This window comes from Psychrobacillus sp. NPDC096389 (assembly GCF_044762855.1).
Classification (GTDB): Bacteria; Bacillota; Bacilli; order Bacillales_A; family Planococcaceae; genus Psychrobacillus.
Genome location: NZ_JBIWFB010000008.1, coordinates 56,673 through 172,015 on the forward strand (window position 1 = coordinate 56,673; position 115,343 = coordinate 172,015).

Annotated in this window: 93 protein-coding genes, 1 tRNA gene and 3 riboswitches (2 of these 97 cut by a window edge); of the genes, 77 read left to right on the forward strand and 17 right to left on the reverse strand. The window is 37.5% G+C overall.

Going from position 1 to position 115,343, the window contains the following annotated elements; all coding sequences use genetic code 11:
- A protein-coding gene (locus ACIQ38_RS17655) for an ABC transporter substrate-binding protein (RefSeq protein WP_402826017.1) crosses the window boundary here: on the forward strand, positions 1 to 779 show its 3' portion. It extends 223 nt beyond the left edge of the window; the window shows 779 of its 1,002 coding nt (coding positions 224-1,002); its start codon lies beyond the left edge, outside the window; the stop codon is at positions 777 to 779.
- Between the two features lie 42 nt (positions 780 to 821).
- On the opposite strand, the gene ACIQ38_RS17660 is transcribed toward ACIQ38_RS17655, so the two are convergent.
- Positions 822 to 1,427, reverse strand: a complete 606-nt coding sequence (locus ACIQ38_RS17660) for a TetR/AcrR family transcriptional regulator (RefSeq protein WP_402826020.1) — start codon at positions 1,425 to 1,427, stop codon at positions 822 to 824.
- A 187-nt stretch (positions 1,428 to 1,614) separates the two neighbouring features.
- Here ACIQ38_RS17660 and ACIQ38_RS17665 point away from each other — a divergent pair, with 187 nt between their 5' ends.
- The 11 genes from ACIQ38_RS17665 (at position 1,615) to ACIQ38_RS17715 (ending at position 13,823) form a co-directional block, all read left to right on the forward strand.
- Positions 1,615 to 3,180 (forward strand): AMP-binding protein, encoded by a 1,566-nt coding sequence (locus ACIQ38_RS17665; protein WP_402826022.1) that lies wholly within the window; start codon positions 1,615 to 1,617, stop codon positions 3,178 to 3,180.
- An 18-nt stretch (positions 3,181 to 3,198) separates the two neighbouring features.
- Positions 3,199 to 4,545: an MFS transporter gene (locus ACIQ38_RS17670; protein WP_402826025.1), complete on the forward strand. Its 1,347-nt coding sequence runs from the start codon at positions 3,199 to 3,201 to the stop codon at positions 4,543 to 4,545.
- A 403-nt stretch (positions 4,546 to 4,948) separates the two neighbouring features.
- Complete coding sequence (locus ACIQ38_RS17675; protein WP_402826028.1) at positions 4,949 to 5,722, forward strand: 3D domain-containing protein; 774 nt, start codon at positions 4,949 to 4,951, stop codon at positions 5,720 to 5,722.
- A 120-nt stretch (positions 5,723 to 5,842) separates the two neighbouring features.
- Positions 5,843 to 6,751: a formyltetrahydrofolate deformylase gene (gene purU, locus ACIQ38_RS17680; RefSeq protein ID WP_402826031.1), complete on the forward strand. Its 909-nt coding sequence runs from the start codon at positions 5,843 to 5,845 to the stop codon at positions 6,749 to 6,751.
- 594 nt (positions 6,752 to 7,345) lie between these two features.
- Entirely contained in the window at positions 7,346 to 8,434 is a 1,089-nt protein-coding gene (locus tag ACIQ38_RS17685; RefSeq protein WP_402826034.1) for an ABC transporter substrate-binding protein, read from the forward strand.
- Positions 8,424 to 9,260: an alkaline phosphatase family protein gene (locus ACIQ38_RS17690; RefSeq protein WP_402826036.1), complete on the forward strand. Its 837-nt coding sequence runs from the start codon at positions 8,424 to 8,426 to the stop codon at positions 9,258 to 9,260. The genes ACIQ38_RS17685 and ACIQ38_RS17690 overlap by 11 nt, the downstream gene beginning before the upstream one ends.
- Before the next feature lie 163 nt (positions 9,261 to 9,423).
- Entirely contained in the window at positions 9,424 to 10,257 is an 834-nt protein-coding gene (locus ACIQ38_RS17695; RefSeq protein WP_402826039.1) for an ABC transporter permease, read from the forward strand.
- The gene (locus tag ACIQ38_RS17700; protein ID WP_402826042.1) at positions 10,257 to 11,042 is read left to right on the forward strand and encodes an ABC transporter permease; all 786 of its coding nucleotides are present in this window, start codon (positions 10,257 to 10,259) and stop codon (positions 11,040 to 11,042) included. The genes ACIQ38_RS17695 and ACIQ38_RS17700 overlap by 1 nt, the downstream gene beginning before the upstream one ends.
- The gene (locus tag ACIQ38_RS17705) at positions 11,039 to 12,043 is read left to right on the forward strand and encodes an ABC transporter ATP-binding protein (RefSeq protein ID WP_402826045.1); all 1,005 of its coding nucleotides are present in this window, start codon (positions 11,039 to 11,041) and stop codon (positions 12,041 to 12,043) included. Before ACIQ38_RS17700 ends, ACIQ38_RS17705 begins: the two co-directional genes overlap by 4 nt.
- Complete coding sequence (locus ACIQ38_RS17710) at positions 12,040 to 12,825, forward strand: DeoR/GlpR family DNA-binding transcription regulator (protein WP_402826048.1); 786 nt, start codon at positions 12,040 to 12,042, stop codon at positions 12,823 to 12,825. Before ACIQ38_RS17705 ends, ACIQ38_RS17710 begins: the two co-directional genes overlap by 4 nt.
- Positions 12,822 to 13,823 carry a histidinol phosphate phosphatase domain-containing protein gene (locus ACIQ38_RS17715; RefSeq protein ID WP_402826051.1) on the forward strand — a complete coding sequence of 334 codons (1,002 nt, stop codon included), beginning with the start codon at positions 12,822 to 12,824 and terminating at the stop codon, positions 13,821 to 13,823. Before ACIQ38_RS17710 ends, ACIQ38_RS17715 begins: the two co-directional genes overlap by 4 nt.
- A gap of 37 nt (positions 13,824 to 13,860) precedes the next feature.
- On the opposite strand, the gene ACIQ38_RS17720 is transcribed toward ACIQ38_RS17715, so the two are convergent.
- A complete protein-coding gene (locus ACIQ38_RS17720) occupies positions 13,861 to 14,907 on the reverse strand; it encodes an acyltransferase family protein (protein WP_402826053.1) in 1,047 nt (348 codons plus the stop codon).
- 540 nt (positions 14,908 to 15,447) lie between these two features.
- Between ACIQ38_RS17720 and ACIQ38_RS17725 the strand changes: the two genes are divergently transcribed.
- The 13 genes from ACIQ38_RS17725 (at position 15,448) to tsaD (ending at position 24,703) form a co-directional block, all read left to right on the forward strand.
- The gene (locus ACIQ38_RS17725) at positions 15,448 to 15,888 is read left to right on the forward strand and encodes a hypothetical protein (protein ID WP_402826055.1); all 441 of its coding nucleotides are present in this window, start codon (positions 15,448 to 15,450) and stop codon (positions 15,886 to 15,888) included.
- A 589-nt stretch (positions 15,889 to 16,477) separates the two neighbouring features.
- Positions 16,478 to 16,780: an urease subunit gamma gene (locus ACIQ38_RS17730; RefSeq protein WP_402826058.1), complete on the forward strand. Its 303-nt coding sequence runs from the start codon at positions 16,478 to 16,480 to the stop codon at positions 16,778 to 16,780.
- A 16-nt stretch (positions 16,781 to 16,796) separates the two neighbouring features.
- The gene (locus ACIQ38_RS17735; RefSeq protein WP_402826061.1) at positions 16,797 to 17,111 is read left to right on the forward strand and encodes an urease subunit beta; all 315 of its coding nucleotides are present in this window, start codon (positions 16,797 to 16,799) and stop codon (positions 17,109 to 17,111) included.
- 4 nt (positions 17,112 to 17,115) lie between these two features.
- The gene (gene ureC, locus ACIQ38_RS17740; protein ID WP_402826064.1) at positions 17,116 to 18,828 is read left to right on the forward strand and encodes an urease subunit alpha; all 1,713 of its coding nucleotides are present in this window, start codon (positions 17,116 to 17,118) and stop codon (positions 18,826 to 18,828) included.
- 9 nt (positions 18,829 to 18,837) lie between these two features.
- Positions 18,838 to 19,293 carry an urease accessory protein UreE gene (ureE, locus tag ACIQ38_RS17745; protein ID WP_402826067.1) on the forward strand — a complete coding sequence of 152 codons (456 nt, stop codon included), beginning with the start codon at positions 18,838 to 18,840 and terminating at the stop codon, positions 19,291 to 19,293.
- Entirely contained in the window at positions 19,286 to 19,972 is a 687-nt protein-coding gene (locus ACIQ38_RS17750; protein ID WP_402826070.1) for an urease accessory protein UreF, read from the forward strand. Before ureE ends, ACIQ38_RS17750 begins: the two co-directional genes overlap by 8 nt.
- 21 nt (positions 19,973 to 19,993) lie before the next feature.
- A complete protein-coding gene (gene ureG / locus ACIQ38_RS17755; RefSeq protein ID WP_142604883.1) occupies positions 19,994 to 20,605 on the forward strand; it encodes an urease accessory protein UreG in 612 nt (203 codons plus the stop codon).
- A 1-nt stretch (position 20,606) separates the two neighbouring features.
- A complete protein-coding gene (locus ACIQ38_RS17760; RefSeq protein ID WP_402826075.1) occupies positions 20,607 to 21,431 on the forward strand; it encodes an urease accessory protein UreD in 825 nt (274 codons plus the stop codon).
- 131 nt (positions 21,432 to 21,562) lie between these two features.
- The gene (locus ACIQ38_RS17765; protein WP_402826078.1) at positions 21,563 to 21,973 is read left to right on the forward strand and encodes a YugN family protein; all 411 of its coding nucleotides are present in this window, start codon (positions 21,563 to 21,565) and stop codon (positions 21,971 to 21,973) included.
- A 127-nt stretch (positions 21,974 to 22,100) separates the two neighbouring features.
- Entirely contained in the window at positions 22,101 to 22,553 is a 453-nt protein-coding gene (tsaE, locus tag ACIQ38_RS17770; protein ID WP_402826081.1) for a tRNA (adenosine(37)-N6)-threonylcarbamoyltransferase complex ATPase subunit type 1 TsaE, read from the forward strand.
- Positions 22,550 to 23,236, forward strand: a complete 687-nt coding sequence (tsaB, locus tag ACIQ38_RS17775; RefSeq protein WP_402826084.1) for a tRNA (adenosine(37)-N6)-threonylcarbamoyltransferase complex dimerization subunit type 1 TsaB — start codon at positions 22,550 to 22,552, stop codon at positions 23,234 to 23,236. Before tsaE ends, tsaB begins: the two co-directional genes overlap by 4 nt.
- Positions 23,226 to 23,687, forward strand: a complete 462-nt coding sequence (rimI, locus tag ACIQ38_RS17780) for a ribosomal protein S18-alanine N-acetyltransferase (RefSeq protein WP_402826087.1) — start codon at positions 23,226 to 23,228, stop codon at positions 23,685 to 23,687. Before tsaB ends, rimI begins: the two co-directional genes overlap by 11 nt.
- Positions 23,684 to 24,703, forward strand: coding sequence for a tRNA (adenosine(37)-N6)-threonylcarbamoyltransferase complex transferase subunit TsaD (tsaD, locus tag ACIQ38_RS17785; RefSeq protein ID WP_402826090.1), 1,020 nt, complete (start codon positions 23,684 to 23,686; stop codon positions 24,701 to 24,703). Before rimI ends, tsaD begins: the two co-directional genes overlap by 4 nt.
- Before the next feature lie 425 nt (positions 24,704 to 25,128).
- Here the strand turns inward: tsaD and ACIQ38_RS17790 are convergent, their stop codons facing one another.
- A complete protein-coding gene (locus ACIQ38_RS17790; RefSeq protein WP_402826394.1) occupies positions 25,129 to 27,063 on the reverse strand; it encodes an ABC-F family ATP-binding cassette domain-containing protein in 1,935 nt (644 codons plus the stop codon).
- 131 nt (positions 27,064 to 27,194) lie between these two features.
- On the opposite strand from ACIQ38_RS17790, the gene ACIQ38_RS17795 reads away from it, so the two are divergent.
- Positions 27,195 to 27,839, forward strand: a complete 645-nt coding sequence (locus ACIQ38_RS17795; RefSeq protein ID WP_402826092.1) for a redox-sensing transcriptional repressor Rex — start codon at positions 27,195 to 27,197, stop codon at positions 27,837 to 27,839.
- A 238-nt stretch (positions 27,840 to 28,077) separates the two neighbouring features.
- Here the strand turns inward: ACIQ38_RS17795 and ACIQ38_RS17800 are convergent, their stop codons facing one another.
- The gene (locus tag ACIQ38_RS17800; RefSeq protein WP_402826095.1) at positions 28,078 to 28,791 is read right to left on the reverse strand and encodes a CPBP family intramembrane glutamic endopeptidase; all 714 of its coding nucleotides are present in this window, start codon (positions 28,789 to 28,791) and stop codon (positions 28,078 to 28,080) included.
- Between the two features lie 185 nt (positions 28,792 to 28,976).
- On the opposite strand from ACIQ38_RS17800, the gene groES reads away from it, so the two are divergent.
- The 9 genes from groES to ACIQ38_RS17845 all read left to right on the forward strand — a co-directional run bounded on the left by groES (position 28,977) and on the right by ACIQ38_RS17845 (position 46,077).
- Entirely contained in the window at positions 28,977 to 29,261 is a 285-nt protein-coding gene (groES, locus tag ACIQ38_RS17805; RefSeq protein ID WP_093274211.1) for a co-chaperone GroES, read from the forward strand.
- Between the two features lie 37 nt (positions 29,262 to 29,298).
- Positions 29,299 to 30,933 carry a chaperonin GroEL gene (gene groL, locus ACIQ38_RS17810; RefSeq protein WP_402826098.1) on the forward strand — a complete coding sequence of 545 codons (1,635 nt, stop codon included), beginning with the start codon at positions 29,299 to 29,301 and terminating at the stop codon, positions 30,931 to 30,933.
- Between the two features lie 231 nt (positions 30,934 to 31,164).
- A complete protein-coding gene (locus ACIQ38_RS17815; RefSeq protein WP_402826101.1) occupies positions 31,165 to 31,752 on the forward strand; it encodes a 50S ribosomal protein L25 in 588 nt (195 codons plus the stop codon).
- 721 nt (positions 31,753 to 32,473) lie between these two features.
- Positions 32,474 to 33,745: a RidA family protein gene (locus ACIQ38_RS17820; RefSeq protein ID WP_402826104.1), complete on the forward strand. Its 1,272-nt coding sequence runs from the start codon at positions 32,474 to 32,476 to the stop codon at positions 33,743 to 33,745.
- Positions 33,746 to 34,593: 848 nt separating this feature from the next.
- Positions 34,594 to 36,666: a methyl-accepting chemotaxis protein gene (locus ACIQ38_RS17825; protein ID WP_402826107.1), complete on the forward strand. Its 2,073-nt coding sequence runs from the start codon at positions 34,594 to 34,596 to the stop codon at positions 36,664 to 36,666.
- A 580-nt stretch (positions 36,667 to 37,246) separates the two neighbouring features.
- Positions 37,247 to 38,839, forward strand: a complete 1,593-nt coding sequence (locus tag ACIQ38_RS17830) for a hypothetical protein (protein ID WP_402826110.1) — start codon at positions 37,247 to 37,249, stop codon at positions 38,837 to 38,839.
- A 662-nt stretch (positions 38,840 to 39,501) separates the two neighbouring features.
- On the forward strand, positions 39,502 to 42,348 hold the full coding sequence (locus ACIQ38_RS17835; RefSeq protein ID WP_402826113.1) for a beta-glucosidase: 2,847 nt from the start codon (positions 39,502 to 39,504) through the stop codon (positions 42,346 to 42,348).
- Between the two features lie 159 nt (positions 42,349 to 42,507).
- Positions 42,508 to 44,043, forward strand: a complete 1,536-nt coding sequence (locus ACIQ38_RS17840) for a right-handed parallel beta-helix repeat-containing protein (protein ID WP_402826116.1) — start codon at positions 42,508 to 42,510, stop codon at positions 44,041 to 44,043.
- Between the two features lie 765 nt (positions 44,044 to 44,808).
- Entirely contained in the window at positions 44,809 to 46,077 is a 1,269-nt protein-coding gene (locus ACIQ38_RS17845; RefSeq protein ID WP_402826119.1) for a pyridoxal-phosphate-dependent aminotransferase family protein, read from the forward strand.
- Positions 46,078 to 46,149: 72 nt separating this feature from the next.
- On the opposite strand, the gene ACIQ38_RS17850 is transcribed toward ACIQ38_RS17845, so the two are convergent.
- Positions 46,150 to 47,016 carry an alpha/beta hydrolase gene (locus ACIQ38_RS17850; RefSeq protein WP_402826122.1) on the reverse strand — a complete coding sequence of 289 codons (867 nt, stop codon included), beginning with the start codon at positions 47,014 to 47,016 and terminating at the stop codon, positions 46,150 to 46,152.
- Between the two features lie 503 nt (positions 47,017 to 47,519).
- Between ACIQ38_RS17850 and allW (ACIQ38_RS17855) the strand changes: the two genes are divergently transcribed.
- The 9 genes from allW (ACIQ38_RS17855) (at position 47,520) to ACIQ38_RS17895 (ending at position 61,427) form a co-directional block, all read left to right on the forward strand.
- Entirely contained in the window at positions 47,520 to 48,959 is a 1,440-nt protein-coding gene (allW, locus tag ACIQ38_RS17855; RefSeq protein WP_402826125.1) for an allantoin permease, read from the forward strand.
- A 30-nt stretch (positions 48,960 to 48,989) separates the two neighbouring features.
- Positions 48,990 to 50,345 (forward strand): allantoinase AllB, encoded by a 1,356-nt coding sequence (gene allB / locus ACIQ38_RS17860; RefSeq protein WP_402826128.1) that lies wholly within the window; start codon positions 48,990 to 48,992, stop codon positions 50,343 to 50,345.
- An 87-nt stretch (positions 50,346 to 50,432) separates the two neighbouring features.
- Positions 50,433 to 51,767, forward strand: coding sequence for an allantoinase (locus ACIQ38_RS17865; RefSeq protein ID WP_402826131.1), 1,335 nt, complete (start codon positions 50,433 to 50,435; stop codon positions 51,765 to 51,767).
- A 92-nt stretch (positions 51,768 to 51,859) separates the two neighbouring features.
- Complete coding sequence (locus ACIQ38_RS17870; protein ID WP_402826134.1) at positions 51,860 to 53,524, forward strand: PucR family transcriptional regulator; 1,665 nt, start codon at positions 51,860 to 51,862, stop codon at positions 53,522 to 53,524.
- A 36-nt stretch (positions 53,525 to 53,560) separates the two neighbouring features.
- Positions 53,561 to 53,941 (forward strand): Rid family detoxifying hydrolase, encoded by a 381-nt coding sequence (locus tag ACIQ38_RS17875; RefSeq protein WP_402826137.1) that lies wholly within the window; start codon positions 53,561 to 53,563, stop codon positions 53,939 to 53,941.
- Between the two features lie 1,435 nt (positions 53,942 to 55,376).
- Entirely contained in the window at positions 55,377 to 56,774 is a 1,398-nt protein-coding gene (locus ACIQ38_RS17880; RefSeq protein WP_402826140.1) for an NCS1 family transporter, read from the forward strand.
- Positions 56,775 to 57,116: 342 nt separating this feature from the next.
- Positions 57,117 to 58,586, forward strand: a complete 1,470-nt coding sequence (gene allW / locus ACIQ38_RS17885; protein ID WP_402826142.1) for an allantoin permease — start codon at positions 57,117 to 57,119, stop codon at positions 58,584 to 58,586.
- A 69-nt stretch (positions 58,587 to 58,655) separates the two neighbouring features.
- On the forward strand, positions 58,656 to 60,011 hold the full coding sequence (gene allB / locus ACIQ38_RS17890) for an allantoinase AllB (RefSeq protein WP_402826145.1): 1,356 nt from the start codon (positions 58,656 to 58,658) through the stop codon (positions 60,009 to 60,011).
- A 75-nt stretch (positions 60,012 to 60,086) separates the two neighbouring features.
- Positions 60,087 to 61,427, forward strand: coding sequence for an allantoinase (locus ACIQ38_RS17895; RefSeq protein ID WP_402826148.1), 1,341 nt, complete (start codon positions 60,087 to 60,089; stop codon positions 61,425 to 61,427).
- A 66-nt stretch (positions 61,428 to 61,493) separates the two neighbouring features.
- On the opposite strand, the gene ACIQ38_RS17900 is transcribed toward ACIQ38_RS17895, so the two are convergent.
- Entirely contained in the window at positions 61,494 to 63,152 is a 1,659-nt protein-coding gene (locus tag ACIQ38_RS17900; protein ID WP_402826150.1) for a PucR family transcriptional regulator, read from the reverse strand.
- Between the two features lie 612 nt (positions 63,153 to 63,764).
- Between ACIQ38_RS17900 and ACIQ38_RS17905 the strand changes: the two genes are divergently transcribed.
- From ACIQ38_RS17905 to ACIQ38_RS17970, 14 genes are all read left to right on the forward strand, one after another.
- Complete coding sequence (locus ACIQ38_RS17905) at positions 63,765 to 65,141, forward strand: uracil/xanthine transporter (protein WP_402826153.1); 1,377 nt, start codon at positions 63,765 to 63,767, stop codon at positions 65,139 to 65,141.
- A 234-nt stretch (positions 65,142 to 65,375) separates the two neighbouring features.
- On the forward strand, positions 65,376 to 66,635 hold the full coding sequence (allC, locus tag ACIQ38_RS17910; RefSeq protein ID WP_402826156.1) for an allantoate deiminase: 1,260 nt from the start codon (positions 65,376 to 65,378) through the stop codon (positions 66,633 to 66,635).
- A gap of 55 nt (positions 66,636 to 66,690) precedes the next feature.
- Positions 66,691 to 67,455, forward strand: a complete 765-nt coding sequence (gene allE, locus ACIQ38_RS17915) for a (S)-ureidoglycine aminohydrolase (protein WP_402826159.1) — start codon at positions 66,691 to 66,693, stop codon at positions 67,453 to 67,455.
- Positions 67,456 to 67,478: 23 nt separating this feature from the next.
- Entirely contained in the window at positions 67,479 to 68,531 is a 1,053-nt protein-coding gene (gene allD / locus ACIQ38_RS17920; protein WP_402826162.1) for an ureidoglycolate dehydrogenase, read from the forward strand.
- A gap of 48 nt (positions 68,532 to 68,579) precedes the next feature.
- Positions 68,580 to 69,629: an ureidoglycolate dehydrogenase gene (allD, locus tag ACIQ38_RS17925; protein WP_402826163.1), complete on the forward strand. Its 1,050-nt coding sequence runs from the start codon at positions 68,580 to 68,582 to the stop codon at positions 69,627 to 69,629.
- 187 nt (positions 69,630 to 69,816) lie between these two features.
- Positions 69,817 to 71,562: an acyl-CoA synthetase FdrA gene (gene fdrA / locus ACIQ38_RS17930; RefSeq protein ID WP_402826166.1), complete on the forward strand. Its 1,746-nt coding sequence runs from the start codon at positions 69,817 to 69,819 to the stop codon at positions 71,560 to 71,562.
- 68 nt (positions 71,563 to 71,630) lie between these two features.
- Positions 71,631 to 72,905: a YlbE family protein gene (locus ACIQ38_RS17935; RefSeq protein WP_402826169.1), complete on the forward strand. Its 1,275-nt coding sequence runs from the start codon at positions 71,631 to 71,633 to the stop codon at positions 72,903 to 72,905.
- A 114-nt stretch (positions 72,906 to 73,019) separates the two neighbouring features.
- Positions 73,020 to 73,805, forward strand: a complete 786-nt coding sequence (locus ACIQ38_RS17940; protein WP_402826172.1) for an oxamate carbamoyltransferase subunit AllH family protein — start codon at positions 73,020 to 73,022, stop codon at positions 73,803 to 73,805.
- Between the two features lie 29 nt (positions 73,806 to 73,834).
- Positions 73,835 to 74,770 (forward strand): carbamate kinase, encoded by a 936-nt coding sequence (gene arcC / locus ACIQ38_RS17945; RefSeq protein ID WP_402826175.1) that lies wholly within the window; start codon positions 73,835 to 73,837, stop codon positions 74,768 to 74,770.
- Positions 74,771 to 75,219: 449 nt separating this feature from the next.
- Positions 75,220 to 76,464, forward strand: a complete 1,245-nt coding sequence (locus ACIQ38_RS17950) for a Zn-dependent hydrolase (RefSeq protein ID WP_402826178.1) — start codon at positions 75,220 to 75,222, stop codon at positions 76,462 to 76,464.
- A 458-nt stretch (positions 76,465 to 76,922) separates the two neighbouring features.
- Positions 76,923 to 77,009, forward strand: a riboswitch (cyclic di-GMP riboswitch).
- A 126-nt stretch (positions 77,010 to 77,135) separates the two neighbouring features.
- Positions 77,136 to 77,504, forward strand: a complete 369-nt coding sequence (locus ACIQ38_RS17955) for a hypothetical protein (RefSeq protein WP_402826181.1) — start codon at positions 77,136 to 77,138, stop codon at positions 77,502 to 77,504.
- Positions 77,505 to 77,560: 56 nt separating this feature from the next.
- Positions 77,561 to 78,271 carry a hypothetical protein gene (locus ACIQ38_RS17960; RefSeq protein ID WP_402826184.1) on the forward strand — a complete coding sequence of 237 codons (711 nt, stop codon included), beginning with the start codon at positions 77,561 to 77,563 and terminating at the stop codon, positions 78,269 to 78,271.
- A gap of 54 nt (positions 78,272 to 78,325) precedes the next feature.
- Positions 78,326 to 79,510 carry a methyl-accepting chemotaxis protein gene (locus ACIQ38_RS17965; RefSeq protein WP_402826187.1) on the forward strand — a complete coding sequence of 395 codons (1,185 nt, stop codon included), beginning with the start codon at positions 78,326 to 78,328 and terminating at the stop codon, positions 79,508 to 79,510.
- Between the two features lie 111 nt (positions 79,511 to 79,621).
- Complete coding sequence (locus tag ACIQ38_RS17970; RefSeq protein WP_402826189.1) at positions 79,622 to 81,274, forward strand: pyridoxal phosphate-dependent decarboxylase family protein; 1,653 nt, start codon at positions 79,622 to 79,624, stop codon at positions 81,272 to 81,274.
- 74 nt (positions 81,275 to 81,348) lie between these two features.
- Here the strand turns inward: ACIQ38_RS17970 and ACIQ38_RS17975 are convergent, their stop codons facing one another.
- The 3 genes from ACIQ38_RS17975 to ACIQ38_RS17985 form a co-directional block, all read right to left on the reverse strand.
- Positions 81,349 to 82,809, reverse strand: a complete 1,461-nt coding sequence (locus tag ACIQ38_RS17975) for a CoA-acylating methylmalonate-semialdehyde dehydrogenase (protein ID WP_402826191.1) — start codon at positions 82,807 to 82,809, stop codon at positions 81,349 to 81,351.
- Between the two features lie 181 nt (positions 82,810 to 82,990).
- A complete protein-coding gene (locus ACIQ38_RS17980) occupies positions 82,991 to 84,190 on the reverse strand; it encodes an iron-containing alcohol dehydrogenase (RefSeq protein WP_402826194.1) in 1,200 nt (399 codons plus the stop codon).
- Positions 84,191 to 84,339: 149 nt separating this feature from the next.
- Positions 84,340 to 85,743 (reverse strand): sigma-54 interaction domain-containing protein, encoded by a 1,404-nt coding sequence (locus tag ACIQ38_RS17985; RefSeq protein WP_402826197.1) that lies wholly within the window; start codon positions 85,741 to 85,743, stop codon positions 84,340 to 84,342.
- 177 nt (positions 85,744 to 85,920) lie between these two features.
- Between ACIQ38_RS17985 and ACIQ38_RS17990 the strand changes: the two genes are divergently transcribed.
- The 4 genes from ACIQ38_RS17990 to ACIQ38_RS18005 all read left to right on the forward strand — a co-directional run bounded on the left by ACIQ38_RS17990 (position 85,921) and on the right by ACIQ38_RS18005 (position 90,341).
- Positions 85,921 to 87,111: an iron-containing alcohol dehydrogenase gene (locus ACIQ38_RS17990; protein ID WP_402826200.1), complete on the forward strand. Its 1,191-nt coding sequence runs from the start codon at positions 85,921 to 85,923 to the stop codon at positions 87,109 to 87,111.
- 371 nt (positions 87,112 to 87,482) lie between these two features.
- Positions 87,483 to 88,085 carry a hypothetical protein gene (locus ACIQ38_RS17995; protein WP_402826203.1) on the forward strand — a complete coding sequence of 201 codons (603 nt, stop codon included), beginning with the start codon at positions 87,483 to 87,485 and terminating at the stop codon, positions 88,083 to 88,085.
- Positions 88,086 to 88,100: 15 nt separating this feature from the next.
- Positions 88,101 to 89,987, forward strand: a complete 1,887-nt coding sequence (locus tag ACIQ38_RS18000) for a DUF6792 domain-containing protein (protein ID WP_402826206.1) — start codon at positions 88,101 to 88,103, stop codon at positions 89,985 to 89,987.
- A 6-nt stretch (positions 89,988 to 89,993) separates the two neighbouring features.
- Positions 89,994 to 90,341, forward strand: a complete 348-nt coding sequence (locus ACIQ38_RS18005) for a hypothetical protein (protein ID WP_402826209.1) — start codon at positions 89,994 to 89,996, stop codon at positions 90,339 to 90,341.
- A 496-nt stretch (positions 90,342 to 90,837) separates the two neighbouring features.
- On the opposite strand, the gene ACIQ38_RS18010 is transcribed toward ACIQ38_RS18005, so the two are convergent.
- The 5 genes from ACIQ38_RS18010 to ACIQ38_RS18030 all read right to left on the reverse strand — a co-directional run bounded on the left by ACIQ38_RS18010 (position 90,838) and on the right by ACIQ38_RS18030 (position 94,556).
- Entirely contained in the window at positions 90,838 to 91,689 is an 852-nt protein-coding gene (locus ACIQ38_RS18010; protein ID WP_402826212.1) for a pentapeptide repeat-containing protein, read from the reverse strand.
- Between the two features lie 713 nt (positions 91,690 to 92,402).
- Positions 92,403 to 92,666 (reverse strand): CPCC family cysteine-rich protein, encoded by a 264-nt coding sequence (locus tag ACIQ38_RS18015; RefSeq protein ID WP_402826215.1) that lies wholly within the window; start codon positions 92,664 to 92,666, stop codon positions 92,403 to 92,405.
- Positions 92,667 to 92,732: 66 nt separating this feature from the next.
- Entirely contained in the window at positions 92,733 to 93,164 is a 432-nt protein-coding gene (locus tag ACIQ38_RS18020; RefSeq protein WP_402826218.1) for a WapI family immunity protein, read from the reverse strand.
- A gap of 57 nt (positions 93,165 to 93,221) precedes the next feature.
- Complete coding sequence (locus ACIQ38_RS18025) at positions 93,222 to 93,569, reverse strand: NIPSNAP family protein (protein ID WP_402826221.1); 348 nt, start codon at positions 93,567 to 93,569, stop codon at positions 93,222 to 93,224.
- 66 nt (positions 93,570 to 93,635) lie between these two features.
- Positions 93,636 to 94,556: a LysR family transcriptional regulator gene (locus ACIQ38_RS18030; RefSeq protein WP_402826224.1), complete on the reverse strand. Its 921-nt coding sequence runs from the start codon at positions 94,554 to 94,556 to the stop codon at positions 93,636 to 93,638.
- Positions 94,557 to 94,692: 136 nt separating this feature from the next.
- On the opposite strand from ACIQ38_RS18030, the gene ACIQ38_RS18035 reads away from it, so the two are divergent.
- Positions 94,693 to 95,946: an MFS transporter gene (locus ACIQ38_RS18035; RefSeq protein WP_402826397.1), complete on the forward strand. Its 1,254-nt coding sequence runs from the start codon at positions 94,693 to 94,695 to the stop codon at positions 95,944 to 95,946.
- Between the two features lie 48 nt (positions 95,947 to 95,994).
- Here ACIQ38_RS18035 and ACIQ38_RS18040 read toward each other — a convergent pair whose 3' ends face one another.
- The gene (locus ACIQ38_RS18040; protein WP_402826227.1) at positions 95,995 to 96,450 is read right to left on the reverse strand and encodes a GNAT family N-acetyltransferase; all 456 of its coding nucleotides are present in this window, start codon (positions 96,448 to 96,450) and stop codon (positions 95,995 to 95,997) included.
- Between the two features lie 59 nt (positions 96,451 to 96,509).
- Positions 96,510 to 96,581, reverse strand: a tRNA-Val gene (locus ACIQ38_RS18045).
- Between the two features lie 175 nt (positions 96,582 to 96,756).
- Here ACIQ38_RS18045 and ACIQ38_RS18050 point away from each other — a divergent pair.
- The 6 genes from ACIQ38_RS18050 (at position 96,757) to ACIQ38_RS18075 (ending at position 103,809) form a co-directional block, all read left to right on the forward strand.
- Complete coding sequence (locus tag ACIQ38_RS18050) at positions 96,757 to 97,470, forward strand: EcsC family protein (protein ID WP_402826230.1); 714 nt, start codon at positions 96,757 to 96,759, stop codon at positions 97,468 to 97,470.
- A gap of 429 nt (positions 97,471 to 97,899) precedes the next feature.
- Entirely contained in the window at positions 97,900 to 99,804 is a 1,905-nt protein-coding gene (locus tag ACIQ38_RS18055) for an endonuclease MutS2 (protein ID WP_402826233.1), read from the forward strand.
- Between the two features lie 143 nt (positions 99,805 to 99,947).
- Complete coding sequence (locus tag ACIQ38_RS18060) at positions 99,948 to 100,220, forward strand: DUF1292 domain-containing protein (protein ID WP_402826236.1); 273 nt, start codon at positions 99,948 to 99,950, stop codon at positions 100,218 to 100,220.
- Positions 100,221 to 100,419: 199 nt separating this feature from the next.
- Positions 100,420 to 102,651, forward strand: a complete 2,232-nt coding sequence (locus ACIQ38_RS18065; RefSeq protein WP_402826239.1) for a YcdB/YcdC domain-containing protein — start codon at positions 100,420 to 100,422, stop codon at positions 102,649 to 102,651.
- An 83-nt stretch (positions 102,652 to 102,734) separates the two neighbouring features.
- Positions 102,735 to 103,064 (forward strand): hypothetical protein, encoded by a 330-nt coding sequence (locus tag ACIQ38_RS18070; RefSeq protein WP_402826242.1) that lies wholly within the window; start codon positions 102,735 to 102,737, stop codon positions 103,062 to 103,064.
- 100 nt (positions 103,065 to 103,164) lie between these two features.
- On the forward strand, positions 103,165 to 103,809 hold the full coding sequence (locus ACIQ38_RS18075) for a GGDEF domain-containing protein (protein ID WP_402826245.1): 645 nt from the start codon (positions 103,165 to 103,167) through the stop codon (positions 103,807 to 103,809).
- A 48-nt stretch (positions 103,810 to 103,857) separates the two neighbouring features.
- Here the strand turns inward: ACIQ38_RS18075 and ACIQ38_RS18080 are convergent, their stop codons facing one another.
- Positions 103,858 to 104,511, reverse strand: a complete 654-nt coding sequence (locus ACIQ38_RS18080; RefSeq protein WP_402826248.1) for a hypothetical protein — start codon at positions 104,509 to 104,511, stop codon at positions 103,858 to 103,860.
- Positions 104,512 to 104,815: 304 nt separating this feature from the next.
- Between ACIQ38_RS18080 and ACIQ38_RS18085 the strand changes: the two genes are divergently transcribed.
- The 8 genes from ACIQ38_RS18085 to ACIQ38_RS18120 form a co-directional block, all read left to right on the forward strand.
- Complete coding sequence (locus ACIQ38_RS18085; RefSeq protein ID WP_402826251.1) at positions 104,816 to 105,532, forward strand: 3-ketoacyl-ACP reductase; 717 nt, start codon at positions 104,816 to 104,818, stop codon at positions 105,530 to 105,532.
- A 92-nt stretch (positions 105,533 to 105,624) separates the two neighbouring features.
- A riboswitch (SAM riboswitch) is annotated at positions 105,625 to 105,731 on the forward strand.
- A gap of 82 nt (positions 105,732 to 105,813) precedes the next feature.
- A riboswitch (cobalamin riboswitch) is annotated at positions 105,814 to 105,993 on the forward strand.
- A gap of 229 nt (positions 105,994 to 106,222) precedes the next feature.
- A complete protein-coding gene (metE, locus tag ACIQ38_RS18090) occupies positions 106,223 to 108,508 on the forward strand; it encodes a 5-methyltetrahydropteroyltriglutamate--homocysteine S-methyltransferase (RefSeq protein WP_402826254.1) in 2,286 nt (761 codons plus the stop codon).
- A gap of 631 nt (positions 108,509 to 109,139) precedes the next feature.
- Positions 109,140 to 110,111 (forward strand): sugar-binding transcriptional regulator, encoded by a 972-nt coding sequence (locus ACIQ38_RS18095; RefSeq protein WP_402826257.1) that lies wholly within the window; start codon positions 109,140 to 109,142, stop codon positions 110,109 to 110,111.
- The gene (locus tag ACIQ38_RS18100) at positions 110,086 to 111,123 is read left to right on the forward strand and encodes a galactitol-1-phosphate 5-dehydrogenase (protein WP_402826260.1); all 1,038 of its coding nucleotides are present in this window, start codon (positions 110,086 to 110,088) and stop codon (positions 111,121 to 111,123) included. The genes ACIQ38_RS18095 and ACIQ38_RS18100 overlap by 26 nt, the downstream gene beginning before the upstream one ends.
- Position 111,124: 1 nt before the next feature.
- On the forward strand, positions 111,125 to 112,651 hold the full coding sequence (locus ACIQ38_RS18105; protein ID WP_402826263.1) for an FGGY-family carbohydrate kinase: 1,527 nt from the start codon (positions 111,125 to 111,127) through the stop codon (positions 112,649 to 112,651).
- Positions 112,648 to 114,129, forward strand: coding sequence for a sugar ABC transporter ATP-binding protein (locus ACIQ38_RS18110; protein ID WP_402826266.1), 1,482 nt, complete (start codon positions 112,648 to 112,650; stop codon positions 114,127 to 114,129). The genes ACIQ38_RS18105 and ACIQ38_RS18110 overlap by 4 nt, the downstream gene beginning before the upstream one ends.
- An 18-nt stretch (positions 114,130 to 114,147) precedes the next feature.
- On the forward strand, positions 114,148 to 115,125 hold the full coding sequence (locus tag ACIQ38_RS18115) for an ABC transporter permease (RefSeq protein ID WP_402826269.1): 978 nt from the start codon (positions 114,148 to 114,150) through the stop codon (positions 115,123 to 115,125).
- Between the two features lie 10 nt (positions 115,126 to 115,135).
- Positions 115,136 to 115,343 carry the 5' portion of a substrate-binding domain-containing protein gene (locus ACIQ38_RS18120; protein ID WP_402826272.1) on the forward strand. 782 nt of this gene lie beyond the right edge of the window, so 208 of the gene's 990 nt are visible here — the first part of the coding sequence; it begins with the start codon at positions 115,136 to 115,138; the stop codon falls past the right edge of the window.

Consider the following 115,343-nt stretch of genomic DNA (forward strand, 5'->3'; position numbering starts at 1 on the left):
TACTTGCTACATATTTGGAAGATAACTTAGTTGCACTTGGTATTAAACCAGTGGCACAGTGGAGTGTAAAAGATGGAGCTAGTATACAAGGGTATTTACAAAAAGAATTAGAAGGTATCCCTACAATTCCGCATGATTTACCATTTGAAGCTGTTCAAGAAGTAGCACCAGATTTGATCATTATGGATTCTGCAACCATGGTGGAAGGTGGAAAATACGAGCAGTATAGCAAGATCGCACCGACCTACGTAATTGGTACAGAAATGAATAATGATTGGCGTGACGAATTACTTCGTGTTGGAGAAGTATTTGATAAAAAAGAGGAAGCACAAAAAGCACTAGATAACTACGATGCAAAAGCTGCAGCAGCAAAAGAAACGATTGAAAAGGAAGTTGGTAATCCTTCCGTAGCTGCTATTTGGTTAGTAGGAGGCAAGTTCTTTATCGTAAGTGAAACTCTTTCTAGTGGAGCCGTAATGTATGGTGATTTAGGATTAAAAGTACCTGATGTAGTGAAAGAAATATCAGCAAGTGCTACTGGAAACTGGAGTGAAATTTCTTTAGAGAAACTGGTAGAGTTGGATGCGGAGTATTTATTCCTAATCGATAGTGATAAGGAAAGTGGTTCGGCAGCTTTGAGCGAGGCATTATGGAATAGTGTTCCTGCTGTAAAAGCGGGCAATGTATATGAGTTTTCACCAGATGAAAGTTGGTTATACACTGGTGCTATTGCAAATAGTCAAATGATCGATAACATTTTAAAAAGCATTGTGAAATAATTAAAAATAAAAGCTGCTTCCCATTTTAGTTGGGAGCAGTTTTTATTTTTGTATCCCCCTAAGTATAGCCTTCGTAAATTTTCTACTCTCTTCTAAAAGATCATAGCCACCTTCGAATAATTGCCAGTCATATAATGTTCCTCTCATACAGCGGGTGATGAGCATTGTCACTTCATTCGAAGTAAGATCCATCGTTACTTCCTTGTTTTCTTGTGCTTCTGTAACTAATGATTGAATAATCTTGTATAGCTTTCGATCGGTATTCGTGAAAAAGTTGTTTTCAGCTTGCATGAGACCACTCATGTAGACTGTCCGCATAAGATCTTTTCCTAGTTCATCTCGTAAGTAAATCATTTGAGATTCAATTAGACGGAGAATTTTCTCTTGAAAATTTAACTCTTTAGAGAGTGCTTCAAAAAAATCTGCATAGAAATCGTCTATTTCTTTGAATTTCTCTAGAAAAACATCATATTTAGAGGGGAAGTATACATAAAAAGCTCCTTTGGATACGCCAGATTTTTTTACAATTTCATCTACTGTGACACGGTCAAATCCTTCTTTGCTGAATAGTTCCAAAGCGGTTTCCAGTATTTTTTTCTTCGTTTGTAATGCTTGTTTTTGTCTGGGGGTTAATTGTTCCGTTAACAATTGATTCTTCACATCCTTAGTTAATAGTATAAAATAAACATAATATTCTTAAAAGACAGAAAATTTATTGACATAAGAAAAAGGTTAATTTAATATAATGACTATAGTCAATGACTGTAGTCATTTATTTCTATTATAACTAAATGTAAGCGCTTTACAAACGAATATATAAAGGAAGTGGAGTCTGTTGGATATTATCGGAAAGAAAACATTGCGTGATTTATTGGCCGAAAAAGTAGCTATGCATCGCGATAAGACCTTTCTATTATTTGAAGATAAAGAGGAGAGAAGGTCGGAGTTAACATACGGGGAGTTTGCTTCGAAAGTTAACCGATTAAGTCAAGTTTTCCTTAAATTTGGTGTAAAGAAGGGTACCCATGTCACATTGCATCTTCCCAATAATCTAGAGTTCATCGTTTCATGGTTCGCATTAGCTAATATTGGAGCAATTATGGTACCGACTAATATATTATCTACTTCCGATGAAATGGAATATATATTAAATCATTCAGAATCTCTATTACTCATAACAGAAGAAGAATACGTAGAAAAATTTGAAAGAATCCGCGAGCAGTTGCCTTATTTACAGCAAATATTGCTCGCAAGATATAAAGGAGAAGCGCATAAAGAACAAGACTTAAGCGGGCTAATAGCAGCTGCAAAAGAGGAAGTTCCAACTATTCCATTAGAGTCAGAGGATATTGCAGCAATGCTTTATACATCCGGCACTACCTCAAAACCTAAAGGTGTTCAAATTACTCATGCAAACTATATTTTTACTGGGGAAGTAATGTCCAAATCGATACGTTTAAGTCCTGAGGATCGTCAATTTCTTGTCCTACCTTTATTTCATGGGAATGCGCAGTACTACTCCACCATGTCGGCTTTAGTGGTAGGGGCGAGTGTTGCATTAACGGAAAAATTTAGTGCTTCAAGATATTTTAAACAAGCGAAAAGACTCGGTGTCACGGTAGGTTCATTATTTGCCGCACCAATTCGCATGATTCTTGCACAAAACTATGATCCTACTGACAAAGATCATAGTATCCGCATTATTTGGTTTGCACAGATGGTATCTGAAAATCAGTTGGAGCAATTTGAAGAAAAATATGGCGTTTCTTTGCTTCAAATGTATGGAATGACGGAAACAGTCGGTGTGCCGCTTATGAATCCACTGGATGGTATTCGTAAAAACTTGAGTATTGGTAAGCCAACAATCGGGTATGAAGTATTGGTTGTTGATGAGAATGGCAATGAAGTACCGATTGGTCAAGCAGGTCAGATTATTGTAAAAGGGGTTCCTGGGCGTACGCTTATGAAAGGCTATTTTAAAAACGAAGAGGCCACAAAAGAGACGCTTCAAAATGGGTGGTTGCATACTGGGGACAATGCAAGAATTGGAGAAGACGGCTATTTCTATTTTGTAGACCGAATAAAAGATATGATCAAAAGATCTGGAGAAAATGTTGCGGCAAATGAAGTAGAAAGCGTTCTTGCAATGCATCCAAGTGTATATGAAACGGCAGTAATTGGAATTCCAGATGATATGCGTGATGAAGCAATTAAGGCTTACGTTATTTTACACGATGATAAATACGTTACAGAGGAAGAGCTACTTGAATTTTGCCGTGTGCGTTTAGCGAAGTTTAAAGTTCCGGATGTAATTGAATTTACGAATGAGTTTCCGCGAACATCGGTAGGAAAGATTCAAAAACATATTCTTAGACTAGGGACATCAAAAGTGAATATTTAAGTAAGAGGAGGAGAATTAATGAAGAAAAATCGCGTTCTATTTGCAAGTTTGGCAGGATCGGTTATTGAATGGTATGACTTCTATTTGTATGGTACCGCAACTGCTTTAGTATTTTCTACTCTCTTTTTTCCGAATCATGACCCAACCGTTTCCGTTCTAATTGCATTCGCTACGTTTGGAGCGGGGTATGCAGCTAGACCAATAGGAAGTATTATTTTTGGACATATGGGAGATAAGATTGGTCGAAAGGCCACCTTAATGATCACGCTAATTGGGATGGGAGGAAGTTCCTTCTTAATCGGTTTGTTGCCTACGTATGCGCAAATCGGGATTTGGGCACCTGTTGTTCTCGTTGTACTTAGACTCCTACAAGGAATTGCGCTTGGAGGAGAGTGGGGAGGAGCAGTCCTTTTGGCAACAGAAAGTGCACCTAAAGGAGTTAGGGGACTTTACGGATCTATCCCACAATTAGGTGTGCCGCTTGGTTTAGTTGCAGGTACATTCAGTTTTACGATAATTAGTTCACTTACAACGAATGCACAGTTTTTAGCATGGGGCTGGAGAATTCCTTTCCTATTCAGTATTGTACTAATCGGATTGGCTCTTTGGATTCGTAGTGGTATAGATGAAACACCTGCTTTCCAAAAGCAAAAGGATAGCGGTGAAATTGTGAAGATTCCAATTGTGCAAACGTTTAAAACGAATTGGAGAAGTTTATTGCAAATAATCGGATTGAAAATAGGAGATGGCTTCTTTAATGTATTCCTTATGTCCTATGTTCTTGTTTTTGCAACGACTTATTTAGGATATTCACGAGATACCGCCTTACTAGCATTAACTATTAGCTGTGCGACGATGCTTTTAACTATTCCAATTATGGGTTATCTTTCAGACTTTATAGGAAGAAAAGTAATTTATATTAGTGGAGTGGTACTAATGTTATTATTGTCTGTTCCATATTTCGTCTTGGTTGGACAAAGCGTTACATTGTTCTTTATTATGCAAGTTGCGCTTCTAGGTGTAATTTGGGCTGCAATTTTTGCCACACAAGGGACATTTTTCTCGGAGCTATTTCCAGCTAACATTCGGTATACAGGTTTATCATTCGGATACCAATTTGCTGCTGCAATCGTTGGGTTTGGACCGATGATATGGACTGCAATGGCTGCCAAATACGGAGCAAATTCCTGGGTATTCGGCGGTTTTATGATGGGTGGTCTTGCGATTTCACTAATTATTGCCTTGTTTACCGCTGATACTAGAAAAGTAACGCAGTATGAAGACTTGGAAGAACTAGAAGTCCAACAAGATGCTTCATCTAACCTTGTAGATTCATTAACTTTAAATAGCACTGTAAAAGAATAAAGTATTTGAATATAAGGAAACCAGGTTAGCAATTGGGCTAACCTGGTTTTTTGTATGTAAAGTAATATAAAGATTTTATACATACCTAGAATTATTCGTAATGGTCATGGCACGACTATAATTTTCACCGGTTTCTTATAAAAGCAGCTAGAAATCATCATACAGTACTTCTTTTTAAACTAACTATGCAGGGATGCCATAGAACCAAGTTGTTCTATTAAATTTCTATTTTCTTACATTAGAATTGTTTCAAAAATAAAGCCATTTTCTAAAACAGATTTTAGGTGTTTTAGAGGGAGGCTTCTTTTTATTTTATTAGAATGTTTGTTTTTCAAAGTTTTTGGGCAAGACTGTGTCGTAATAAAAATGTTTCACAGTTTACTTGTAAAGGAGGAGTATTATTTTGAAGTTTAGAACATTTTTGTTCATTGTGCTTATAGCATTCTCAACAAACACTGTAACAGAAGCAGCGAATCTGGCCCCTATGGGAATGGGTGGAGGCGATTTTGAATCATTTAATGGGTTTCCAAAAGAAAATGATTTACCATTCCAATATGCTCTAGATTTAGGATTAGTTAATTATCCACCAGTGGAACTGGAGGAGGAGCCTCAAGGATACAGAGTGATGGAAGGGGATAATTTGTTTCGCATCGCGCTAAAACACAATATTTCACTAGAGTCGTTGATTGAGTGGAATAATTTAACGGGAGATATTATACATCCTGGAGATGAACTGATTGTGAGTGATACAGGTTTGGAAGTAGAGCCAGTTCACAAAAAGCCGGATCGGAAGGTGGCGGCAGTTTCCACCCCAATTGTAACATCACCACCGATTGAAGAACCGGTGGTGAAGGAAGAAAAAGTAGAAGTGGTAGAGGCACAAGTAGTAAACGAATTAACAGTTACAGCAACTGCTTATACTGCATACTGTACAGGCTGTTCCGGAACGACAGCATATGGAATTGACTTGCGTTCCAATCCAAATCAGAAAGTAATCGCCGTAGATCCAAGAATTATTCCACTCGGTACGAAAGTTTGGGTGGAAGGTTATGGAGAGGCCATTGCTGGTGATACAGGTGGAGCTATTAAAGGGCATAAAATTGATGTATTCATTCCTTCTTATGATAGTGCGATGGAATGGGGAGTCAAAAAGGTTAAACTTAAAGTACTCAATTAATAAAGGAGAACCTATGCAAAATGTTTGCATAGGTTTTTTATATGAAAAGTAGTGTTGAGAATATTTTAATAATAGTGCATAATGAGAAAACTGATAAGTTAGTTGAGGAGATGTGCTTATATGACTATTAATACACAAGTTAAAGTGAATTCGAAGCAACAACATAAGCAATTAGAAAATAGAGGTTGTTTGCTAGTGAAGTGTCCTGATAAACCAGGTATAGTATCTATCCTATCTACATTTTTACATAATCACGAGTCTAATATTATCGAGTCTAGCCAATATTCTAGCGACCCGGAAAACGGTATGTTTTTTATACGTATCGAGTATCACCGTGAAAACTTGCTAAACGAGAAAGAAAAAATGGAAAGTGACTTTCTTGATATTGCGGCGATTCATGAAATGGATTACGATTTTTCTTACCGCAACGAACGAAAGCGCTCTGCGATATTTGTATCAAAAGAAATACACTGCTTGATGGAGCTTTTGTGGGAATGGCAAAATGGAGATCTTGATACGGATATCGTCGTTGTTATTAGCAATCACGAAGATGCTCGCCCAATCGTAGAATCATTAGGAATTCCTTTTCATTACATTCCGGCAAATAAAGATATTCGGAAACAGGTGGAAGAAGAACAGATTCGCTTGATGGACAAGTATGAGGTTGACTTATTAATTTTGGCGAGATATATGCAAATTTTGACTCCAGACTTTGTTGGTCATTTTGAGAGTCGAATTATTAATATTCACCATTCCTTTTTGCCGGCGTTTATAGGAGCTGGACCATATGAGCGTGCATATGAACGAGGTGTGAAATTAATCGGGGCTACTTCCCATTATGTGACGAATAATTTAGACGAAGGACCAATCATCGAGCAGGACGTGGAACGAGTGGATCATCGAGATGATGTTGTTAATTTAAAGAAAATTGGACGCCAAATTGAGCGCCGGGTACTTGCTAAAGCAGTAAAATGGCATTTAGAGAATCGCATAATTGTAGAAGGAAATAAAACAATTGTGTTTCATTAATAATAAATAGATCCAGGTTAGAGACTATCGTTATTCGTTTCTAATCTGGATTTTTTTGTATTTAGTAAGAAGTCGTTAAATATATGTGCTTTCTACCGAAAATATAATATGGATTTTTTAAAGATACTGCGTCTTACGGCCAAGTATCGGTTCTTGATACTTGAAGAATAACGCCAACTTGTAAATACGTAATGTTTCCAAAAAAAGAGTCACCATCATCGTCGTCTCACTCTAAGTGAACTTGTTGTTATAAGAATTAGATGCTTTCAGCGGCAATTCAGTTGCTCTCGCGCTGATTTGGTTGCTTTCAGTCTAGAACTGGTTGCTTCTAATAGCTATTTGATTGCCCTTAGCCATTCTCTGGAACTTTGTGTCATACCCTGCAGGAGCGTTAGCGACGTATCGGCTCGTTACTCGCCCATAGAAAGTAAAACGCCGCCACACTATCTCTATATATCACAAACTAATCTTAACAAAACCTCAACAATTTTTACTCAACATTATTAACTCCTCCATACTACCTTAATGTTTGTTTCGTAACATAAATCTTGTAAGCAAATCAAAACAAACACAAACAAACGGAGGTATTCATTCATGTCTTTTAAGCGAGTTTGGAAGAAAAGTCTAATCGGTGTACTTGCAGTATCTATTTTAGCGGCTTGTTCAGACAGTTCGGCGAAATCAACTGTGAATGGCAACGATTTATCAGTAGATGAAATTATTACAAAAGCAAAAGAGGAAGGTACAGTAAATTCAGTAGGGATGCCAGATACTTGGGCGAACTGGGTGGAAACTTGGGAAGAGCTCGGAACGGAATATAACTTGAAACATTCAGATACTGATATGTCTAGTGCAGAAGAACTGGCAAAGTTTGAAGCAGAGAAGGAAGATGCAACGGCTGATATCGGAGATGTTGGTATTGCGTTTGGACCGATTGCCAAAGACAAAGATTTAACATTGGCTTATAAAACTTCTTACTGGGATGATATTCCGGATTGGGCAAAAGACGATGAAGGCCACTGGGTTGTTGGATATACAGGAACAATGTCCTTTTTAACAGATACAAACAATGTGAAAAATCCACCTAAATCTTGGGACGATATTAAAAATGGTGATTTCAATGTAAGTATTGGAGATGCATTAACTGCTAACCAAGCGCAGTTTGCTATTTTAGCAGCGGCAATGGCCTATGGCGGAGATGAGAAAAACCTACAACCGGGTATTGATTTCTTTGCAGAGCTTGCGAAACAGGGGCGTTTACAAGGGGATCCATCTGTTGCGAACTTGGAAAAAGGAGAAATTGATGTCGCTATTATGTGGGATTTCAATTCGTTAGGATACCGCAATCAAATTGATGAGTCACGTTTTGAAGTAGTCATTCCAGAAGAAGGTTCAGTTATTTCCGGATATGCAACGGTTATTAATAAATACGCAAAAAATCCACATGCTGCGATGTTAGCTCGTGAATATATTTTATCGGATGCTGGACAAGAGAATTTAGCAAAAGGTTATGCTCGTCCTATTCGTGAAAATGTAGAGCTTTCTGCAGAAGTAGAAGCTTTATTATTACCAGCGGAAATGTATACAAATGCAAAGCCAGTAGGCGATCAAAAAGCATGGGAAGAAACAACGAAACAAATTCCGCAAATGTACCAAGAACAGGTGTTAATTCATGTCAAATAATCGTGTAGTTCTTATCGTGGTAGATGCCCTTAGATATGATACCGCATGTACACATATGGGATTTATGCAACATTTAGTGGAAAGGGGGGCTGCTGCGCGCTATGAAGTGCGCTCAGAAGTCCCGTCACTATCTCGCCCATTATATGAGACGATATTAACGGGTACACCACCCATTATTCATGGTGTCACAAGTAATGTTACTGTACGTTTGTCCAATCAAACAAGCTTATTCCACTTAGCAAAAGAGAGTGGGAAAACAACCGCTGCTGCTGCTTATCATTGGGTAAGTGAACTGTATAATCGTGCTCCTTTTAATCATTTTACCGATCGGATTCAATTGGATACCGATCTTCCGATTGAAAATGGCTTATTTTATTTCGAGGATCATTATCCAGATAGTCATTTATTCGCAGAAGCAGCTTGGCTAATGAATGAGAAGCAGCCTGACTTTCTATATATTCATCCGATGAATGTGGATGATGATGGACATAAGTTTACGGCAGATTCCAAGGAATATCGTAATCGTGTATTAGCGGTCGATGCAATTCTTTCCATGTTCATTCCTTACTGTTTAGAGCAAGGATATGAGGTTGTGGTGACTGCGGATCATGGAATGACGAGCGATGGAAATCATGGTGGTAATACGATAGAGGATCGACATGTTCCGATGTTTGTATTGTCAAGGCAATTGAAACCGGGTATTTATGAAGGAATTGTTTCACAGCTTCAAGTGGCACCATTAGTTTGTCAATTACTAGATATAGAGCCTTCAGAAGAAATGGTTCCTCTTCTTCTGGATGGTGCAAGTATGAAAAAAGAGGCCTAGTGCCTCTTTTCTATTTAACTTCATTCCTCAGAATTTTGTGAAATCCAGAAGAATGAAGTTAAAGCCTCCGGTGGATGTCACAGATTTTTCTCTAGTTAGTTCGAGAAAAATCTGGACGCAAATACGCCGAGTCGAATTTCATAAAGGAAGTAGTGATTTTGTTTTGACTTCTAAAAAGCAATTGCTCGTTTGGATATTGCCGTTTTTAATCCTTATCTTGTTATTTTTCATCGTACCATTGCTATATATGGTTATTTCAAGTTTTAGTAGTGGTAATGGTTTTTCGCTCGGACATTATCAAGAGGCATTGACGAGTAGTTATATTTTACAAGGATTTAAAAATAGTATTACCTTGTCTGCTGTGTCAGCCATTATTGCACTAATTGTAACGTTGTTTGCAGTGTATGCGATCATGCGCTTTTCAGAGCCAGTACGTGAGCGTGTTTTAATGGTTTCGAATTTAACATCGAATTTCTCCGGTATACCACTGGCCTTTGCTTTTATCGTGTTGTTAGGGAACAGTGGTTTGTTTACGCTATTATTTGAAAAATGGGGAATCGATTCATTATCGTCGTTCTCTTTATATAGCTGGGGTGGATTACTAATCGTTTATATTTACTTCCAGTTACCTCTTTCCTTAATGCTTTTATATCCAATTTACTATGGAATTCAGCAGCAATGGAAGGATGCAGCGGCATTACTTGGAGCATCGACCTTTCAGTTTTGGAGAAAAATCGGAATTCCTATTATGTTACCAGGGATTGTTGGGACATTTAGTGTGTTGTTTGCCAATGCAATGGGTGCCTATGCATCCGCCTATGCACTGACAGGCAGTAATTATAATTTGGTTGCTATTCGAATTGGGGCCTTATTAAGTGGCGATATTTTTGCGCAACCTGAGCTCGCAAGTGCGATAGCGGTGCTGCTCGGGGTGACGATGGTTATCGCGATGCTATTAAGTGAGTGGAGTATTAAGAAAACAAGGAGGAATTTATAGTGAAAAAAAGAGGTTTTGCGGATCTATTCTTTGTCTTTCTTCTTTTATATTTATTCCTCCCCATTTTAGCAACCATGCTTTATGCGTTTGCAACTAATTGGAACAAAACGGTGTTACCAGAAGGACTAACTTTTAAATGGATATCTACGTTATTCCAGGATTCTAGTTTTATCGAGGCGTTTGGACGATCGGTGCTGCTTTCTGGAGGGGCGGTAATACTTGCTTTATTGTTTATAGTTCCTGCGATTTTTGTTATCGTCCTTTATTTTCCAAAGTATGAGAAATGGATTCAAGCGGCAGTTGTGATGGTTTATGCATTTCCAGGTGTCATATTGGCGGTTGGGTTAATCCGTGCGTATGCTCATATTGGAGTACCGATGATATTAGCAGTACTCGGGGTATATGTGATTAGTATATTGCCTTACATTTATCAAGGGACTCGTAATAGTTTACGCAGTGTGAATGCAAAACAGTTATTGGATGCTGCTGAGTTGTTAGGTGCATCTAAAGCTCAAGCTTTTACGAAGGTGTTATTACCAGCTGTATATCCGGGGCTGTTTGCTGGTGCGTTACTATCATTTTCCGTGTTGTTCGGCGAATTTGTTTTGATTAACTTAGTAGTTGGTTCACGATTTGAAACGGTCCAAATTTATTTGATGAAAAAGCTAAGTACAAGTGGTCATATTGCGAGTAGCGTGGTGTTTGTTTACTTAGTATTAATGGGTATTTTAACATTTATCATATCTATGTTAACGAAACGATCAAAAGGGGCGGCAAAAGTATGAGTTATGTTGTAATTGAAGGTCTTCATAAAACGTATGGCACGAATGCGGTGTTATCCAATATTAATATGACAATCGAAGAAGGCGAGTTTGTAACGTTACTTGGCCCAAGTGGTTGTGGGAAAAGTACCATTTTACGTATTGTCGCTGGTTTAACCGATGCGACTTCAGGCAACGTGAAAATTGAAGGAATAAATATGAACAATATCCAACCGAAAAATCGGGAAGTAGGAATGGTGTTTCAGTCTTACGCATTATTTCCGAATATGACGGTAAAAGAAAACGTCGCATTCGGTTTGAAAATGAAAAAAATGAACCTGATTGAAATAGAGCAAAAAGTGAAAGATGCATTAGCACTCGTGCATCTATCTGATAAAGAAAATGCTTTTCCACATGAATTATCTGGAGGGCAGCAACAAAGGGTTGCATTAGCAAGAGCATTGATTGTACGCCCAAAAGTGTTGCTTTTAGATGAACCATTAAGTGCATTAGATGCGCAAATTCGTAAAAAGTTACAAGCAGATCTACGTTCGATTCAAACGGAGCTTGGCATGACGATGGTTTTAGTGACGCATGACCAAGAAGAAGCGATGGCGGTATCGGATAAAATATTCGTGATGAATAAAGGAGAAATTGCGCAAGCAGGATCTCCAACAGAGATATATACGAAACCAGAAAGTGAATTCGTTGCGAATTTCATCGGGCATTATAATGTATTTACGAAAAAAGAATTGGAGCAAATGATTGGAGAAAAGTTACCTACTGAAAGAGAGAAGTTTGCAATTCGCCCGGAAGCTATTCACTTTAAAGCAAACGAAGGAGATTTTAGTTTCTCAGGTATTGCGAAAGAGACTGTGATGAGTGGAAATGTTATTCGAACTTTTTTTCAAGTAGGGGAATGTACTTTTTCTGTGGAGCAGTTACATGATAGAGAAGCTTCAGTAATGCTTGGCAATACGTATGAATGCTATGTGTCACAAGAAGATGTGGTTGCATTAATATGACTTATTCCAAATTAGAACGTTTTGAACATATTTTAAGTAAGCTAGAGTTCAATCGAAAGATTGTTGTCTCCGTTATTGCAGAAGAGTTAAATGTGGCACCTGAAACGATTCGTCGTGATTTTGATGAGTTAGAGGAACAACATTTGTTAACAAGAGTGCATGGTGGAGCTGTGAAGTTTATTAATTTACGAAAAGAGCCGGAGTATTTGCGGAAAATGGATATGCAAAAAGAGGCAAAGCGCGAAATAGCTCGTGTCGCAGCAACGCATATTAAAGACGGAGATACGGTAGCGATAGATGTCGGGACAACTACTGTCCATATTGCAGATTTTCTCGTGGAAGTGAATAATCTAACGGTCGTGACAAACTCTATTTCTGCTGCGATAAGATTTAACGTCGCTTTAGAGGACAAAAGGATGACCGGGAAAGTAATCTTACTCGGAGGGACGACGAATCCAGAACAATCCTCTGTTTCTGGAGCCATGACATTAGAATGGCTAAGTCGCATGAATTTGGATAAAGCCTTTTTATCATGCGGAGGAATAGATCAAGGGATTGTTTATGATTATGATTTGGATGAATCACTGGTTTCTGCAAAGATGATAGAAAATAGTTTTTGTCGCATATTATTAGCGGATACGATGAAGGTAAATAGAAAGTCTTTTTACACGATATGTAATTTGAATGACATTTCGGAAGTTATTTGTAATGAAGAACGTCCTGTTAATTGGACAAAGTTTGAAGGAAAATGGACAGTAATAGATGGAGGTAAGTGTAAATGAAAATGGATTATCATGTACATTTGGAAGAAGGCCCTTACTCGTTTGGTTGGTTGGAGCGAACTTCTCAAGCTATTGCTGCTTTAAATGAACCAGAGGGACCTAAAAAAGGCTCGAAGGAATTTATAACTTGGCAAATAAATGCGTTGAAAAATAGATTAGATCAAGGTTGTTATAGTGAAGAGTGGCTAGACTTTTACTTAATGCGAGCAAAACAGCTCGGATTGAAGGAAGTCGGTATTGTCGATCACTTATATCGTTTTCACGAGACAAAAGCGTATTTTGAAAAAAATATTATTTTAGATGAATCAGATTTAGGAAGAATGCAACGATATTGGTTGGATAGCGTGATGACGGAAGATATGCATGATTTTGTAGATACCATTTTGAAAGCGAAAGAAAAATGGCATCGTCAAGGTGTCGAGTTAAAATTAGGAATTGAAGCGGATTATTTTGTTGGATGCGAGTCGGAGCTTATGGAGCTATTAAATGAGTATCCATGGGATTATGTGATTGGTTCAGTTCATTTCGTAGATGGCTGGGGATTCGATAATCCACAAACCATCGATAAGTTTGATAGCATGGATTTGAAAGCATTGTATGAGCAATTTTTTACGACGGTGGAAAAAGCAATTCTCTCGGGGCTGTTTGATTTTGTAGCGCATTTGGATAATTTAAAAGTGTTTAATTTTCAAGTAGATGATACAGACTTTTTAATGACTTGGTATAAACGAATTGCGGATGCACTCGTTGATACCGGGACTGCAACGGAAGTAAATGCTGGGCTCTATTATCGTTATCCAGTGAAAGAAATGTGCCCAGGGCCCGATTTTGTAAAGGTATTAGTGGAACGTGGTGTAGATTTTACTGTGTCCTCGGATTCCCATTATCCGGATGACTTAGGGAAATTTACGGTTGTAAATGCAGATATGTTGAAGTGTTTAGGTGTTCAAAAGCTTGTGGGATTCGACAAGCGGATAAAGAAATTTCATTCTTTGTAAAAAGATAACCTCTTCCCATGAAAGGAAGAGGTCATTTTTATAAATGAATTGGTTTTTTTGCACGAATATCTCCAAGAAAGAACTTTCCATAAGGGATCAATTTTTGAATAACAACGGAAGCAATAATTGGAATTGCCAAACCTAATGTTGTAAATCCTATTAATCCATATTGGAAATAGTCGTTCATAATGATATCTGTAAAAATATGCAAATACATTATGGCAATCGAGTGTTTTTCCACTTTCGCCAACCATTCTAGCGGGAGAATAGTTGTTAGTCTTTGGAAGATACCAAGAATGACAATAATAAAGGCCATTGGAATTACTAAATCGAGCACCAAATGGTCATAGCGCAAAAACTTCATACTCAGGTGATAATCGATCAATCCTATATAATCTGCAGCAATTGCACCGAATACTACTAAGAGAGCACCAAAAATCCACGAAAGCTTTATATTCATCCAAATAGATTTGGCATAATAACCAAGAGAAAAATAGACGATTGCCATAAACACTACATCTAAATTCCATAGCATTGGAATCGTTTGTGCAGCTTCTGCTGGCGTTCCATTAATAACATGCATGGCAAGAATACTTTCTAAATGCGCTACTATATAGAAAATAACAAGCAGCATAATTTGTTTTACACGACTTAAATATTTGGTCATCCATATGAACAATAAATAGGTAAAAAATAATGTCGTTACAAACCAAAAAACTCCGTAGGCACCTCGTACAAAACGCCCTCCGATGACTAGCTTCCATAGGTCTTGGAAATACCAAGAGAGTTCAAAGTTTCCTAATGCTAGTTCCATACTATAACGAACTGCAGTAATAATAAATAAGAAGAATAGATATGGTACCATAAGTTGCATAAATCTCTTCTTAATCGTCACTTTAGTGTCTTGATTATCTTTTATTTCTTTGAAAAATATGCCACTTAACAAGAAAAAAGCCGGCATATGAAACCAGTATATATATTTGATGAATGGGAAATTTAGTTCGCCAGGGTAATGACCGATGACAACAAGAATCATCAAGAACCCTTTCGTAACATCCACCCATGTTAATCTTTTTTGTGCCATACAACTTCCTCCAAAGCATCATTTCTATATGTTTATGTAACCGATAATAAGGGAATATAAACATATAGTACATTTCATTTTGATTACATTTTTATTAAAATCCATTTTTACAGTAAAAATAACATGTTAATATGGATAAAAAATCCTTTTAAAGGCGAAAAAATTAGAATGAAACAAAGTGATTAGCTATGTTTCACTATCTTAAAAAACACTGAGTAAGCCAGGGAAAACAGTCCACAAAAAAAGATTGATAATTTGATTCAAACCATTTCTATAACTAGAAATCTTCTTTCATGCCTAAAGTGAAAGGATAAGAAAACACTGCTCCTTCCCTTGACTAATACTAAAATAAAGTTGGGCAAATTGTTAGAAGCAAAACTAAATTATAAGCGAGTTTTAATAATTGTAAAGTCACTTAACAAAACCTGGAAACTTTTTTGGGTGAATTAACTGATAAAATATGATAAGGAGGGTTCGATATATAAAAAAGGGGTATAATTAAATTAAGTAATTTATGAGAGTGTCGAAAGGAGTGTTTTTATGATAGAAAATTTTCAATATGAAAAAGAAATTTTTGGAGGCTTGCCTCATAATATAATACAATTTAGTTTCTCTTTTCAAGACAACACATTCAAAGGGCATTATAAAGATGGAGAAATTAATTGGTTTCATCCAAAACCTGAGCGGCTTGTAGAGGATACGCTTCCTCATGAGATAGAAGAGGAAGTACTGAAGAAAATAGAACAAGAGCTAGGAATATTTATACTAATGGATAATTTTCAAGTGGAAAGAATCTTCGAAGGTTTGCCTCACGAGGTCATTGAATTTAGTTTCAATATGGATGATAGGACCTTCAAAGGTCATTTTAAAGATGGAGAAATTAGTTGGTTTGATCCTAAATCTACCCATCATACGGAAGAAATCCTTTCGGATGAAGTGGAAGCTGCAGTGCTAAAAAAATTAGGACCATATTTATCGTAAGACAGCCGATGTGCTGTCTTTCTTTCTAATATTGAATTATTAAATAGACATATTTATCAACTGTAACTATAATAAAAAATAGTGATTGAAATTTGTTTTCAGATATGTACATGAGTAGATAATCTGTAAAGATGAAAAGTAACATTACCTTCCCCCGCTTGCTTATTTTAGGCAGGCTTCTTCTAAATCCACTAAATCTATCAGAAAGAACTTTAACTTACGAAAGCACTAGTTGCTGCATACAATTAAAGAGAATTGAACGCAATGCATAAGCCCATAGCTTACAGCAAAATGCAACATCACAAAATTCTCTGAATAGTTATTTTATAGATAAACTATAGGAATGCCAATTTTTGGTGCGTTCTAATATAGGTTCTTTTTGTTGTATAAATTATTATTTATTAACCTAAACTTACCTCTGAAAGACGCTTCCTATTTATAGGAATTTTTACTAGTACTTTTCATACGAAAAGGAGAACTTTCAGGTTATGAAATTGTATTTATATTATCGGAAAATACTGTTTTCAATCTACTATATAGACTTAAAAATGAGATAAAACTATTTCATTTTACGATTGGAGGAAATGCCGTGCATTTGTTACCGCGCGAACAAGAAAAATTATTAATCGTCGTTGCAGCAGACTTAGCAAGACGCCGAAAAGAAAGAGGCTTAAAGCTGAACCATCCGGAAGCAGTATCACTAATTACGTATGAAATATTAGAGGGTGCTCGTGATGGAAAAACGGTAGCTGAACTAATGGCTTTTGGTGCCACTATTTTATCAGCGGAAGATGTAATGGACGGTGTTCCAGAGATGATCGACGATGTGCAAGTGGAGGCCACATTCCCAGATGGCGTAAAGCTTGTTACCGTACATTCACCAATTCGTTAAGAAGGAGGATTTCGATATGATACCGGGAGAATACGTTTTAAAAGAGGACGACATTGTTTGTAATGAAGGAAAAGAAACGAAAATAATTTCAGTTGTAAATAATGGAGATCGCCCTATACAAGTTGGTTCGCATTTTCACTTCTTTGAGATTAACAGCTGGATTGAATTTGATCGAAAAGAGGCTTTTGGTTTTCGCTTGAATATTCCAGCAGGTTCGGCTGTTCGCTTTGAACCAGGGGATCCAAAAGAAATTGAACTTGTAGCTTTTGGTGGAGAACGACGCGTTTATGGGCTGAACAATAAAACTGAAGGATCATTAGATCGGGGGTAATACGATGAGTTTCAAAATGACAAGACAACAGTATGCTTCTATGTACGGTCCAACAACCGGGGATGCTGTTCGTCTAGCGGATACTGAACTTTTTATCGAAATTGAGAAAGACTACACAACTTATGGTGAAGAAGTTGTGTTCGGTGGAGGTAAAGTAATTCGTGATGGAATGGGGAGTCATCCTCTTGCAACACGTGATGAAAATATTCCGGATTTAGTAATTACGAATGTAATTGTTTTAGACTATACAGGTATTTACAAAGCAGATGTTGCAATACGTGACAGTAAAATTGTTGCGATAGGAAAAGCGGGAAATCCATTATTAATGGATAATGTGGATATCGTTATTGGAGCATCTACAGAAATAATAGCTGGTGAACATAAAATTTTGACAGCTGGTGGTATTGATACACATGTGCATTTTATCAACCCGGCACAAATTGAGACGGCGCTTACAGCTGGACTTACGACCTTAATCGGAGGAGGAACTGGCCCTGCAGAAGGTTCAAAAGCAACAACGGTAACTCCAGGTGAATGGCATATGCATCGTATGTTAGAAGCAGCAGAAGATATGCCGATTAATGTTGGCTTCTTAGGTAAAGGTCATGCGGCGGCAGAAGAACCACTTGCTGAGCAAATTCGTGCAGGTGCAATTGGCTTAAAAGTACATGAAGATTGGGGTGCAACTTACTCTTCTATCGACATGTCGTTAAAAGTTGCCGACGAATACGATGTTCAAGTGGCGATTCATACAGATACACTAAACGAAGGTGGATTTGTTGAAAATACAGTTTCTGCGTTCAAAGATCGAGTGATTCATACGTTCCATACAGAAGGAGCGGGTGGTGGACATGCCCCTGATATTATAAAAGTGGCAAGTCAGATGAATGTACTTCCGGCATCTACTAACCCAACGCTACCTTTTACTGTAAATACAATAGACGAGCATTTAGATATGTTAATGGTTTGTCATCATTTAAGCCCTGACATTCCGGAAGATGTAGCTTTTGCGGATTCCCGTATTCGTGCGGAAACAATTGCTGCGGAAGATATTCTACAAGACTTAGGAGTATTTAGTATAACTAGTTCAGACTCTCAAGCAATGGGACGTATCGGAGAAGTGCTAATTCGTACATGGCAAACAGCGGATAAAATGAAAAAACAACGTGGAAAGCTTGAAGGAGACGAAGGCATCGGTGACAACAATCGTGTAAAACGATACGTTGCAAAATATACGATTAATCCTGCAATCGCACACGGTATTTCCGATTATGTAGGATCTATTGAAGTAGGAAAATTCGCAGATTTAGTTTTATGGGAACCGAGATTTTTTGGTGTAAAACCAAGCATGATTCTTAAAGGTGGAATTGCGGTACAGAGCTTAATGGGAGATGCAAATGCATCTATTCCAACTCCACAACCTATTCTTTATCGTCCTATGTACGGAACGATGGGGAAAGCGAAATATAAAGCATCTATTACATTTATCTCGACTGCGGCATATGAAGCGGGTGTACATGAAAAACTTGGCTTACAAAAAACAGTTCTTCCTGTACATGGTATTCGTAATTTAACGAAAAAAGATATGAAACTAAATGGAGAAACGCCGGAAATCGACGTAGATCCAGAAACATATGAAGTGCGTGTAAATGGAGAACTCCTAACATGTGATCCAGTGGATACAGTTCCAATGGGGCAACGATATTTCTTATTCTGAGGTGACGAAATGATAATTGAAGAAGTAGTAACACATATCGATCTAATAGATCCAAAGGTTTTGGAAAGTACACATAAAGAAAAAATATATTTGGAAAGTAGTGACCTTGTTAAGCGTATTCAAAGAGTCACAACAGACCATGGCAAAGAAATTGGGATTCGCTTAAAGGAAGCAAAGGATTTACAAGCTGGAGACGTGCTGTACATGGACGAGAAAAATATGATTATCATTGAAGTTTTTCCGGATGATTTATTAATCATTTCGCCGCGAAGCATGCATGAAATGGGGACAATCGCTCACCAATTAGGGAATAGACATTTACCTGCTCAGTTTGAAGAAGACCAAATGCTTGTGCAATATGATTATTTGGTAGAGGAATTATTAGAACAGCTTAAAATTCCATTTGCGCGAGAGAAACGTAAAGTGAGACAAGCCTTCCGCCATATTGGGCATAGTCATGACTAATTACTTGTTGTCTTTGTTTCAATTATGCGACTCCAATTTGCCGACCGGGGGATTTAGTCATTCGTTTGGCTTGGAAACGTATATTCAAGAAAACAAAGTACATGATAAAACCAGCTTTTCTAAGTGGCTCAAAATGTATTTAGATGAGCAACTTCTCTATTCAGATGGGCTTGCCAGTAGACTTGTTTACGAGGCTTTGGCGACGAATAATTTGGAGAAAATATGGGAATTGGACCGACGTATTACGGTTCAAAACTTAGCTCGTGAAACGCGGGAAGGCACAAACAAAATGGGAGAGAGAATGCTCACCTTGGGCTTAGATTTATACCCAAGCCCTCTCCTGCAAACATATAAGCAACGTGTAACTGAAGGAGTGTCTTTTGCACACCCTGCTATTGTATTCTCCATTATCGCTTTTCAGTTGGAAGTTCCACAAAATTTAGCGATATCAGCGTTTCTTTATTCCTCTATTTCAGGATTAGTTCAAAATGCAGTTCGTGGAATACCATTAGGTCAAACGGCCGGACAACAATTATTAAGAGAGTTTCAAACATATATCGGGGAAGCTGCAGACAGGATAGCGCTTCTCGAAGAAGACGATTTTGGTGCTGTGGCGCCAGGATTAGAAATATCGCAGATGAAACATGAACGTGTGAATATTCGCATATTCATGTCTTGATGAAGGGAAGATAATTTAAAAATGGAACCAATTAAAATAGGAATAGGTGGCCCAGTAGGTGCTGGGAAAACAATGTTAGTAGAAAAATTAACTCGCCATATGGCAGATGAAATCAGTATGGCTGCTATTACGAATGATATTTATACAAAAGAAGATGCAAAGTTTTTAATGACAAATGGTATTCTTCCAGAAGATCGTATTATTGGGGTTGAAACAGGAGGGTGTCCACATACTGCTATTCGTGAGGATACATCGATGAACTCCGCTGCAATTGAAGATTTGAAAAAACGTCACCCTGATCTAGATTTAATCTTTGTTGAAAGTGGTGGAGATAACTTAGCTGCGACATTTAGTCCGGAGCTTGTTGATTTCTCCATTTATATTATTGATGTTGCACAAGGAGAAAAAATTCCTCGTAAAGGTGGACAAGGGATGATTAAATCCGATTTGTTCATTATCAATAAGACTGATCTTGCTCCATATGTAGGTGCAAACTTAGACGTAATGGCTTCGGATACAAGAGTGTTTCGAGGAAACAAACCATTCATCTTTACAAATCTTAAGGACAATACTGGCCTAGAGGAAGTAATGGATTGGATTCGTAAAAATGCCTTACTTTCAGGATTGAAATAAGATGGAAAATTGGACGGGGATTCTACAACTTGTGATGGAAAAAAAGAAAGAAAAAACCGTCACAAAAACGGTGTACTTCCAAGGTGCATTGAAGGTACTTCGCCCGAACTATCTGGATAATACGGGACAGGCGTGCTTTTTTATCGTGAATCCTGGTGGTGGTTATGTCGGTGGTGACACTTATCGAATAGAAGTGACACTGGAAGAACAGGCTGAGTTAATATTAACAACCCAATCTGCTACGAAAGTATACCGAACTCCGACAGCACCAGTACTTCAGGAAACGGAATTTATTTTAAAAAAAGGTAGTGTTCTCGAATACATTCCAGATCCACTGATTGCTTATCGGGATGCAAGGTATAACCAAAACACAGTAATTAGAATGGAAAAAGGATCCACACTTGTTTATACGGATATACTAACGCCGGGCTGGTCTCCGGATGGTGAATGGTTTAAGTATGAACAGCTTCGCTTGAAGAATGAAATATATTTGGAAGACCAATTGATTGCTTTCGATCATTTAAAATTACAACCTAGTGATTCACAAGTAGAAGATATAGGGTTTATGGAAAACTTCACGCATTTAGGTTCCATGATTGTAGTGGATGAGCGAAGTACAACCAGTTTTCTTAATCAATTGTATGAAGAGTTGGAAAGTCATATCGGAGATTGTAAAATAGGAATGTCCATGCTTCATGAGTCGGGATTTACGATCCGAATTCTAGCTTCATCTACGCAACGAATTGAAGAATTACTGGCATTATGCACTGCTTTTATTCGCCGGGAATGGTTTTCTAAAAAACCTTTGTCATTAAGAAAGTATTAAATTGTTATTTAAAAGACTAGTAAAAAGAGAGTTACGACTCCTTTTTATTAGTCTTTTTTACATTCAGTCTGTTTGTAAAGTTTTCTTTTGGGAGAAGATAGGAGAGAGTATATTAGAAGGAGTGAATAGCTTTGTTACAGCTAGAAACAGATTTAGAAGGAAAGCAAGCGTACTTTGGACAATTGCGAGATAGCATTCAGCGCTTGGGGTATAGTATTGGAGGGAACTGGGATTATCATAAAGGAAGCTTCGATAATGTTTTATGGAGGGAAGCAGGAGAGACAATCTATTTAAGGCTTCCATTTGAAGTACTAGAAGGTGACTTGGATCATCAACACGCATATATAAGATTTCAAACTCCTTATGTTATTAAACACGTCGTAAACGTTGGCTTAGATAGGGATGAAAATTCATTATTAACTTCTAGTGGGTTCAATCAGTTCCAAGAACCTCTCGATAAAGACGGAAAAATTGAGGACAAAAATAGATGGGTGCATGCTGGAGAACAAGCCGTACAAGAAATCGTACGTCTCGTGCACTAATGAAAGTAAAATCATTTCGCCATTTCGCGAAGTGATTTTTTTGGCTTAAAGGCTGTCTACTTACATTCCTTCTACTATTTCTTTATAATAGAAGCAAACAGATAAGTACTTGAAAGGATAGCGACTGATGATATATGAACGTATAATTAATTCGGAGCAAGAGACAGAAAAACTTGCCTATCAGTTTGCCGACAAACTGGGACCTGGTGACGTACTAACGTTAGAAGGCGATTTAGGAGCTGGCAAGACAACATTTACAAAAAGTATAGCTAAAGGTCTTGGAATAACTAGGAATGTAAATAGCCCGACCTTTACTATCTTAAAGCAATATGAGGGTAGACTTCCTTTAAACCATTTAGATGTATATCGCCTAGCAGATAGTGATGAAGATTTAGGATGGGATGAGTTGTTTTACGGAGATGCCGTAAGCATTATTGAGTGGGCGCATTTGATAAAAGAAGATTTACCTGAAGAGCGTTTAGCAATTCAAATCCATCGGCTAGAAGACGATAAGCGAAAATTTACGTTTACTCCGTTTGGTACACGATATGAACGATTATGTGAGGAGCTTTTTGAATGATTTGGTTAGGAATAGATACATCCCATACACCGCTTGCGGTAGCTATTGTAAAGGATGACCAAGTACTTGCAGAGTATAAGTCATCCCTTAAAATTACGCACTCGATAGGGGCAATGCCTGCAATTGAGGAGTTATTAAAAAAAGCGGATATTAAGCCCAGTGATATTGACTCCATTGCTGTTGCGGAAGGACCAGGTTCTTATACAGGCGTTCGAATCGGTGTGACAATAGGGAAAACACTTGCATGGACGCTGAATGTGCCAATTGTTTCGGTATCAAGCTTGCAAGCGTTGGCTGGGAATGCACCTTATTTCCCTGGAATTGTTTGTGCTATTATGGATGCTAGGCGCGGCAATGTTTTTGCGGGAATTTATGTGGACGGGGAAGTAGTGAAAGAAGCACATATGGCGCTTACGGAATTGTTAAAAAAAGTGGATGAAATGGGACAACCAGTTTTATTTGTCGGAATGGACGTTAACATACATTGGGAACAAATAAAAGAAGTGCTTGGGGATAAAGTGCAACATGCGAATGCGGCATTCTCTTTACCAAGTGCAGCAGTGTTAATCGAACTAGCCAAAAAGCAACAACCAACAGAAGCGCATACGACCGTTCCCGAATACTTACGTATAACAGAGGCAGAAGCAAACTGGATGAAAGAGCAGAAGAAAAATGATAACTAATCAAACCATTACGTATCGAAAAATGACATTGGAAGATATAGATCAAATACTTTTAATAGAAGAAGAAGCTTTTGCGACACCATGGACAAGAGAAGCATTCGAACATGAAATGACGACGAATTTGTATTCGCACTATATAGTGGCGGAGACAGAAACGGAAGAAATCGTTGGATATTGTGGTATGTGGATTGTCATGGATGAAAGTCATATAACAAATGTGGCCGTTTCAGAGCGTATGCGCGGACTGAAAATTGGCGAAGGCTTAATGCGTGAAGCAATTCGTGTAGTACTTGAACAAGACGTAGTGCTAATGACGCTAGAAGTACGTGTGACAAATGATATCGCCAAAAACTTGTATTATAAACTAGGTTTCCAAGATGGTGGCATACGAAAAAATTATTATACAGATACACAAGAGGATGCTCTTGTCATGTGGGTGGAGTTCAAATGATAAAAGATCAGTATATATTAGGTATAGAAACGAGCTGTGATGAAACGGCCGCTTCTATCGTAAAAAATGGACATGAAATTATCTCCAACGTAGTAGCTTCTCAAATCGAAAGTCATAAGCGTTTCGGTGGAGTTGTGCCAGAAATTGCGTCGAGACATCATGTAGAGCAAATTACAATTGTAATGGAAGAAGCACTAAAACAAGCAAATATGACACCAAAGGATTTAGATGCCGTTGCGGTTACAGAAGGACCAGGATTAGTAGGTGCGCTATTAATCGGTATAAATGCTGCAAAAGCATTTGCATTTGCTAACAGCCTTCCTTTAGTAGGGGTACATCACATCGCAGGTCATATATATGCAAATGCACTTGTGCAACCGATGGAGTTTCCGCTATTAGCGTTAGTCGTGTCGGGCGGTCATACGGAATTAGTATTGATGAAGAAAGATGGCCAATTCGAACTAATCGGAGAAACACGGGACGACGCTGCCGGTGAAGCGTATGATAAGGTAGCTCGAGTATTAAACTTGCCGTATCCGGGTGGTCCACATATTGACCGACTTGCAAATGAAAGTGATGGAGCTGTGCCTTTTCCTAGAGCGTGGTTAGAAGAAGGATCTTACGACTTTAGCTTCAGTGGTCTGAAATCTGCAGTGATTAACTATCAACATAATGCAGAGCAACGCGGCGAAGAGATTAATCCTAATCATTTAGCAGCAGGTTTTCAGGCAAGTGTGATTGAAGTATTGACGACCAAAACGTTAAGAGCAGCACGACAATTTAACGTGAAACAAGTAATCGCCGCAGGTGGGGTTGCTGCAAATAAAGGGCTCCGTAAATCTTTAGAAGAAACATTTGAAAAAGAGGATATTCCATTTTACGTGCCCTCGATTTCATTATGTACAGATAATGCAGCAATGATTGCTGCTGCAGGAAATTCCAAATTTTCTGCAGGAAAAACAAGTGATATGTCGATGAATGGTCGACCTGGAATGGAATTAAATAGTTGGAACTAACGCAAATCCCCTTTTCTTCGACAAGAAAAGGGGATTTTTTAACAGGTATTATTCAACTTGTCAATAGAGAACATTCGTACTTATGCACAGTTTGGGGATAAGATGTGCATAAGTTTTGTATTTTCTATATATTGTGTCTCATTTACACACAACTATGTGGATAGTATAGTTTGAAATCTGTGGATAATGTGTATAAGTCTGTTGATATGTTGGTATTACTAGTTTTTTCATGTGAATAAAATTGTGGAAAATGAAATCGAGAAAAAAAGTACTTGACCAACATATATAGACGAAATTCGACATTAGATTTTGCGATAAATGGCTGAACGAGAGGAACGAAGAGATGAATGCGATATAACATTAGCTAAGCATGAAAAACAATTTCTTCCCAGAAAAAAGAAAAAGATTCCCGTATAGGAATCCCTTTAGTTTGAAGCTATTTCTTCTAATAATTCTTGTAGCTCCAGCCATTCATTTGACAATGAATCTTGTGTTTCTTTTAATGCATCCAGTTCTAATTGCAATTTTTGTACTGCTTCATGGTCTTGGAATATTGCTGGATCACAAAGCTTCTCTTCTATAGAAGCTATGTCAGAATCCACTGTCGGCATTTGAGCTTCTAGCTCTTCCAACTGACGACGTAATTGACGTTCCTTCTTTTTGGCTTCTTTATCAATGGTAGATGTGTTTGCCTTCACAACAACCGTTTTCTCAATAACGGCATTTTCTTCTGCAAGCTCTTCTAATTCCTCTTTCTTTTCCAAGTAGTAATCGTAATCTCCTAAGAAAAGGGTCGCTTGATCGCTAGACAACTCAATCACTTTGGTTGCAATTCGGTTAATAAAGTACCGGTCATGTGATACAAAAATTATAGTACCTGGAAAATCGAGTAATGCATTTTCAAGTACTTCTTTACTATCTAAATCTAAATGGTTGGTAGGTTCATCAAGTACAAGTGTATTTGCTTTTAGCAGCATTAATTTGGCTAATGCAAGTCTTGCTTTCTCTCCACCAGATAACGTAGCAATTGTTTTTTGTACATCATCTCCACTAAATAGAAAGCGTCCTAACACAGTCCGGACATCTCTTTCATTCATCAGTGGCCATTCATCCCATAGTTCTTGCAAGGCGGTTTTATTGCCAGTGAGTGCGGCTTGTTCTTGGTCATAGTAACCAAATTGAACGTTTGTCCCGTATTGGATTTTCCCAGCATTACTATTCAATTGTTTCATCAATGTTTTTAGTAGAGTAGATTTTCCAACACCATTTGGGCCAACAAGTGCAATACGATCTTGCTTATATACGGAAAATGAAATATTCGATGAGACTGTTTTATTTGGATATCCTACAGAAACTTCCTCAAGTCGTAATACATCATTTCCACTTGGTCGATCGATCGTAAATCCAAAAGTAGCAGATTTTTCGTCGCCATCTGGGGCATCCATCCAGTCTGTTTTTTCAAGCACTTTTCGTCTAGACTGCGCCATTTTTGTGGTAGAAGCACGTGCTAGATTTTTGCTCACAAAGTCTTCTAATTTAGCTTTTTCCTCTTGTTGTTTTTCATATTTCTTTTTATCGAGCTCATAGTTTTTCGCTTTTTCATCTAAATAAGCGCTATAATTCCCAACATATCTAGTCACGTTATGTCGAGAAACTTCATATACAAAGTTCACGACTTGGTCTAAAAAGTATCGATCATGGGAAACGATTAAAACGGCTCCATTATAGTTTTTTAAATAATTTTCTAAAAAGCTAAGTGTTTGGATATCTAAATGGTTTGTTGGCTCATCTAGGATGAGTAAGTCTGGTTTGCTAAGTAACATTTTTGCAAGTGCCAGTCTCGTTTTTTGCCCACCAGATAATGCTTGTACGGGCTTATCATAATCTTCTGGGAAAAACTGCATACCATGTAAAATGGAACGGATATCTGATTCGAATCGATAACCGCCAGCTTCATTGAAAGCAAGTTGTAATTCATCGTACGCTGCAGTGACGCGTGCGTAAGCTTCTGTATCCTCATAAATAGAAGGATCAGCCATTTGTGCTTCTAGTGAACGTAGCTCTTTTTCGGAATCGATTAAATGACTAAAAATAGATTTCATTTCATCCCATATGGATAGCTTCGATTCAAGTCCAGCATGTTGCTCTAAATAGCCAAGGCGAACTGTTTTTGGCATGATGATATCACCGGAATCATAGGACATTTCACCGGCAATTATTTTAAGTAAAGTAGACTTTCCAGCACCATTTCGTCCGACGAGTGCGACACGATCTCGGTCTTGTACTTCTAACTTTACATTTGTTAATATATCTTCTCCGTTAAAGGATTTGGTTACTTGATTGACTTGTAAAACAATCACGATTATTCGCACCTCAATTCTCTCCTTAGTGTAATAGATAGGGACGAACGTTGCAACGCCCTAGCTTTACAAGGAAGGAAATGTCTAGTAATATAATAACGATTTGTACCAAAGAAATAGGAGGGTTTTTTATGAAACCTGAACTTCCAAGAATTCCTCAAGCAACAACGAAAAGACTTCCGTTATATTATAGATTTTTACAAAGCTTTCATAATGCGGGACATAAACGAGTTTCTTCCCAAGAGCTAAGTGAAGCGATGAAAATAGATTCCGCTACAATCAGAAGAGATTTCTCTCATTTTGGCGCACTTGGAAAAAAAGGATATGGTTATGATGTTCCAACGCTTCTAGAATTTTTTCGAAAAACGCTAGACCAAGACGAAGCTGCTCATGTGGCATTAGTTGGGGTAGGTAGCTTAGGAACTGCATTTCTTAAATATAATTTTCAGAAGAATCATAATACAAAAATTGTTGTTGCATTTGACACGAAGGCACCAGTAGAAGGAATGATGAAAAGTGATATTCCCGTTTTTCATCCAAGTGTGATGGAAACGAAACTTGCAGAGTACGGCATTGAATTGGTAATTGTTACTGTTCCAAGTCGCTCTGCACAAGAAGTTGCCGATCGTTTGGCGAAAACAGAAATTAAAGGCATTTTAAACTTTACGCCGGTAAGGTTAGCGGTACCAGATACAATTCGCGTGCATACGATCGATTTGTCTGTCGAAGTGCAAACGCTAATTTACTTAATACGAAATGAACATACTGAAGAATGAAAAAAGCCTTCCGACTGTTGGAAGGCTTTTATCTATGGTGTTTTTTGTAAAAGGGAGGGGGTATCCGAGCATAACGAAGTGGTAGCCGCGCAATGAAAAGTCCTCCGAGCAAAGAGAAGAGGTATGCGAGCATAAAGTCAGTGTAACCGAGCATAAGGAAGCGATATCCGCGCTTTAACAAAACATAGACTCCGCACAATGATGAAGAGCAGCTCACACATGTATGAGCTGCTCTTCATTATGGCATTTGTGAATAGGTTTCTAGAAACTTTTGGATCGTTTCGCCGTAAAACTGAACAAGTACTACAAAACCATTCAGTAACATATGGGAAATAATCGATGCTGTAATGCGTTTTGTTTTGTAATAAATAAAAGCGAATATAAACCCAGACACGGCATATAGTAGGATGTGCGTGAACTCGAAGTGTATGACTGCAAAAGCAATTGCACTAACAAGCGCCGCCACAAAAAAGTTCGTTTTAGGTAATAAAGAACCGAAAATGATACGACGGAAAATCAATTCTTCTAATATAGGAGCGAAAATAACGATAGAAAAAATGGCAAAAGGGACACTATGCGCAATCTCAATAAATTGCTCTGTATTTGCGGACCCTGCTTCTATTCCAAAAGCTTGCTCCAAATTCGCAGCAATAATTTGACCAAAAAAAACAAGGAAAAATCCAAGTATTCCAAAGCCAATTACCCCACCTAAAGTAGCTTGCTGTCCTTTTAATGGACGCAAAAATGTATTATCTTTACGAATAATGAGCAGTGTAACGAGGGTGGCAATCCCCATGCTGATAAATACCCACCAACCGTAAGTGGTAAGCTCTGGATCTTTTACTTCCATCGTTTGGATTAATTTATAAAAGAGGGGTACAAAAACTGCTCCTGAAAGTTGCATCACGCAGTAGGTAATTAAAATATAAAGTCCAGTTTTTTGTTGTTTCATTTAAAATAATTCCTCTCTATATTAACAATCTTCTTTATTGTAAAGGAAAAAAGAGATAAAAGAAAAAGTTAGCCTTCTTACTTGCAAAATGTTCTGTTATTAATTATTATTATAAGTGTGTTAGCACTCAAAGAGTAAGAGTGCTAATAATATAAAATTCGACAAATTTAGGGAGGTTGTTTCACTTGTTAAGACCATTAGGTGATCGTATCGTAATCGAATTAATCGAAGTAGAAGAAAAAACAGCATTCGGCATCGTTCTTCCAGACTCTGCTAAAGAGAAACCACAGGAAGGGAAAGTTGTTGCTGTAAGTTCTGGACGAGTACTTGATAACGGCACTCGTGTAGAATTGGACGTAAAAGAAGGAGACCGCATTATCTTCTCTAAATATGCAGGTACAGAAGTAAAATATGAAGGCACTGAATATTTAATATTACGCGAAAGCGATGTTCTAGCAGTAATTGGCTAATAAAAAATTGAAACAAAAATTAGGAGGTAACTAAATCATGGCAAAAGAAATTAAGTTCAGTGAAGACGCTCGTAGTGCAATGCTACGTGGGGTAGATAAACTAGCAGACGCTGTAAAAGTAACGCTTGGACCAAAAGGACGTAACGTCGTACTTGAAAAAAAATTCGGTTCACCACTTATTACAAATGATGGTGTAACAATTGCTAAAGATATCGAATTAGATGATGCATTTGAAAACATGGGTGCAAAACTAGTTGCAGAAGTTGCTTCTAAAACAAATGATATCGCTGGTGACGGTACTACAACTGCAACAGTTTTAGCTCAATCAATGATCCGTGAAGGATTGAAAAACGTAACAGCTGGAGCAAACCCAGTTGGTATCCGTAAAGGTATTGACCTAGCAGTTGCTGTAGCAGTTACTGAGTTAAAAACAATTTCTAAACAAATCGAAGGCAAAGAGTCTATCGCTCAAGTTGCTGCGATCTCTTCTGGAGATTCAGAAGTTGGCGAACTAATTGCTGAAGCTATGGAACGCGTTGGAAACGACGGAGTTATCACTATCGAAGAGTCTAAAGGATTCACTACAGAACTTGACGTAGTAGAAGGTATGCAATTCGACCGTGGATATGCATCTCCTTATATGGTAACAGACTCAGATAAAATGGAAGCAATTTTGGACAATCCATATATTTTAATTACAGATAAAAAGATCTCTAGCATTCAAGAAATCCTTCCTGTACTTGAGCAAGTTGTACAACAAGGCAAACCACTTTTACTAATCGCAGAAGACGTAGAAGGGGAAGCATTAGCTACTCTAGTTGTTAACAAATTACGCGGAACATTCAATGCTGTAGCTGTTAAAGCTCCAGGATTCGGAGACCGTCGTAAAGCAATGTTAGAAGATATCGCTATCCTAACTGGCGCTGAAGTAATTACAGAAGATTTAGGACTAGATTTAAAATCTACAGACATTACACAACTTGGACGAGCTTCTAAAGTTGTTGTAACAAAAGACAACACAACAGTTGTAGAAGGTAACGGAGAATCTGATCGCATCGCTAGCCGTGTAGGTCAAATCCGTGCACAATTAGAAGAAACAACTTCTGAATTCGATAAAGAAAAACTACAAGAGCGTCTAGCTAAACTTGCTGGTGGCGTAGCAGTAGTTAAAGTCGGAGCAGCAACAGAAACAGAACTAAAAGAACGCAAACTTCGCATTGAAGATGCACTAAACGCAACTCGCGCAGCTGTGGAAGAAGGTATCGTATCTGGTGGTGGTACTGCACTAGTAAACGTATACAACAAGGTGGCTGAAGTTGCAGCAGCTCAAGAAGGCGACGTAGCAACAGGTCTGAAAATTGTCCTTCGTGCATTAGAAGAACCAGTTCGTCAAATCGCTAACAACGCTGGTTTAGAAGGTTCAATCGTAGTAGACCGTCTAAAACGCGAAGAAATCGGCACAGGTTTCAACGCAGCTAACGGTGAATGGGTAAACATGATCGACGCAGGTATCGTAGATCCAACAAAAGTAACTCGTTCAGCGCTTCAAAACGCTGCATCTGTAGCTGCATTATTCTTAACTACAGAAGCAGTAGTGGCAGACATTCCAGAACCAGCAGGAGCAGGCGGCATGGGTATGCCTGATATGGGTGGCATGGGCGGCATGATGTAATAAGCATTATGAGAGCCTTAAATTAAATAGTGGCTAAATTAAGGAAAGGTTTTCACCAGTTTAATACAACTGGGGGAAGCCTTTTCTTTTAGGTTGATTGAACTAATTATTTTGAATAGGCCTTTTCAATGAAATAATAGAATGAATTGGGTATACTTGAATAGTAAGGTAATTCTTAGACTCTTCTATAAAAATGAAAGTCTAAGATTCAAAAAGAAAGGTGGAAGTAAAATGAATACGTTAATAGCTCAAGAAAGAAAGGACTTTAAAAAATCCTCTTTGAAGGAATTGAGAAATGATGGGGAAATCCCTGCAGTTGTTTATGGGAGGGGGATTAGTACCAAATCTATTTATTTAAAAAATGCAGACTTACGTAACGTGATAAAAGTTGTTGGTAGAAATGGTATTATATCTCTAAATCTTGCTGGAGAATCAAAAAATGTTATTTTAAGAGATTACCAAGATCAAGCATTAACTAGGGAAGTACTGCATGTAGATTTTCTTCAGGTTGATAAGCACACCGAAATTGATACAAAAGTTAGTGTAGTTGTAAGGGGAACATCAAACGGCGAGAAAGCAGGGGGAATCTTCAAACAATTTCTTCATGAATTGAATATAACTGCTAAAGCAAATGATATCCCTGATAGTATTGAAATTGACATCACTGATTTTGAAATAGGTCATACTGAAAGAATTGCGGATCTTAAAAATGTTTATAGTAACTTTACAATTAACCATGAGGATGAAGAAGCTATAGTGATGATTGACTTTATGAAAGTAACAGAAGAGGAAGAGGATATTAGTGCAGTTGAAGTTTAATGGGTTATTACTAATATCTACTGCAACAAATAGTCCTCTATGCTAATGCTCTGCCAAGCTTAGCTAATTTCAAATTACCGTTTTAAATTATAAATAAGCAGAAAAACTATGTCAATAAGTTTAAAGCATTTAAAAATGAATTGATTTTCCAATAAAAAATCAAAGCAGTAGTCCTCTAGGTATAGCTGCTTTGATTTCTTTTTTAAAGTTTTAGATATGAAACCTTAAAAAATGTTAACATTTTGCCAACACAATCTTATAAAAATAGTAAAGTCCCGTTAAAGATGTGACAGTAAAAAATAATCAAAATGTTGATTTACCGCTCTTTTATCCTCCAGTTAACGATGCGATAATGCGGTCAACACTTTGTATATAGGAGCGCGAAGTAGAGGATGAAATTTGAAATGGACGATCTTCTTCCTCTAGTTTCAGTGGGGCTTGAGTACAAATGGGAAGATAAGATATTTTGTAATGTCTTGCTTGATACTGGTTGTTCCTCAACAATCTTAGATACGGATTTATGTGAAAAAGAAGCTTCCCACAAGTTCATTGAACTTGTGGGAAGTTTTTTTTTATTTATTTTGTTGTTCAATTCTCACAAAACGTTAGACGAAATGAACAAATCCTGCTATAATTTTGTAGTGCATTCTGAGCGGTTAAGACCGTGTTTTTCGGTGCATACTTAGATTAGTAAATTTTTATCAAGAAGGGAAATCGTATCATGAGCAACTATAACGCAGTAACAGCAAAAAATACGGAAAATGCTCCAACTGGAAACGGTCTATATTCACAAAGTGTAGCATTCTCTCATTACAATAATCTTTCAGCGCAATTACCTATCGAACCTCAAACGGGTAAATTGGTAGCTGGTGGCATAAAAGAGCAAGCTGAACAATGCTTTAAAAATATCAAAGCAATTGTAGACAGCATCGATCATGTTATGAGTGACATTGTTAGAATCACAGTATTCGTTAAGGATATCCAAGATGTGGACGCTGTAGACGAGGTTTATAAAACATTCTTCCCAACTTATGTTCCATCACGAACAACAGTTGCAGTTGCAGCTCTACCTATGGATGCTTTGGTTCAAGTTGAAGCACTTGTTTCACACGGAGAAGGTACAATTCCAAATGCACCTCAAGCAGGCGACCTCATAAAACTTACAAATAACACGTCAAATGCACCAACAAGTTCTCTATCTACACAAACTGTATCTTTCTCTCATTACAATAATCTTTCAGCTCAATTACCTATCGATCCAAAAACTGGCAGATTGGTAATTGGCGGTGTAAAAGAGCAGGCTGGACAGTGCTTAAAAAATATCAAGGCAATTTTAGAAAGTATCGACGTTCCTTTTGATGATATTGTTAAAATTAATATCTTCCTTAAAGACCTTTCAGATACTGAAGCTGTAAATGAAGTTTATTCAACATTTTTCCCAGATTCAGCTATCGCTAGAGCCGTAGCCTACGTCCCTGCACGTACAGTAGTTGCAGCTTCAGCTTTACCAATGGATGCTTTAGTACAAATTGAAGCAGTAGTTTCACACGGAGATGGTACACCTCCACAAGCTATTGAAGACAGACATGGTATTGTTATATGGGCAAACAACACTGAAAATGCACCAAAGAATTCTCTATCTACACAAACTGTAGCGTTCTCTCATTACAATCATCTTTCAGCTCAATTACCTTTGGATCCAAAAACGGGTAAATTAGTAGCTGGTGGTGTAAAAGAGCAAGCTGAACAGTGCTTGACAAATATCAAGGCAATTGTAGAAAGTATCGACCACGTTATGGAAGATATAGTTAAAGTAAATATCTTCGTTAAAAATATTGCAGATATGGATGCTGTAGATGAAGCTTACAAAACATTCTTCCCAGGCGGTGTTCCTGCACGAAGAACAGTTGGTGTATCAGCTTTACCTGAAGATGCTCTAATCCAAATCGATGCAATTGTATCAAATGCTGAAGGAACACCTCCAAAAGCATAATTAGTATTTGTTTGTAAATAAAGGAACGATCGAAGTTCATCGATAATGCTGATGATGAATGCGAAATAGCGTATCCTATTCATAAAAAGAGGCTGTCTCCAATGAAAATGGAGACAGCTTCTTTTTTTCATTGATGTAATCAGTTACTTAAAAGTTTGTTACATCAATGCTTTATAGGTATCAATATAGTAATTCAAAACCAAATGATTGCGAAATTTAAAAAACACTTAAATAATAGAGGTTTCTCATAAGTCCCAAACTTTTGAGGAGCCTTTTTTTCTTTCTTTTAACGTTCCGTTAAGTGGTTATTCCCTTTCTAGAATTGCAAAAGTTTATCAAAAAACATGTTATAAATTATAAGAATTTAACCAATTTTCTATTTAAATTAAGGGGGAATTGGTATTTTTAATAATTTTTTTTGAGAATCACTAAAATTTAATCTTAAAGTACTATAAAATAGTGATTCTTAAGACTTGGTAAATCAATTATAATTAATAAGAAAGATTTACTACAAAATATAAGTTAATATACGGAATGAGTCTTCCTAAAGGTAAAAATCACTAACATTGGAATCGATTCAAACAACTTGGATTATCCGAAGAAATGGATGAGATATGCTTATTTTCAACATAATTATGGATATTAATCATCTTTCAACGGAGGATAACAAAGCACAAGGTGATTTATCTAAGTATCTCTTGTCTATAGGGAAGGGGAAAATGGTAACGATGCAGTAAAAAATTAAAGGATAAATTCTAAAGGTAAAGTTATTATGTGCTCAAACGGGGCATCATTTTGGAAACTATATAAGCTGGCTATAGTCTAGAAGGATAGGAAGGAATATATTAATGCGTAAAAAAGATAATGAAACGAAGTTAAACTTGTTTTCTTGGATAAGAAATAGTATTTCAACAAAAGTAGCTTTTGTTCTTTTTATAGCTATCATCATTGTATTTTCGATTACGGGGTTTCTGATAAACTCCTATACGAAATCAATATTAGTTCAAAGTGTAGAAGAAAATGTATCAACGAAAAGCGAGGCAATTGCTGATCAAGTTAATAGTATGTTTGCAGATAAAGGAACGATTGTAAGGCAAATTGCGACAAATCAGGAGATACTAAAATACTTGAATACAACTTTATCAAGAGATGAAGCAACGACAAATGCTTATTACGATGGGGTTTTGAAATCACTTGATGAGATTGTTAAAATAGATGATGGTGTTGCAATGGCTTGGATTGCCAGCAATAAATCCAATTTTTTAGTTGGAAGTAATAATGTAGTGTCGGATCCAAGCTTTGATATAAAAAGCAGACCTTGGTACGAACAAGCCGTAGCGGAAGATAAGGTATATTTTACGGAGCCATATATGGATGAAGTTTTTGGGAAAATGATATTAAGTGCTATGAAACCAATTAAAGAAGGCGGAAATACGGTTGGTATCGTTGCAATAGACATATTTTTAGATGATTTACCCCAATTAATGCAATCTTATAAGATGGGTGAAAATGGATATGCGTTTTTACTTTCCAACGATGGAACCATACTATATCATCCAGACAGTGAGTTAATACTAGAACAAAAACTTCAATCACTTTCCGGTGAGATAGGAAATGTCGGCAAGAAAATGGTGGACGGTGAAAAGGGACTTGAACTGACGCAAGTAAATGATGGCTTAGAATATATCGGGTATTCACCAGTCCCAACAACCAATTGGTCAGTTGGAACATCTATACCACAAGAGGAAGCATTAAGCAGTCTTAATACTTTCACATTGATGATGGTTCTATATTTTGGTATTGCTTGTCTCATCCTCATTATTTTAGTATTCTTGCTATTAAAACGTATGTTAAGAGAAATTCCTCATGTTACAAATGTAATGGAGCAACTAGCTTTAGGTAATTTAAGTAAGGAAGAATTACAATCAAAATCTAAAGATGAAATAGGTCAATTAGTAACATCTACAAACCAATTGAATCGCAACTTGCGAGAAATAGTAAGTCAAATCAATACAGTTTCTGAAACAGTAAGTAATCAAAGTGAAGAGTTGACTCAATCGGCAAACGAAGTAAAAATGGGAGCAGAACAAGTGGCAATTACTATGCAGGAATTAGCGTCTGGTTCTGAAACGCAAGCCAATAGTGCGAGTGATTTATCATTTGGTATGAATAATTTTGCAGAAAAAGTTCAAGAAGCGAATGAAAATGGTTACCGTATCGAAACAAATTCAAAAGTAGTTTTAAATATGACCAAAGATGGCTCTGAGTTAATGAAGAATTCAATTGCTCAAATGGATAAAATAGATAAAATAGTGCGGGACTCAGTCCATAAAGTTCAGGGGCTAGACAAGCAATCACAAGAAATTTCCAATTTAGTAACCGTTATTAAGGACGTTTCTAATCAGACTAATCTTCTAGCTTTAAATGCTGCAATCGAAGCAGCAAGGGCTGGAGAACATGGAAAAGGATTTGCTGTAGTAGCAGATGAAGTAAGAAAACTTGCTGAACAAGTATCTGATTCTGTAACGAATATAACAGATATAGTAGGTAATATTCAAAAAGAATCTGGCCTTGTATCGGAATCGTTACAAGGTGGATATGAGGAAGTGGAAAAAGGAAAAGCACAAGTGGAATCTACTGGCGAGACTTTCCATGGAATTAGTGAAGCTGTAACTGAAATGGTTTCTAGTATTACAACTATTGCGGAAAACTTAACGGAAATCGCAGCCAATGCCCAAGAGATGAATGGAGCAATTGAAGAAATTGCTTCCGTTTCGGAAGAATCGGCAGCTGGTGTTGAACAAACATCTGCATCTTCTCAACAAATAAGCAGTATTATGGAAGAAGTGGCTGGTGGATCAGGTCAACTAGCAAAATTAGCTGAAGAGCTAAATGATTTAGTCAGACATTTTAAGCTATAAAAATTAGCTTGACGGATAGTTTTCTAAGTTCTCTACTTGAATTATAAAAAAATACCTTCAGCTTACAGAAGACAAGACTTAATAATTTAGATAAACTCCATCATTAACTTTTCTTTAATGGTGGAGTTTTTTATTTGTACTTTTATCGATTTATATAAAATTAATTGGAAAATAGTGTTTGTTAAATAACTGTTATATTATTTTGAAAATATTACTTTCAAGTTTTATTTGTAAAATAAAATTGGATAGTTTTTCAATTGGGCAAGCAATTGAGTTATTAGAGGAGATAAATATGAAAGCGTTTTTATTTAATTAGGTTAGGGTTGTTTGAAAGATATATATTATTTCATATATTGCAAAATTCGATAAATATGTAATGGAAGCGTCATTTTTTTTAATCAGACTAAAACAAGTTGGTAACAAAGCTTTGGTATATTCTATGCAGGCAGATGATGGTACTGCCGGAAAATTTGAGTAAGAGTGTTACTCAGGCTGATACGAGGTGAAACGATAAATAAAGGAATTTATGAAAAATCCATCCTATCAGTAGAAAAAAATACGAACTAGGAGAGATCAAGTAATGAATAAAAAACAAATGGACTCTAAGAAAGCAAATAAAAACTTATCGAAGAAAGTAGCACCACTAGTAATGTCAACATCCATGATGGCGGCAACCTTTTTGGTAGCTGGTGCTCCTATTTCTGCAGCAGAGCTAGACACAAAGGGCGTTAACCCAGAAGTTATTGAACAAGTAAAAAATCATGGTCAGGAAGTATCTACATTAGCAAAAAGTCTACCGGGCTCTCCTGAAAAAGGTAAACTAGTTAGTGAGCTAGCTCAAGTTAATTCCGGCATAACTAATGATGCTCCAGATAATGAGGATAATATAGATGAAACAACTAACGATGTGCTGCAAGAAGTCGAAATTAGTGACGTTACAGCAGCTGATGAAACAGCAGCGGAGGAAGCAGAAGTCCCAGCTGCAGATGAAGTAGATGTAACAACAGAAGTACCAGAAGAGCTAAAAACTGAGGACGGTCAAGTAGAAGAAGGGATAGTGGAAGAAACAGAGGCACCAGCTACTGAAGATGTGCAAGCTGAAGAAGCAGAAGCCCCAACAGCTGAAAATGTGCAAGTAGAAGAAGGAACAGAAGCAGCTGAACAAGAAGGAGCATTGGAAGAAGCAGAAGTTCCAACAACTGAGGATGGACAAGTAGAAGAAGGAACAGTGGAAGAAACAGAGACACCAGCGATTGAAGATGTGCAAGGAGAAGAAGGAACAGAAGCAGTAGAGGAAGATGGAACATCAGAGGAACCAGAAGCTCCAGCTGCCGAAGAAGGAGAAGAAGCTCCAGAAGAGGGAACATCGGAAGAACTAGAAGCCCCAGCTGCTGAAGATGCGCAAGCAGAAGAAGGTACAGAAACTGCTGAAGAAGGAGGAACAGAAGAATCCGAATCCCCGACAGTTGAAGAAGGAACAGCAGAAGAATCCGAAGCCCCAACAGCAGAGGATGGTCAAGTAGAAGACGGTTCAGAAGCAGTTGAAGAAGGAGAAACAGAAGAATCCGAATCCTCAACGGTTGAAGAAGGAACAGCAGAAGAATCCGAAGTTCCAACAGCAGAGGATGGTCAAGTAGAAGACAACTCTAATGTATGGGTAGATAAAGCTTATCAATTTATTGGTAATGGCTATGAAAGCATTGTTGGGTATTATCAAACCCTTATTGAACAAAATTTAGCCCAATCAAGTGAAGAACCTAAAAATGTAGAAGTTATTGATGTAGTGTCTGATGTATCTGCTGAGGTTGGTGAAACAGATGATACAACTACTTTAGAGGTAGATACATCTCAAGATATCTCTATTGATAAAGAAAATACAGATCTAACAAATGATACTGATGTTAGCTTAGAAAGCCCAGTGGTTGTAGAAAATGAAGAACAACCTTCTGATGTAGAAAGTCTAGAGCAAGAAACTGTAGAATCAGTAGAAAATACAGTATCTGATCTTGAACAAACAGTAAATGAGGAAGTAAGTTTGGCTACTGAAACAGAACAAGCTAATCAAAATGAAGTAGAAAAGGAATCTGACCAAATTTCTATAAAGGATAAAATGGTAGGATACTATCAAGATCTAGTAGCTTCATTTGCTAACTTTATGAATTTCTTAAAATAAGCGTAATTCTTTAGCATTATTGATCGTAGTCTAAAGGCTTTGAACTGAATAAATAGGGAGGGGAATGAATAAAGGAAGATATTCATTCCCCTTTTTTGAGTATAGATATAACTCACTCTCACTTTGAAGTCGGACCAACAGTATTTTAGCTACTTGGACTTGGCGATGGAATGTAGATCTTTAATTGGAGCGCCACTATTTCTGGGCCTTAATATATAAGGAGGGAGGCAAAGTAAAAATAAAATGCTAACATAATTCAAAGTCTCATACCAACCTACATACAAATAAGGGTCAACATTTATTTCATTCATTACATGTCCCTTTCGATTGGACTTGCAATTGTCTATAGAAAATCCTCTTACTTGATAAATTGAAGTTCCTCATCTGATTTTATTATATTTATAATAATAATGATTTAGATTCATTTTAATCGTTTATTTTGCAAAACATGGCTTGTTGCTGTGTTTTAATACCAGTTTAAGGACTTTAGAAGTGTTACTAATATCGTGTTTTTTGTTATCTATTTGTAATTTGACGTTCATACTAGTGAAATATTTTTCCTCTATACTGATACACGGAATAGTTAGCAAGGGAGAGAAAAAGTTATTGATAAAATTATATTAAGATACTAATTGACAAGTAGATAGCAAGGGAGAATTAAGATGATAAAACGAATTAGTGCAATTTTTTTAACCGCAACAATCTCCATGTCTTCGTTAGTAAACCCTACATATGCGATGAACGATGGAAAGGAAGTAACCAATCCATGGATGAACACCAAGCTGTCTGCCGAGGAGCGCACCGAACTGCTTTTAGATGAAATGACGATGGAGCAGAAAATCCAGCAAATCGCCATTTCACGCTTCAATGAGAATGACACTGGTGAAACAGTTGTCATCAACAAGGGTGGTACTAGTAAGTATCAGAACGGTGAATTTGCGCCAGAGGGTACCTTGCCAGGGTGTGAGTGGCAGGATACTGGCCGTCAGATTCATGGGATTGAGGAACTAGGCATTCCCACGGTCCGTATGACTAACGGTGGTACGGGTGTAAAAGGTGGATCTTGTGGCAATGATCCGGAGGCAACGGGACTACCTTCTACTCCAGCGCTGGCTGCTACTTTCGACCGTGAGTTGAACTATGAGGCAGGCAGAATTCTCGGCGAGGAGACACGCGCCTTCGCGCATCACGTGTTGCTTGGACCGGGTATGAACCTCATTCGTCACCCATACGGTGGGCGTAACTATGAATATTTCAGTGAGGACCCATACTTAACTGGTATTCTGGCGACCGAGCAGGTCAAAGGTATCCAAGACCAAGGAGTTCAGGCACAACTTAAACACTTAGCCGGCAATGAGCAAGAGACCGAGCGATGGACGATGGGTGTTCAGGTTCCTTCAAAGGCTATGAACGAACTGTACATGCTGCCTTTCGAGATGACTGTCAAGGATGCAGACCCAGCCTCAGTGATGTGTTCATTCCCAGATGTTAACGGTACATATGCTTGTGATAGCTCTGAATTGCTACAAGATGCCCTGCGGGACAACTGGGGCTTTGACGGGTACGTTATGAGTGACCGTCGAGCAATTCACGACACAGTCGCTGCCATCAAGGCAGGCACGAATGTCGAGCTCGACTGGGCACCACAGTACTACACGGAAGAGATAATCCAGGATGCCCTTGATTCAGGTGAGGTGACGGAGGACGATATCGACAATCTTCTTCGCCCGCGCTACATTAAGATGATCGAGTATGGTCATATGGATGAGCCTTACGATCAGTTCCTACCAGAAATCGTCGATCCGATTGCTAATGGTGACAGTGCAAGAAAGATGGCTGAAGAAGGAGCAGTACTACTTAAGAATGAAAATAACTTCCTGCCACTTGACGATGAACCGGAGTCTATCGCACTAATTGGTGTTGAATGGTTTGCTGGTGAGGCAAAGATGTCCCCGCGCTCCATTCGAGACAATAATGAGAACGTAAATGCTCCTTACACGGTCACTCCGCAAGAAGGACTAGAGAACGTTATAGAGGAGCTAGGCTATGACACTGAAGTAACATACAATGATGGCCGTGACCCGAAGGCTGCCGCTAAGCTTGCTGCTGATTCTGACGTTGTACTTCTAATGTTAGGCGACAACCCACATGAGACTGTGGACCGTGATACTCTAGAATTCCCAGCTATCGACCTTGATACTAACCAGGACCGAGAGGATTGGGTGGAGCAGGATCCGCTAATTGATGCAGTCTTGGAGGCAAACGCGGAGCACACAGCTGTGGTATTAAAGACTTCTGGTACGGTGCTAATGCCGTGGTTGGATAAAGTACCTGCTGTGCTTGAAGCTTGGTTCCCAGGCATGGAAGATGGTAATGCTGTGGCAAACTTGCTTTATGGTAAAGTAAATCCTTCCGGAAAGCTACCTATGACATTCGGGGTGACCGAGCGAGAAGCTGCCTTCGCGACTGAGGAGCAGTTCCCGGGAACGCGTCAAGATACTGGCAAGGTAGGCGGACCAGGCGCATATGGTGACGGTTCTGACCAGCTAATCGCCAAGTACACGGAAGGTCTAGAGATGGGCTACCGCTGGTATGAAGCGAACGATGTGAAGCCAGTCTTCCCATTTGGATACGGTCTATCATATACGACTTTCGAGTATGATGATCTTAATGTGAAAGAGGTCCGCGATGATGGTAAAGGCAATAACGGTTCTTTATCCGGTATTGACGTGTCCTTCAAAATCACGAACACTGGTGACGTTGCCGGCAAAGAAGTAGCACAGGTATACATGACATTGCCGGACGAGGCGGGGCAACCGACTAAGCGACTTGTCAACTTCGAGAAGATTAACCTTGAGCCAGGTGAGAGCAAACTCATGACTGTGCGGATTAATCAGGCAGACTCCAACCACCCGTTCTCTTATTTCATTCCGGAAGAACCGGACAACCTAGCGAACTGGGCTGATGGGCAGTGGGCTACTGTTGATGGAAAATACCGCGTACATGTCGGAGGTTCCTCAGCAGACACTCCATTGGAAAAAGACATCCCGTTGAACTTCAAACTTAACAAGGACAACGGCAAAGGTAACAATGGCGAAAATATAGACAACAACAATGGTAACAATGGCGATAACAAAGACAACAACAATGGTAACAATGGTGAAAATAAAGACAACAACAGTGGTAACAATGGTGAAAATAAAGACAACAACAATGGTAACAATGGCGAAAATAAAGACAACAACAACGGTAACAATGGCGAAAATAAAGACAACAACAATGGCAACAATGGCGAAAATAAAGACAACAACAATGGTAACAAAGACGACAACAAAGATAATAACAGTGGTAACAATGGCAACAACAAAGATAATAACAGTGGTAACAATGGCAACAACAAAGACAACAACAAAGACAACAACTATGGTCAGAACCAATGGCTACACCAATGGTTACACCAATTGCTACAAAAATGGCACCAAAAATGGCAACTACAATGGCGAGGGTAACTCTAATCAGTTGTTCCTAGCCGTGGGATGAAGTCGACGACCTAGTAGGGGGCGTCGAGGCATCTCGAAAGCGGTGAGCGATTGGGCTCACCGCTTTTCTCGTCACCTCATGTGCGACAAGAGGGACGAAAAGAGTGCAGAAGGGAAGTGAGATGTCTGATGAAGGAATTTGTTCAGAACAGCCGGCGATGCCTGGTGCATACATGGTGGGTGGTCCTTAGTCTAGTGGTCCTCTTGACCGCATGCACCGTCGAGGAATCCAACGGGCCAGTCGAGAGCGATAAAGCTGTAGAACCCGCACCGTCCGAAAGTGATAAAGCCGCGAGACCCGCTCGGCCCTATCAAGGCGACTGGAAGCTCCCCGGCTTGGTGGACCGGTCCGGCGCACAGATTGAGGTACCAACACCGGGTCCGGCCACGGGTAAGACGCTGGATGTTACGGACTATGGTGCAAATCCTAATCCAGACTCAGACGACGACGCAGCAGCCATCCGGGCGGCCTTAGATGCGGCAAAACCGGGTGACGAAGTCCTGCTGCCAGCCGGCACGTATGACCTGCGCTCCACTGACCCGGACGACGAGTCGACGAACATCGTTTTGCACAGTGGAGTAGATCTGCGTGGCGTAGGTCAGGAGCGCACTGTGCTGCTGACCTCCCTGGACGGCGAGGATGACAGCAGGGTGATCCGCGGCTCGGGGGTCCACGACGTTATCGTCGCTGATTTCACCATCACCTCGAGATATGAGGGAGGACTTGGTGACGATCCTGACGACGACGACGCGGGTGGCGGTCCGATGTATGGAATTCACCTCGGAGCACACGAAGGGCAAGCAAGCTACCAAATTCTGGTGGAGAACCTGGGCATCCGCAGGTTTGAGCGTCACGGCATCTCCGTTAAGGCAAGCCGTGAAGTGACTCTCTCTGGAAATTACATAAGTGAGGCAACTGCCGTAGGTCCCGGCGGACAGGGCTATGGCATCGCTATCGAGGGCTCAGCGGACCAACGCGATCCGGATGCAGCCAACGATTCCCGACATAACGCCGTCATTGGTAATACCTTTGATGGCAAGCATTTGCGGCACGCTATTCTGCTGCAGTTCCCCACGCACAACAATCTCGTGGCGGACAACACCATTGTTGGCAGCCAGCTCGACGCAATTGATTTGCATGGCGAAGGTGAATACCTGAACGAGATACGCGATAACACGGTCGTTGGGGGACAACGGGCGGGTATCGCGCTGGGCAATTCCGGCGGGGCGAAGAACAAACACGACGCCTCAGGACATGGAAACTGGGTGCACTCCAACGACCTGATTGGAAACAGTCAGGGAGTCATCGTCATCCTAGGAACTCCGGACACCCTTATAGAGGACAACTGGATCACTGCTGGGGAGGAATCCGAGGTCGGCATTGAGGTTCGCAATGGGCCGGGCACGGAGTTGCATGGTAACCACATCACTGGAGGGAATGACGGGTTTTGGGCCATTCGACTTGCTGAGGATCGCGGTACTGACGGGCGTGGGAAAGGAATCCCTTCAGGTATCAGGATTGAGTCCAACGTTATTCGACAGGCTACGAACGGCATTAGGATTGATGCGGGAGAGGACCTTAACTTGTTGAAAAATGTAGTCGACGGTATGGACGGAGCAAAGCTGAAAGTAGCCGACGGAATCAAAGGCGTGAAAGTTGAGTAACTAGTAATTCTTATTCTAATTTCTATCATTAACTTAACCTTCATCAAAAAGAGAGCTGGGTTCCACTTGAAGAATATCGTTAATATACTGATTAATATTACGATAAAACTTAAACATTTTGGATTGCTGAAGAGCGGTCAATCACCCTAATGGCTGTCATAGCTTAGGGTGATTTTTTCATTGTCTAGGAAACTATAAAAAAATGGCATGATGATAACTTTTAAAAAAATAAGATCGAGACTTATAGTTTTGAGTGTGGTATAGAGAAAGTGCTTCGTAAGAAAGCTCTATTAGTTTTAGCTTATATGCATAATTTCATATATGTGCAGTGTTTGGAGGAGTGATTGTCCAACTATTTGGGGAGATTGTCCAACTATCTGGATAGATCGTCCATCTTCGTGAAGAGATTTCTCAATTTTCGCGTAAGCGTTGGAAAGGGGCTCAGATTCTTTTATTCTTAAATGCTGTGTACTGCCCTAAAAATTCATAGTATGTATATTTTGGTTATATTTATCAATAATAATAAATCAACTTTGCTTTAGAAAGGGAAATAGTTAATCTAAAAAGTATATTAATAACGACTTTTGTATAAATATCAAGGTAACAATGGAAGCGCTTTTAAATTAACATTTCGAATTATCTGTTGATTATAGCGTTTTATCCTGTTAAAATTAATTATTCTTTTTTATAAACATATTGGTTAATAGAAAGTGGATTTATAATTATTCATTTAATATAAAAAATTTAAAATAGGAGTTAAGATATATGACAAAGTATACAGATTTAAATGTCCCACTTAGAACGATTATGACACCTGGTCCAGTGGAAGTCGATCCACGAGTATTGAGAGCGATGACTACTCCGATATTAGGACAATTTGATCCTGCATTTACGAATATTATGAATGAAACAATGGAAATGCTAAGAGCCGTATTTCAAACAGATAATCACTGGGCATTCCCGGTTGATGGAACTTCTAGAGCAGGAATCGAAGCTGTCCTGTGCAGTATAATTGAACCTGGAGATAAGGTTTTGGTTCCGATATACGGTCGATTTGGCTATCTTTTAACGGAGATCTGCGAGCGTTATGGAGCAGAAGTTACGACAATGGAAGTTCCTTGGGGAGAGGTTTTTGACCAACAAGTAGTTATTGATAAGATTCACGAGGTTTCTCCGAAAATTGTTGCCGTTGTTCATGCTGAAACTTCAACTAGTTGCATGCAGCCATTAAAGGAAATTGGAGAAGCTTGCCGCAATGCAGATGTTCTGTTAGTTGTCGATGCTGTAGCATCATTGGGTGGAGTCGACCTTAAGGTGGATGAAAACAAGTTTGATGCAGTTATTGGAGGTACACAAAAATGTTTATCAGTTCCATCCGGATTAGCCCCGATTACTTTTAACGATCGGATTGAAGCGGTGTTAAATAAAAGAAAAAGTATCGAATTAGGTTTAAAAACATCTCAGAGTGAGTTTTCGAACGATCGAATTATGAGTAATTATTTTGATTTGGCACAGCTTAAGGATTACTGGAGTCCTGTCCGTCTAAATCATCATACGGAAGCAACAAGTATGCAATATGCTTTAAGAGAAGGGCTTCGTATTATTCTGGAAGAAGGACTTGAAAACCGATTTGCCCGACATAAGTTGAATGAAAAAGCATTAGTTGCAGGTATTAAAGCAATGGGCTTGAAATTATTTGGTGATGAAAAGCACAAGCTCCCTGTTGTTACTGCAATTGAGATACCTGAAGGGATTGATGGTGATGAGGTACGTTCAATGATGTTAGAAGATTTTGAGGTTGAAATTGCCAGCTCTTTTGGACCACTTCACGGGAAGATTTGGAGAATCGGTACAATGGGGTATAGTTCTCGCAAGAAAAATATTCTTCATGTTCTTTCGGCATTAGAAGGGACACTTATTCGAAAAGGCTTCCATGTTAATAGAGGCGAAAGCATACAAGCGGCATTAAATGTATATGATGAATATAAACAGCAGGATTTTGAAGCTGTAGAAGCAGATAAAGTAACTATTTAAAGCATGTAGTATAACTGAGTAATGAAAAAGGGTGTCCACTTAAGCTAAGTGGACGCCCTCTTTAGTTTTGGATTAATTATCTTTTTGAAGATGTTCTTTTAAAAACTGAATGACATCATTAAATGCATTTTGCACTGTCTCACTTTGCCAGTCTTCGTCAAATACGTGTTTGCCATTTGGAATAGTTATTAAATGATTTTCCACTTCAGCTTTCGTCAATGCTTCAGACATGAGTACGGATTGCTCGTATGGGACGTCTTCATCTTCAGTTCCATGTAACAAAAGTGTAGGTGGATAATCTGCATTTACAGAATATAGAGGGCAATAAGACTGAAGCTCTTTTATATCCATATCGCTTATTTTTTCAATCCAAGCACCATTTTGTCTTGCATACATATAGATGGCATAACGTTTTTGAATCGGTCCAACGGTAATTACTTCATTAGATATGAGCATGTCGGCAAGTTCTTTTGGAACTTTTGTCATTTTTTGATAGTGAGGGCTTGGTTTTAATGCCCACTCTCCAGTAATATCCCCGTATCCATAAAATGATACGATGGCTTGAGGTTTTAAATCGAATGTTCCAGATGAAAGGGCAAGATAGCCACCAGCAGAGCCACCAATTACGGCTACTTTTTCTGGGTTAAAGTCAAACTGTTGAGTACCTTCATGTTTTAACCAAGAGAGTGCATCTGCAATATCGGTAATTATGTCAGGAATTTTTGTTTCTGGTGCAAGGCGATAATCAATTGAAAATACATTAAATCCTGCCTCCAAGTAAAATTCCACCTGTTCAACTTTCATATCTTCTCTAGATCCCCAAAATAGGCCTCCACCATGAATATAAACAATGACAGGAGCAAACTGGGTAGAGGTAGGATAAAAATCTGCTTTTATTTCAAATTGTTCACTTTTTTTATAAACGACAGTTGTTTTCATTTGTTGTGACACACACCTTATATATAATATTTAACATTTTTTTATTATGAATCAATCATGTTATATTATATCATAAAAATATATTTCCTTTAAACGAAGCGGTAAATCAGGAAAAATGTACATGAAAAATGGAAGAAAATTAATAAATGATTAGTAAAACACCAAACAATAAGTATTAGATAAAGCATTTACGAAAAGTTTTGTCATCTATAAAAGAGTAGTTTTTGGGAATGACTAATGGTTAAGAAATGATTCTCAAATTACTTAAAAATGGAAGTGGTTTTTGTAGAATGACCAAAATTATTGTTACAGGGGAAATTCCGCAACTGGGATAAGACTTGTTAGTAGAAAAGCATGTATTTCCTGGTGACTTATTAATTTCAGAAGAACAATCTTTCTTAAAATTTAAACATGCGGGAAAGACAGGTTAGATGAGGTTATCAATAAAAAACTGGTACAGGGGGAAGCTAGCGGAAAAAATATCTTTAAGGGGGAACAGTCCCATGGAACAGCAAACGACTCCATCAGAACCAACTATTAGTAAGGATTTAATGCCAATTGAGTTAAAGGATAGAAAGTGGGGTATCGGAAACTACTTTACCCTTTGGATGGGATCTGTACATAACATACCAGCCTATATTACAATCGGGGGTTTTTTTGCACTTGGATTATCCGTCATGCAAGTATTTTGGACAATTATAATTGCGGCCATCATTTTAGGAGCAATTTTATCTATAGGCGGACACGCAGGAACAAAGTATGGTATTCCTACTTCTATGTTACTTAAAACATCCTTTGGTATTAGAGGTTCGATTGTTCCAGGTGTAATAAGAGGAGTCATTGCAGCAATTATGTGGTTTGGTTTCCAAACGTATGCAGGTAGTCTTGCGGTAACGATTTTAATCGGAAAACTTTGGCCGGTATATTTAACATTAGGTGGCGATTGGAATTTCTTTGGTTTAAGTTTACCCGGCCTCCTTTCATTCCTATTATTTTGGGCAGTAAACGTTGTATTTGTTTATGGAGGAATGGGAATTTTGGGGAAATTGACAAATATACTTTCTCCCATTATTTATATTGTATTTGGTGGAATGGCTATTTGGGCTATTAATTTGGCGGGGGGCATCACCCCAATATTGCAATATATACCGAAAGAAATGGAAGGAAATGTACTATTCGTTTTCCTAGGATGCGTAAGTGCGCTCTTGGCAACATGGGCGGCTCCGGCAGTTAGTATTTCAGATTTTACAAGGGAAGCATTTTCCCAAAAAGCTCAAACAATTGGACAAATTGCAGGGATTATCCTTTCCTACATATTGTTTGCCTTTGCAAGTATTGCTGTAATCATCGGTTCTGAGATTGCATTTGGTACCCCTATATGGAACGTACTTGATGTCGTTGAAAAATTTGATAGCAAATTTGCGATTGCTGTATCAGTGTTAACCATTTGTTTAACAACATTATCGGTGAATATTATAGGAAATATCATTCCAGCAGGTTATCAATTGGCATCGCTTTTTCCGAAAAGGTTAACATTCAAGACGGGGGCATTTATTGCAGCGGTAGTAGGAATAATAATAATGCCGTGGAAGCTCATGGAGAACTCCACTAGTATTTTTGTTTTTTTAGGAGTCATTGGAGGTTTGTTAAGCCCGGTACTTGGCATTATGCTTTCTCATTATTTTGTTGTGTCAAATAAGCGCATTGATTTGAAAGGATTATATAGTTCAAGCAACACTTATAGTTATCGAAACGGCTTTAACTTCAAGGCGATTATCGCACTAGTCATTGCTGGAGTTATTAGTTTAATTGGTCAATTTGTTGCCGTCTTTAAGCCGCTTTATGATATGTCCTTCTTTACGGGGACAATTATAGCTTTTATTTTATATTCATTGATCGCTAAAAAACGGACAGCTAATCCAGTAGAGGATGAAATATCCTAAAATTATATTCGTTGAGGAGGAACAAGAAGGATGTATGATTTAATAATTAAAAATGGAAATGTAGTATTTCGCGATGGTGTTCGTAAAGTAGATATCGGAGTGAAACATGAAAAAATTACTTGCATAGCCGAGGAGATAACGGATGAAGCAAAAGAAGTGATTGATGCAAGTGGGCAATATGTGATGCCTGGAATGGTTGATACGCATGTTCATATTAGTGAGCCTGGTCGAACTGAGTGGGAAGGGTTTGAAACAGGATCAAAAGCAATGGCTGCTGGAGGTACGACAAGTTATGTCGAAATGCCGCTCAATGCGTTACCGGCAACAATTAATAAAGAAGCGCTCGACCTCAAACTGGATGCCGCGGTTAAACAAAACTATGTCGACTATGGTTTTTATGGCGGGCTTGTGCCTGAAAATCTAGATAAACTGGAAGAATTAGCAGATGCTGGCGTACTAGCGTTTAAATGTTTCCTTTCTGATATTACGAGTGATATTCCTGGGGATTTTACCAATGTTGATGATTATACCATGTATAAAGGAATGCAGAAAATAGCAGAGCTAGGTGGAATTTTGTGTATCCATGCTGAGAATCCATCCGTGACTTCTAAGCTTACGGAAGAAATGATCAGAGAAGGTCGTACATCTGCAGGAGAGTATGTGGATTCACGTCCTATTTTCACTGAAGTAGATGCTGTTTCGCGCTCCATTTTGTTTGCAAAGGAAACAGGTTGTAAATTACACTTAGTACACATTAGTTCGTCAGAAGCCGTTCAAGTAATTTTAAAAGCGCGTTTGGAAGGGGTAGATGTCACAGTTGAATCTTGCCCACACTATTTTGCAATGACTGCTGAGCAAGTAGCGGAAATTGGTCCAAGAGCTAAATGTCAGCCGCCGATTCGAAAAGCAAAAGACCAAGCGAAATTATGGGACGAGTTATTGAATGGCAATATTGATTGGTTAACTTCTGACCATTCACCATGTACGGAAGACTTGAAACAAGGAAACATATTTGAAGCATGGGGCGGAATCAGTGGGGTTCAAAATAACGTGGATTTGATGTTTGATTTGGCTGTAAAGCAGCGCGGCTTGGCAATTGAAAAGTTCGTTGATTTAATTGCATTTAATCCTGCAGGGCGGTTTAACTTACCTTATAAAGGGGAAATAGCTGTATCTAAAGATGCAGATATTATATTATTAGATCCAAATCAATCCTATGTTTTGAGAAGAGAAGATCTTTATTACAAAAACAAGCATAGTGCCTATGAAGGTAGAAAAATCGACTGTCGTGTAACGAAAACAATTGTTCGTGGAAATATCGTTTTTGATTTGCAAAAAGGCATTGTAGGAGAACCAGTAGGCAAGCTGTTATCAGCTGTAAAATAGGAATTCTAACTTTTTTAACTGCATTCAATAGAAGTCTCCTACTTCTATAAGTGGTGAGATATTTTAAAAAAAGGGAGAGCGATTATTATGACAAATTATGATTTAATCATAAGAAATGGTCACATTGTAACTTCACAGTCAGTTGCCAAAGGAGATATTGCTGTTAAAGATGGTAAGATTGCCGAAGTATCCATTAATAAAGAAATTAGTGCAACAGGTACTAATGAAATAAACGCAGAAGGTCTTCATGTTTTCCCGGGGCTCATAGATTCTCACGTACATTTTAATGAACCTGGAAGAACCGAATGGGAAGGCGTCGAAACAGGCAGTAAAAGTTTGGCCGCGGGCGGAGTAACGACTTATTGTGATATGCCATTAAATAGCACACCTCCAACGATAAATAAAGAAAATTTAGCGTTAAAAAGAAAACTTTCCGAAGAGAAATCAGTCGTAAATCCGAATTATTGGGGCGGACTAGTACCGGAAAACATTGATAATTTAAAGGAACTTTACGATAATGGTGTTGTCGCCTTTAAAGCATTTATGTCGCCCAGTGGTATAGAGGATTTTCATCATGCTGACGATGAAACGCTTTATAGAGGAATGAAAGAAATAGCTTCTATAGGTTCATTACTTGGTGTTCATGCGGAAAGCACGGTAATTTGTGAACAGCTTGCAACGAAGAAGTTGCAAGAAGGGAAAACATCTGCCCGTGATTTTGTGGAATCGCGACCGATTATTTCTGAGATAGAAGCTGTTCGAAGAATTATTTCTTATGCGGAAGCAACAGGATGTAAATTGCATATCGTCCATGCGAGCAGCAGAAAAGTTGTTCAAGTAGTAGAGGAAGCAAAACGCAGAGGCGTAGATATAACAGTCGAAACATGTGGACACTATTTATCTTTAACTGTAAAAGACTTGGAAGAAAAAGGCGGATTGGCAAAATGTGCACCTCCTTTACGAGATGAAGATGAGGTAGAAGATTTATGGGTAGCAGTTGCTAATGGTGAAATCGATGTGATTTCCTCCGATCATTCACCAGCGCCAGCTTCGATGAAGACAATTACAGACAATTATTTCGAAGGTTGGGGCGGTATTTCTGGGGCACAATCTACATTGAATATTATGCTGACAGAAGGCTATGCAAAACGTAATCTACCTTTAGAAAAAATTGTTGAGTTAATGGGAACAAATCCTGCGAAGATCTTTGGTTTATCCAATAAAGGAGATATTGCTGTTGGGTATGATGCAGATATCGCAATCGTTAATCTAGATGAAAGCTTTAGATTAGAAAACGAGGATCTATTCTATCGTCACCAACATTCTCCATACGTAGGTATGACATTTAAAGGAAAAGTAAAGACAACTATTGTAAATGGCGAAGTCGTTTATGAAAATGGTCATTTTACTAAAAGCATATAACAGTTGATATACTGTGAATAATAAGAAATAATGGACTACAGAGGGCTGAGGTATTTCTCAGCTCTTTTCCTAGTAGAGAGGAGGAGAGCTATGTGGAAATTCGTGTGGAAGATGTGTTGAAATTAGCTTCGCTCAAGCAGGCAGTTGTATTAAGTGGTGCCCAGTATTTGCATAAAGTTGTTAAAGGTTCAACCATTATGGAAGCTCCAGACATAACAGACTGGTTAAAAGGTGGAGAGCTAATTTTAACAAGTTTATATCCGATTCGTTTTTTTAATGAGGAGGAGCAAAAACAGTTTATCGCAAAGTTAGCTGAAAAAGAAGTTAGTGCATTAGTGATTAAAAATCATCGGTTTGTAAATGAGATTCCCAAGTCCATCATCGAAGAAGGGGAAAAGTGTAAATTACCGATTATTCAAATACCTAAAGAAGTACCTTATGTGGATATTTTGTATCCTGTGATGGAAGAAATTTTGAATCTTCAAGTAAAAAAACTCCAGTATTATAAAGAAATCCATGACCAATTTACAGCCCTCTCATTAGCAGATGAAAGTCCAGAAAAAATTATTGAGACATTAGAAAAGTTAATTGGAAATCCTGTTGCCTTATTTGACCGAAATTTCTTTTGCATAGCTTCCACACTCCCTCGTTTAACTAATTTTGACATTGTAGAAAAGAATTATTACTATGATGAAACGGAAAAGATGAAATTTCCACATTACCGTCAAATCGTTAAGTATATGGAACAAAAAGAGAAAATTGGACATCAAATAGTTGTTCCAATTGAAACGATTAACCATATTAAAACTTATCTATTGATTGGTGAAATGAATAAACCTTTGGAAGAACTTGATTTTATTGCAGTGGAAAATGCTGCAACTTCGCTTTCACTTGAATTAGTTAAAAGATTTGCTGTGGCCGAAGTGGATAAACGATTTAAAAATGATTTACTGGAACAGTTAATAGAAGGAAAATTACCTTCTAATATTCTTTATCAAGATGCTAATTTAATTGGTTGGGATATAGAAGGTGCATTTGCAGTTGTTTTATTCAAAATAAGCAAAAATAATGAGCGGATCTACTCGAAACAAGTGAAACGAGGAATCTCCAATGGTAATGAAGAAACATTGCTTCACGATGCCATTCATCAGCATGCATCAAATGGGCTTATCGGCAGTAAAGGCGGTTTAAAAGTAGTACTTTGGAAAGCCGATATAGAAGACACGAAATGGTTGACCAAAATAAAAGAAAGAGTATCTACTATATTAGATGTGGTGAAAAAACAAGATAACAAAATGAGTATTCAAGTCGGAATAGGGACGCTATCGGAACATATAAGTAATATTTCGGATAGTTACATAAAGGCTCAAGATGCGTTGGAATTCGGTGAGGTTATAAATGGGAGAGAATCTATTACATCTTATTCTGAATTAGGGGTCTTTCGGATGCTCGGTCAATTCACTAATTCTGAAGAGTTAAGGACTTTTATTCCGCCGACTTTACAAATGTTGCTAAACTATCAACAAGCAAACAAAGCCGATTTGTTAACGACATTAAAAGTTTTTTTACAGTCCAATCAAAATGCAACGAAAACATCTCAACTTCTTTTTATCCACCATAAAACAGTTGTCTATCGTATCGAACGAATCAAGGAAATTACAGGGATGGATTTTGATGACGCAGAAGAAATGCTATTAGTGCAAATTGGACTAAAGATTACTGAACTTCTTGAACGGGAAAAAATCCATAAGTATTAAGTTTTAAAAAGAAAAGATTAGGAGTGTCACAAAATTATGAGAAAAACATACAGCGCAAAAAATGTAACAGCATCAGGACCATATTCACATGCAGTAGAAGCAGATAATTTTCTGTTTTTATCTGGTCAGACGGCAATGAACGCGGAAACAGTAGAAAATTTACAAGGTAATATAGCAGAACAAACAAAACGTTGCTTTACTAATTTATCTGAAGTATTAGAAGCGGCAGATCTAACATTTGATGATGTGGTGAAAGTAAATGTATATCTAACGGATATGAATAATTTTACTGCTATGAACGAGGAATATAAAACGTACTTTAATGAACCATTCCCAGCTAGAACTTGTGTGGCAGTATTAGCATTGCCGCTAGGAGCGGAAGTGGAGATTGAAATGATCGCTAAGCGAAAAGCATAAGTAAACATCTTTATGTGCAAGCACTGGTAAATATGCCAGTGCTTTTTTGTTGCCTAGGAAACTATAAAAGTTTAGACATGTGGGTAACAACTTTTAATAAAGCATTGGATTGAGATTTATAGTTTTGAGCTTGGTATAGGGATAATGCGTCTTAAAGCCCTATTAGGTGGCCGCTAAGATTTTCGCTGCAATCGTACGCTTTCCGCCGGGTAAGCGATGAGCCATCCCCGCCGCTTAGGCGTACGTTGGGATGTCTCATTTTGCTCACTTATCCGGCTGGAGTCGACGCTTGCAGCGAAAATCAATGGAAATCACTTGCTTATTCAATATTTGCTTGCTAATCAGCTTCGAATCTTACAATATATGGTTGAACGAGACAATACCCACCGCCAACGAGATAAACTAGTCTTTGAACACGACAATGTACACCCCGAACGTGACAATAAGTCAGCTGAACACGACAAACTAGTCGAGCAGATGCCGGCCAGGCGAGTTCGGCGGGCTTTTAGGCTTATTATCCCTATAATATGTCGAAATCATAGTCGTCTCAATCTAAGTAAACTCGCTATTGTAAGAAATTAGTTGCTTTCAATGAACGATTTGTTGCCCTAAGCTATTTATTGGGTTAAAGTAACCGAAAAATTGGAGTTGGTTTTATTTTTTGCAAGTCAATACGGAGTAAGTAAGCAAACTCCATTGGATTTACGCAGAAGGCTCATCGCTCACCCTACGGAAAGCGTCCGCCCTGCTGCGTAAATCCCTGCCGACACTTTGTACAACACACTACGATGCATTATCTCTATAATGCGTTTCATTCTATTCAAAATTCCAATTTACAATATCGGGGAAGGAAAAGGTGCTCGAGTGCTTTTCTTCTTTATTTAAGTAGACACCAAAAATATTGGTTTGATATTTATAAATAGAGGGTAGTGAAAACTAACTGTATTGTCGCTCTAGTTTTTTATGGAGCCGTTTTTGAGGTGAGGAAGCCCACTCATTATATGCTGCAAAATCCAGTAGGTCGAAAAAATGTCGGTAAACTTTCACAAGACTCTTTGTAGATTTTGTTAACTATATTGGAAGATTTGTATTTGGTTCTCGATATTTTTATGAAAAAATGTTGTTCAATATGGACAATTGATTGTCCAAATAAGCTGTTATTGTAACAAATGTTATGCACTGTATATAGCGAAGGCTTGTACATTTTGTTTAATAGATATAAAGACCTTCCTAATGTAGCTATGTATAATAAGTATTGTTCTTAAAGAAAACGTTTTCGGATGATAATAACATAATCTTTTGTACTAAAAATTATCTTACTAATTAAAGTGAAAATGTAGTGGGATGATTAAATAGTAACAGATTAAAATTTTATTTATCGTCCAAAATAAACGTAGCTTTAAATACATTACACGATAAAAAAGGAGTATGACATATGTCTACAACAAATGAAAGTTACGATATAAAAGCGTCGCAGATTGAGCATACTACGGCATTGGATGCATCACTACATCCAAAATCCGATCAGGATAGAACCGTCAAACCAAGAGATTATGTTTTCATGTGGATTGGCGATGGGGTTAACATCGGGAATATGACATTAGGAGCAAGTGTAATTATTGCGGGAGTGGCAACGTTAAATATCTTTCAAACAATGTTGGCAGCTCTAATCTCTATTGCGATTATTTCAACTATCTTTGCATTAAATGATCGTCTAGGCTATAAATCAGGTATTCCATACGTTGTACAGCTTAGAATGTCTTTCGGAACAAAAGGAACAGTTATTTCATCATTACTACGCGGTATACCTGCTATTGTTTGGTACGGTATTCAAAGTTGGATTGGTGGTACTGCATTAAATGAGTTTGTAAAGATTATTACAGGTGGATCCTTTGATAATGTTTTTGTATGTTTTGTAGCACTTCAAGTACTTCAGATTGTTATATCACTATTCGGCTTCCATGCGATTAAATGGGTCGAAACGGTTGCATCTATTGTGTTTATGGTAGGACTTATTTATGTTTTTGGAATACTAGTATCTTCATATAGCACGGAAATTACTCAAACATGGGTACAAGCAAAAGGTTCATGGGGACTACCGTTCTTCGGGCTTATTATGGTCTTTTTAGGGAATTATGCAGGGATCTTTGTAAGTGCTGCAGACTATTCTAGAGAGCTGAAAACAGGTATAAGTGATAAGAAACGCGGAGCATTATACTTTGTCCCGATTACTATCTCATATGGTTTTGTTATTGTCATTGGTGCAATGTTAGCTGCTGCAACAGGTATAACGAATCCTGCAATAGCACTTCCAGTTGTAATCGATAATCCTTATATTTCTGCAGGTGTATCACTATTTATCGTTATTACAGTAATTGCGACAAACATGGTTGCGAACGTGGTTCCACCAGCGTATGTTATTACATTACTAACAAAATTAAAATATAAAATTTCTGTTACGATTACGGGATTACTTGCTCTATGTGCATTCCCTTGGTTGCTTGTACAGGAGTCATCAGCTGCAGGTCTTAATATGTTCGTTCTGATCTATTCTGCATTCTTAGGACCAGTTATTTCAATACTTTTAGTTGAATATTATATTTTAAGAAAACAGAGAGTAGAAACTACTGAATTATACAATGAAGAAGGTTCTTATGCCGGATATAATCCAGCAGGTTTACTTGCGATGTTTATCGGAGCAGGCGCTGCATTTATCGAGGTAGAGCTGGCATGGATAATTGGTGTAATTGTAGCGGGAGTAGCTTATTACCTTCTATCGAAATATGCCTTTAAGGGCTCAAGTTTCAAAAAAGGAACAATTTTTGAGAAGTAAAAATATTTCAAAAATACCTCATCGAGAATATGTCTCAATGAGGTATTCTTGTTGTTTGTTTTGAACAAGAGGTTATTTGAAGTGTACAAAATGATACCCTCCGTTATTCAATATATATAATAAAAGTTGATTCTTTTAGTTAACTATACTAAAGAAGATTAGCTTTTTATTTTGTATAATAATGATGTCAACAATTATGGTAATAACGCTACTAAGGGTGACAACAGCAATATATCACATATTGCCGATGAATCCTATTGTTAAATTGAGGACAAGAGTTACTTCAATGAAGGAAACCAAAATTCTCGGGTAGTTATTGGCATCATTATAGGAGGGTATATTTTGAAACATTTCAATAGAGAGAAAGCAACGGCGGCGGGTTATAGTAATGATGTTTTGCCAACGACCGAAGTGGATCGAAATTGGGGCATAGGGAATTTTTTCACAGTATGGATGGGTTCTGTTCATAACATTCCAAACTATGTTGCTATTGGTGGTCTTTTCGCTTTAGGGATGTCAGTGGGGCAAGTCTTCGGGGCTATAATGGTTGCTTCTGTAATCATAGCATTAATGCTAGTTCTGAATGGTCATGCAGGGTCGAAATATGGATTACCATTTGCGATGTTGCTACGTTTATCGTATGGACCAAAAGGAGCGATGATTCCTGGGGTTTTAAGAGGGGTTATTTCGGCAATTATGTGGTTCGGTTTTCAAACGTACGCAGGAAGCCAAGCGTTATCAATTTTAATTGGAAAGCTGTGGCCAACGTATTTAACGTTAGGTGGAGATTGGAACCTATTAGGGTTATCATTACCGGCGTTACTTTCATTTTTAATTTTTTGGTTATTTAATGTTGCTTTAATATATGGGGGAATGGGATTCTTAGGGAAATTTACGAATATCCTTTCACCGCTTGTTTACATTGTTTTTGGAGGAATGGCAATTTGGGCCATTAACTTGGCTGGTGGGATTGGCCCTATTTTAGCGCATACCAGCACGGGAGTCGCGGGAAATAAATTCATTATCTTTGTCGCTGCTATAACAGCAGTGATTGCAGCATGGGCAGCACCGATTGTAAACGTTTCAGATTTCACGAAGTTAGCGAAATCTACGAAAGCTCAAGCAATTGGACAAACTGTCGGAGTAGTTGTGGCATATATTTTATTTGCGGTTGCGAGTATCGCAATTATTGTTGGTTCAGAAATCGCTTTTGGAACACCGATATGGAATGTACTTGATGTTGTGGCACGATTTGACGGGACATTTGCAATCGCTATTTCCGTTCTTACATTATGTTTAACAACGTTATCAGTTAACGTTACGGGAAACATTGTACCTGCTGGATATCAATTGGCGTCTCTATTCCCTAAAAAACTCACTTTCAAGTCAGGTGCAATCCTTGCAGCAATCATTGGGATTCTGACTATGCCGTGGAAATTGATGGAAAGTGCAACGAGTGTATTCACTTTCTTGAATATTGTTGGTGGGATATTAGCGCCGGTTACGGGAATTATGTTAGCTCAATATTTCATCTTATCCAAAAGGAAAATTGACTTAAATGCATTATATGATGCCAAAAAGGGTAAGTACCATTATACAAAGGGTTTCAATATAAATGCGATTGTCACCACAATTATTGCAGGTGTTGTTTGTTTAATTGGCAATTTCGTACCCTTTTTAAAACCGCTTTATGATATGTCTTGGTTTGTAGGGATCATTACAGCTTTTATCCTTTATACTGTGCTTGAATCTGTGCATTTAAAAGGGAATTTGTTAGAAAAAACTCCAGAATTAAATGAGGAGAATAGGTAACTTAAGAAGTGAACGATCTGATCTTTGGGAAAAAGTAAGTTAAAAATGGTAGTTGAGAGGGGAATTCAAATGATTTTTGATTTAGTTATTAAAGGTGGAAATGTTGTATTACGTGATGGTGTTTATAAATTGGATATCGGGATTAAAGACGAAAAAATCTCTTGTATTGCTGAACAGATTACGGATGAGGCGAAAGAGGTTATTGACGCAACTGGACAATATGTTATGCCGGGAATGATCGATACTCATGTCCACATTAGCGAACCTGGACGTACAGAGTGGGAAGGTTTTGAAACAGGTTCAAAATCTCTAGCTGCTGGAGGAACGACTAGTTATGTGGAAATGCCACTAAATGCACTACCAGCAACTATCAATAAAGAAGCATTAGATCTTAAATTGGAAGCCGCTGTTAACCAAAACTACGTTGACTACGCATTTTACGGTGGGCTCGTACCTGAGAATCTAGATAACCTAAAAGAATTGGCTGACGCTGGTGTTCTTGCTTTCAAATGCTTCTTATCCGATATTACAAGTGACATTCCGGAAGACTTCGTAAATGTGGATGATTACACACTATACAAAGGAATGCAAAAGTTAGCTGAGTTAGATCAAATTCTATGTATCCATGCAGAAAATGCATCTGTTACATCTGGACTTGCTAAAGAATATGAGCGAGAAGGCAAAAATTCAGGAGTAGAATATGCAGAATCACGTCCTATTTTTACGGAAGTAGAAGCTGTGTCGCGTGCGATTCTTTTTGCTAGAGAAACTGGTTGTAAATTGCATCTTGTTCATATTAGTACTTCAGAGGCAATACAGACTATCTTGAAAGCACGTGCAGAAGGTGTAGATGTAACAGTTGAATCATGCCCACATTATTTTGCCTTTACTGCTGAGCAAGTTGATGAAATTGGTCCTAGAGCAAAATGTCAACCTCCAATTAGAAAAGCAGAAGATCAAGCAAGATTATGGGACGAGCTTCTAAACGGGAATATCGACTGGTTAACGTCTGACCATTCGCCTTGTACGGAGGACCTAAAGCAAGGAAATCTGTGGGAAGCTTGGGGCGGAATTAGCGGTGCCCAAAACAACGTAGATCTTATGTTTGACTTGGCTGTTAAACAACGTGGATTAGCTGTTCATAAATTTGTTGACTTAATTGCAACGAATCCATCTGAACGTTTTAACATTCCACATAAAGGTGAAATTGCTGTTTCAAAAGATGCAGATATTATTTTAGTAGACCCTAACCAATCATATACAGTTAAAAGAGAAGACCTTTATTATAAAAACAAACATAGTGCATATGAAGGTAGAAAAATTGACTGTCGTGTAACTAAAACAATCGTTCGTGGAAACGTCGTATTCGATTTAGAAAAGGGTATTGTTGGAGAACCGGTTGGAAAGTTAATTTCTGCTAACTAAATAGTTAGTCTAGTCCCGTTGTCATTGTCTTGCTTGACAATGGCGATGGGAAATACATGCTTGGAGGAATGAAAGATGACTACATACGATTTAATCATTAAAAACGGAAAAATTGTTACAGCGGAATCTATTATTCAAGGGGATATTGCGATTAAAGACGGCAAAATCACAGAAGTTGGTCAATCACTTCAAGGTTCAGCTGATCGAGTAATCGATGCAGAGGGTCTTCATGTTTTACCTGGTTTAATAGATACGCATGTCCATTTTAATGAGCCTGGAAGAACTGAATGGGAAGGGCTTGAAACAGGAAGCCGAAGCTTAGCTGCTGGTGGAGTTACAACGTTCTTCGATATGCCATTAAACAGTACACCGCCAACGATCAACAAAGAAAACCTGGATCTAAAAAAGGCTTGTGCAGATGAAAAATCCATTGTAAATCCTCGTTACTGGGGCGGACTTGTTCCTGAAAATATTGCAGATTTAAAAGAACTACATGAGAATGGTGTCATCGGATTTAAAGCGTTTATGTCACCGAGCGGTATCGCTGATTTCAATCATGTGGACGACGAAACGATTTTCAAAGGAATGAAAGAAATTGCTTCTCTTGGATCTCGTCTTGCTGTTCACGCTGAAAGCACAGTTATTTGTGATCAGCTTGCGGATGAAAAGCAAAAGCAAGGTAAAACGACTGCAAGAGATTTCGTTGAATCAAGACCAATCATTTCTGAAATTGAAGCTGTAAGAAGAATTATCTCTTATGCAGAAGCAACTGGCTGTAAAGTCCATGTTGTCCATGCAAGTAGTAGAAAAGTTGTTGAAGTTATTCAAGCTGCAAAAGATAGAGGCGTTGATATTACTGTTGAAACTTGCGCGCATTATTTAGCTTTAACAGTAAAAGACTTAGAAGAAAAAGGTGGATTGGCGAAATGCTGTCCTCCGTTACGTGATGAAGATGAAGTAGAAGATTTATGGGTTGCGGTTGCAAATGGAGAGATTAATGTAATTGCATCTGACCATTCTCCAGCTCCGGCTTCTATGAAAACAATAACAGATAACTATTTTGAAGGTTGGGGCGGAATCTCCGGTGCTCAATCAACATTAAACGTTATGTTAACAGAAGGGTATTTCAAACGAAACCTGCCTTTAGAAAAAATTGTGGCTTTAACTGCGACAAACCCAGCGAAATTATTTGGGCTTGATAGCAAAGGAACAATTGCTAAAGGATTCGATGCTGATATAACGCTTGTAAATTTAGAAGAAAGCTTTGAACTTAAAAATGAAGACTTATTCTATCGTCACCAACATTCACCTTATGTAGGTATGACGTTTAAAGGGAAAGTTAAATCAACAATTGTAGCTGGTGAAGTTGTATTTGAAAATGGAGAAATTACAGCTTCTAAAAAAGTGAATGCATAATTAAAGAAATCCCAAACCAAATTAGGTTTGGGATTTTTTGTCGCTATGGAACTAGCCATGCACTTCTCATTGGCTAAATGTTTCATCGTCTTCTTTTAGTATGGAACCGATGATAAGGGCTACGCGAATTCGCAAAGAGTCAACCGGATCGCGGAGGGAACAGTTAAGTACTTCCTCCGTTTTTGCTATTCGATATTTCACAGTATTGCGATGAACGAATAACTTTCTAGCTGTTTCCGAAAACTCACATTGGGCATCTAAGTAAACTTGAATCGTTTTGATTAGTTCCTGATCTTCCTTTGTTTTTGGATAGGCTAATGATTTTAGTGTAGTTTCATAAAGGGCTTTTAAGTCTTTACGAGGAAGGGATTTTAGCAATTCTTCCAAGTCTCTTGTTTTGTAATACTTGATAAATCCTTTTAAGCTTTGTTCATATCCTGTTAATATCGCCTCTACAGCTTCATAATAAGCAGTAGGTATTTCTTTAAGCGATGGAACTGAATGACTTACTCCGAAAGATAGAGTGAAGTCTCCATGAAAATTTGCTTGAACATTTTCTATAAAATTTGTAATCGTATTTATTTCTTCGTCTGTATATTTTGAGAATTGTAAAATCATGGCAAAGTACTTTCCTTTAGTAAATAAAGTAGCTTTAAAATTTTCATTTATAATCTCATCTTCTAGCTGATCGTACACACTATTATGCAACTCTCCAACTTTTTTTTCGTAAAGTTGCAATGTTTCATATATTTCCCCTTGTGCATCGATTGTGCATACTACACAGACGTTCTCCATTCCCTTTTGAAGCCCGTAATAATTCGAACGGCTAAAAATTTCTTCGTCGGAATGGATTTTCATTTCGATTAAATCAGCAAAGAAGTTATTCTTTAACAATCGCGAGTTTTCTTCGATTGCTTGCTCTTTTATGATTGTAAACGAAATGACATTGCCTGCTTGCTCAATTGCCATTTGGGAAGAAGGGTAAGGTAAGGTGAGTGAATCGAAAATGACGAGCATACTTGGGTATTGACGTTTTGTTTGGACTGGAAAAGTCGAAATGGTTTGATGTTCCCTTGATGGGATTGAAAACGTCGTCCCTTCTCGTGCAATAGATAAATCTTCCTTCACTTTCTGAAGGATTTCTTGTTTAATCTCTTGCATGGATCCTTTTGCAAAATCATGACTTTGAGCAATCTTTTCCCCTCTATGATTCAATAAAAGGGCTGGGCGAGCCAAAAGATAGCCTAATTGTTCTATTAGAGCACTTAAACTGTATCCTTTGATAAGCATATTCGAAAACTCTCTTTGCACATGCAAAGCATAATACAATTGTTCTGCCTCATGATCATTCAAATAATTCAAAATATGGCGGGAAACTTCCCCCAATGTATGATTAGTCGGTAAATCAATAATTGGAAATGCAAGATCATCAGCTAATAATTTTACTTCGGATGGCAACTGATGAAAGAAGCGATTAATTTTGATAACAAGGCCAGAGCAATTCATAGCATGCATTTGTCGGATTAACTCGCAGAATTTCTCTGTATCATCCTTAAATGCATATCCAGTTGAAAGAAGGAGATGGTTTGCAGCTAAAAAATTGATCACGTCAGGCGTATCGGATATATTTACGGATTGTACATTTCTTGTTAGACCACGATGGCCTGCTAGTACAACAGATTCCTTCATGCCTTCCAATATAAATAAATCATTTATGGTCTTCATGCGAATACCCTCTCTATTTAAAGATTTCCATAAGAAAAATTTCTCTTGCTTCTATGCCGTTTATTTTACGTTAAAAGTAAACAAAAATCAAAGCATAAATTAGTCATATTAAACAATGACAATTTTAATCGATAGCTGTAGACTAGAATAGATAAAGGTTAAAAGTAAAAGGATAGTGCCAACCAGTATTTTTAGACTCATCGTCATCCTAGGAAGATGTACCAGTTCTAGATAAATTGGAAGGGTTGAAAAACTTTGTCCGCAATCATGAAGGCTTAGAAACAAAAAGTCTTGGAGTATTGTGCCGACAGAGGATTTGTGCTGTCTTTTTAGCGTTAGTGTGGAACGAACTAAACATTTTTACAACAGCTAAAACATATTTGGCAGAACATGACTGAAGAGCCCAGACGATATTGCGTAGAAATTTCTTCTTTAAGAGAAACAAAACAAGTTTCGTTCATATCTTCTTCGGGTATGCGGTATGTAGTGGACAAACAGCAATTTGCAAGAAGTCCGTGAAGAGATGAAGGGATTTGATTATTCATCTGCTTTGCTTACATTCGTAGGTGTTCTAATAGATATCAAGCTTGCTGTTTATTCATAAAAGAAAAGGTGATTGTTATTAACGAGTTATTAAAATCAAGCAACTGGATTTCAGGGTTACAGTGGCTCTTTTTTATTTTTACAAACATAGTTGTTATTCCGATAACTGTCGGATCGGCTTTTGAACTTTCGCCGGGTACAATTGTCAATATGCTTCAACTTTCCTTTATCGTGACAGGATTGGCATGTATCGTTCAAGCGTTTTTAGGGCATAAGCGGGCCATCATGGAAGGGCAATCCGGACTATGGTGGGGTGTAATTTTAACGCTATGTTCTACAGCTGTGGCGCAAGGAATGCCTTTACCGATTTTAGGCGGTAGTTTAACTGTTGGAATTATCATAACGTCGATTTTGACTTTTTTAATTGGTATAACAGGTTTGGGACCTCGTATAGCCAAGTTATTTAAACCTGCCGTAATGGGCGTATTTATGTTTTTATTTGGATGTCAATTAATTGGTATCTTTTTAAAAGGGATGCTAGGCATTCCATTTGGTAACCAAGCTAAGGATGCGCATATTGATGTGGCCGTTTCTTTGTTATCGATCGTTATAGCGATTATTGTCATTGTGATTAGTGTAAAGGCGCCTTCAAGTGTTCGACGTTATGGTTTACTTATAGGAATTATCGGTGGTTGGATTATTTATGCGCTTATCTTCAAACCGGAAAATCCTGTTAGTGAAGCTACATCGTTTGGTCTTGAGCTATTTCCATTAGGGAAACCTGCATGGGACATAGGAATTATTATGACGACAGTGATCGCAGGATTGTTAAACTCTGCAAATACATTTGGTGCGTTAAAAGGAACGGAAAGCATGTATCAGGTGGAAACGACTAAATCGGAATACAGAGCTTCCTTTACAATTACAGGTATTTTCACTTTTATCGCAGGAATTTTTGGGCTAGTTCCAAATTCACCTTACGTATCTTCTATTGGTTTCTTAAGTCAGACAGGAATTATAAAAAGAATTCCATTTGTTCTTGGAGGATTTATGTTCTTGGTGATGGGTCTTATACCACCGATTGGTCACTTTTTCTCGCAGCTTCCTTTAAGTATTGGTAGTGCAGCATTATTTGTATCTTATTTACTTCTATTAAATTCTTCCTTGAATTTCTTTAAACAGGTTGAATTTAATACAGTCAATGTATATCGTTCGGCTGTTCCGTTATTTGTAGGTGTAGTTATTATGACCTTGCCTGCTACTTATTTCGTTACTATTCCAAGTGTAATTCGTCCAGTGCTGAGCAGTGGGTTACTAGTGGGAATCATCATAGCTCTAATATTAGAGAACCTTTTCAAATGGGACCTTTATGGTAATGAAGGCAAGGGTGAACAAAAGGATATAGCGAACACGGTTACTGATACAACTGATTTACAAACAAAGTGACGAATACGATGATTTATAACATAAATATAATATAGCTAAAACGGATAAATAGAATATCTATATTTATCTAAAAGTGCTAAAGACTATTTTAAGTGCAAGGTTTAAAATGTAGAGTGTAGCAATAAGTTAATGAAAGACAATTCGGTGCATACTATCCCCATGTATTACAAACAATAGAAGCGTTACCAAACTAATTATAGAAATTACATAGCGCAGAAAAGGATGGTGAAATAGGTGAACGAAGTAAAAGATATAGTACAACAGCTTGATAATTTAGCTGAAGAAACAGCTGGCAAGCTTGAATGGTTAGGTGGATTTGGAAAAGATCCAGAAGGCGGAGTTTCTCGTTTACTCTATACAAAAGAGTGGGTTGAAGGTCAGCACGCTTTAAAAGAATGGATGGAAAACGAAGGTCTAGAAGCTAGATTTGATGAAATAGGAAATTTATACGGGACGTTAACAGGGAAAAACACTAACGAAACTGTTTTGACTGGTTCCCATGTGGATACTGTAACAAATGGCGGCCGTTTTGACGGCGCATATGGAATTGTCGCTGGAATTATTGCATTGAAATATTTGAAAAAACATTTTGGTCAACCAGTAAGAAACATCGAAATCGTATCGATGGCTGAAGAAGAAGGAAGCCGATTCCCTTACTCATTTTGGGGTTCCAAAAACATTGTTGGCTTAGCTAAACGTGAAGAGATGGAAAGCATCAAAGACTTCGACGGAATTCCATTTGTGGAAGCGATGAAAAATGCAGGATTTGGTTTCACTGAAGAATCAAAAGGTCCTCGCAAAGATTTAAAAGCTTTCGTAGAAGTTCATGTAGAGCAAGGAAGCGTTTTAGAAACGGAAAAAATAGCAATTGGTGTAGTAAACAACATTGTTGGGCAAAGACGGTATACGGTAGAAATAACAGGTGAAGCTAATCATGCAGGTACAACGCCAATGGGTTATCGTAAAGATGCTGTTTTTGCGGCGAGCCAAATGATTCATGAAATTATTTCGATGGCGAGAAAAACCGGAGATCCACTTGTGACAACAGTTGGTAAATTCGAAGCTTATCCTAACATCGTGAATGTCGTTCCAGGAAAAGTTATTTTCACAATTGACGTTCGTCATACTGATAAAGAAGCCATTATTTCTTTCACAGAACAAATGACGGCAAGAATGCAAGACATTTCTAAAGAACATGAAGTGGAAATGGATATCGATATGTGGATGGATGAAGATCCAGTTCCAATGGATCAAAAGGTTGTTGAACTAATCGAAAAACAATGTAAACAAAATGGTCTTAATTATAAAGTAATGCATAGCGGTGCAGGACATGATTCTCAAATATTTGCTCCTGTCGTACCAACAGCAATGCTGTTTGTTCCTAGTTTGAAAGGGATCAGCCATAATCCAGCTGAATTTACAGAGCCAGCAGATTTAGCTGAAGGTGTGAAAGCACTTATTGGTGCACTTTACGAATTGGGCTATAAAGAATAACATTGTGTATTTGATGTACTTATAAAAATAAAGGTAAACAAAGGAGAATGTAACAATGGGTTATCCAAAAGACTTACTTTCAAGCAGATCTATTATCAAGCCAGGTCAATATGCACTAATCGCTCCAGAGGGGTTAGTAAATAACGTGATTCCTGGATTTGAAAATTGCAGAATTTCGATTTTAGGTTCACCAAAACTTGGTGCAAGCTTTGTTGACTATGTAGTTACCATGCACGAAGGTGGAAAAAACAGTGAAGGTTACTGTGGTGAAGAAGATGTACAATGCTTTGTTTATGTTCTAAGCGGTAAAGTGAAGGCAAAAGCGGATGACCAAGAATTTGTCTTAGAAGAAAGTGGATACTTATATTGCCCACCTGGCGTAACAATGTACTTGGAAAATATGGAATCAGGTGATTCTAAACTATTCCTTTACAAACAAAAACATAATCCATTAGAAGGTCGCAAGCCTTGGGTTGTTTCAGGTCACGCGAATGCTATTGAGTATGCTGACTATGACGATATGCATAATGTACATCTTAAAGATCTATTACCATTAGATCTTGCTTTCGACATGAACTTCCACATTCTTTCATTTGACCCGGCAGCTAGCCACCCATTTGTTGAAACACATTACCAAGGACATGGTGCTTACCTATTATCAGGTGAAGGTATGTATAACCTTGATAATGAATGGATTCCAGTCAAAAAAGATGATTACATTTTTATGGCTCCTTATGTGCATCAAGCAGCTTACGCCGTTGGAAGAGAACCATTGACTTATGTTTACTCAAAAGACTGTAATCGTGACCCAGAACTATAATTTGGAATTTATGAGGTGTCAATATGAGAATCACAAGAGAAGACTTAAAAAGTCTAATCAAAACAAAGCTAAATAAGGCTGGACTTAAAGAAGATCATGCAGAACAAGCAGCAGAAGTACTTGTATTTGCAGACGAAAGAGGGATTCATTCCCACGGTGCGATGCGTGTAGATTATTATGCAGAGCGAATTGCTAAAGGCGGGATTAATACAAACCCTGATTTTAGATTTGAAAAAACAGGTCCTTGTTCAGGTACTTTCCATGCGGATGGCGGAAACGGACATACAGCTGCCAAGTTAGCAATGGATGAGGCCATTAAAATGGCGAAGGAAAATGGTATTGCTATCGTTGGAGTAAGTAATATGTCTCACAGTGGTGCAATTTCTTACTTTACCCATCAAGCAGCAGAAGCAAATTTGATCGGGCTTACAGTTTGCCAATCCGATCCGATGGTTGTTCCATTTGGGGGAGCGGAGCCTTACTATGGTACAAATCCAATTGCTTTTGCAGCACCAAGTTCTGAAGAAGGAAAACATATAACTTTAGATATGGCAACAACTGTTCAGGCTTGGGGAAAAATTCTTCATGCAAGATCAAAGCATGAGTCTATTCCTGATACATGGGCAGTAGATAAAAATGGCGAACCAACAACAGATCCTTTTAATGTGAATGCATTATTGCCGATTTCTGGACCTAAAGGTTACGGCCTAATGATGATGGTTGATGTATTATCTGGTATTTTACTTGGGCTTCCATTCGGAAACAAAGTATCTTCTATGTATGAAGATTTAACAGAATACCGTAAATTAGGGCAACTTCATATCGTTATTAATCCGGAATTCTTCGGTGCGATTAACCAGTTCAAGAAAGATATTTCTCAAACAATGGATGATTTAAATCAAATCAAACCTGCACCAGGATTTTCAAAAGTATTATACCCTGGTCAAAATAATGATGTTGTAATAGAGGAATATAAGCAAAAGGGAATTGAAATCGTAGATGATATATATGAATATTTAGTATCTGATACTATTCATTACAACAAATACGATCATAAAGATCCGTTTGCTAAGTAGTTTTTTACAGTAAAAATGGGTAAAGACGAATTTAAAGGGTGATGAGGAATGAGATTATCAAAAGAGCAATTGCATGAGTTAATTTCTAAAAAGCTTCATAAGGCAGGACTAACGGAAGATCATGCTTCTGGAGTTGCAGATGTACTTGTCCATGCTGATGCAAGAGGTGTTCATTCTCATGGAGCAATGCGTGTTGAGTATTATGCTGAACGTATTGCTAAAGGTGGACTTAATAACAACCCTGATTTTAAATTTGAAAAAACAGGTCCTTGTTCAGCGATATTTGACGGTGATAATGGCGTTGGACACGTTGGGGCGAAATTGGCTATGGATGAAGCGATTAAAATGGCCAAGGAAAATGGAATTGCTGTAGTAGGGGTAAGAAGAATTGGTCATAGTGGTGCCCTTTCTTATTTTGTTCAGCAAGCGGCAGATGCCGATTTAGTTGGTATTTCTGTATGTCAGTCTGACCCAATGGTTGTTCCATTTGGTGGAGCAGAACCTTATTATGGAACGAATCCACTTGCGTTTGCTGCACCAGGAAAAGACGGTAAACATATTACTTTCGATATGGCAACTACTGTACAGGCTTGGGGGAAAATTCTCCATGCAAGATCGAAGAACGAACCAATTCCTGATACGTGGGCAGTTGACAGCAACGGGGAATCAACGACAGATCCATTTAAAGTAAATGCTTTGTTACCGATTGCTGGACCAAAGGGATATGGACTAATGATGATGGTTGACGTGCTTTCCGGTATTCTGTTAGGTCTACCATTTGGAAACAAAGTATCTTCTATGTATCATGATTTAACTGAAGGGCGAAATCTAGGCCAACTTCACATTGTTATTAATCCGGAATTTTTCACTGGACTAGGTTCTTTTAAAGAAGCTATATCTCAAACAATGCAAGACTTGAATGAGATTAAACCAGCTCCAGGATATGACCAAGTATACTATCCAGGACAAAGAAGTGCTGAAAGAGAAGAAGCATATGAAAAAGACGGCATTGAAATTGTTGATCATATTTATGAGTATTTGATTTCAGATGTTGTTCATAATAATGCTTATGATCATAAAAGCCCATTTGCAAAATAGTAAAACGCTGTACAGAAGGGCGGCTTAAAAGACGGTCGCCCTTCTTGAATGGCATACAATAAATATACCAATATAATATTTGGGATTTTTATTTGTGTGTATTGCAATATTACAATTATTTACGAATGTAGTAATTGTAGAAGTCATTCTTAGGTAAGTAAAAAAAGAAGAAGAGGTGCATTCAAACATGCTTTATACAATTGTTAAACAGAATTCTTATCAGGATTCAGTTAATTTAATGCTTCTTACGAATAAAATCTCCACTATGGAAGGCATTAATAAAGTTCAAATTATGATGGGAACTCCTGCTAATAAAGATATTTTAAAAGCAGCTGGTCTATATACAGACGAACTTGAAGGTGCTGCTTCAAATGATATGTGTATCGTTGTTGATACTGACTCAGAAGAGAAAATCCAAGAGGTTCTTGATGAAACAGACAGCTATTTAAGCAACCAAGCAATCTCAGCAGGTAAAGAAACTTTCGAAACTGTTCGTTCTTGGGATAAAGCGACAAATGCATTACCAGGTGCGAATCTAGCAATTATTTCAACACCAGGTCAATATGCAGCAGAAGAAGCTGAAAAAGCAATTGATAGAGATATGCACGTTCTTATTTTCAGTGATAACGTAACAGTTGAAGATGAGCGTCGCATTAAAGAAAAAGCACATGAAAAAGGACTACTTGTAATGGGTCCTGACTGTGGTACAGCAGTAATTTCAGGAGTACCTCTTGCATTTGCAAACGTTATGAAAACTGGAAAAATTGGTGTAATCGGAGCTTCTGGAACAGGTATTCAAGAAGTTACAACTGAAATCGACCGTTTAGGTGCTGGAGTTAGTCATGCAATCGGTACTGGTGGTCGTGACCTTTCTGAAAAAATCGGTGCGATTACAATGTTAGATGGTATTAAAGCATTAGCACAACATAGCCAAACAGAAGTCATTACATTAATCTCAAAACCACCTGCAAAAGAAGTGCGTGATGAGGTTGTTCAATTACTTCAAAGCATTTCTAAACCGGTTGTTGCAATTTTCCTTGGTGAAGAGCCACATAACCATGAAGGCAATGTTTATTATGCTAACACACTTGAAGAAACAGCTGCGATTGCTGTTGATCTTGTTAAAGGTAACGCTATTAAGCCTACTTACAACAAGTTACAAGATGAAGTACCTGCTGTAAACTTAAAGCCAGAGCAAAAAACAATCAAAGGTCTATACTCAGGCGGTACATTAGGTTACGAAGCTGCTACTTTGATTAGTAGTGGTATTAACTATGATAATAGTGGTGCTCACGAGGAAGGATACCTTCTTAATGCAAATGGATTTGAAGTGATCGACCTTGGTGATGATATTTATACACAAGGTAAACCACACCCAATGATCGACCCAGATACAAGAATTCAATACTTCCAAAAAGCTGCACAAGATGAGTCAACTGCAGTTATCCTATTTGACCTTGTTCTTGGATATGGTTCTCATGATGATATGGCGGGTGCACTTATCCCTGGCATCGAAAAAATCCAAAAAGACTCACAAGCAAAAGGTAAAGAGATTTACTTCGTAGCATCTGTATGTGGTACTGACCAAGATCCACAAGGCCTTGATGAGCAAAAAGCAAAATTGGCAGAAGCTGGAGTTATTTTACGAGATAGTAATAACCAAGCGGTTCTTACTGCATTAGCTATGCTTGATATTCAAATCGAAGAAGTACAAAAAGAAGTAGTTCCTGCAAAAGAAACTGCAACAGTTGAAATTTCTGTTTCAGAAGCTATCCAAAAATTATTAACTGAAAAACCAAACGTAGTTAACGTGGGATTAAAGAAATTCACAGAAGCAATTACTGCTAATGGCGGAAGAGTTGTTCAATATGACTGGCGTCCAGTTGCTGGCGGCAACCAAAGATTGCGTCAAGTTTTAAGTGTACTTCGTTAGTCAAAAGAATTTATTTAAACTTCAGGTCATAGAAATACACGACCTATGAATTTTTAGGAGGAAGCATAATGTACGGACAATTTAAAACAATTGATGAAGCAAACAGAGCCGTTATTGATAAAATTGTATCAGGCGCACCATTTTTAGTGGATGTTGTTCCAGCTAAATCTGTTATTAAAGAATTAAATGAGAAAGTATTACTTCATGCAGGACCACCGATTAAATGGGAAAACATGACAAGCCCAATGCAAGGATCTTGTGTAGGAGCTACATTATTTGAAGGCTGGGCAGCTAACGCTGATGAAGCATTTAAAATGCTTGAAAATGGAGAAATTAAATTCATTCCATGTCACCATGTGAACGCTGTTGGTCCAATGGGTGGAATTACATCTGGAAGCATGCCAGTTCTTGTTGTAGAAAACCGTGATGGCGGAAATAGAGCATATTGCACAATGAATGAAGGTATTGGTGCAGTTCTACGTTTTGGTGCCTACTCTGAAGATGTAATTAACCGTCTTGGATGGTTCAGAGATGTACTTGGACCTGTTATTTCTAAAGCACTTAAAGTAAAAGGCGATGGTTTAAACGTAAACGTTGCGATGGCAAAAGCAATTACAATGGGTGATGAATTCCACCAACGTAATATTGCTGGGTCACTTATTTTCTTAAAAGACATCGTTCCATACATTTTACAAACAGATGCAGATGATAAAGACAAGCAAGCTGTTATCCAATTCTTAGCTGATACAGACCAATTCTTCTTGAATATTGCGATGGCAACTACTAAAGCAGTAATGGATACAGCACGTGAAATCCAACATGGTACTGTTGTAACAGCAATGTGCCGTAACGGTCATGAATTCGGAATCCGTATTGCTGGTATGGGCGACCAATGGTTTACAGCACCAGTTAATACACCTCAAGGGTTATTCTTCACAGGATACGATCAAGATATGGCTTGTCCTGATATGGGTGACAGTGCTATTACTGAAACATACGGTGTAGGTGGTTTTGCAATGATCGCTGCTCCTGGTGTTACACGCTTCGTAGGTGCTGGTGGTATGGACGACGCTGTAACTACAAGTAACGATATGATGGAAATTTGTATTGATCATAACCCTAACTTCTCTATTCCAACTTGGGACTTCAAAGGATCTGCCCTAGGAATTGACGCAAGAAAAGTTGTTGAAACTGGAATCGAACCAATTATCAACACAGGTATTGCACACAAAGAAGCTGGAGTTGGTCAAATCGGTGCAGGTACAGTTCGTGCTCCATTAGCTTGCTTTGAACAAGCAATTGATGCATACGCTGTAAAACTTGGTTTAATCGACCCTCAATAAATGTATAATTGCACTCTTTTTGGAGAGGACTATAGTTATCTAGTTCCTCTCCTTCTTTATCAAAATGAAAATGGACACGTTCATAGCCGCTTTGCTAATGGCTTTAACATTAAAATGGGCGATTCCCTTGTATTTATAGGGAATAAGAAGAACGGTCTTCTGCCATTTGGAATTCATTTAAGAGAAGAAGATATTTTTACTGCCGTTTCCTCTGTCAACAATGGAGATTCAGTTACTTGGAATAGAAGTACAAACTCCATCGAATTACCAGGTGTAACAATCAGTATTGAAAAAAGCAAAAGCTTTAAAAATGAATTAACTACATTAAAAAGTGAAACTATTTTTAAAGATAGTTTCCAACGTTTTTCTTTGCAGTTAATTGAAATAGAAGACCGAACTGGATTGGATATTTCTTTTAAAGAATTTTTAAAGAAATATTATGCATCTGACGAACAAAACTGGCTTGGTGCAGAAAGCTATTTGAACATGTTAATGGAAGCAGCAGAGTCGAGCGATAAAGGTTTAATGGAGAAAGTGCTTAGATACTTTCTCGGTAGAGGACAAGGCTTAACTCCTTCGGGAGATGATATGATTGTCGGGCTACTTGCCTTTGATGCTGTTTCCCATTTTCTTTCCGCTAGCTTTTATGAAAAAGTTTCCGAACTGATTGAAGGCGAATCGATTACAACCGATGTGGCAAGAGAATATTTACGGTATGCACTTAAACAGAAATTTAGCTCGACTGTTTCCAATATGGTCAATGCACTTGCTGACGGGGATGCTACTAATTTTAAGAAAGTCTTTCACGACTTAATTGGAGTTGGGCACAGTTCAGGTTTGGATACGATATTAGGTATTCTTCTTGGAATGCTTACTTTTAAGAAACAAAATAACCATTGAAATAAATTAAAAAGTTGGAGTGTGTTTATATGAGTAAAGTCGTTCTAGCGATTGGCGGGAATGCAATCATTAAAGAAGGTCAAGTAGGTACTATTGAAGAACAGCAACAAAATATCATGGAAAGCTCTGAGCCAGTTCTTGCATTAATGGAACAAGGTCACACAGTTGTGATTACTCACGGAAATGGCCCACAAGTTGGTAATACATTAATCAGAGGAGAAATGGCTAAATCAGTTATTCCCGAGTATCCTTTAGATGTATATGGTGCTGAAACGCAAGGTAACTTAGGATATTTAATCCAACAAACTTTTAAAAATAAAATGACGGAACGTAATATCAATAAAACAATTGCTACAGTTGTAACTCAATCAGTTGTTTCAAGTGATGATCCTGCTTTCCAAAGCCCAACAAAACCAATTGGTCCATTCTACTCTAAAGAAGATATGGAGAAAATTGTTGCAGAGCGTAACTTAACATTTGTTGAAGATGCAGGTCGTGGATATAGACGTGTTGTTGCATCTCCAAAACCAGTTAGAATCGTTGAAAAAGAAGCAATTGAAACATTGCTTAACAACGGTATTTCTGTTATTTCCACTGGTGGCGGCGGAATTCCTGTAATTGAAAATAACGGGAAAATCGAAGGTATTGAAGCTGTAATCGATAAAGACTTCGCGAGTGCATTACTTGCAGCTGATATTAGCGCTGATTATTTATTCATCTTAACTGGTGTTGAACAAGTAGCGATTAATTTCGGTAAACCAAACCAAGAAAATCTATTAGAAATGACGATCGATGATGCACTTCGTTATTTAGACGAAGGTCAATTCCCTAAAGGAAGCATGGGACCAAAAATTGAAGCTGCGATTCTATTCCTTCAAAAAGGCGGAAAGAACGTGATCATTACTTCAATTGATAAACTTGAAGATGCAATTGAAGGAAAAACTGGTACACGTATCGTAATGTAAGTTCAATATATCAATTACGCCTCGGCGTAATTGCGTCCAGATTTTTTTCGAGCTCGCTCGAAAAGCTCCTCTAAAAAATCTGTGACATCCGCCGGAGGCTTTATCTTCGTTCAGCCGGATTTTGAAAACCCGCTGAACAGGAAAACAAAACCGCATTCATCTCGCCACCTATAGTGGTGAGAGTCTTCTGCTGAATGAAGATATATTTTGTCTGTCTATCACTACTTTCTATACAGAATGTAGCGGTAGGCAGTATTTTTATTTTTGCACATAAAGTCCCCGTATTATCTTTTCATCTAGTACTTAACTGCAATTAGCAGTATAATAAAGTTTTATTAATAATAAATTAGTTAACTATGTTCATGTTTTTTATACTTACATGATTAGCGACCTAAATACTCTGAAAATTTATAATAAGTAGAATCCACGAGGAGATGGGAGATATCTATATGAATAGTAAGGAAAGATATCAAATACTTTTTAATAAAATCAATCAATATAATTCAGGCGTTAAAGGAATGACAAGAGTTGCCTATACAAATGAAGAACAGGCGTGTACACAAGCGTTTATGCGAATGTGTAAAGATGAAGGATTAGATATCCGAATAGATCCATGTGGAAACGCAATAGGGAGAAGAGAAGGTAGAATAAAGGGACTTCCACCTATATTAATGGGATCGCATTTGGATACTGTTTATCAAGGCGGAAAGTATGACGGGGTAGTCGGAGTTACCGCTGCATTGGAAGTTATTAAACGACTCAATGAAAAAGGAATTGAAACAGATCATCCAATTGAAATTATTTCATTTGCCTGTGAGGAGTCTTCCAGATTCGGTGTTTCCACTTTAGGAAGCAAGGCGATGGCCGGGACATTTGATAAGGAGAAAGTTAGGCATTTAAAAGACCGACATGGGGTTACATTGGAAGAGGCCCTTTCTTTATGTGCACTTGAAATTGACAGTATTGAACAGGCAAGTAGGACAGACGAGGATATAAAAGCTTTTTTTGAATTGCATGTAGAGCAAGGTCCAGTACTAGAAAATGAAAATAAAAAGATTGGTATTGTTACTGGAATCGCGGCTCCGGTTAGATTTTCGATAAGAATAGTAGGAACCCCTTCACATTCCGGAACAACACCGATGAATATGCGAAATGATGCGCTTCTTGGAGCGTCACAAATAGCATTGGAACTTGAAAAAATTGCATTAAATGAACAAAGTTATGGAACGGTTGCTACTGTAGGAGTATTAGATATCCCAGCGGCGGCAATGAACGTAGTGCCTGGGGAAGTAGAAATCAAAGTGGATATCCGAGGGACTTCATTAGAATCGCGACAGCGCGTGTTAGATCATCTAAATCAAACGATTGAATTAGTAAAAAGAAACAGGCAGTTAGAAATCCTTAGTCAAGAAATAATCTCCGAGGAACCAGTATTACTGTCTACTGAAATTACTAATACAATGGAAATGATTTGTAAGGAACAGGATATACCATTTAAAACAATGCCAAGTGGAGCGGGCCATGATGCGATGAACATGGTAAAGCTATGCCCTACTGGACTTATCTTTGTTCCATCTGTAGATGGTCTTAGTCACCACCCTGATGAATATACCGATCATGACGATATATTAATAGGTATTGATGTGTTAGAGAAAGTTGTTATCCATTATGCTAAAATGGATTCGAAAATTTAGGGAAATAGGTGAGTGAGTATATAGTTCTCACCTCAATAAATAAGTAATGATAGAACCACTTCTCAAAATTAGAGAGGTGGTTATTTTTTGCTTTGGATAAAAATAAGTGATTGAACGAGACAATATAAACTGCGAACTCGACAAAATAGTCGTACAGATGCTGGCTAGACAAGTTCAGTGGGCTTTTAGGCATATTACTCCTATAATATGCGACATCCTCTTAATATTAATCATCCAACTCCTAAATCTGTCTATCCTTCTCGTAGTCTTCATTTATCTAAAGCATTTACAATCAATTTAGAAGATATAATATTGGGAAAATTCAATACATAGTGATAATAGTCCTATAATAATTTTCTGTTTTTTTAAACAAATAATACTAGTATCGACAAAAAATGATAAGTTCTTTATACTGTTATAGTGGTATGTAGTTATGATATTAGTACTATTATACCTATAATTGAAAAAGGCAAACTTATCGAAAGGTAAGGACGCAAAGCTACGAGTCTAAAATCCTCTTGGATAATGATAGTCGGGTTGCCAAGAGTAATAACGAACGATTCTTTGGCTATCCCTATCTAGAATAGGGATAGCTTTTATTTTAGACACCCGAATAAATAAGCAAAATTCACCTTTGCAGTATAGCAGACTATAGGAAAAGGAGATTAGAAATGATAGTTGTAGATAAAAGGAAATATAAGATGGCAATTAATGATGTTGCGAAGGAAGTTCAAGTACAAGTACATGGATTAATGAGAGCAGAAGACGCAGAAGGGTATTTGATTGATTTACAGGATACGATTAATAAAGTATCAAGACAAGAATACACATTTGTTATCGACGGGACTCACCAAACTCCAGTACCATCAAAAGTTGTACCACAGTTGGAGCAAACGATGCAATTTTATTCTAGCTTAGGTTTTAAAGATATCCTTGTAGTAAAGCCTGCTTCTAAAATTGCTCAAGTGCAAATTAGAAATGTACTTGAAAGAATTGAATTCACAGGTACATTTATCGATAAAGTACGTCACTCTATGTAATGTTAGGTTCAATAGAAAGAGATTTTAATTTTATAATTTGGAAGGAAGATCAATAAGTGCAAATAACACAAGAGTTGTATACTTATGAGATTATAACGAAGGAACAAACAGATGTAATTCAGAAGGCAGCTGCCTGTCTAGCTCGTTCATTTATTGGAGTAAATGTTTCGGGAAAATGGGTTCAGGAACCAATGGTAGGACAATTAAATTTAGATTATGATGACTTCTATCATTTTACATTAGGTTATTTAGAATCTACTGTAGAGCAAGGTTATTGCGCAGTCGCTCAAGATATTCATCAAAATGTTGTTGGTGTGCTTGCTGGAGATACAAATGCACCAGAGATTATCGGAGAAGATGTATTTGAAGGTTCTTTTTATGATATGAATGTAATTCTACGTGTACTGGAAGATGTAGATAAACGTTTTATGGAGGATTATAAAAAGCGACACGGTAAAGATATTCAAGATGGAGAGTTATTACACCTATTCATGTTAGGAGTGACAGCTGAACATGGCCGCCACGAGATTATTCAGCAATTAGGAAGTAGATTAATGACAAAGGCATCGTCGCAAGGGGTGAAGGCTGTTCTAGGGGAAGCAACAAACCCGAAGTCGATACGTGTAATGGAAAAATATCATAATATGAAAAAATATATAGATTTAGAAGGAAATTATATTGTTCATAAATATCAGGAAAATAATAAGTTAAATGGTATTCCTGCAAATATAGCAGATGGAACGTATATCCTTTTGAAGGAGCTTTAAACTGTTCATCATTACTAATTCAATACTAAATAAGGGTTAGGAGATTTATTTATCATGGAAGCTATTATGCTAGGTATAATTGTTGTCTTAATAGGGGTCTCGGTGTATTTTGCTTACCGTTATTATTCGCTAAAACATCATCCTCATATTAATAAAGAAATAATAAATGGAATGAAAGAATTATCAGCAGGTAATATCACAAGCCCAGTGGACGAAAAAAGTGCTGATTATGCTATTTTTAATCAGCTGATTGCGTTTTTCAGCCTTGTAAGGGAAAAGTTTTTTTCATTTTCAAAAAACGTTCAAGAAAAGGGAGAAAACCTAGCGGAGATCGGTGAATATGCTTCTGAGAAAGCGGATATTGTTAGAGCGGCAATTGATGAAGTAGGTAGAGGATTACAAAAACAATTAATAGCTACCGAAGAAAGTGCCGAATCAATGGAAGAAATGGCACAAGCTATTGAAGATTTATCTGTAAGATCCAATCAAATCTCAGAGCAATCGATCACTACTTTAGAATTGACCGAAGAAGGAAACGATAAGCTAAAGAATTCCTTAGAAAAAATGGAGCAGTTTAACCAAACGATCAATACCACATTTGATGCAATAAACAAACTTGGAGAAAAGTCTCACGAAATCGGTACTATTGTAAAAGTGATTACAGGGATATCTGAACAAATTAATTTATTGGCATTGAATGCGGCAATTGAAGCTGCCCGTGCAGGGGAACATGGGAAAGGATTTGCGGTTGTTGCTGATGAGGTAAGGAAATTGGCCGAACAATCACGCCAGTCTTCTTCTGAAGTATCAAATATTGTAAAGAACATACAAGAAGAAACAGATATAGTTGTTAAGTCAATGCGACAGGGAACAGAAGAATTTAAAGATACAAATTCGACTATTGTAGAAGTTGGAACTATGTTTGATACCATTCTATCTACTACAAAAATCATTGCGGAAAACAATGAAAACTCGTCTGCGAGTACAGAAGAACTATCTTCCGCTTCCCACCAGATAATGACAACAATTGTTGAGATAGCTTCTATCTCTCGAGAATCTGTTGAAATGTTTGAGGAACTAATAGAGATTAGTGATGATGAACTGCAAACAATGCAAAAGCTTGTTCAAGAAGCAGAGAATCTTGTGGAGTTAAAAAATGATGTTAACAAATTGGTATATGCATGGAATGATGGTATAAAAACAGCAGAAGCTAAAGAGGGTCAAAGTGCTGCACAATAAGGCTTAGGCTGATAAATATAAGAGTGCTTCTTATAGGTTGATCCAACTTGTGGGAAGCATCTTTTTTATGCATTAAACTACTTCTAGTAAAAACATCAAGGAGGTAAAACAATGGAGAAAGTACAAAAGCTGTTTCCTAGTATGGATGGGAATGACTTTCAAAGAGAAGAAATATTATCCTATTTTAGGACGATTTTAACGAAAATAGATGAATTAAAGGATCCTAACAAATTAACGCTAGGAGAAATGCCCGAATACACAGAGGATTACTATAATCGTGTCATTCAAAAGGCGGACGTTCCGAAAAAGGGAGTGCCGATGGAGGAAGTAATCCAAGAACTATTAAAGTTAGTAGAAGGGCACCGATACGTCAATCGAAACTATGTAGCCAATGCAGCGCCCCTTCCGAATATTGCTAGTATACTCGGAAATTTAGTAATGGTGCTAGTCAATGGGAACAATCTTTGGGATGTGGAAGGTCCAGCAGCAGCAACAGCAGAAATTGAAATAACTAGTATGCTATCCAAACTTATCGGATACGATGAAAGCATCAGTGCAGGATACACAACTTGGGGGGGACAAGGTGCTGTTTTTAACTCTTTACGTCTTGCCATTGCCCGTTACGCTCCGTTGTCTAATCAAAATGGTGTACCACGCAATCTCTATTGCTTCTGTTCAGAGCTTTCACACTACAGTCTGTATAAATCTATAGAAGCAACAGGGATTGGCGTAGAAAACATGATTCGTGTGAAAACTAATGTTGATCATTCTATAAATCTAGAAGATTTAAAAGAAAAAATGGAGCATGTTATTGAAAAAGGCGGCATTCCTCTGTATGTCCTTGCCACAATGGGAACTACTGATACTTTTGGGGTTGATGACATTAAAGGAATAAAGAGGATAGTGGAAGAATTGGAGCGCACATATGGCATAGATCCAATCTACATCCATGCAGACTCTGCTATGGGAGGCATGTATACTTTCTTTAATAATTACGACTTTGAAAGCAATCCTCTCCTATTGGAAGACAACGTGAAGGAAGTATTAAAATCCTATCAACAGAAGTTTGAACATATCAAGCTTGCAGATAGTATGGTCTTTGATTTCCATAAGCTTGGCCAAACTCCATATATTACGAGTTTATTTTTAATCAAAAACAGAGAGTATCTTAAGTATGTTGATTTAGATGTAGCGGAAACGCCATATGTTGGAAATCGCGGTTATGGAAGCTATCATACAGGCTATACGCTTGAATGCTCGCGAATGGGAAGTGCTTTGACGATTTATGCGTCATTATTAGCATTTGGAATCGAAGGCTATCAAGAGATTTTAGCTAACTATATTCGTGTCAATATTACCTTTAGAGAGACATTGACAAAAGAAATTTCGAATGTAGTAATCACGAACGAGATTTCTCCTATTACAACATTCCGTTTTTATCCGGAAAAGACAAGATGGAATGAGGAATTGAACGGAATTTTAAAGGTAGAAGAAATAACCGAAATCAATCAATTTAATGACGATTTTGCAGAAGTAATTGGTGCAGAACGAGATACCGTATTCTTTGGAAATACAAAAAAGCAGCGTCTCATAAAAGCCGCTAACTCAAACAAGCCGGTATCCGTATACGCGCATAAATTTTTTGCGATTTCACCTTACTCCACAATAGAAGAGGTAGACCGTTATGTTGGATTTCTAAAAGAACATCTAGCATTTTTTCTGAAAATGAGAAGTAATAATAGACAAATAACAACAGTTTTTTAACGTAATATTTGTAGAGTACTATAAGATAAAAAAGAAGTCATGACTAAATGTCGTGACTTCTTTTCATGAAAATATTAAACCCACTTTGTAGTGATTACTTTTTTCCTTGTGTAAAATTGTAATCCATCTTTTCCATTGGCATGTAGATCTCCGTAGAAAGAATCTTTCCAACCAGAGAATGGGAAGAAAGCCATTGGAGCGGGAACGCCAATATTTACTCCTAACATTCCTGCGTCGATTGTTTCGCGGAACTTGCGAACACTTCCACCATCATTTGTGAAGATACAAGCACCATTGGCAAAACGTGATTGATTGCTTAAATCAATTGCCTCTTCTAGATTTTTTACTCTAGAAATCGACAATACTGGTGCGAAAATTTCTTCTTGCCATATTTTCATTTCTGAAGTTACATGATCAAAGATAGTAGGTCCTACAAAATATCCTTCTTGTTTTGCTGCTTCATCCAGACGACCATCACGAATAAGTTTCGCTCCTTCTGTTTCGCCACTTTCGATAAAGTCCAGTGTACGTGCTTTATGATTATCACGGATGACAGGTCCAAGGAATATTCCTTCATCCAATCCGTTTCCAATCTGAATTTGGTTCGCTTTTTCTGTAAGTAATTCTATAAACTCATCCGCTATTGAATCTTCTACGGCTACTACAGAAGCTGCCATACAACGTTCTCCAGCAGAGCCAAATGCAGCATTCATAATTTGGGTTGTTGCATTTTCCAAATTCGCATCGCTTAAAACGATGGAGTGATTTTTCGCTCCTGCTAGGGCCTGAACACGTTTTAGGTTACTTGTGCCTCGTTTGTAGACATAATCGGCAACAGGTTGAGAACCAACAAAAGAAATGGCTGCAGTTTGCTTATGATCCAATAAACTATTTACTACATCATGTGCTCCATGCACAATATTAAATACGCCTGCTGGTAATCCGGCTTCTTCTAGTAGCTCTGCCAAGCGATTAGCAAGTAATGGTGTGCGCTCTGATGGCTTCATAACAAATGTATTTCCAGTAGCAATAGCCATTGGGAACATCCAGCAAGGCACCATCATTGGAAAGTTAAATGGTGTAATCCCAGCAATCACTCCAATTGGATAGCGATATACTCCAGATTCCAATTCTGTTGCAATCGATGGAAGTGATTCACCCATCATTAATGTTGGGGCACCTGCAGCGAATTCCACGTTTTCAATTCCGCGTTGCACTTCACCGTATGCTTCTGCGAAATTTTTACCGTTTTCTATCGTGATCAATTTCGCCAGCTCGTCATGATTGTCTACTAATAATTGCTGATACTTAAATAGAATACGGGCACGTTTTGGCACCGGGACATCTTTCCAAGTTTCGAAAGCTTTTGCGGCAACCTCAATAGCATGGTCTGTATCTTTCGTCGTTGAAATTGGGACATGGGCAATGACTTCGCCTGTTGCTGGATTATAGACTTCAAGTGATTGATCTGTATCTGACTCTATCCATTTACCACCTACATAGTTTTTTAGTGTTTTTAATGTTGTTTGTGTCATTGAAAAAACCTCCTGATGAATTTCTTATTTTATCCCGCATTAACGGGCAGTAAGACTCCCACTTCCAGATTTAAGAAAAGCGAAAAGACAAGTGGGAGATCAACAGCCCGTAAAAGCCCGATTGGTTCAACTAACAATCAGTGGGGGATGAAGAAAACCCCCGACTGATTGAAGTTTCACTTTATTTTGCTACCATACTTTCTGAGCTGAATTGATAGTCGAAGCAGACTTGATAAAGTTCTTCGATTTCTTGTTTGATAGGTACTTTTGGATTGTTATTTGGACTTCCACTTGCCAATGCATCTTCTGCCATTTTGCTAGTTGCATTTTTAAATGCCTCTGGTTGAATACCCCAACCTTTTAAATTAGGAATCTCTAGTTCCTGGCAAAGTTTTTTGACTTCGAATACAGCAAGCTCAGCAGCCTCTTTATTGGAAAGATTACCGCAATCAGGTTTAAATATTCTTGCTAAATCAGCTAAGCGGTCGATACAGGCATCTATACTAAATTCAAGAACAGCAGGCAGTAGCATAGCATTGGATATACCATGCGGGACATGAAATAATGCACCGATTGGTCTAGACATTCCATGGACAAGGCAAACGGATGCGTTGCTAAAAGCCATTCCAGCTTGTAGAGACCCTAGCGACATTGCTTCTCTTGCATCGATGTTTTTGCCATCTTCAAAGGTAGTTTTTAAGTTTTTTACTATTTTTTCTACGGCAGATAGCGCAAGCATATCTGTCATTGGCTGTGCTTTTTTCGATAAATATGCCTCTATAGCATGACTTAGTGCATCCACACCTGTAGCTGCTGTAACACCCTTGGGAGAAGAAAGGGTCAACAATGGATCAACAATGGCAACTTCCGGCATAAATGCGGGTTGCTTAATCATCATTTTTACATCATTGGTTGTATTCGTAATAATGGTGGCATCTGTTGCCTCTGAGCCCGTTCCAGCAGTTGTTGGAATAGAAATATGGGGGATGGGTTGCTTATCAGCTATTTTTTTGCCACCCATGTAATCTCCTATGTAACCACCGTTAGTTGCTAACACTGAAATTGCCTTTGCCGTGTCTATACAGCTCCCGCCGCCAAGAGAAATGATTACATCGCAGTTTTCCTTTTTAAAAATTTCAAGAGATTCCGCTACATAAACATCTGTTGGTTCAGAGTCAACTCCCGTATAGAAAGCACTTTCAACTTTCAATTTCAAAAGTAAATTTCTACATTCCTCTATATAGCCTAGTTTTTCCATTACTTTATCACTGATAATCAATGCTTTTTTCCCTTTAGCTAACGTTTCTTCACCCACTTTTTCAAAGGCTTTTCGACCGTAATGGATGGTTTGTGGTGTACGAAAAACAACAGGTTTATCCAATTTAAATTACCTCCCTTTCTTTTCATAGAATAATATGCAAGAACCATGCCAAGTTAGAAACTCTTGTATGGTTATTGTTTAAACAAAAAAAGTGTAGCCAATTAGCTACACTTTTGTAGAAGATGTTGCTTTTAAACTACACTGAGGGATTACTGCAAACCATGTTTTTTCATCTTTTTATACAAGGTCGTACGGTGAATTCCCAATTTATCTGCTGCTTTTGATTTATTTCCTGCTGATTCCTCCAATGTTTGTATAATCATTTCTTTTTCTTTATTGTCCTCTTCTTTTTTTAATTGATTAATTGGAGATTGAATAGGAATAGGAGAAAAATGTTGACGCTTAATATAATTAGGAAGATGATGTGAATTAATTATATTACCATCTGTTAAGATAACTACCTTTTCAATGATATTTGCTAGTTCTCTTATGTTTCCATACCATTCATAATTCATTAAAGATGAAATTGCATCATCTGTAATTTCTTTTTCTGCCATATCATATTTCTTGCATATGTCTGATAAGAAATGAGCTATTAAAATGGGAATATCCTCGGGTCTCTTTCTGAGTGGTGGGATAGTAAGTTCAATCACATTTATTCGATAATACAAATCCTCTCGAAAAGTACCCGATAAAACCATTTCCTTCAAATTCCGATTAGTTGCTGTGACAACCCTTGCTTTTAATTGGATTTGTTCAACAGCTCCAACTCGTTCAAACTTCTTTTCTTGTAAGACGCGAAGTAATTTTGTTTGCATCATTTGCGGCATTTCACCAATCTCATCTAAAAATATCGTGCCAGATTCCGCCAATTCAAATTTACCGGGTTTTCCACCTTTTTTGGCACCAGTAAAAGCACCTTCTTCGTAGCCAAATAACTCTGATTCAAATAGATGTTCTGGAATTGCACCGCAGTTTACACTTATAAAAGGACCTTGGCTGTAATGACTAAGATCATGAATGCTTTGCGCAAACATTTCCTTTCCGGTTCCACTTTCTCCTGTAATTAAAACTGTCGCTTCTGTTTTAGCCACTTTTCTCGTCATACGTTTGAGATGTGCAAGGGCATCACTTTTACCAATTATTTTTTCTATAGTTGAAGTACTTACTTTTGTATTTTCTACAAGCTTCTGACTGTTAATCTTTCCGTTCTGTGCTGTCTTTTCTAGAAAACGTTCATATATACGATAAAGCTCTGTCACACCTTCAAAAATCAGCATGCCAACAGCTCCAACCAACTCTCCTTCCTTCCACAAAGGGATGCGGTGAACGACCATTGGTTGGCCTTGAATATATTGAATGACACCCCGTTCTGAAATTCCCGTCTTTACCGTTTGATGAAGGTTTGTATTGTCGATAACTTCCGAAACAGGACGACCAATAGCATCTTTTTTATCTACCCCAATAAATCGACTGTAAGCTTCATTAAACTCAACGATAATTCCATCCTTATTAACAACTGCTACACCTTCGTATGCACTGTTTAAAATGATCTCCAATATGTCGGTAGTATGTAAGTCTTGAGTTATTCCTGCTAGTTTTTCTTGCAGCAAATTGTCACCCCATATCATGATATCGAAAGACTAATCATCTATTAGTATACTTGTTTTTCACTAATTTAGAATAGTTTGATCGATCATTTGAATGAAGAAAAGACTGAATATTTATATATCATGATTACTCTATTACCTGTATCATAAAGTTAGTTCTATAAATTAGGAGGAGTATTCATGAAATCTTATAGCTATTTTTGCTCGACTCAAATCGAAATGGGAATCGGAAAAGCAAAGCAACTACCGGAAATGTTACAAACGCTCGAAATTGGCTCATCCATTCTATTAGTGAGTGATCCTGGTGTAGTACGCGCTGGACTTGTAGAACCAATCAAGACTGCTCTAGAAGCATCTGGTTATCGTACATTATTATTTGATTCGATTGAACAAAATCCGCGAGATACGGATTGTTTAGAAGGTGCTAAAAGTTTTCGAGAGTTTGGAGCAGATGCCGTAGTTGCTATCGGTGGTGGCAGTGCCATGGATACAGGAAAAACTATTGCACTTTGTGGACCGAATGGTGGGACGCCATCTGATTATGCGGACGGTTTACGTTCATACACCAATATTGCACCGATTATTTGTATCCCAACGACAGCTGGCACGGGCTCAGAAGTGACTCGCTCAGCCGTCATTACAGAGAAATCTACACACCGAAAGATGACGCTCAAACATGCTGCACTTCGACCGATTTTGGCTATACTTGATCCTTCCTTAACATTCAGCGTTCCATCAGCTGTTACCGCTGCAACGGGTGTCGATGCATTGGTTCATGCTATAGAAGGATATACATGTAAAGTAACGAATCCGATTTCACAAGCTCTAGGTGCAAAAGCGATGGAAACAATTGTTGCTGCCTTGCCTATTGCTTTCCAAGATGGGCAAAATGAGAAGGCTCGTCAAGATATGTTAGAAGGCAGCTTACTCGCTGGTTTGTGTTTTGGTTCTACTGATGTAGCAGCAGTCCATTGTTTAGCAGAAGCACTAGGAGGACTTTACGACACTCCTCATGGTGTTGCAAACGCTGTGTTCTTACCACATGTATTAAGATTCAATGCAGAAGAAAATAAACAAATGCATGCAACACTTGCAAGATATATGAAATTTGCAAGTGACTCGGACACAGACGAAAACGCAGTCGAAAAATTAATAGAAGGGATTAGCTCCTTCACAGAGGCACTCGAAATTCCTAAGTTAAAAGACTTACCAGGTATTAAAGAAGAAGATTTTCCACGCATTGTGGAGTTAGCGGTAAAGAATAACTCGACTCCGAGTAATGTCCGTTCGATTACGCCTGCTGACTATCTACAAATTTTGGAGCAGGCTTACTATAATGTGCACAGTAATTATAAAGAAGTAAGTAGATAATAAGAGAAATAGTATACATCACAAGGATTTAACCACTTTTCATAATGAGAGAAGTGGTTATTTTTCATATAGGAAATAAAGAGTGTTTCCGATTAAGTTGGTTACTCACATAGATAGATTAAGAGGGATAAAGGTAGTAAAAAGGGCTTCTGCAAAGCGTTTCAAAAGACCTTTATTTGGAAGGGGAAAAATGACTTATGAAGCAATTTTAAGGGAATGGCTAGATATCGATTGTTGACATTGGTTAATTGTGCTAATTATTAGAATATGGATTAAACAAGGTCTATTTTTTAAGGAGTGCTGTCATGTGGAAAAATCATAGTTTATTAGTATTTATCGTAAGCATTGGTTTAGTGCTGGGGGGGTGTCAAATGGGAAAGGAAAGTGAAAAGGATATGAAACCTTCAGAAATGAAGGCGGAGGATTTGCCAAATGTCCGGGCACTACAGGACGAATTTACACGCAGTTTCATCGAGTCCACTGAAGAGGTCGAACCTGGATATTATTCATTTCTTTCAGGGACAAAGCGTTACCGTATGCTATTTCCAAAAGAAGGAGTGATTCATCCAGGTTATGGAGTGAAAGACGATCAATTTGAAGGTTTTTTAATGAGTACTATAAATGATAATGGAACTGATTCCCAAATTAAGATTAATTACTATGCCTATGCAACAAAAGAAAGCGCTGACGGTGGATTGGAAATGTTAGAAGGGCGTGTCGATCAGAAGCTAGAGTTTGAAAAAATAACTTCTGAAACTTCGGATTTATATTATGCGCCAATCCAATTCGATTCAGATTTATTCGGTATAGCGGCATTGATCGTAAGTTTGAATGATAACGGAGTGATTCAAATCGTATATGACACAGAGTGCAAGAAAGATCAAAATGAGTGTCAGCAGATAAAAGAGGAAGAAGTAGACAAAATGATCCATTGGGTCGGGTCGATCGAGTTCGTAGATAAAGAAGTCAAATGAAAGCGGTGATGACATATGGATAATGAGGTTTTAAATTCCGATAATCTTCGGCTGCGTTTAATTGATTTAGAGTATAAAGGTCTGAAAAATGAAGAATTTAAAATGGAAATCAAAAGGATTTATTTTGAGGAAACTGGCCACGAATTGAAAGCTGAGATTGAAATATTGAAATCGAGTGATGCAAAAAGTTTAAAAGGTGACCAATCAGGATATGACGGCACAGCGATTTATTTCAAGACGGAAGGTAAGGAAAGTGACCAATTATATATCCTTTCTCAAGGCAGTCAGCAGGCGAAGGATTGGGAGTACAATATGAATGCGATGTTAGCTGGGCAGGATGCAACGCAGACATATGCTACCTACAATTTCGTCAAAGATGCGAAGGAGCACTTTAATGTTGATGACAAAGTAAATCAAGCAGACATTATCGGAATGTCCCATTCACTTGCCCATAATAATAATGCAACAGCACAATTGATCTACAATGTTTTTGATAAAGTCTATAGTGTAAACGGAGCCCAGACGAATTATTATCAGCTTTATTCAGCAGATGATACTTTCCGCAAAGAAGTGAATAAGCAATTTTCGTTAAGTCGGAATGATTATTTGGCCATTTATCAGCTTGATCCATTAAAATTACGGACATTTACCGAAGAGTACTACGACAAAGAAGGGAATACAAAAGGTATCCACCAGCTTATCTCAACCGATGATCCTTTATATGGTATTAGCGGGGCAAGAGGTTTTTTCCCAGTAGGCACAGTTGAGATGGTCGATACGAATAAAGAAAGACCGGGAATTCGGGATATATTCGATCAGCTACCCGATTCGGAAGTAGCACATTTGCAACAGCTTGCCATTACGTATACGGTTGCCGAGAAAGTAGGTAGCGCAAATGGACTGAAGGAATTGACAGGACTAGACATAGCCATATTCGAAGGGGCAAAAGGGAACTGGGATTATGCAAAACTATATATGACAAAAGGCGATGAAATCAATGCGATGATTGCAGACATGAATACGAAAGTTCCTCCGCTAATTGATTCGATTAAAAAATTGACGAGTAATAGTGATGTCATTTTTAGTCACTTTGTCGATGCAGGTTATTTAAAGGAATCCGAAAAAAATATCGTCGTCCAAGAATTGACGAATATAGAAAGCCTGCTGGAAGAAATGAAATCCCTTATCGGGACAAATCATTCTATCCGGGAATCCCAATACGATGTGAACTATTCCGGTGGTAACCCATTCCTGACGGTACTCGGCGCCGATATCGGTTCGCTCATCCGTCTGCTGCAATTAAAAGATTCGTTTACGGAGAGCTTCGAAAAGCTAAAAAATGTATTGGGACCTATGCTTACCGAAATCGGGGATAGTCATTCCATTCTCGAGATGCTAAATGCGCTCGGATTCCAATCTGGTCGTGCTTATTTAGGGCGCGATATGATTTTATTTAAAGGAAGCGGAGCAGATAAAATAAAAGTAAACATTTCGGCAGAGGTTCGTATGTACCAACAAGGGAACATATCGCTGGAAGTGAAAAACCGCCATGTGGAAGCCCTTCTGAGTGCATTGGATGTTGAATTGGTAGAAGGATTTGCATTGGAACGTACGAAAGTAGTAAGACGAATTGATGAGATTGAAAGTAACCCATCATCCTATGCGAATCATATGAATGTATGTGTCGCACCTTCTGGGGATAAAGCGGAGATTGTAGGGGCTAACGTTCATGAATATTTGCCACCTTTACGGGATATTCAGTTCGATGGTATTCAATCTGTTTTACAAACAGAAATTACGAATGCCAAAACATTTCTGACTACGTCGAGAACAGCAATCGAAAACCTTTTTGAAAAAGATAAATTCGTTGCAGCACTATTCGACTATGTACCAGGAGGTTAAAAAGGGATGTATAGTTATTATTCAGTTAAACTAACGGCAAGAATTTTACCTTATGAGAGTCATTTGGATAAAAAAGATAAACTCCAACAGTATGTAGAGGCTATACGAGAAGAGGATCGGAACTTCTTAAAATTAGTGCAAGACATTATGACGGACGATGCAAGTGCAGGGAAAATTATAGAAGCCATCGAGCAAAATGCAAATGAGCAACATCAAAAAAACGAAGCGGCACTTCAACTTGTCAGCTCCGACATTTCCAAAATGGTCCACTCCTTTGACGATCAAACAGATGATATGAAAACACAATCAATGACGATTTACTATCGGGTGTGGGAGGAGGAGGCGGCTAACTAAAAGTAAAGTTAGTGATCAATTAAGAGAGATCTGATAAAAGATAGAAAATACTATAGTAGAAATCGTCCACTCCTATTATAAATGAACGATTTCTTTTTTTTTTGGCTTTGTAGAATTCTTGACATATGGATAAGTATTTTCATGGAATACAGTATAGAGAAAGTATGTCCCAGAGAGTTCAATAAGGAAGCCGCAATATTTCCGTTGGGCAAGTGACGAGCCCCTACGTCGCTAACGCCCTTGCAGAGTCTCACGCTGTCATGAAAATTTCCAAAGAATGGATAAGGGCAACCAAAAAGCTGTAGAAAGCAACTAATTCTAAACTGAAAGCAACTAAAATCAGCATGAAAGCAACTAAATTGCCGATGAAAGCAACTAATTTATTACAATAGCTCTTTACTTGGAGTGAGACGATCATGATGTAGGTATATTATAGGAATAATATGCCTAAAAGACAGCCGATTTCTCCTCGCTGACATCTGCTCGAAATACAAACTTAGTTAATCCAATGTGAAGGGCGTTGAATATGAGAAGGTAATATTGTCTTTCCATCACCTTTAGCTGAATTTATTTGCATTTGAGTTAAGAACATACTCGTTGATAAGTTTGCTCCGCTTAAATTAGCATCACGCAAATCCGCACCAATAAAACTTGCCGCTCTTAAATCACTATTTTGCATCTCGGCAGCAATTAAATATGCTCCCCTGAAATCAGTTGCCCTTAAATCTTTATCCTTTAATTTTTTCCCCATCCAATCGGCTCTTGCATGGTTAAAATCTTTCACCTTTTTAGCTCCAGGTAACTTTGCAATAATATTTGCTCTAATAGACTCACTTGCTACTGTAAGCAATTCATTCAAGGAAAATCGGTACATCACTAGATCGAGAGATAATAGTTCATCAGCATCCAATGTCGTTAGATTCTGTAACTCCTTTAATTTATGACTCAACTTATCAGACAAGACATTTGGAATATCGTGGGAAAGGACTTCTGCTACATATGCAATCATTTCATGGATTTGCTCCATTATAGGAAACACTTGGAACATTTTTTCTCTTGTTTCAGGATTATCTCGCCAACTTTGACCATTAAAAGTAACTTGAGAAACGACTTGTCCAGCACCTAAACAATCAAATACTGTACATCCTTTAAACCCTTTTTCTCTTAACTGGCTATGAATTTGGCAACTATAGTCAGATCGTAAATTCATGCAGGGAGTACCTGCGGGTTTATTAATCTGAAAATCACTCGATGCCATAATATTTAGTGCTGTGCAGCAGAGCCCAAAGCAATTAGAACAATCAGCAGTTAAACCTTTTCTTATGTTTTTGGCTATTTCTTTACTCATTTTTAACCCTCTTTATGAACCACTTGATATTTTAATTATAATACTACGCTTTATTATTTTCATAATGGTTTTTTTAAATGAATCAAGGAACCTTATAGTTCAATAAAGAGCCATCTATATAATATCTTTTTTACTAGTATCATCAGGATTTATTATTCCGTAATAAAATAAGTCTTCATATTCATCACCTTTTACTACTTGGTCTCTCAATAACCCCTCTTTTACTATTCTAAATTTTTACATAAATTCTCCCGAAGCTGGGTTGGACTTGAAATAACGTGCGAATACTTTATGCAATTTCTTTTCCTCTGTTTCAATGAATATTTACAATTAAATCTATTTCGGCTTACACTCAAAAGAATAATTACTTGTGAGATTATTATGGATTTCTAATAGGACTTCTCCGCCATTTTCATAACAGCCAGTGATGAGTAAATTTATTTCTTTCGTATTGAAATAACTACACGTAATCATTAAAAAAGAGACTCCGAACAAAGCCATAACTAATATCAATAAAACACCTGTAAAATGCTTATTTTTCAATACAGTCATTTTCTTTTTAGTACACCCCTTAATTAAATCGAATTAAACAGCACCGTTAGTTTAAGTGTAATAACACACAAGGCATTTCTATAATCTTCTTGATGTTTTAGAAAAATAAATAGCCCAAAAGGATGGTCTTGTTCTTCTAAAGAAACCTTTAGTTAAATAAGCTATAACGGTTTCCAATTAGGGTCTTTCACATCGTTTTTATTTGGTTTTTTTACACACTCAATACACCTTTCCTCACAAGTCCCGAATAAGATATAGTTTTTCTGTGCTTGCCTTAAAGATGGAATATTTGCACCACCCTCATAATCAGGGTCATCATATTGAACTCTATCATCTTCCCAAAAACAAATACTGCATATGTCATATGTTCCAGGAGGTTCTGCATCTAATGTTTTATAGCCACAACAAGGACAAGTATATTTCATCTAATCACCCCTGATAATAAAATAACGACTACTACTTATTCTGCAATGGCCTCGTTAATTGAGCGACTATGGTTTACCAATTACAGGATATACATAAGTTATATCTTCTAAATCTTTAATCAGATCCTTTAAATACGATTGATTTGACACAAATTCAAAGGTTAGTACTGCACCAATTCCTGCTGGATAGCAAGTCTCTCCAGACCATTCAATATGTCCTAATTTATCCATTTTTCCTTCAATGTGTATGAAGCTATCTAAATTTTTCAATATAGCTTTTCCCGATAAATGCCTATCCATTAACTTTAAGTCATTAACAAAATCTTTAATTTCATCTGTTCTTAAATTTGCATTAAAATCAACATAATACCCTGGAATTTCAATTTTTACATTGGAAACAACCCAGTTCCCATCCCAATAATCAGAACTACTCGGATATTCACGACCTAAGATATCAATTTCTACTTTAGTTTTCTCACCTAAAAGATGAAACTTCATTTTTCCACCTCAAACTTTCACCTTTTAACTCTTTTCTTATTTTACTAAACTGCGATGTTAGTTATCTTTATTTAGAGTGGACACTAACGCTTCGTTTTTCACTTCCAATATATATTTTGTAAAAACATGTTCCCTACCGCCATTTTTCTCATACCACTCTTGAATTCGTTTAACGTGAGCACTGTCACCTTTTACATTATTCTCAATTTCTATATAATCGTCATAACTGTTATATTCCCAAATAGCGAAAACTTCCGTTGAATTATCTTTATTATCTTTCATCCAACGTCCTATTAAACGTGCTCCGTACTTTAGTTGATTAGGTAAATTGGTTTTATTGAAATATTCATTAAATTCTTCTATAAAATCATTTTTTACAGTGTAAAATTTTCTCCTATAAAACATTTACATACCACCTATGATTTTTTATTATAGACATTTCTGCACTGTTTACTTATTTTGATAATTCCTTTATTTCTTCAACGAAAATGCCTCCATGTTCGACCAATCTTTTGCATGCTTCAATGTAATATCGATAAACATTGCTAGAGCGGGGGAAATCCACTTGTTTTTGTGATAAGCAAATTGAGAGTAAATAGGATAAAAGTTTCCTTCGCAAGGAATTACTTTTAACTTTCCTTCTTTGATTTCTTCATTGACTGCCATTAAAGGTAAGCAAGCAATACCTAGACCACTCATGACACAACGTTTCATCGCTTCTACACTCCAAAGCTTCATTGTGTGAGAAGGTGAGATACCTCGTTCGCTAAGGTATTCTTCAAACATATTTCGATAACTACATTCTTCCTCGTTCACGATCAAACATTCGCTTAGTTTTTGATTATCGTAGCTTTTATCTAGTATATTCAGTGAACAGTCAGGGCTTCCGACAAGGACTACAGGTTCAGCTAGTAAGGAATGGACGATTAAATCGGAATCCTGTAATTGTGGCAACATAAGAAATGCGATATCTGCACTACCGCTAAGTATTGCTCTTTTGTTATCTCCACAAGTGGCGTTACTTAAACTGATGCTCACATGGGGAAACTTCTTTCTATACTCTCTTAATATTGGCTCTAAACGATAAACGGTTAAGGACTCCGGGGCCGAAATCTTTAACTCTCCACTCATCTCCTCTTCATCACTAGCAATACTTTCAATCTTTCCGTACGTTTCTAAAATTTCTTTCGTATAGGGCAATAACTTTTTGCCGACATCGGTCAATTTTAGTTTTCGACCCATTCGGTCAAATAGAGGCGCACCTAAATGTTCTTCCAGTGCCTGTATATGAGAAGTTACCGTAGATTGTGTATATCCTAATTGTTCTGCAGCCTGTGTAAAGCTTCCGTTTTCAATGACCTTATTAAATGTAACAAAATGCCGTATTTCCATTATTTCACCTACTTTAAGTTTATTCTTCCTATTATAGTATCAGAGAAATCAATAGATAACTTCAGAAATTTCAATTTTACTGATAATTTGAAATGGGTTAATGTTAAGTAAAGTATTTAAAGGTGGAGGGAATGTGGTGAAACGTATACATTATAGTTGGTTTATCCTTGCTGTAACATTTTTCTCCATTATTGTAGCTGGAATTACGATGTCATCATCGGGAGTTTTTATAACTCCTTTCGAAAGCGAGTTTGGCTGGGATCGGTCAGTTATTGCGGTTGCTTTTGCCATTAGTTTGTTTTTATATGGCATCTCTGGACCGTTTATGGCGGCATTACTCAATGTAATGGGCTTAAGGAAAATGATGCTGATGTCAATGGCCACTCTACTAATCGGTATCCTACTTACTTTCATTATGCAGCAAGCATGGCAGCTAATTATCATTTGGGGAATCATTATTGGGCTTGGATCTAGTCTTTTTTTAACAGTATTAAGTCCGTATGTGGCGAATCATTGGTTTGAGAAAAGAAGAGGTCTTGCAGTAGGGATTTTAACTGCGAGTACAGCGACAGGACAGCTTATTTTACTTCCTGTTTTAGCAAGTATTATTGAGAACTATTCGTGGCGTCCCGCGATGGGATTAATTGTGACTTTGAGTTTGATTATGCTAATCATTATCTTATTATTTATGAAAAACAGTCCGAAAGATGTTGGACTTCTTCGATATGGACTGAAAGAAGAAATAGAAGAAAGTGATGAAGGACCAAAAGAAAATCCTATTGTCATTGCATTCAAAGGTTTGCTGAAAGCGGTAAAAATGAAGGAGTTTTGGTTATTAGCAGGTAGCTTCTTTATTTGTGGTTTTTCTACGAATGGGTTATTTGGTACGCATTTCGTTTCATATTGTATTAGTTTTGGCGTTCCTTTAGTTACAGCGGCTTCGCTTCTTTCGTTTATGGGATTATTCAATTTAATCGGGACTACTTTATCTGGTTGGCTATCAGATCGCTTTGATAATCGTTGGCTATTATTTACCTACTATGCTTTAAGAGGGACTTCTCTAGTACTACTTCCTTATGCACTTAAGGAAGGGAACATGACTTTGCTATTTGTTTTTTCCGTATTTTATGGATTAGATTGGATTGCTACCGTGCCACCAACAATTAGTATCTCTAGGCAAATTTTTGGTATCAAGCAAAGTGGTGTCATTTATGGCTGGATTTTTGCATCTCACCAAGTAGGTGCAGCAGCTGCAGCTTATGGAGGCGGGCTTATTTATCAATTTTTTAACTCTTATACTGGGGCCTTTCTTATGGCAGGAGTTTTCTGTTTAATAGCAAGCTTTTTTGTCATTTTCATAAAAAAACAATATTCTGGTCGATTGGCATAAACAAACAGGACTTTCATCAATTAATAAATTGGTGGAAGTCCTTTTCAATCAATTCAATTGTTGAGAAAGGCGTATCATATCTCTACACCAAATACCGTTTTCAAAAATATCTTCTTTATAATGTCTCGTGAAAAAGTCACGATCAATACTAGTGATTCTAAACCCACATTTTTGGTACAAAGCGAGCTGACCAATACTGGAATTACCCGTTCCAACTTCGATTGTTTGATAGCCTTTTACTTTGGATCTCTGAATCGCATCCATGATTAATTGTTTTCCAATACCTTTACCTTGTGCGCTCTCTGAAACCGCAATATTTATAAGTTCAATTGTCTCTGGACTTTTAGAAAGCAATACATAAACGCCTATGATTTCTTTGTTGTTTTCTGCGACATAGCAATCTCCTGTATTCAAATATTCCTTTACTAATGGTAGAGAAGGATCTGCCAATAACAACAAGTCAATTGGAGGTGCTTCGTTGATGTTCAATTTTCGAATTTGCATTTGTATTTCCCTCCTATCAATAAAGGCACACTCCTATTTCTGGAATGCGCCTTTTCATATGATCTGAGAGGGATTCGAACCCCCGACCCCGTCCCTGTCAAGGACGTATTCTCCCGCTGAACTATCAGATCGTAATATGTTTCTTCCGCTATTATATAAGTTTGACCAGAAGAGTACAATACTTTAAACGACTATATTTCTACTATGGCTTGAGATGTATTAGTAAACACTGCTGAAGTACATTTATTTAAATAGCAGATGGTCTATACTAGAAAGTAAAAGTAAGCACGGGAAAAGAGGGGACATATGGTTGATTATACAAAAGAAGTAGAGCAACAACTTCACTTTTGGAAGCATAGAATAACAAAGAAAACTGGCATCCTAGGCCGGACGTCTAAAAATGTACAGAACAAGATTAACGGTCTTATTCCAGAAAAGTTTCATCAAGTGATGACAGAAAGTATTAAAAACATGGTAAAAGCAACCCTTGTAGGCTCCAATATGACAACGAAAAAACGGCTGCCATTAGAGCTTAGTCTTTATGAGCGAGACGAACTACTGAAAGAAAAACTTTCTACCTTCAGAAAAACCGCTGTTGTAGAAGGAGCAGGAACTGGTGCAGGAGGGATATTGCTTGGACTTGCTGATTTCCCATTACTACTATCGATAAAAATGAAATTTCTATTTGAAGCTGCTGTTATTTACGGATTTGATACGGATGATTATGAAGAACGACTTTTCATTCTACATATTTTTCTGTTAGCTTTTTCAAGTGAGGAAAAACGAAGAGATGCATTATATATTATTGAAAACTGGGAACAGCAAAAACATGTGATTGCCGATATGGATTGGCGAGAATTTCAACAGGAATATAGGGATCATATTGATTTAGTAAAAATGTTTCAGTTACTGCCTGGTATCGGAGCGGTTGTCGGGGCATTTGCCAACTACAAACTGTTAGATCAACTGGGAGAAACAGCTATGAATGCATACAGGTTGCGTTTATTGCTCTCCAGCTAATTGACTCTAACACGAAATGATGATATATTGAAAATATTCTAATTAAAGGTGTGGTGAAGTATGTCGGTTGTAGGTATAAACTAATTTAGTTTAATAAGGCTTTTAATGACTGGTTTTGTACTAGTTTATTAAGTATGCCTTGTTCCACAATGTATAAGTAATATTGTGGATACCTACCTAAAGACTGCTTCCTTTTCCATATAATCGTTTAACATAATGGTATGTTAAGACGAAGAGCGTGGTGGGATTTGTCCTGCCATGCTCTTTTTCGTTCCTACCTTCTTATTTGTTGACGATAAAAATGCTTTGTGACCATCACAAAGCTGATGCCCGCAGGAGCTTTCTATCCATTTTTCGGTTAAAACCGTAACTATGGAAGGTAGGAGAGATTCTTGCGGGCATTTTTTGACTTTTTAAGGAGGACTAAAAATGAATACAATGACATTTGAAAAATTACAATACAACGAATTAAAAGAAATGGTGAAATCCTACTGTGTAAGCAGTTTAGGAAAAGAGTTGTTGGATAAGTTGGAGCCGAGCACAAATAGTAAAGTTGTAAAAAATAGACTGAACGAGACGACAGAGGCGCGGAAGTTATTAGATGCGGAAAGCCATCTACCATTAAAGGGTATCTCCAATATCAATCATCTGATGGAAAAGCTTGAAAAAGGGATGATTCTAGGTCCATCTGAGTTAGTAGCTATATCGGACTTTTTAAGAGGCTGTCGGATGATAAAGCAGTTTATGTTGGGGAAGGAATTTTTTGCTCCTGTATTGCATGCCTATGCTTATTCGATGACAGAATTTCCGAGTATGGAAGAAGATATTAACTTTTCTATTAGAGGGAACAGAGTTGATTCACAAGCTAGTAAAGAATTAAAGCGGATTCGAAACCAAATCTCGAAGACAGAAGAAAAAATAGAAGAACGTCTAAATAAATTTTTAAAAAGCAGTGCCAACAAAGAATATATTCAAGAATTTTTTATCAGTAAAAAAGACGATCGTTTTACGATTCCCATTAAAGCCTCTTATAAAAATCAAGTCGATGGGACGATTATTGAAGCTTCTTCCAAAGGGTCTACCGTATTTATAGAACCAGCTGCTATTTCAAAATTGAATGCAGAACTAGCCATTTTAAAAGCGGAGGAGTCAATAGAAGAGTATCAAATTTTAGCAACCCTTTCAGGAAGTATTCTAGAGGAAATCAAACAAATCACAATCAATATTGAACTAATCGGTCAATATGACATGATTTTTGCCAAGGCCAAGTTCAGTAAAAGTATGGATGGAATAGAACCGAAGCTAAATAATTACGGGTATATTAAGTTGAAAAATAGTAGACATCCACTCTTACCTAGAAATAGTGTGCCGTTAAACTTTGAAATTGGAAAAGACTATCGCAGTCTAATCATTACAGGGCCTAATGCTGGTGGTAAAACTGTCGTACTAAAAACAATTGGTATACTAACACTGGCCGTCATGTCGGGTTTTCATATTGAAGCGGATGAAGGAACCGAAATTGCTGTTTTTAACCAACTCTTCGTAGATATCGGGGACAATCAAAGCATAGAGAATTCCCTTAGTACGTTTTCATCCCATATGAAAAACATTTCTGAAATTATGAATGCATCGACGAATAATACACTTCTTTTATTTGATGAAATCGGAAGTGGAACAGAGCCTAACGAAGGAGCAGCACTGGCTATTGCCATTCTAGAAGAATTTTATCAAATGGGTTGCATAACGGTCGCGACTACTCACTACGGAGAGATTAAACGTTACTCGGAAATGCATAGTGACTTCATGAATGCTGCGATGCAGTTTAATAGTGAAGCGTTAGAGCCAATGTATAAACTTTTAATTGGCAAATCAGGTGATAGCAATGCTCTGTGGATTTCTAAGAAAATGAATTTGCGTGAAAAAGTACTGCAAAAAGCACAGCGTTATATAGAAGATAAAAACTATGATTTGGAGCGTGTAAGAGACAATAAAATAAAAAGGCCAATTGTCGAAACTGTCCCCGAAGCAGAAGCGTATGAATTTGAGGTAGGGGACAGAGTAAAACTAACAGAACACGATGATTTTTGCATTGTGTATGAGAAAAAAGACAACCTTAATAATCTGTTAGTGTTCTATAAAGATGAAATAATAAAAGTAAATGCAAAAAGGGTAGAACTCGAAGGAAAAGCAACTGACCTGTATCCGGCAGGTTATGATTTAAATTCATTATTTGTTAGTTATGAAGAAAGGAAATTCCAACACGACATGCAGAGAGGTTCTAAAAAAGCGTTGAAAAAAGTGTCAAAAGATATTCGGAAAAAGCTCCATGAGTAATCATTTCTTTTTTATACACATTCGAGGGAGCTTCCCAAGATTTTTCTTTTGTTTATTTTTTGCTAAAAAACCTTCAATAGTAGATAATTCTTATGTAAGTTAAAAAAGGGAACTTTGAAAAATGTTATTAGGAGGAAATTAGAATGGAAGAAAATACGCTTGAAATTGAAGTAGGTCAAATTTTTACAGTACTTGATGAAGATGACCAAGAGCAAGAAATGGAAGTACTCGGGTTGTTAACAGTAGATGAGGTTCAATATGCTGCTGCCGGTTTCGTGGAAGATATTGAAGGAGACTCGGAAGAAGATATTGATGTGTTCTTTTTTAGATTAGAAGATGAAGAATTAGCTTTTATCGACACAGATGAGGAATTTGAAAAAGTATCTTTTGCATTTTCACAAGCGGAAGAAGAATAGAAGATGCAAACAGGAGGAAGGGCTTAAATAAAGCTCTTCCTTCTTTTTTTTGCATGTTCTCTACCTAACTAACATAGAATCTAAAGAATTGTTCATGAGCACCAAGAAAGGAAGAGAATAACATAAATATCTAATCTCTTGTTCACAATTTACAGAATATAATGTACAATTTAAAGACTACGAGTTTAGGAGGATTATTTTGGCGAAATTAAAGAAATTTGGTATTGTACTAGCTTCATCTGCTCTATCTTTTGGTGTATTTTCTACTAGTGCAAGTGCTTCTCCCAATGTGGAAGGACAACAGGAAAGGATTCAGATCCAAGTTGCTTCAACAGAAACTGTTTTTACGAAGAATGATTTAATAAAAAAATTTCATGAGTTATTTCCTAAGAAGTTCGATTTTTTAACGAGCAGTGATTTTTACATGGGTGGCTCTCACATGTATCCAAATGACGATACGGTACGTTATGATTTATCTTTCAATAAAACGATTGATGGAAAACGATTATATGGAAGTGTAGGATTTGTTGGAGAGAAATTAGAAATTGAGCAATTTTACTACCAACCAACCCTTGATAAAGAATCGTTATTTCCAGCAAAAGTAACAAAAGAAGAAGCAAAAAAACTAGCAGTTGATTTCGTAGGACAGTTATTAAACGGAGAGGAATATGAGCTAGAACCAAACGTTTATAACTATTATCCTCAACAAATTTTAACAGAACCGATTCGCTACTCCTTTTCTTTCACACGTACGGAAAATAAAGTCCCCATTGCGGATCAAAGAATAGAAGTAACGGTTCTTGGAAATGGTGAAATCGTTAACTTTTACAAGAATCCTCTTAAATCGGAAAAAGCTACATTTGACGATGCAAAACAACTAAAAGATAAAAAAGAGATATTGGAAAAGATAAAAGAAAACCTAACGACAAGTTTGCAATACCAACTGAATACCGATTATCAAACTGGTGAAAGCAGTGTTCAGCTTGTCTACCAACCAACAATGAAATGGCAGGGTGTACATGCATCTACTGGTAAGTGGCTAACTTCAAATGGATACGTAGAAGATATTCCAGAAATAACGAAAATTGAAAAGTTGGCAGCTAATCCACTACCTCCGAAACAAAAAGGTATTTCAGTGGAGTCTGCAAAAAAACTAGCAGAACAACTTTTAAGCATTAAATCTGATAAAGTTAAACTTACCATTTCATCCATCGACGAAATAGAAAACTATAACGGACAGGCTGTTATTAGTGTTCAATATATGTATAACTACGCGAATGGTGGATCTGGTACGAACTTAGAAATAAATAAAGATACCGGTGAGATCATTCAATACAATGATATAAAAAACCATCTTCTTGAACAAATCGGAGAAAAACCTAAAACAGAAAACCCAATTTCTCAAGAAGAGGCGCTTGCTCAAGCGGTAAAATATTTAAAAGAATGGGCTCCTTCTTATCTGCACAATTATGCTATGCCTGTAGATGAGCCGTATTTTGAAAATAGATCAGGTGGGTACTATTTCAGTTTTCCTAGAATAGTGAACGGTATTGTTGTGCAGGGAGATCAAATTGGGATACACATAGCGGCAGATGGTTCTTTAAATAGCTTGAATGTGAGTCAGCAAGAGGTAGAAAACTGGCCATCAATTGATAAAGTTATTTCGGCAGAAGACGCGAACGCAAAATTAAAAGAGGCATTGAGCTTAAAATTGAATTATATGAAACAAGGAAGAGATGAAGAAAATCATCACTATGATTTGATCTATTCCCCAGTTTTTAACGAAGATTCATTAAGTTATTTAGATGCTACTACAGGGGAATGGAAGAACATATATGGTGAAAGCAATGCGGCAGTCATTTCACATCCTTTGGCAGAAGAAGAACTTAATTATCTTATTAGTGCTAAAATCTTAGATATCAAAAACAAGAAAGACTTTAATGCAGATGCTTCTATCACTAAAGGGGAAGCGTTAAAAGTTATAATGAATTCCCTTACTTATTTTTATTCGGGTGGTTATTACGGAGATAGAGACAATTCGCACCAAACCTTTGATAATATAGATCCTAAACATCCGTTGTATCAAACGATAGAACGTGCTGTTGAAATGGGCGTTATCAAACCAACGACTAAGAATTTTGATGTAGACTCCCAAGTTACTAGGGAAGAAATAGCGGTTTGGTATGTACGCACTCTAGGTCTAGAGCAAGCTGCAAAGCATAGCGATATTTATAAACTTGGCTTTGCCGATGCAAATAAAGTGAAAAAAGAATACACCGGCTATGTTGCTTTAGCAAGTTCAATGGGATTATTCGAAACAAATCAAAATAAATTTAATCCTGATCAAGCAATAACGTACGCGGAGCTAGCAGTGTCAACGATTCGCTTGGCTCATGAAATGTCCGATAAAAGAAATGGCGTGTATTATTAATTTAATGCGTTAAGTTTTAAAAGACTTCCACCGTGTATTTATGTATGTGGTGGAAGTCTTTACTTTGTTGAGGTGAATATGATATGAGAATAATTGTAGGCATTCTTTCTGCTTTATTTGGAGCAATATTGACAAGTATAACTATTAATTCACATAGCATGATAGAAGATATTGTTTTCCATGCCTATGGAGTAATTTTTATCCTATTAGGTTTAATACTTATAAAACATAGAAAAAACAAAAAAGGAAAAATATATGCTAGACCGATGGGAATAGCAATTGTCATGAGTATATTTGGGATTGGAATGATACTCAAGCCAATTCTAACTTCAAGTAGCGGATTAATAGGTCTGGGAATATTTTATTTGATTGTCGGTTTGATTTTGGCATTGGTTGATTATTTGGAGGAATAATACATAGTACAATTTTATTGAAAATGAAAGTCTGTTGATGGAGCTTAGTCCATAGTGTAAGATGGGTTTTACGGATAAAAACACATCGAAGGTGAGTTATATGGGATATCAGGGAAGAATATTTTCAATCGCTGTAGTGATACTTTTTAATATAATTCGTTATTATTACTATCATCAGTATTTAGGATTGCCTTTTAAATGGAACTTTTTTATATTAACTTTTATTTTTTTGACGATAGCTTGGTGGTGTGGTAAACAATACGACTCAGCAAAATATTATTCGGAAAGGGACCCGTTAACTAATACTTTTAATCGACGAACAATAGAACAGAAATTTCAAAGGATTTCAGCAGTCTGTGACAAGGAAAAAAAGTCGCTTGGGGTTATTATGGTAGATCTTAATAACTTTAAAGATGTAAATGATCAATATGGTCATCAAAAAGGCGATGAATTACTCAACCAAGTTGCAACCAAATTAACCAACTTCGTGCATAAAAAAGATTTAGTTGCAAGATGGGGTGGCGATGAATTTGTCATTCTCGTATCTCATCTAAAAGAAGAGTTTAATAACGATTATATACAGGCCTTACTACGAAGTTTAAAAGAGCATAATGATAGTGAGTTCTCTTCTATTGGAGCTTCAATTGGGTTTGCGATTTATCCAACAGATGGGGATAACCTTCAAAAGCTAATTCAAATTGCAGACAGAGGAATGTACGAAGAAAAAAGAAACAAAGATAAATAATAAGTAAAAAAGCACCGAAGCGTAAATATGCATCGATGCTTTTTCCTTTTAACGAAGAACGATTTCGTGTTCGCCCTCACTATCCGTGACGACAAATACTAGTGAATTATCTCGTTCTGAAACTGGTACTGGAACTTTTGTATACAAATGAATTGTTTGTTCTTGTAAAGAATCAATACTAGAGGCACCGAACTCTGAACCATCCAATGATTCGGTAGTTGCAGTGAATTCGAATTCATGTTTGTTATCATAAATCGCTTTAAACTTCACCGGAGCCAGTGGGTTGCCATAGCTAAATGAGTTTAATGTATCATTACTAATTTTTCCTGTTACATGAAGATAGATTTCGCTATCTGCTATTATGCTGTGTGGATCTGCCCCTGTTGAAGTTGTAAATTCTTTTGTAAATTCAGCATGGTTCAGTGTTATTACAATGTCACCGTCTTCATATTCGAATACGATATCTTCTTTCAATATATTTTCACCTGGTATTTGCTTAGTTGTATTCGATTCTTCTTTTTCTGTTTTATTCTCTACTTTTTCGGTATCAGCAGTTTCTGTTTGTACTGCATTAGACTTAATACTTTTCTCTTCTGTATGTTTATCATTTTCATTTTCCGCTACAGCAACTTCTCCATCGTCACTACAAGCAGCTAAAATAATAGTTAGTGATGCTAATAAAACTGCAATACTTTTCTTCATCGTACACATCTCCCTGTCGTTAATAATATTCACTCTCTTTATTATAGTCAGCTATTTTTGGAGCTTTCAAGTACATGTGGATATAGTTGGTAAAAATGGTACTTTAGAATTCTTCGTTAAAAATGAGTCTAAATACCGTAATTTGTCAAAGAATAAGCGGGAAATAGGAAGTACGAACTGATTTGATTGTATATGACCAATTATTGGAAAAATTGAAAATGCAGATTAGTATACATTTAAGTAAGAGGACGGTAATCTATATAGAGATTGTACATAAACGTTTATTGAAAAAGGAGAGAGAAAAATGCAAGAAATTACTGGGAAAACAGCCCTTATTACAGGAGCAGGTCGTGGTATTGGAAAAGCAACAGCGATCGCATTTGCGAAAGAAGGAATTCATGTTGGGCTACTGGCTCGTACGATTGAAAATTTAGAACAAGTAGCAGCCGAACTAAAAGATTTCGGAGTGAAGGTTTCCATCGCAACTGCAGACGTTGCCGATATGGAATCTGTAAACGAAGCAGTAGACAAGATTAAAGCTGATCTTGGCTCTATCGACATATTAGTAAACAGTGCGGGTATTAGTAAATTTGGTAATTTCCTTGAACTAGATCCAGAAGAATGGGCAAAAATTATTCAAGTAAATGTCATGGGGACTTATTACGTAACGCGAGCTGTATTACCTGAAATGATTGAAAGACAGACAGGGGATATTATTAATATTTCCTCCACAGCAGGTCAAAAAGGAGCACCAGTAACAAGTGCTTATAGTGCATCAAAAGCAGCAGTAATTGCTTTGAGCGAATCCTTGATGCTAGAAGTTAGAAAGCATAATGTCCGTGTCGTTACATTAACGCCAAGTACAGTAGCAACAGATATGGCGGTCGAATTAAACTTAACAGACGGCAATCCAGAAAAAGTTATGCAGCCAGAAGATCTTGCAGACTTTATGGTCGCTCAGCTTAAAATGAATCCAAGAATCCTACTTAAATCAGCTGGATTATGGTCAACTAATCCATAAATACGAATAGGGAAAAATCCTTTTCGAAAAAAGTATTGCAAATTATTAGATAATGAAGTAGAGTTGTAAGCAACAATAAAATTTAATAGTTTTTCTTATCTAGAGAGGTTTAGGGACTGGCCCGATGACACCTCAGCAACCGCCTGTTATGGCACGGTGCTAATTCCAGCAAGTCGATTAAAGACTTGATAGATGAGGAAAAGACTTATTCATACGAAGAGTCTGCTCCTTTAATAATTATCAGGAGCAGACTCTTTTTTGTCTTTACAATCACAGTATATAAAATGTTAACGATAAATTGGTACCGTTACGGTTTAAAAGGGAATTCGGTGAAATACCGAAGCTGTCCCCGCAACTGTAAGTGTGGACGACTGTTGAAACAGCCACTGCGAGCAATCGTGGGAAGGTCAGCAGAAGGATGAAACACGAGCCAGTATACCTGCCTTTTATCGTATGAAGCAACACTTTCTTCGGGGGTTGAGAGGTGGGGGCGAGGGGCTATTTTCATCGTATCGGTGGATTAGTCTTGTTGTTTCCTACTTTTTATTTTGAGCGATGGCTCAGCCGAAGATGGCTGGGACATCGCTTTTTTTGTTTACATTACATTACCAACTGGAAAGGGGGTGATTGAAAAAGTGAGATTCACAGGTTTACATATTTAAAAACATAAACTAAAAGGGGAGAATATGCATGGTAAACGTACAAAGTTCAAATATTGGATATCCAAGAATTGGTGAAAAGCGTGAATGGAAAAGAGCGTTAGAAAGTTTTTGGAACGGTAAGATTTCAGAAGCGGAACTGTTAACAACGACGGATGCAATACGTCTTGCGAATTTGCGTAAACAGAAAGAATTAGGAATCGATCTTATTCCGGTAGGAGACTTTTCACTATATGACCATGTGCTCGATACATCAGTTATGTTTGGAGTTGTTCCAAAGCGCTTTACATATACAGGTGGAAAAGTGTCTTTGGAGACTTATTTTGCAATTGCCCGTGGAAATAAAGATGCAGTAGCATCGGAAATGACGAAATGGTTCAATACGAATTATCATTATATCGTACCAGAACTTGAAGGTGTAACACCGCAATTAGTAGAGAATCGTCCACTTACTTTTTATAAAGAAGCAAAAGAGAAGCTAGGTATTAATGGAAAACCTGTTATTTTGGGACCAGTTACTTATATTAAACTGGCAAGGACAGAAAATTTCACTTCTTTATTACAACAGCTTACACCACTGTATATTCAAGTGTTAAAAGAACTTGCGGAGGCAGGAGCAAAGTGGGTGCAACTTGACGAGCCAATTTTGACTAGTAAATTGTCTAGCGAAGAAATAGGGCAAGTGAAACAAGTTTATACTGCAATTCATGAGGCAGTTCCAGGACTCAATATTATCCTGCAAACGTATTTTGAAAAAGCTGCTGATTATGAAGCGGTTGCTGAGTTGCCAGTGAAAGGACTAGGTCTGGACTTTGTGCACGGAGATTCGCTTGAACAGCTACGGAAATATGGATTCCCTAAAGACAAAATCCTTTTTGCAGGTGTCATTGATGGACGAAATGTATGGCGCGCAGAATTGGATAAAAAAGTGGCACTTCTAAACGAAATTCAAGCATATGTTGAAAAAGATCGGCTTATTGTTCAACCTTCTGCATCTCTTTTACATGTACCGGTCAGTACGAAATCAGAAGAGCGACTAGATTCAATCATAAAAGGCGGGCTAGCATTCGCTGATGAAAAGCTTGTTGAAATTGTTCTGCTAAGTAAAGGAGTACATGAAGGAACTGAGGTGATTGAAGCAGAACTTGAAGAAAGTAAAAATGCCCTTTCTATTTTAAATAACTCCAAGTACAGACAAAACGCAAAAGTGAAGGGAAGTATTGAAAAACTAACAGAACAAGATGTGAACCGTGCATTACCATTTGCTGAACGTATTAAAAAGCAACAGCAACGATTTAACTTACCTCTTCTCCCAACAACGACAATCGGGAGTTTGCCGCAAACCCCTGAAGTAAGACAAACTAGATCGAAATGGCGAAAAGGGGAAATAACGGATCAAGCATATGAGCGATTTGTTAATGAACAGATTGAAAAATGGATTAAAATTCAAGAGGAAATTGGCATTGACGTTTTAGTTCATGGTGAATTTGAGAGAACAGATATGGTAGAATACTTCGGTGAAAAATTTGGTGGTTTTGCGGTGTCACAATTTGGCTGGGTTCAATCATACGGTTCGCGCTGTGTTAAACCTCCACTTATTTTGGGGGATGTTGCGTTCAGTGAACCAATTACAGTGAGGGAAAGTGTTTATGCCCAATCGTTAACGACGAAGCCAGTAAAAGGAATGTTGACAGGACCTGTAACGATTTTGAACTGGTCATTTGTACGTGACGATATCCCTCGTTTTGATGTGTTAAACCAAATTGCATATGCACTTCGTCAGGAAATCGAGGAGCTTGAAAAGAATGGAATCGGCATGATTCAAGTAGATGAACCTGCATTAAGAGAAGGATTGCCATTAAACCCTGAAAAAAGGGACGACTATTTAAATGCAGCCGTATATGCATTTAAACTGGCAACTGCTTCAGTAAAAAATGATACGCAAATCCATACACATATGTGTTATTCAGAATTCAGCGGTATAATCGATTCCATTAGTGCCCTAGATGCAGATGTAATATCGATTGAAACATCAAGAAGTCATGGAGAAATCATTTCAGCATTTGAAAAAAATACCTATGATAAAGAAATTGGTTTAGGAGTATATGACATTCATAGCCCACGTGTTCCAAGTAAAGAAGAGATGAAACAAAATATTAATCGAGCGCTTCAAACAATCAAACCAACACAATTTTGGATTAATCCAGACTGTGGTTTGAAAACAAGAAAAGAAGAAGAAACAATCCAAGGGTTAAAAGTGATGTTAGAGGCTGCCAAAGAGGTAAGAGAAAGTCTGTTGGCCGCTATTCAAAAATAGTAGTTAGTTGATTAAAAGATATTTTGAAATAAGCACAAACGAATAGTCTAAAGATCTAAATTAGAATTATTAGCAAATACAACACGATTCTATGCCTTTTTGAACTATATTAAAAAGCCTCGCTATTTTGGGGGATTTTGGTTTAAGGGCTATCAGCCATTCTTTGTAATGGCTGCGTGAGTTGTTTCAAATATTGAGTTATTTACTCTAAGTTCTGTACATTTAATTTGTTCGGGATATTTTGAAAGAATTATTGAATAGTACCGTTTTGCACCCTTTTTACTAAAACATAAATAGTAGCATCGATTGCACACCAAGTTAGTAAACACACTAAAATTGCATCCTTTTTCCCTAACTTTTGGGGGACATGTTTATTATAGAAAATTCATTATGCCAATAAGGAGGTCTCCTAATCATTTTAAGAAGAAGGGATACCATATAGTGTCACGAAAACTTTTCTGGGTACTTCTATATCTGAAACTAGTAGTAAAGATACTAATTGTATTAATTTCAGAAACAATTGAAATTATGTTCATTATATGAGCAAACGCTTACATATTAGAATCTTTCGATTATAATACATTTAGAACAAAATTTTACGTAGTGAACAAAGTTTCGTGGAGGGGGAAATATGTACTCAAAAGTAGAAATGATTAAAGTTGCAAAGCTCTATTACGAAATGAAATTAACGCAAAAAGAGATAGCTGAAAAGCTCAATTACTCAAGGGCGACCATTAGTAGAATAATAGATGCAGCGTTTAAGGCCGGTATTATAAAGGTGGAAATAAATTATACACTTAGTTCTGTTCAAAAATTAGAAAGTAAGATTAAAGAAAAATATAACTTGAAAAAGGTATTTGTATTGCCTGTGTATTTGCATGAAAGAGAACTTGTTTTGAATGATGTCGGAAAAGCTGTTGCAGCTTATCTATATGAAATTTGCGAAGACGATTCCATCTTAGGATTATCTTGGGGAACTAGTTTAAGTCATGTTGTTCCTTATTTAAAGAAAAAAGTATTGCCTAATATGAAGATTGTCCAATTAAATGGCGGGGTTGCAAAAAGTTCATATTCTACTGGATCAGGAGCACTGCTTGAAAAACTATCGCAAGCTTTTTGTGCGGAGCATTATCACTTACCTGTCCCATCCATTGTAGATTCTTCCATAATTGCTGAAGCCATCATGACAGATTCTAATATAGAGCAGGCACTGACACTCGGGAACAAAAGTAATATTGCCTTATTTGGAATAGGAAATGTTTCATACGATTCGGTTCTCTATAAAGGTGGATATTTTAAAGGAGATACATACGAAGAGTTGATTGAAAAAAATGCAGTTGGGGATATTTGTTCTAGGTATTTTTCTATTACAGGTGAGCTCGTTGATAGAAGTTTAAACGAGCGAACGATAGGGCTTGAGTTAGAAGAATTAAGAAATAAAGAGTATTCAATTGCGCTTGCAGCTGGGAAAGAGAAGGCAAGTAGTGTGATTGGTGCCTTAAATGGAGGATATGTTAATACCCTTTTCATAGATGAAGAATTAGCTAAAGAGATATGTATAAAGGAGATGTATTTAGATGATGAAAGCAGTCAAATTATATGAACCTGGAAATTTACAAGTAGAGGAAATAGAAATACCAACGATTTCAGCAACTGAAGTATTGATTAAAGTGAAAGCAGTGGGTATTTGCGGTTCTGATATTCCAAGGGCATTAGTTAAAGGTGCTTATTACAAAGGCTTAACACTTGGTCATGAATTTGCGGGTGAAATTATTGAATGTGGTTCAGAAGCAACAGAATGGAAAGTAGGAGATCGCGTAACAATTGCACCATTAGTGCCTTGTGGAGAATGTGTATATTGCAAGCAAGGGAAATATGGATTGTGTGATTCCTATAATTATTACGGTTCAAGAACTGACGGAGCTATGGCTAACTACATCAAAGTAGGTAAAGAGAATATCTTGAAACTAGATGACACAATTTCTTATGATGCAGGCGCAATGGTCGATCCAGCAGCAAATGCCGTTCATGGTCTCTGGAGGGGCGATCTGAAAAAAGGTGACACGGTGGTTGTTATTGGACTTGGTGCAATTGGAATGTTTGCAGTTCAATTTGCATGTGAAATGGGAGCAAAAGAAGTTATTGCTATAGACATCTTTGATGAAAAACTAGAAATAGCAAAAGTTTTAGGTGCAGACCGTGTTGTTAATTCAATGGAAGAAAACATAATAGAAGTATTAGCAGATGTAAGTATAGATGTAGTACTAGATACTTCCGGTTCACCTATTGCGCAGGATCAAGCAGTGTCTATCACAGGAAAAATGGGACGAGTAGTATTCCTTGGTATTTCTAACCAGCCACTTAATCTATCAGCTAAATCTGTAGATAGACTTATGCGCTATGAAATTGCGCTTAAGGGTTCTTGGAATTCCTTCTCTGATCCATTTCCCGGAAAAGAATGGACATATGCAATTGAATGTATGGCACAAGGGAAAATTAAAACAGAGGAAATTATTTCTCACCGTTTTGATTTAGAAGAAACACCACAAGTATTTGAAAAACTAAAAAACAAAGAATTAGCTTTCAATAAAATTTTAATCTATCCGGGCGAATAAAATGATGAAAGATTATGTACTAGGTATCGATTTAGGAACTCAATCTTTGAAGGTCGGTGTTTATACAACTGAAGGTGAGCAGCTTTATAATGCAAGTGCTGCTTATCCAACGCATAACGGTAGTAACGGTCATTCCGAGCAAGATGCAAATGACTGGTGGATTGCTTTACAAACAGCTATGCAGTCTGTTATCAAAGCGGTAAATCGTGAACGGATTAAAGGTATCGCACTTTGCGCAACCTCATCAACTGTTTTATTAACAGATGAAAATTTACAACCAATCGATTTAGCTCAATGTTGGATGGATCAACGGTCAACAGACGAGGAAGGTGAAATCAATGAAAATTTACATGTTCAGGTAAAAGAGCGATTACGCTATTCTGGAGGAAAAACCTCCATTGAGTGGATGTTGACAAAGTCATTGTGGTTAAAAAAGAATTATGATTTAACTGGTAAAAGGATTGTAGAGCAAATAGATTGGATGAACTATCAATTAACTGGTGTATTAGTAGGATCACAGTGCAACGCTACCTGTAAATGGGGATATGTTGAACGACTTGGTGGTTTCTCTGAAGAGTTTTTACACGGTATAGATCTTGAAGGCATTACAAAACATTGGCCATCTAAGATTATACATGTTGGTGACTTGGTAGGTACTGTTACGCAGGAGGCCGCTGACTTCTTATCATTAGAGGCTGGAATACCAGTATTTCAAGGGGGCATAGATGCCCATATAGGGATGATTGGAGCAGGAGCACTTAAACCAGGAAATCTTAATATGACCACTGGAACTAGTTTTGTACATTTAATGCACCATGAAGAACCAATATTTAATGATTCTTTATGGGGACCATATGATTCACCACTCGTACAGGATATGTGGTTGTTAGAAGGAGGTCAACTCTCCTGCGGTTCTATCATCTCCTGGTTTCTAAAGGAATTTTATGAGCATCAACCTAACAAGTTGGAAGTATACAAGGAACTAGAGAGAGAGATTCAACATATTGAACCAGGAAGTGACGGACTTCTAATGCTGGATAGTTGGAAGGGAAATCGAACTCCTTACAAAACGCCATACGCAACAGGTGCTTTTATTGGGCTGACACTTTCTCATAATAAATATCATATATATAGAGCAATTTTGGAAGCGATTGCATTTGGTACAAGAAATGTTATACGCACGTTTAACGAATCAGCTATACCTGTTAAACGAATTATTGCGGGTGGCGGTGGTACTCAAAATGAGTCATGGATGCAGATTATTAGTGATGTGACGGGAGTGCCAATTTCGATTCCAAAAGACATCGAAACAGGATCTAAGGGAGCAGCTATTATTGCCTCATTTGGTCTGGGGAAATATTCGTGTTTAGTAGAGGCATCGTCATCTATGGTCGAGATGAAAAAAACGTATACACCTAATACTAAGATGAAAGAAAAATACGATTTACTTTTTGAAAGCTATCTTGAATTAAATCAATTATTATTTCCAGTCATGGAGAAGTTGAAGAAAGGAGGCAGAACAAAGTGAGTAACATACTTGAAATGAAAGATGTATCTAAATCATTCCCGGGCGTAAAGGCTCTTCAAAACGTAAACTTTTCACTAGAAAAAGGTGAAGTACATTGTTTAATAGGGGCAAATGGGGCTGGGAAATCTACACTGATGAAAATATTAGCAGGCGTGTACACAAAAGATGAAGGAGAAATATTGCTTGAAGGAAAAAATGTAAGTATTAAAACACCTTCTGACAGTATGGCATTAGGTATTTCTACTATACATCAAGAACTTTCATTAATAGAAGAATTGAGTCTAGCAGAAAACATTTTTCTTGGAGATTATTTAAAACCGGGTGGTGGTTTTATTAATTGGAGAAAGATTAACGAAGAATCTAAAAAGATTTTCTCTCTATTGGGGATATCTGCCTCACCAAATCTGCAAACTTCAGAAGCAAGTATGGGACTAAAACAAATGACTGAAATTGCAAAAGCAATTAAGTCTGAATGTAAAATAATTGTGATGGATGAGCCTTCAACTGCTCTCTCTAGCGATGAAGTATTGAAACTTTTTGATGTAATTGAATTACTCAAGAACCAAGGATATACGATAGTTTATATTTCTCATAAGCTAGATGAGCTATATGCTGTTGGAGATCGAGTAACTGTATTAAGAAATGGTAAATGGATTATTACAGATAGTTTGAAGAATATTAAACAACCGGAATTAATCTATCATATTACGGGACGTTCTATTGAAAAAGAAGAAAAGGTGCATGTAACCTCGACAAAAGAAGAATTTTTACGAGTAGAAGGGTTCACAAATACAAAAATTAAGGATGTATCTTTTACTGTCGGAAAAGGGGAAATTCTTGGCCTATACGGTTTAGTTGGCTCGGGAAGAACAGAACTACTAAGAGCGATTTACGGAGCAGATGCTATTCAATCAGGCAAGCTATATATGAATGGAGAAAAGAAATCGATACCTTCTCCGAGTTTTGCAGTAGATTTAGGAATCGGATTAGTTCCGGAGAATAGAAAAACAGAAGGGGCGAACTTAGAACTATCAATATTAGAAAATGCAATGTTACCATCCCTTCATTCCTTTTCTAAAGGAAGCTTTGTGAACCAAAAGGATATGAAGATAGCAATGAAGGATGCTATTCAGAAGTTAAATATCAAGGCAAGTAGTATGCATGTCCCAATGGGAACCTTAAGTGGAGGAAATCAACAAAAAGTGATTATTGCCAAATGGCTAATTCATAACTCTAAACTTCTTTTATTTGATGAACCGACTCAAGGAATTGATATAGGTGCAAAAGATGAGATTTATAACATTATGAAGGAAATCTCTGGTCAAGGTTCTAGCATTATTATGGCAACCTCTGAAATTGAAGAATTGATAACGGTTTGCGATCGAGTGTTGATTATGTTTGAAGGTAAGGTAATTAAAGAATTTACACGCCCGGCAGAAAATAAAAATGATATTATGAACTTCGCCGTGTCAGGCTAAGGGCAAGGGGGATGTATTATGACTATAAAAGTTGAAGAATTGCATGAGACGGAAAAGAGACTACCATCTTTTAAATATATATTAAAGAAATATAATCTATTTTTTATCTTTTTAGTGTTTATTTTTATTGGTAGTTTATTATCAGATCAATTTCTCTCCACACAAAATATTCTAAATCTACTTCAACAATCGTCTTTTGTGGGAATTGTTAGTATTGGGATGACTTTTGTTATTTTAGTTGCGGGTATAGACCTGTCTGTAGGAGCGATTTTAGCATTAACAGGTATGTGTGTATCAATCTTACTAAGCACTGGCATGAATCCTGTATTAGCTATATTCATCACGCTAATAGTCGGAGCTGGATTAGGTTTCGTAAACGGATTCATTTCCACTAAATTTAAGGTTCCCGCTTTTATAGCGACTCTTGCAATGATGGTGAGTGCAAGAGGGCTGGCTCTTTTAACAACGAACGGTGAGCCTGTGTATGACTTGCCTGATAGTTTCACTATGCTTGGAGGCAATGTATTTGGTAGAATTCCTCTTACTGCGGTGATCTGGGTTGTATTAACAATCGTAGCAATTGTCGTTTTAAAATACACGACTTTTGGAAGGAAAATTTATGCGGTTGGAGGCAATGAAGAATCATCCCGACTTTCAGGTATTAGAGTTGGTAAATATGTAACGTGGTGTTTTGTAATATCTGGAGCATTAGCAGGAGTTGCAGGTATCTTGATGAGTGCTTGGCTAACAGTTGGACAACCAACGGCGGGAACAGGACTGGAATTAGATGTTATCGCTGCTGTTGTTTTAGGTGGAACAAGTCTTTTCGGTGGTAAGGGTGGCGTCGGAGGAACGTTCATAGGTGTGCTAATTATGAGTATGATTATTAATATCTTTAATTTACTAGGATTATCATCATACTATCAGTCAATATTTATGGGGATTATTATCGTTTTAGCTTTAATTATGAATCAATATATTTCTAATAAAAAGTAGGGGGAACGGAATGATGAAGAAATGGCTAATAGGTTTACTTGTGATAACAATGGTACTTGTTTTAGCAGCGTGTGGGGAAGATGAATCTGGAGATTCAGGTTCAACAAATGATAAGGATGATAAATCACTAGTAATAGGTTTTTCTCAAGTTACACTCGAATCGCCTTTTTACACATCTTTAGTAGATGGAGCAAAAGAATCTGCTGAGGCAGAAGGTG

Coding starts and splice junctions, on each gene's coding strand:
- ACIQ38_RS17670 (WP_402826025.1), top strand. CDS start 3,199: ATGAAGAAAAATCGCGTTCTATTTGCAAGTTTGGCAGGATCGGTTATT.
- purU (WP_402826031.1), top strand. CDS start 5,843: ATGACTATTAATACACAAGTTAAAGTGAATTCGAAGCAACAACATAAG.
- ACIQ38_RS17685 (WP_402826034.1), top strand. CDS start 7,346: ATGTCTTTTAAGCGAGTTTGGAAGAAAAGTCTAATCGGTGTACTTGCA.
- ACIQ38_RS17690 (WP_402826036.1), top strand. CDS start 8,424: ATGTCAAATAATCGTGTAGTTCTTATCGTGGTAGATGCCCTTAGATAT.
- ACIQ38_RS17705 (WP_402826045.1), top strand. CDS start 11,039: ATGAGTTATGTTGTAATTGAAGGTCTTCATAAAACGTATGGCACGAAT.
- ACIQ38_RS17710 (WP_402826048.1), top strand. CDS start 12,040: ATGACTTATTCCAAATTAGAACGTTTTGAACATATTTTAAGTAAGCTA.
- ACIQ38_RS17715 (WP_402826051.1), top strand. CDS start 12,822: ATGAAAATGGATTATCATGTACATTTGGAAGAAGGCCCTTACTCGTTT.
- ACIQ38_RS17720 (WP_402826053.1), bottom strand. CDS start 14,907: ATGGCACAAAAAAGATTAACATGGGTGGATGTTACGAAAGGGTTCTTG.
- ACIQ38_RS17725 (WP_402826055.1), top strand. CDS start 15,448: ATGATAGAAAATTTTCAATATGAAAAAGAAATTTTTGGAGGCTTGCCT.
- ACIQ38_RS17735 (WP_402826061.1), top strand. CDS start 16,797: ATGATACCGGGAGAATACGTTTTAAAAGAGGACGACATTGTTTGTAAT.
- ureC (WP_402826064.1), top strand. CDS start 17,116: ATGAGTTTCAAAATGACAAGACAACAGTATGCTTCTATGTACGGTCCA.
- ureE (WP_402826067.1), top strand. CDS start 18,838: ATGATAATTGAAGAAGTAGTAACACATATCGATCTAATAGATCCAAAG.
- ACIQ38_RS17750 (WP_402826070.1), top strand. CDS start 19,286: ATGACTAATTACTTGTTGTCTTTGTTTCAATTATGCGACTCCAATTTG.
- ureG (WP_142604883.1), top strand. CDS start 19,994: ATGGAACCAATTAAAATAGGAATAGGTGGCCCAGTAGGTGCTGGGAAA.
- ACIQ38_RS17760 (WP_402826075.1), top strand. CDS start 20,607: ATGGAAAATTGGACGGGGATTCTACAACTTGTGATGGAAAAAAAGAAA.
- tsaE (WP_402826081.1), top strand. CDS start 22,101: ATGATATATGAACGTATAATTAATTCGGAGCAAGAGACAGAAAAACTT.
- tsaB (WP_402826084.1), top strand. CDS start 22,550: ATGATTTGGTTAGGAATAGATACATCCCATACACCGCTTGCGGTAGCT.
- rimI (WP_402826087.1), top strand. CDS start 23,226: ATGATAACTAATCAAACCATTACGTATCGAAAAATGACATTGGAAGAT.
- tsaD (WP_402826090.1), top strand. CDS start 23,684: ATGATAAAAGATCAGTATATATTAGGTATAGAAACGAGCTGTGATGAA.
- ACIQ38_RS17795 (WP_402826092.1), top strand. CDS start 27,195: ATGAAACCTGAACTTCCAAGAATTCCTCAAGCAACAACGAAAAGACTT.
- ACIQ38_RS17800 (WP_402826095.1), bottom strand. CDS start 28,791: ATGAAACAACAAAAAACTGGACTTTATATTTTAATTACCTACTGCGTG.
- groL (WP_402826098.1), top strand. CDS start 29,299: ATGGCAAAAGAAATTAAGTTCAGTGAAGACGCTCGTAGTGCAATGCTA.
- ACIQ38_RS17815 (WP_402826101.1), top strand. CDS start 31,165: ATGAATACGTTAATAGCTCAAGAAAGAAAGGACTTTAAAAAATCCTCT.
- ACIQ38_RS17820 (WP_402826104.1), top strand. CDS start 32,474: ATGAGCAACTATAACGCAGTAACAGCAAAAAATACGGAAAATGCTCCA.
- ACIQ38_RS17825 (WP_402826107.1), top strand. CDS start 34,594: ATGCGTAAAAAAGATAATGAAACGAAGTTAAACTTGTTTTCTTGGATA.
- ACIQ38_RS17830 (WP_402826110.1), top strand. CDS start 37,247: ATGAATAAAAAACAAATGGACTCTAAGAAAGCAAATAAAAACTTATCG.
- ACIQ38_RS17835 (WP_402826113.1), top strand. CDS start 39,502: ATGATAAAACGAATTAGTGCAATTTTTTTAACCGCAACAATCTCCATG.
- ACIQ38_RS17840 (WP_402826116.1), top strand. CDS start 42,508: ATGAAGGAATTTGTTCAGAACAGCCGGCGATGCCTGGTGCATACATGG.
- ACIQ38_RS17845 (WP_402826119.1), top strand. CDS start 44,809: ATGACAAAGTATACAGATTTAAATGTCCCACTTAGAACGATTATGACA.
- ACIQ38_RS17850 (WP_402826122.1), bottom strand. CDS start 47,016: ATGAAAACAACTGTCGTTTATAAAAAAAGTGAACAATTTGAAATAAAA.
- allW (WP_402826125.1), top strand. CDS start 47,520: ATGGAACAGCAAACGACTCCATCAGAACCAACTATTAGTAAGGATTTA.
- allB (WP_402826128.1), top strand. CDS start 48,990: ATGTATGATTTAATAATTAAAAATGGAAATGTAGTATTTCGCGATGGT.
- ACIQ38_RS17865 (WP_402826131.1), top strand. CDS start 50,433: ATGACAAATTATGATTTAATCATAAGAAATGGTCACATTGTAACTTCA.
- ACIQ38_RS17875 (WP_402826137.1), top strand. CDS start 53,561: ATGAGAAAAACATACAGCGCAAAAAATGTAACAGCATCAGGACCATAT.
- ACIQ38_RS17880 (WP_402826140.1), top strand. CDS start 55,377: ATGTCTACAACAAATGAAAGTTACGATATAAAAGCGTCGCAGATTGAG.
- allB (WP_402826145.1), top strand. CDS start 58,656: ATGATTTTTGATTTAGTTATTAAAGGTGGAAATGTTGTATTACGTGAT.
- ACIQ38_RS17895 (WP_402826148.1), top strand. CDS start 60,087: ATGACTACATACGATTTAATCATTAAAAACGGAAAAATTGTTACAGCG.
- ACIQ38_RS17900 (WP_402826150.1), bottom strand. CDS start 63,152: ATGAAGACCATAAATGATTTATTTATATTGGAAGGCATGAAGGAATCT.
- allE (WP_402826159.1), top strand. CDS start 66,691: ATGGGTTATCCAAAAGACTTACTTTCAAGCAGATCTATTATCAAGCCA.
- allD (WP_402826162.1), top strand. CDS start 67,479: ATGAGAATCACAAGAGAAGACTTAAAAAGTCTAATCAAAACAAAGCTA.
- allD (WP_402826163.1), top strand. CDS start 68,580: ATGAGATTATCAAAAGAGCAATTGCATGAGTTAATTTCTAAAAAGCTT.
- fdrA (WP_402826166.1), top strand. CDS start 69,817: ATGCTTTATACAATTGTTAAACAGAATTCTTATCAGGATTCAGTTAAT.
- ACIQ38_RS17935 (WP_402826169.1), top strand. CDS start 71,631: ATGTACGGACAATTTAAAACAATTGATGAAGCAAACAGAGCCGTTATT.
- ACIQ38_RS17940 (WP_402826172.1), top strand. CDS start 73,020: ATGGGCGATTCCCTTGTATTTATAGGGAATAAGAAGAACGGTCTTCTG.
- arcC (WP_402826175.1), top strand. CDS start 73,835: ATGAGTAAAGTCGTTCTAGCGATTGGCGGGAATGCAATCATTAAAGAA.
- ACIQ38_RS17950 (WP_402826178.1), top strand. CDS start 75,220: ATGAATAGTAAGGAAAGATATCAAATACTTTTTAATAAAATCAATCAA.
- ACIQ38_RS17955 (WP_402826181.1), top strand. CDS start 77,136: ATGATAGTTGTAGATAAAAGGAAATATAAGATGGCAATTAATGATGTT.
- ACIQ38_RS17965 (WP_402826187.1), top strand. CDS start 78,326: ATGGAAGCTATTATGCTAGGTATAATTGTTGTCTTAATAGGGGTCTCG.
- ACIQ38_RS17970 (WP_402826189.1), top strand. CDS start 79,622: ATGGAGAAAGTACAAAAGCTGTTTCCTAGTATGGATGGGAATGACTTT.
- ACIQ38_RS17975 (WP_402826191.1), bottom strand. CDS start 82,809: ATGACACAAACAACATTAAAAACACTAAAAAACTATGTAGGTGGTAAA.
- ACIQ38_RS17990 (WP_402826200.1), top strand. CDS start 85,921: ATGAAATCTTATAGCTATTTTTGCTCGACTCAAATCGAAATGGGAATC.
- ACIQ38_RS17995 (WP_402826203.1), top strand. CDS start 87,483: ATGGGAAAGGAAAGTGAAAAGGATATGAAACCTTCAGAAATGAAGGCG.
- ACIQ38_RS18000 (WP_402826206.1), top strand. CDS start 88,101: ATGGATAATGAGGTTTTAAATTCCGATAATCTTCGGCTGCGTTTAATT.
- ACIQ38_RS18005 (WP_402826209.1), top strand. CDS start 89,994: ATGTATAGTTATTATTCAGTTAAACTAACGGCAAGAATTTTACCTTAT.
- ACIQ38_RS18010 (WP_402826212.1), bottom strand. CDS start 91,689: ATGAGTAAAGAAATAGCCAAAAACATAAGAAAAGGTTTAACTGCTGAT.
- ACIQ38_RS18015 (WP_402826215.1), bottom strand. CDS start 92,666: ATGAAATATACTTGTCCTTGTTGTGGCTATAAAACATTAGATGCAGAA.
- ACIQ38_RS18020 (WP_402826218.1), bottom strand. CDS start 93,164: ATGAAGTTTCATCTTTTAGGTGAGAAAACTAAAGTAGAAATTGATATC.
- ACIQ38_RS18025 (WP_402826221.1), bottom strand. CDS start 93,569: ATGTTTTATAGGAGAAAATTTTACACTGTAAAAAATGATTTTATAGAA.
- ACIQ38_RS18030 (WP_402826224.1), bottom strand. CDS start 94,556: ATGGAAATACGGCATTTTGTTACATTTAATAAGGTCATTGAAAACGGA.
- ACIQ38_RS18040 (WP_402826227.1), bottom strand. CDS start 96,450: ATGCAAATTCGAAAATTGAACATCAACGAAGCACCTCCAATTGACTTG.
- ACIQ38_RS18050 (WP_402826230.1), top strand. CDS start 96,757: ATGGTTGATTATACAAAAGAAGTAGAGCAACAACTTCACTTTTGGAAG.
- ACIQ38_RS18055 (WP_402826233.1), top strand. CDS start 97,900: ATGAATACAATGACATTTGAAAAATTACAATACAACGAATTAAAAGAA.
- ACIQ38_RS18060 (WP_402826236.1), top strand. CDS start 99,948: ATGGAAGAAAATACGCTTGAAATTGAAGTAGGTCAAATTTTTACAGTA.
- ACIQ38_RS18070 (WP_402826242.1), top strand. CDS start 102,735: ATGAGAATAATTGTAGGCATTCTTTCTGCTTTATTTGGAGCAATATTG.
- ACIQ38_RS18075 (WP_402826245.1), top strand. CDS start 103,165: ATGGGATATCAGGGAAGAATATTTTCAATCGCTGTAGTGATACTTTTT.
- ACIQ38_RS18080 (WP_402826248.1), bottom strand. CDS start 104,511: ATGAAGAAAAGTATTGCAGTTTTATTAGCATCACTAACTATTATTTTA.
- ACIQ38_RS18085 (WP_402826251.1), top strand. CDS start 104,816: ATGCAAGAAATTACTGGGAAAACAGCCCTTATTACAGGAGCAGGTCGT.
- metE (WP_402826254.1), top strand. CDS start 106,223: ATGGTAAACGTACAAAGTTCAAATATTGGATATCCAAGAATTGGTGAA.
- ACIQ38_RS18095 (WP_402826257.1), top strand. CDS start 109,140: ATGTACTCAAAAGTAGAAATGATTAAAGTTGCAAAGCTCTATTACGAA.
- ACIQ38_RS18100 (WP_402826260.1), top strand. CDS start 110,086: ATGATGAAAGCAGTCAAATTATATGAACCTGGAAATTTACAAGTAGAG.
- ACIQ38_RS18105 (WP_402826263.1), top strand. CDS start 111,125: ATGATGAAAGATTATGTACTAGGTATCGATTTAGGAACTCAATCTTTG.
- ACIQ38_RS18115 (WP_402826269.1), top strand. CDS start 114,148: ATGACTATAAAAGTTGAAGAATTGCATGAGACGGAAAAGAGACTACCA.